The sequence below is a fragment of the Nitrosospira sp. Nsp11 genome (genome assembly GCF_900142705.1).
Taxonomy (GTDB): domain Bacteria; phylum Pseudomonadota; class Gammaproteobacteria; order Burkholderiales; family Nitrosomonadaceae; genus Nitrosospira.
In genome coordinates this window covers 1-115,343 of record NZ_FRBV01000004.1, presented here as the reverse complement: position 1 = coordinate 115,343, position 115,343 = coordinate 1, and the positions used below count along the sequence as shown (strand labels likewise).

The 115,343-nt window shown below is 52.3% G+C and carries 104 protein-coding genes, 5 tRNA genes, 1 pseudogene and 1 riboswitch (1 of these 111 running past the window's edge); of the genes and pseudogenes, 57 read left to right on the top strand and 53 right to left on the bottom strand.

Features of this window, described 5'->3' with window-relative positions; translation table 11 throughout:
* A protein-coding gene (locus BUA28_RS07080) for an HNH endonuclease (protein ID WP_072767417.1) crosses the window boundary here: on the bottom strand, positions 1–297 show its beginning. The gene continues 381 nt to the left of window position 1, outside the view; 297 of the gene's 678 nt are visible here — the first part of the coding sequence; it begins with the start codon at positions 295–297; its stop codon lies off the left edge, out of view.
* A gap of 532 nt (positions 298–829) precedes the next feature.
* Here BUA28_RS07080 and BUA28_RS07075 point away from each other — a divergent pair.
* Positions 830–1,276 (top strand): hypothetical protein, encoded by a 447-nt coding sequence (locus tag BUA28_RS07075; protein WP_072767416.1) that lies wholly within the window; start codon positions 830–832, stop codon positions 1,274–1,276.
* 305 nt (positions 1,277–1,581) lie between these two features.
* Here BUA28_RS07075 and BUA28_RS07070 read toward each other — a convergent pair.
* The 3 genes from BUA28_RS07070 to gltX all read right to left on the bottom strand — a co-directional run bounded on the left by BUA28_RS07070 (position 1,582) and on the right by gltX (position 3,288).
* A tRNA-Glu gene (locus BUA28_RS07070) sits at positions 1,582–1,657 on the bottom strand.
* Between the two features lie 48 nt (positions 1,658–1,705).
* Positions 1,706–1,781: transfer RNA gene (locus BUA28_RS07065), tRNA-Ala, on the bottom strand.
* A gap of 109 nt (positions 1,782–1,890) precedes the next feature.
* Positions 1,891–3,288, bottom strand: a complete 1,398-nt coding sequence (gltX, locus tag BUA28_RS07060; protein ID WP_072767415.1) for a glutamate--tRNA ligase — start codon at positions 3,286–3,288, stop codon at positions 1,891–1,893.
* Positions 3,289–3,482: 194 nt separating this feature from the next.
* Here gltX and BUA28_RS07055 point away from each other — a divergent pair.
* Positions 3,483–3,557: transfer RNA gene (locus BUA28_RS07055), tRNA-Val, on the top strand.
* Between the two features lie 47 nt (positions 3,558–3,604).
* On the opposite strand, the gene BUA28_RS07050 is transcribed toward BUA28_RS07055, so the two are convergent.
* Both BUA28_RS07050 and BUA28_RS07045 read right to left on the bottom strand, forming a co-directional pair.
* Positions 3,605–3,805: a hypothetical protein gene (locus tag BUA28_RS07050; RefSeq protein WP_072767414.1), complete on the bottom strand. Its 201-nt coding sequence runs from the start codon at positions 3,803–3,805 to the stop codon at positions 3,605–3,607.
* A gap of 431 nt (positions 3,806–4,236) precedes the next feature.
* Positions 4,237–5,055 carry a lipase family protein gene (locus BUA28_RS07045; RefSeq protein ID WP_083569913.1) on the bottom strand — a complete coding sequence of 273 codons (819 nt, stop codon included), beginning with the start codon at positions 5,053–5,055 and terminating at the stop codon, positions 4,237–4,239.
* A 255-nt stretch (positions 5,056–5,310) separates the two neighbouring features.
* On the opposite strand from BUA28_RS07045, the gene BUA28_RS07040 reads away from it, so the two are divergent.
* Entirely contained in the window at positions 5,311–5,541 is a 231-nt protein-coding gene (locus tag BUA28_RS07040) for an NUDIX hydrolase (protein ID WP_072767412.1), read from the top strand.
* A gap of 113 nt (positions 5,542–5,654) precedes the next feature.
* Here BUA28_RS07040 and BUA28_RS07035 read toward each other — a convergent pair whose 3' ends face one another.
* Positions 5,655–6,068, bottom strand: a complete 414-nt coding sequence (locus tag BUA28_RS07035) for a pyridoxamine 5'-phosphate oxidase family protein (RefSeq protein WP_218587242.1) — start codon at positions 6,066–6,068, stop codon at positions 5,655–5,657.
* Between the two features lie 538 nt (positions 6,069–6,606).
* Here BUA28_RS07035 and BUA28_RS07030 point away from each other — a divergent pair.
* A complete protein-coding gene (locus BUA28_RS07030) occupies positions 6,607–7,482 on the top strand; it encodes a c-type cytochrome (RefSeq protein ID WP_072767411.1) in 876 nt (291 codons plus the stop codon).
* Between the two features lie 222 nt (positions 7,483–7,704).
* A complete protein-coding gene (locus BUA28_RS07025) occupies positions 7,705–8,094 on the top strand; it encodes a LapA family protein (protein ID WP_072767410.1) in 390 nt (129 codons plus the stop codon).
* A 464-nt stretch (positions 8,095–8,558) separates the two neighbouring features.
* On the opposite strand, the gene BUA28_RS07020 is transcribed toward BUA28_RS07025, so the two are convergent.
* The gene (locus tag BUA28_RS07020) at positions 8,559–9,065 is read right to left on the bottom strand and encodes an REP-associated tyrosine transposase (RefSeq protein WP_072767409.1); all 507 of its coding nucleotides are present in this window, start codon (positions 9,063–9,065) and stop codon (positions 8,559–8,561) included.
* A 280-nt stretch (positions 9,066–9,345) separates the two neighbouring features.
* On the opposite strand from BUA28_RS07020, the gene BUA28_RS07015 reads away from it, so the two are divergent.
* Entirely contained in the window at positions 9,346–10,635 is a 1,290-nt protein-coding gene (locus tag BUA28_RS07015) for a PA0069 family radical SAM protein (RefSeq protein WP_256598256.1), read from the top strand.
* A 116-nt stretch (positions 10,636–10,751) separates the two neighbouring features.
* Here the strand turns inward: BUA28_RS07015 and dnaQ are convergent, their stop codons facing one another.
* From dnaQ to BUA28_RS07000, 3 genes are read right to left on the bottom strand one after another with little or no spacing between them, the layout of a single operon-like run.
* Positions 10,752–11,498 carry a DNA polymerase III subunit epsilon gene (gene dnaQ, locus BUA28_RS07010; protein WP_072767407.1) on the bottom strand — a complete coding sequence of 249 codons (747 nt, stop codon included), beginning with the start codon at positions 11,496–11,498 and terminating at the stop codon, positions 10,752–10,754.
* A 44-nt stretch (positions 11,499–11,542) separates the two neighbouring features.
* Positions 11,543–12,055, bottom strand: coding sequence for a ribonuclease HI (gene rnhA / locus BUA28_RS07005; RefSeq protein WP_072767406.1), 513 nt, complete (start codon positions 12,053–12,055; stop codon positions 11,543–11,545).
* Positions 12,052–12,828, bottom strand: coding sequence for a class I SAM-dependent methyltransferase (locus BUA28_RS07000; RefSeq protein WP_072767405.1), 777 nt, complete (start codon positions 12,826–12,828; stop codon positions 12,052–12,054). Before BUA28_RS07000 ends, rnhA begins: the two co-directional genes overlap by 4 nt.
* A gap of 167 nt (positions 12,829–12,995) precedes the next feature.
* Between BUA28_RS07000 and gloB the strand changes: the two genes are divergently transcribed.
* From gloB to BUA28_RS06970, 6 genes are all read left to right on the top strand, one after another.
* Positions 12,996–13,787, top strand: a complete 792-nt coding sequence (gloB, locus tag BUA28_RS06995) for a hydroxyacylglutathione hydrolase (RefSeq protein ID WP_072767404.1) — start codon at positions 12,996–12,998, stop codon at positions 13,785–13,787.
* A 424-nt stretch (positions 13,788–14,211) separates the two neighbouring features.
* A complete protein-coding gene (gene tal, locus BUA28_RS06990) occupies positions 14,212–15,342 on the top strand; it encodes a transaldolase (protein ID WP_072767403.1) in 1,131 nt (376 codons plus the stop codon).
* Between the two features lie 21 nt (positions 15,343–15,363).
* Positions 15,364–16,269 carry a phosphogluconate dehydrogenase (NAD(+)-dependent, decarboxylating) gene (gene gnd, locus BUA28_RS06985; RefSeq protein WP_072767402.1) on the top strand — a complete coding sequence of 302 codons (906 nt, stop codon included), beginning with the start codon at positions 15,364–15,366 and terminating at the stop codon, positions 16,267–16,269.
* Positions 16,270–16,598: 329 nt separating this feature from the next.
* Positions 16,599–17,036 (top strand): hypothetical protein, encoded by a 438-nt coding sequence (locus tag BUA28_RS06980; RefSeq protein ID WP_143148456.1) that lies wholly within the window; start codon positions 16,599–16,601, stop codon positions 17,034–17,036.
* A 605-nt stretch (positions 17,037–17,641) separates the two neighbouring features.
* Positions 17,642–19,180, top strand: coding sequence for a murein biosynthesis integral membrane protein MurJ (gene murJ / locus BUA28_RS06975; protein ID WP_072767401.1), 1,539 nt, complete (start codon positions 17,642–17,644; stop codon positions 19,178–19,180).
* Between the two features lie 350 nt (positions 19,181–19,530).
* Positions 19,531–20,454, top strand: coding sequence for an MlaA family lipoprotein (locus BUA28_RS06970; RefSeq protein ID WP_256325336.1), 924 nt, complete (start codon positions 19,531–19,533; stop codon positions 20,452–20,454).
* A 368-nt stretch (positions 20,455–20,822) separates the two neighbouring features.
* Here BUA28_RS06970 and htpX read toward each other — a convergent pair whose 3' ends face one another.
* The 5 genes from htpX to xseA all read right to left on the bottom strand — a co-directional run bounded on the left by htpX (position 20,823) and on the right by xseA (position 25,533).
* Positions 20,823–21,704, bottom strand: coding sequence for a protease HtpX (htpX, locus tag BUA28_RS06965; protein ID WP_072767400.1), 882 nt, complete (start codon positions 21,702–21,704; stop codon positions 20,823–20,825).
* Positions 21,705–21,847: 143 nt separating this feature from the next.
* On the bottom strand, positions 21,848–22,342 hold the full coding sequence (locus BUA28_RS06960; RefSeq protein WP_072767399.1) for a disulfide bond formation protein B: 495 nt from the start codon (positions 22,340–22,342) through the stop codon (positions 21,848–21,850).
* A gap of 19 nt (positions 22,343–22,361) precedes the next feature.
* Positions 22,362–23,549: a THUMP domain-containing class I SAM-dependent RNA methyltransferase gene (locus BUA28_RS06955; protein ID WP_072767398.1), complete on the bottom strand. Its 1,188-nt coding sequence runs from the start codon at positions 23,547–23,549 to the stop codon at positions 22,362–22,364.
* Positions 23,550–23,594: 45 nt separating this feature from the next.
* Entirely contained in the window at positions 23,595–23,969 is a 375-nt protein-coding gene (locus tag BUA28_RS06950) for a DUF423 domain-containing protein (protein ID WP_072767397.1), read from the bottom strand.
* A gap of 220 nt (positions 23,970–24,189) precedes the next feature.
* Positions 24,190–25,533: an exodeoxyribonuclease VII large subunit gene (gene xseA, locus BUA28_RS06945; protein WP_072767396.1), complete on the bottom strand. Its 1,344-nt coding sequence runs from the start codon at positions 25,531–25,533 to the stop codon at positions 24,190–24,192.
* Between the two features lie 291 nt (positions 25,534–25,824).
* Between xseA and BUA28_RS06940 the strand changes: the two genes are divergently transcribed.
* The 4 genes from BUA28_RS06940 to BUA28_RS06925 all read left to right on the top strand — a co-directional run bounded on the left by BUA28_RS06940 (position 25,825) and on the right by BUA28_RS06925 (position 28,496).
* Positions 25,825–26,481 (top strand): MotA/TolQ/ExbB proton channel family protein, encoded by a 657-nt coding sequence (locus tag BUA28_RS06940; RefSeq protein ID WP_072767395.1) that lies wholly within the window; start codon positions 25,825–25,827, stop codon positions 26,479–26,481.
* Between the two features lie 150 nt (positions 26,482–26,631).
* Positions 26,632–27,048, top strand: coding sequence for an ExbD/TolR family protein (locus BUA28_RS06935; protein WP_072767394.1), 417 nt, complete (start codon positions 26,632–26,634; stop codon positions 27,046–27,048).
* A 240-nt stretch (positions 27,049–27,288) separates the two neighbouring features.
* A complete protein-coding gene (locus BUA28_RS06930; protein WP_072767393.1) occupies positions 27,289–27,468 on the top strand; it encodes a Trm112 family protein in 180 nt (59 codons plus the stop codon).
* A gap of 74 nt (positions 27,469–27,542) precedes the next feature.
* On the top strand, positions 27,543–28,496 hold the full coding sequence (locus BUA28_RS06925; protein WP_072767392.1) for an ADP-ribosylglycohydrolase family protein: 954 nt from the start codon (positions 27,543–27,545) through the stop codon (positions 28,494–28,496).
* Positions 28,497–28,625: 129 nt separating this feature from the next.
* Here the strand turns inward: BUA28_RS06925 and BUA28_RS06920 are convergent, their stop codons facing one another.
* A complete protein-coding gene (locus tag BUA28_RS06920) occupies positions 28,626–28,853 on the bottom strand; it encodes a sulfurtransferase TusA family protein (protein ID WP_072767391.1) in 228 nt (75 codons plus the stop codon).
* Between the two features lie 338 nt (positions 28,854–29,191).
* Between BUA28_RS06920 and argJ the strand changes: the two genes are divergently transcribed.
* Complete coding sequence (gene argJ / locus BUA28_RS06915) at positions 29,192–30,436, top strand: bifunctional glutamate N-acetyltransferase/amino-acid acetyltransferase ArgJ (protein ID WP_072767390.1); 1,245 nt, start codon at positions 29,192–29,194, stop codon at positions 30,434–30,436.
* Positions 30,437–30,583: 147 nt separating this feature from the next.
* Here the strand turns inward: argJ and BUA28_RS06910 are convergent, their stop codons facing one another.
* Positions 30,584–31,132, bottom strand: a complete 549-nt coding sequence (locus BUA28_RS06910) for an EF-hand domain-containing protein (RefSeq protein ID WP_256598255.1) — start codon at positions 31,130–31,132, stop codon at positions 30,584–30,586.
* Positions 31,133–31,548: 416 nt separating this feature from the next.
* On the opposite strand from BUA28_RS06910, the gene BUA28_RS06905 reads away from it, so the two are divergent.
* Positions 31,549–32,412: an ATP-binding protein gene (locus BUA28_RS06905; RefSeq protein WP_072767388.1), complete on the top strand. Its 864-nt coding sequence runs from the start codon at positions 31,549–31,551 to the stop codon at positions 32,410–32,412.
* Between the two features lie 21 nt (positions 32,413–32,433).
* On the top strand, positions 32,434–33,384 hold the full coding sequence (locus BUA28_RS06900) for a Nudix family hydrolase (RefSeq protein WP_072767387.1): 951 nt from the start codon (positions 32,434–32,436) through the stop codon (positions 33,382–33,384).
* Positions 33,385–33,554: 170 nt separating this feature from the next.
* On the opposite strand, the gene BUA28_RS06895 is transcribed toward BUA28_RS06900, so the two are convergent.
* Positions 33,555–33,764 carry a DNA gyrase inhibitor YacG gene (locus tag BUA28_RS06895; protein ID WP_072767386.1) on the bottom strand — a complete coding sequence of 70 codons (210 nt, stop codon included), beginning with the start codon at positions 33,762–33,764 and terminating at the stop codon, positions 33,555–33,557.
* Positions 33,765–34,176: 412 nt separating this feature from the next.
* Here BUA28_RS06895 and petA point away from each other — a divergent pair, with 412 nt between their 5' ends.
* The 9 genes from petA to BUA28_RS06845 all read left to right on the top strand — a co-directional run bounded on the left by petA (position 34,177) and on the right by BUA28_RS06845 (position 42,044).
* Positions 34,177–34,782, top strand: a complete 606-nt coding sequence (gene petA / locus BUA28_RS06885) for a ubiquinol-cytochrome c reductase iron-sulfur subunit (RefSeq protein ID WP_072767384.1) — start codon at positions 34,177–34,179, stop codon at positions 34,780–34,782.
* A complete protein-coding gene (locus tag BUA28_RS06880) occupies positions 34,783–36,030 on the top strand; it encodes a cytochrome b (protein ID WP_072767383.1) in 1,248 nt (415 codons plus the stop codon).
* Positions 36,027–36,764: a cytochrome c1 gene (locus BUA28_RS06875; RefSeq protein WP_072767382.1), complete on the top strand. Its 738-nt coding sequence runs from the start codon at positions 36,027–36,029 to the stop codon at positions 36,762–36,764. Before BUA28_RS06880 ends, BUA28_RS06875 begins: the two co-directional genes overlap by 4 nt.
* Before the next feature lie 56 nt (positions 36,765–36,820).
* Positions 36,821–37,420, top strand: a complete 600-nt coding sequence (locus BUA28_RS06870) for a glutathione S-transferase N-terminal domain-containing protein (RefSeq protein WP_072767381.1) — start codon at positions 36,821–36,823, stop codon at positions 37,418–37,420.
* A complete protein-coding gene (locus tag BUA28_RS06865; RefSeq protein ID WP_072767380.1) occupies positions 37,417–37,842 on the top strand; it encodes a ClpXP protease specificity-enhancing factor in 426 nt (141 codons plus the stop codon). The genes BUA28_RS06870 and BUA28_RS06865 overlap by 4 nt, the downstream gene beginning before the upstream one ends.
* 65 nt (positions 37,843–37,907) lie before the next feature.
* Positions 37,908–37,983, top strand: a tRNA-Thr gene (locus tag BUA28_RS06860).
* Between the two features lie 402 nt (positions 37,984–38,385).
* Positions 38,386–38,808 (top strand): hypothetical protein, encoded by a 423-nt coding sequence (locus BUA28_RS06855; RefSeq protein ID WP_072767379.1) that lies wholly within the window; start codon positions 38,386–38,388, stop codon positions 38,806–38,808.
* Positions 38,801–40,270 carry an ATPase domain-containing protein gene (locus BUA28_RS06850; protein WP_072767378.1) on the top strand — a complete coding sequence of 490 codons (1,470 nt, stop codon included), beginning with the start codon at positions 38,801–38,803 and terminating at the stop codon, positions 40,268–40,270. Before BUA28_RS06855 ends, BUA28_RS06850 begins: the two co-directional genes overlap by 8 nt.
* Positions 40,271–40,277: 7 nt before the next feature.
* A complete protein-coding gene (locus BUA28_RS06845) occupies positions 40,278–42,044 on the top strand; it encodes a putative bifunctional diguanylate cyclase/phosphodiesterase (RefSeq protein WP_072767377.1) in 1,767 nt (588 codons plus the stop codon).
* 215 nt (positions 42,045–42,259) lie between these two features.
* Here BUA28_RS06845 and BUA28_RS06840 read toward each other — a convergent pair whose 3' ends face one another.
* From BUA28_RS06840 to ppsA, 7 genes are all read right to left on the bottom strand, one after another.
* Positions 42,260–42,808 (bottom strand): acyloxyacyl hydrolase, encoded by a 549-nt coding sequence (locus BUA28_RS06840; protein ID WP_072767376.1) that lies wholly within the window; start codon positions 42,806–42,808, stop codon positions 42,260–42,262.
* Positions 42,809–43,108: 300 nt separating this feature from the next.
* Entirely contained in the window at positions 43,109–43,345 is a 237-nt protein-coding gene (locus BUA28_RS06835) for a PEP-CTERM sorting domain-containing protein (protein WP_072767375.1), read from the bottom strand.
* Entirely contained in the window at positions 43,333–44,040 is a 708-nt protein-coding gene (locus tag BUA28_RS06830; protein WP_143148455.1) for a hypothetical protein, read from the bottom strand. The genes BUA28_RS06835 and BUA28_RS06830 overlap by 13 nt, the downstream gene beginning before the upstream one ends.
* A gap of 281 nt (positions 44,041–44,321) precedes the next feature.
* Positions 44,322–44,729: a hypothetical protein gene (locus tag BUA28_RS06825; protein ID WP_072767373.1), complete on the bottom strand. Its 408-nt coding sequence runs from the start codon at positions 44,727–44,729 to the stop codon at positions 44,322–44,324.
* Between the two features lie 295 nt (positions 44,730–45,024).
* Entirely contained in the window at positions 45,025–45,204 is a 180-nt protein-coding gene (locus tag BUA28_RS06820) for a hypothetical protein (protein ID WP_072767372.1), read from the bottom strand.
* A gap of 59 nt (positions 45,205–45,263) precedes the next feature.
* A complete protein-coding gene (locus BUA28_RS06815; protein WP_072767371.1) occupies positions 45,264–45,878 on the bottom strand; it encodes an undecaprenyl diphosphate synthase family protein in 615 nt (204 codons plus the stop codon).
* A gap of 51 nt (positions 45,879–45,929) precedes the next feature.
* Positions 45,930–48,320, bottom strand: a complete 2,391-nt coding sequence (gene ppsA, locus BUA28_RS06810; protein WP_072767370.1) for a phosphoenolpyruvate synthase — start codon at positions 48,318–48,320, stop codon at positions 45,930–45,932.
* A gap of 122 nt (positions 48,321–48,442) precedes the next feature.
* On the opposite strand from ppsA, the gene BUA28_RS06805 reads away from it, so the two are divergent.
* Positions 48,443–49,282: a posphoenolpyruvate synthetase regulatory kinase/phosphorylase PpsR gene (locus BUA28_RS06805; RefSeq protein WP_072767369.1), complete on the top strand. Its 840-nt coding sequence runs from the start codon at positions 48,443–48,445 to the stop codon at positions 49,280–49,282.
* 441 nt (positions 49,283–49,723) lie between these two features.
* On the opposite strand, the gene BUA28_RS06800 is transcribed toward BUA28_RS06805, so the two are convergent.
* The 4 genes from BUA28_RS06800 to BUA28_RS06785 form a co-directional block, all read right to left on the bottom strand.
* Positions 49,724–50,635, bottom strand: coding sequence for a sensor histidine kinase (locus BUA28_RS06800; protein WP_256598254.1), 912 nt, complete (start codon positions 50,633–50,635; stop codon positions 49,724–49,726).
* Positions 50,636–51,139: 504 nt separating this feature from the next.
* Positions 51,140–51,772 carry a hypothetical protein gene (locus BUA28_RS06795; protein ID WP_072767368.1) on the bottom strand — a complete coding sequence of 211 codons (633 nt, stop codon included), beginning with the start codon at positions 51,770–51,772 and terminating at the stop codon, positions 51,140–51,142.
* Between the two features lie 85 nt (positions 51,773–51,857).
* Complete coding sequence (locus BUA28_RS06790; RefSeq protein ID WP_072767367.1) at positions 51,858–54,248, bottom strand: phosphoketolase family protein; 2,391 nt, start codon at positions 54,246–54,248, stop codon at positions 51,858–51,860.
* A gap of 149 nt (positions 54,249–54,397) precedes the next feature.
* Entirely contained in the window at positions 54,398–55,498 is a 1,101-nt protein-coding gene (locus BUA28_RS06785; RefSeq protein ID WP_072767366.1) for an acetate/propionate family kinase, read from the bottom strand.
* Between the two features lie 486 nt (positions 55,499–55,984).
* On the opposite strand from BUA28_RS06785, the gene BUA28_RS06780 reads away from it, so the two are divergent.
* The 9 genes from BUA28_RS06780 to BUA28_RS06740 all read left to right on the top strand — a co-directional run bounded on the left by BUA28_RS06780 (position 55,985) and on the right by BUA28_RS06740 (position 64,434).
* Positions 55,985–56,863: a Tim44 domain-containing protein gene (locus tag BUA28_RS06780; RefSeq protein ID WP_072767365.1), complete on the top strand. Its 879-nt coding sequence runs from the start codon at positions 55,985–55,987 to the stop codon at positions 56,861–56,863.
* Between the two features lie 11 nt (positions 56,864–56,874).
* Entirely contained in the window at positions 56,875–57,447 is a 573-nt protein-coding gene (locus BUA28_RS06775; RefSeq protein ID WP_072767364.1) for a ubiquinone biosynthesis accessory factor UbiJ, read from the top strand.
* Positions 57,448–57,511: 64 nt separating this feature from the next.
* Positions 57,512–59,026 (top strand): ubiquinone biosynthesis regulatory protein kinase UbiB, encoded by a 1,515-nt coding sequence (gene ubiB, locus BUA28_RS06770; protein WP_072767363.1) that lies wholly within the window; start codon positions 57,512–57,514, stop codon positions 59,024–59,026.
* Positions 59,027–59,283: 257 nt separating this feature from the next.
* On the top strand, positions 59,284–60,369 hold the full coding sequence (locus BUA28_RS06765; protein WP_072767362.1) for an ABC transporter ATP-binding protein: 1,086 nt from the start codon (positions 59,284–59,286) through the stop codon (positions 60,367–60,369).
* Positions 60,362–61,276, top strand: a complete 915-nt coding sequence (locus BUA28_RS06760; protein WP_072767361.1) for an ABC transporter permease — start codon at positions 60,362–60,364, stop codon at positions 61,274–61,276. The genes BUA28_RS06765 and BUA28_RS06760 overlap by 8 nt, the downstream gene beginning before the upstream one ends.
* Before the next feature lies 1 nt (position 61,277).
* Entirely contained in the window at positions 61,278–62,078 is an 801-nt protein-coding gene (locus BUA28_RS06755; protein ID WP_072767360.1) for an ABC transporter permease, read from the top strand.
* Complete coding sequence (locus BUA28_RS06750) at positions 62,075–63,205, top strand: ABC transporter substrate-binding protein (RefSeq protein WP_371915209.1); 1,131 nt, start codon at positions 62,075–62,077, stop codon at positions 63,203–63,205. The genes BUA28_RS06755 and BUA28_RS06750 overlap by 4 nt, the downstream gene beginning before the upstream one ends.
* Positions 63,206–63,409: 204 nt before the next feature.
* The gene (locus BUA28_RS06745; protein WP_072767359.1) at positions 63,410–63,721 is read left to right on the top strand and encodes a (2Fe-2S) ferredoxin domain-containing protein; all 312 of its coding nucleotides are present in this window, start codon (positions 63,410–63,412) and stop codon (positions 63,719–63,721) included.
* Positions 63,722–63,765: 44 nt separating this feature from the next.
* Entirely contained in the window at positions 63,766–64,434 is a 669-nt protein-coding gene (locus BUA28_RS06740; protein ID WP_072767508.1) for an alpha/beta hydrolase, read from the top strand.
* A gap of 117 nt (positions 64,435–64,551) precedes the next feature.
* Here the strand turns inward: BUA28_RS06740 and BUA28_RS06735 are convergent, their stop codons facing one another.
* Complete coding sequence (locus BUA28_RS06735; protein WP_072767358.1) at positions 64,552–65,082, bottom strand: beta/gamma crystallin domain-containing protein; 531 nt, start codon at positions 65,080–65,082, stop codon at positions 64,552–64,554.
* 403 nt (positions 65,083–65,485) lie between these two features.
* Positions 65,486–66,805, bottom strand: coding sequence for a glucoamylase family protein (locus BUA28_RS06730; RefSeq protein WP_072767357.1), 1,320 nt, complete (start codon positions 66,803–66,805; stop codon positions 65,486–65,488).
* A gap of 491 nt (positions 66,806–67,296) precedes the next feature.
* Here BUA28_RS06730 and BUA28_RS06720 point away from each other — a divergent pair, with 491 nt between their 5' ends.
* Positions 67,297–67,500: a DUF2905 domain-containing protein gene (locus tag BUA28_RS06720; protein WP_072767355.1), complete on the top strand. Its 204-nt coding sequence runs from the start codon at positions 67,297–67,299 to the stop codon at positions 67,498–67,500.
* A 180-nt stretch (positions 67,501–67,680) separates the two neighbouring features.
* Here the strand turns inward: BUA28_RS06720 and BUA28_RS06715 are convergent, their stop codons facing one another.
* The gene (locus tag BUA28_RS06715; RefSeq protein ID WP_083569912.1) at positions 67,681–70,806 is read right to left on the bottom strand and encodes a transglycosylase domain-containing protein; all 3,126 of its coding nucleotides are present in this window, start codon (positions 70,804–70,806) and stop codon (positions 67,681–67,683) included.
* Between the two features lie 545 nt (positions 70,807–71,351).
* Here BUA28_RS06715 and BUA28_RS06710 point away from each other — a divergent pair.
* From BUA28_RS06710 to BUA28_RS06690, 6 genes are all read left to right on the top strand, one after another.
* Positions 71,352–72,170: a carotenoid biosynthesis protein gene (locus BUA28_RS06710; protein ID WP_072767507.1), complete on the top strand. Its 819-nt coding sequence runs from the start codon at positions 71,352–71,354 to the stop codon at positions 72,168–72,170.
* Positions 72,171–72,491: 321 nt separating this feature from the next.
* Entirely contained in the window at positions 72,492–72,797 is a 306-nt protein-coding gene (locus tag BUA28_RS06705; protein WP_072767354.1) for a c-type cytochrome, read from the top strand.
* An 84-nt stretch (positions 72,798–72,881) separates the two neighbouring features.
* Positions 72,882–73,040, top strand: coding sequence for a hypothetical protein (locus BUA28_RS15825; RefSeq protein WP_178297931.1), 159 nt, complete (start codon positions 72,882–72,884; stop codon positions 73,038–73,040).
* Positions 73,028–73,516 carry a DUF1499 domain-containing protein gene (locus BUA28_RS06700; RefSeq protein WP_072767353.1) on the top strand — a complete coding sequence of 163 codons (489 nt, stop codon included), beginning with the start codon at positions 73,028–73,030 and terminating at the stop codon, positions 73,514–73,516. The genes BUA28_RS15825 and BUA28_RS06700 overlap by 13 nt, the downstream gene beginning before the upstream one ends.
* Before the next feature lie 132 nt (positions 73,517–73,648).
* A complete protein-coding gene (locus BUA28_RS06695) occupies positions 73,649–76,042 on the top strand; it encodes a penicillin acylase family protein (protein WP_072767352.1) in 2,394 nt (797 codons plus the stop codon).
* Between the two features lie 349 nt (positions 76,043–76,391).
* A complete protein-coding gene (locus tag BUA28_RS06690; protein WP_072767351.1) occupies positions 76,392–77,678 on the top strand; it encodes a PQQ-dependent sugar dehydrogenase in 1,287 nt (428 codons plus the stop codon).
* A gap of 164 nt (positions 77,679–77,842) precedes the next feature.
* Here the strand turns inward: BUA28_RS06690 and BUA28_RS06685 are convergent, their stop codons facing one another.
* Positions 77,843–78,250 (bottom strand): CBS domain-containing protein, encoded by a 408-nt coding sequence (locus BUA28_RS06685; RefSeq protein WP_072767350.1) that lies wholly within the window; start codon positions 78,248–78,250, stop codon positions 77,843–77,845.
* 717 nt (positions 78,251–78,967) lie between these two features.
* On the opposite strand from BUA28_RS06685, the gene BUA28_RS06680 reads away from it, so the two are divergent.
* From BUA28_RS06680 to BUA28_RS06665, 4 genes are all read left to right on the top strand, one after another.
* Positions 78,968–80,008 carry a phytoene/squalene synthase family protein gene (locus tag BUA28_RS06680; protein ID WP_072767349.1) on the top strand — a complete coding sequence of 347 codons (1,041 nt, stop codon included), beginning with the start codon at positions 78,968–78,970 and terminating at the stop codon, positions 80,006–80,008.
* A 113-nt stretch (positions 80,009–80,121) separates the two neighbouring features.
* Complete coding sequence (locus BUA28_RS06675; RefSeq protein ID WP_072767348.1) at positions 80,122–80,676, top strand: cysteine hydrolase family protein; 555 nt, start codon at positions 80,122–80,124, stop codon at positions 80,674–80,676.
* Between the two features lie 237 nt (positions 80,677–80,913).
* Entirely contained in the window at positions 80,914–82,566 is a 1,653-nt protein-coding gene (locus BUA28_RS06670; RefSeq protein WP_072767347.1) for an MFS transporter, read from the top strand.
* A 244-nt stretch (positions 82,567–82,810) separates the two neighbouring features.
* Positions 82,811–83,095 (top strand): hypothetical protein, encoded by a 285-nt coding sequence (locus BUA28_RS06665; RefSeq protein WP_143148453.1) that lies wholly within the window; start codon positions 82,811–82,813, stop codon positions 83,093–83,095.
* A gap of 158 nt (positions 83,096–83,253) precedes the next feature.
* Here the strand turns inward: BUA28_RS06665 and BUA28_RS06660 are convergent, their stop codons facing one another.
* From BUA28_RS06660 to BUA28_RS06620, 9 genes are all read right to left on the bottom strand, one after another.
* Positions 83,254–83,724, bottom strand: a complete 471-nt coding sequence (locus tag BUA28_RS06660; protein WP_072767345.1) for a thermonuclease family protein — start codon at positions 83,722–83,724, stop codon at positions 83,254–83,256.
* A 124-nt stretch (positions 83,725–83,848) separates the two neighbouring features.
* Positions 83,849–85,006, bottom strand: coding sequence for a DNA polymerase IV (gene dinB / locus BUA28_RS06655; RefSeq protein ID WP_072767344.1), 1,158 nt, complete (start codon positions 85,004–85,006; stop codon positions 83,849–83,851).
* 50 nt (positions 85,007–85,056) lie between these two features.
* Complete coding sequence (locus BUA28_RS06650) at positions 85,057–87,558, bottom strand: ABC transporter permease (protein WP_072767343.1); 2,502 nt, start codon at positions 87,556–87,558, stop codon at positions 85,057–85,059.
* A 280-nt stretch (positions 87,559–87,838) separates the two neighbouring features.
* Positions 87,839–89,716, bottom strand: a complete 1,878-nt coding sequence (gene atzF / locus BUA28_RS06645) for an allophanate hydrolase (protein WP_083569911.1) — start codon at positions 89,714–89,716, stop codon at positions 87,839–87,841.
* Between the two features lies 1 nt (position 89,717).
* Positions 89,718–93,413, bottom strand: a complete 3,696-nt coding sequence (uca, locus tag BUA28_RS06640) for an urea carboxylase (protein WP_072767342.1) — start codon at positions 93,411–93,413, stop codon at positions 89,718–89,720.
* A gap of 142 nt (positions 93,414–93,555) precedes the next feature.
* A complete protein-coding gene (locus BUA28_RS06635; RefSeq protein ID WP_072767341.1) occupies positions 93,556–94,239 on the bottom strand; it encodes an urea amidolyase associated protein UAAP2 in 684 nt (227 codons plus the stop codon).
* Positions 94,236–94,967, bottom strand: a complete 732-nt coding sequence (locus BUA28_RS06630; protein WP_072767505.1) for an urea amidolyase associated protein UAAP1 — start codon at positions 94,965–94,967, stop codon at positions 94,236–94,238. Before BUA28_RS06630 ends, BUA28_RS06635 begins: the two co-directional genes overlap by 4 nt.
* A gap of 63 nt (positions 94,968–95,030) precedes the next feature.
* Positions 95,031–96,497: an APC family permease gene (locus tag BUA28_RS06625; protein ID WP_072767504.1), complete on the bottom strand. Its 1,467-nt coding sequence runs from the start codon at positions 96,495–96,497 to the stop codon at positions 95,031–95,033.
* A 207-nt stretch (positions 96,498–96,704) separates the two neighbouring features.
* Positions 96,705–96,808, bottom strand: a riboswitch (guanidine-I (ykkC/yxkD leader).
* A 171-nt stretch (positions 96,809–96,979) separates the two neighbouring features.
* Positions 96,980–97,660 carry an O-methyltransferase gene (locus BUA28_RS06620; protein WP_072767340.1) on the bottom strand — a complete coding sequence of 227 codons (681 nt, stop codon included), beginning with the start codon at positions 97,658–97,660 and terminating at the stop codon, positions 96,980–96,982.
* Positions 97,661–98,382: 722 nt separating this feature from the next.
* On the opposite strand from BUA28_RS06620, the gene rnk reads away from it, so the two are divergent.
* Both rnk and BUA28_RS06610 read left to right on the top strand, forming a co-directional pair.
* A complete protein-coding gene (gene rnk, locus BUA28_RS06615) occupies positions 98,383–98,793 on the top strand; it encodes a nucleoside diphosphate kinase regulator (protein ID WP_072767339.1) in 411 nt (136 codons plus the stop codon).
* 350 nt (positions 98,794–99,143) lie between these two features.
* Positions 99,144–100,835 (top strand): alginate export family protein, encoded by a 1,692-nt coding sequence (locus BUA28_RS06610; protein ID WP_083569910.1) that lies wholly within the window; start codon positions 99,144–99,146, stop codon positions 100,833–100,835.
* 235 nt (positions 100,836–101,070) lie between these two features.
* Here the strand turns inward: BUA28_RS06610 and BUA28_RS06605 are convergent, their stop codons facing one another.
* Entirely contained in the window at positions 101,071–101,598 is a 528-nt protein-coding gene (locus BUA28_RS06605) for an adenine phosphoribosyltransferase (RefSeq protein WP_072767338.1), read from the bottom strand.
* A gap of 277 nt (positions 101,599–101,875) precedes the next feature.
* Here BUA28_RS06605 and BUA28_RS06600 point away from each other — a divergent pair.
* Positions 101,876–101,967: transfer RNA gene (locus tag BUA28_RS06600), tRNA-Ser, on the top strand.
* A 790-nt stretch (positions 101,968–102,757) separates the two neighbouring features.
* Positions 102,758–102,931, top strand: a complete 174-nt coding sequence (locus tag BUA28_RS16075) for a hypothetical protein (protein ID WP_218587241.1) — start codon at positions 102,758–102,760, stop codon at positions 102,929–102,931.
* Positions 102,932–103,021: 90 nt separating this feature from the next.
* Here the strand turns inward: BUA28_RS16075 and BUA28_RS16410 are convergent.
* From BUA28_RS16410 to BUA28_RS06555, 8 genes and pseudogenes are all read right to left on the bottom strand, one after another.
* Positions 103,022–103,462: pseudogene (locus BUA28_RS16410) on the bottom strand (recombinase family protein); the annotation flags it as partial.
* A complete protein-coding gene (locus BUA28_RS06585; RefSeq protein WP_072767336.1) occupies positions 103,455–103,772 on the bottom strand; it encodes a hypothetical protein in 318 nt (105 codons plus the stop codon). The gene BUA28_RS06585 and the pseudogene BUA28_RS16410, both read right to left, overlap by 8 nt.
* Before the next feature lie 225 nt (positions 103,773–103,997).
* Complete coding sequence (locus BUA28_RS06580; RefSeq protein ID WP_072767335.1) at positions 103,998–104,462, bottom strand: hypothetical protein; 465 nt, start codon at positions 104,460–104,462, stop codon at positions 103,998–104,000.
* Positions 104,428–104,733: a hypothetical protein gene (locus BUA28_RS06575; protein WP_072767334.1), complete on the bottom strand. Its 306-nt coding sequence runs from the start codon at positions 104,731–104,733 to the stop codon at positions 104,428–104,430. The genes BUA28_RS06580 and BUA28_RS06575 overlap by 35 nt, the downstream gene beginning before the upstream one ends.
* A gap of 86 nt (positions 104,734–104,819) precedes the next feature.
* Positions 104,820–105,113: a hypothetical protein gene (locus tag BUA28_RS06570; RefSeq protein WP_072767333.1), complete on the bottom strand. Its 294-nt coding sequence runs from the start codon at positions 105,111–105,113 to the stop codon at positions 104,820–104,822.
* 8 nt (positions 105,114–105,121) lie between these two features.
* Positions 105,122–106,876, bottom strand: coding sequence for a type IV secretory system conjugative DNA transfer family protein (locus tag BUA28_RS06565; RefSeq protein ID WP_072767332.1), 1,755 nt, complete (start codon positions 106,874–106,876; stop codon positions 105,122–105,124).
* Between the two features lie 5 nt (positions 106,877–106,881).
* Entirely contained in the window at positions 106,882–107,745 is an 864-nt protein-coding gene (locus BUA28_RS06560) for a hypothetical protein (RefSeq protein ID WP_072767331.1), read from the bottom strand.
* A gap of 20 nt (positions 107,746–107,765) precedes the next feature.
* A complete protein-coding gene (locus BUA28_RS06555; protein WP_072767330.1) occupies positions 107,766–109,016 on the bottom strand; it encodes a hypothetical protein in 1,251 nt (416 codons plus the stop codon).
* Positions 109,017–109,236: 220 nt separating this feature from the next.
* Here BUA28_RS06555 and BUA28_RS06550 point away from each other — a divergent pair, with 220 nt between their 5' ends.
* The 3 genes from BUA28_RS06550 to BUA28_RS06540 all read left to right on the top strand — a co-directional run bounded on the left by BUA28_RS06550 (position 109,237) and on the right by BUA28_RS06540 (position 114,071).
* Positions 109,237–109,494 (top strand): hypothetical protein, encoded by a 258-nt coding sequence (locus BUA28_RS06550; protein WP_143148452.1) that lies wholly within the window; start codon positions 109,237–109,239, stop codon positions 109,492–109,494.
* Between the two features lie 125 nt (positions 109,495–109,619).
* On the top strand, positions 109,620–112,973 hold the full coding sequence (locus BUA28_RS06545) for a tetratricopeptide repeat protein (RefSeq protein ID WP_072767328.1): 3,354 nt from the start codon (positions 109,620–109,622) through the stop codon (positions 112,971–112,973).
* Between the two features lie 300 nt (positions 112,974–113,273).
* Entirely contained in the window at positions 113,274–114,071 is a 798-nt protein-coding gene (locus BUA28_RS06540; protein WP_072767327.1) for a hypothetical protein, read from the top strand.
* A 2-nt stretch (positions 114,072–114,073) separates the two neighbouring features.
* Here BUA28_RS06540 and BUA28_RS06535 read toward each other — a convergent pair whose 3' ends face one another.
* A complete protein-coding gene (locus BUA28_RS06535) occupies positions 114,074–114,532 on the bottom strand; it encodes a hypothetical protein (RefSeq protein WP_143148451.1) in 459 nt (152 codons plus the stop codon).
* Positions 114,533–114,691: 159 nt separating this feature from the next.
* Between BUA28_RS06535 and BUA28_RS06530 the strand changes: the two genes are divergently transcribed.
* Positions 114,692–115,279 (top strand): recombinase family protein, encoded by a 588-nt coding sequence (locus BUA28_RS06530; RefSeq protein ID WP_218587240.1) that lies wholly within the window; start codon positions 114,692–114,694, stop codon positions 115,277–115,279.
* Positions 115,280–115,343 lie beyond the last annotated feature (64 nt).

Below are 115,343 nucleotides of genomic sequence, written 5' to 3'. Positions count from 1 at the left end.
CGCCGCCTTTTGACCGTCGAGCTGGGTAAATAATTTTTCGATCTGGTCCGCAACGTCAGCATCGACATTTTTTGCAGGCTTGAGGCCGGTCAACCAGCTGCGCCCCATAAGCGAGAGTATGTATGAAATGTTCTGCATCCGATTTTCGAATGCCTTTTCGCTTCGGCCGAACCGCTGCGCCAGTTTCCTGTAGTACTGTTTCTTTGCGATCAGCTGGCCTGCACGCTCTTTGCGCTGCATCTCGACATAGCATTCAACTGACGCCTTCAGTTCTTCGTTGCTCCAACCGTCACTCATGCACGTACGTATTGAACATAATAATATCTTTGCTGGTTTACAGTCGGGCGCTTTAGCGCTTCTTGTTGCGCTACCGCAAATGTACACTGACCAGGCAGGTACCGGTAAATTCCCCGGTTTTAGAATCACCGTCCCGAGAGCTACGGCTAGGCCGATGGCCGTGCCAGTGCTTGGGTGACGCTATACCAGTGCCTGGACAGCCAATCGCATCAATTGACCAATATCTTACACAACTTGACGCATCTGTGAATGATCAACAGTCCTTGATGCCCATCTTATCCTGTATCAAATCCTGCATCACGTTTCGCCAGCAAATGCTTTCCAAGTCGCTATTCATTTACTGATGTGTCTGTGTAAATTGCCTCTGCAATAAGTGCGGCACCGCACAGAACCCGGCAACTTCCTATCCGCAAAATTAGTGTGTACTTCTATCTTGTTTTCGATACCCGGAAAAAAAAACAGACAACGGTTTTAACAAAAAGAGGGAGATTTTTAGCTGATGCTATTATTCTCTTACTTGAATGGAGCTACCATGAAACGTTACCGGATATTTAATTCAGCTGCTAAATTTATAGCGGCACTTTGCGTGACTGTCGGCTTGACTATTGGTTTAAGTGGCGCTGTTCATGCACAGGACGGGGCATCTGGACAGGATGCTTCAGCTCCAGCCGGAAAATCCGCTGTCGGAGCAAAAAAATATTTGCCGTGTGGCGGCCCCAGCGTAATTCAATGCCCGCAGGGCCTGTCGTGCGTTGATGATCCCGGGGATAAGTGCGACCCTACCAAAGACGGCCTTGAGTGTCCCGGAAAATGCGTGGCCGGTGCCGGGGGAGAAAGCAAATTCAAGCAGCCCTGCGGTGGACCCAGCAGGATCAACTGCATCGGTGGCATGGTGTGCGTGGATGACCCGTCCGACAACTGTGATCCCACCAAAGATGGTCTTGATTGCAAGGGAATGTGTGTGACCAAGCCCTATTAAATCCACCTGGTATGCGGTTGTTGCATATGATGCAGCGGACGGATGAGATCGAGCTAGTGTAATTGACCTCATCCGTCCTTTGGAGCGTTTTGGTTAACCGCAACGGGAATTACTACTAATGGATGAAGAGTGTAGGTATAGCGTCCCTGAATCCCTGATTTACCGGTTGATGCCGTAGCGGTTGCTGCTATGCCTGCCTATGCGGCATTGACTACCCGCACCGGAAGATTCATCGGGATGTGAATCGACCCTGATTCAGCTTGATGTATCCACTACAAAAATCAAGCTATAAACAGGGGATTTCTTGGCGTCCCCAAGGGGATTCGAACCCCTGTACTCACCGTGAAAGGGTGATGTCCTAGGCCACTAGACGATGGGGACTGAAGGACTTTAAACAAATTGCAGTCAGTTTGCGATATTGCCGGAAACTGGTGGAGGTAAGCGGGATCGAACCGCTGACCTCTTGCATGCCATGCAAGCGCTCTCCCAGCTGAGCTATACCCCCGACAAAATGAACGCGAATTATACTGAGCCGTCCAATTCCAGTCAATGCAAAGCCACAGTATAGTGTAAAGCAGATCAACGATATGCTGTATTTTGCCGTCCGCGCGGGATCAGGCAGGAAAATTTGCCAACTGGTTATCCATGCGCTTTAGCGTTTCTTCCCTGCCGAGTATTTCGAGCACTGCGTTTATTGAAGGAGTCTGCGCTATACCTGCCACCATTACTCGCAGCGGCATGGCCACTTTGGGCATTTTCACACCGTGGCCCTTGGCGGCGGTCTTGATAGCGTCGTTGATTGCATCGCTTTCCCATTCGATAACAGCAAGTTTCTGCCTCAGATCGAGAATAACCGGTTTTACCTCGGCGGTAAAATGTTGCGCCTTGAGTTCCTCAACGGGTTCCAGCGCGCGAAAGAAATAGACTGCAGCGTCGGCCAATTCCGCTACGGTATTGACCCGTTCCTTGAGCAGATTCACCACGCCCGTGAGACTCGGCACACTTTGCCCTGAAGTGTTGCAACCATCCGCTTCAAGAAAAGGCCGAACCAGTTCCGCCAGCCGCGCATTGTCGACAGTCTTGAGATATTGCTGGTTGAGCCACTGCAATTTTTCCGGATTGAACTTGGCCGGAGAACGGTTGATCGCCGAAAAATCGAACCACTCAACCAGTTGTTCGCGGCTGAATATTTCTTCGTCACCATGCGACCAGCCCAGCCGCGCCAGATAATTTATCAGCGCCTCGGGCAGATAACCATCTTCGCGGTACTGCATCACTGAAACCGCGCCATGGCGTTTGGACAATCGCTCGCCATCGGGCCCCAGTATCATCGGCACATGGGCGTATTTCGGCAACGGCGCGCCAAGTGCTTTAAGAATATTGATCTGACGTGGCGTGTTATTGACGTGATCGTCGCCACGGATCACATGGGTGATATTCATATCCAGGTCATCAATCATCACGCCAAAGTTGTAAGTCGGCACGCCGTCGGCGCGCAACAGCACGAGGTCGTCCAGTTCGCTGTTGGCTACGGTAATCTGACCCTTGACCAGGTCATTAAATGTTACCTCTCCTTCCAGCGGATTCTTCAGTCGCACCACCGGCTTCACCCCCGCAGGCGGCGTTTGCTTTGAATCGCGCCAGCGCCCGTCGTACCGGGGCTTCAGCCCCGCCGCACGCTGCTGCTCGCGCATCGCGTCCAGCTCCTCCCTGCTGCAATAGCAGTGGTATGCCTTCCCCGCCCGCAACAACTGTTCCGCCACTTCGTGATAGCGAGCCAACCGCTGCATCTGGTAAAACGGCCCTTCGTCGTAATCGAGCCCCAGCCAGGCCATGCCGTCAAGTATCGCCTGAGTGGATTGCGCAGTGGAGCGTTCGAGATCGGTATCTTCTATGCGCAGAATGAATTTACCGCCGTGCCTGCGGGCATAAGCCCAGGAAAACAATGCGGTGCGCGCACCGCCAATGTGGAGATAACCGGTGGGACTGGGAGCGAAACGGGTACGAATCATGAGGGGATACAAAATGCCGGTTGGAAAGCGCGAACGCGAAAGTGCTCTATTTTACGCGAGCCTGTCGTTCGGTGTTGAGTCATTCACTGGCGCAACAGCTTGTATAGGGAACGTGCACGTTGAGTGCGTTGACCGGAATCCGCGATTTATGCTCTAATTGCGCCTCCCTCAGCGGTTATTCAAACAAACCCAGCGGGCGGTTAACTCAGCGGTAGAGTGCCACCTTCACACGGTGGAAGCCACTGGTTCGATCCCAGTACCGCCCACCAATAGTCCAGGACGATCTCGATTTCATCGACTTTAACTCGCGCGCCTGCTACCTGATTGCACTTAACCTCATGGTCTGCTTGCGCGAGAAATCTCCCAGCCCCTTCATTGTCACCAGTCCGTCATTATTTTCATGCGCGCGGGGATTGGCCCATCCCTCCCAGCAGTTGCGAGGTGAACAATCCGTTTCTATCCTTCTCCCATCATAAGCCAGATCGAACAGATCCTCGGCGGGTAATGCCGGCGACATGAATCATCGTCCATTGGAATTCAAACTGATCCGAACCGTCACCAGCAGGCGCTGGTCGAAGACGAACTCGTGCGAGGTGCCGAGGTGTGCTCAAAAGTGACAGATTTGAGGTGAACCGGCAAGAGATTCACGCTCCGCTCTATGAGAGGCTCGAAAAGTGCAACTCCTCCGGCCTACTCGCCCAGTGATGCGGTTGAATATCCTTATGTGACTTTACGGGGGCCGCTACCGTTGGGCAGGTTGTGATTGGACGTGGTATTGCCGAACACGGTCGGGCCATAGTTAAACGCCACCAACGCGATATAGCCGCCGAAAGTCGTGAAAATGTGCTCCACCTGGCCGGTATTGGACGCCACGCAAGCCCGTCCATATTGGCCCCGGTGAAGTTGGTCCCGTAAATGTAGGTACTCTCGACACTAGCGGCGGAAAATTCATATTCTGTCGACATAGTTAACCGGCGCATGATCTGCCAATGGCCTTGGGGGTTCCTCAAAGATCTTTAGCGGTGTAAAAAAGGAGTTTTCTTTGGCCTCGGTTTGCGGCTCCGTAAGCAACTGTAATAAACCAACATGGCGAAATCCCAATACTTCAGGCGGAAGCAGTGCTGCTGCATCTTTATTGTCAACAACACGATGGATCGGTAGTGTTTGCAGGGACGTAACAAATGCTTCGTTTCCCACCCGTGGTGATCCAAATGTATAAACCGCCCGCGGTTTATATCGCGATGCCGCCAAGGTGGCAAGCGCTCCGCCTAAACTATGACCGGTATAGAAGATCGGGCAGACAAGCGGAGAGAGCTCTTTCTCAATCTTATCCCACACCGAGTCAAGCGCCTTTTTAAAACCCTTGTGAATCCCTATTTCGTTTCGGTCCCATGGAAGTATTCCACATTCAAAGTCGGTAACATAATCCCTGTTGCTATCGGTACCTCTGAATATCAGAATTGCAAAGGAAGGTGAAACGATGGGTTCAACGAGCATTGCATGAGTATCCATTTCCGGTGAAGCAAAAAAGGCACGCTGTTTCAATCCCGCCTTTTCCAAAAAGCGCGCTCGGGTCGGCTGCGGAGCCGATATCACTTCCTCGATATCTTGTCGATAAATCAATCTGCTGAGCTCCGCGAGCCACAGCGCATTGGTGCGACTGTACTCATGGGCTGCCTCAGGTTCAAATGGTGGGAATTCCCTGCGAGAAAAGAAGTCAGTCGCCCCTCCCGGGTTCAAGAGGTCTTGCCATGTTGTCGTTAACATCGTTCAAACCTGGGAGTAGAAATTTCTATCGACATTAAGAGGGTATGTACCTTCACCATCTGATATCCAAACAATCTTGCATGTTTAAGTCTTGGGTCCCCTATAGGGGCAATAGGTTGGATCAGGCAAGACCCCGCGCTTGAGATTTTCATGCAACACGCGTAATCCCATCTATTTTGTCCCCTGCCATCAGGTTGCCCCGCATATTGTTGGTGATTTAATTGATACACTGTTGATTTCGAGGCAAGAGGTGTCATGAACATTTATCTCATTTCTCAGTATGAGAATACAGGTTTTAACACCTACGATACCGCTGTTGTCATTGCGGAATCCGAGGAGGCGGCACGGCTCACTCATCCCTCTGGCGAAGAGGAGTGGATTGACGAATCCTGGGCGGATCCGGAAGACATTGAAGTAGAACTATTAGGGGAGGCGGTGGAGGGCTCACGGGCCGGCGTAGTGTGCGCCAGTTTTCATACTGGCTGAAATAACTCTGAGCCCTGTATTAGTTGTGCTGCGTTCCACCCCAATGTTCGCCAAGCGCATCAGTATTGCCGGTGGCAAGGGCTTTGGCCAGCCCGTAAGTACACTGGATGGCGCTATCCGAGCCTATCCCAATATTCCACTTCCACAATGTCGACCTTGAGCAAGGTTAAGTCCGGATCATCCAGTCCGTTTGGAAACCAGGGCTTTATCTCTGGAGTCCACAAGTCTTTCATTTTGTCGTTGTCATGTACGAATTGCGCACTGCCTGATATGGAAAGGTAATCCTGCTTGTCCGTGCGGACATAGCAAAGGTTGACTTGCCACTGCCGCTGCCCTTCCACAAACTTTAGTGACGATTGCGAGGTAAAAAACCAGAGATTACCTTCGGCATCGAGTTGCATGGTCGACATGGGGCGACTGCGCAGGGTGCCGTCTCTCTCCACGATGGTCAGCATTGCGAATTTTGTATCCCCTACCATTTCAGCCACTTTTTTTAATGCGGCATCGTGTTGCTCTTCAATTTGCATGATGGTTCCTTTTTATATTGAATGATGAGGTTTGGTAAATCAGGATTTTCTTGTTTTCCTGACGCTTCAGGTTGCTGTATAACCACAAGGTCAGGCACTTTACACTAGCGCTGTGAGGGCGGGCCATGCCAGCAATTCTGTAAGCTTTATATTCGTGCGCGTTCGGTGCATTACTATGCCGTGTCGTACCTCATGAAAATTTTCACCTCCAACTCGTTCGTTGGGCATCTCTGAACAAATCTTCCACAAAGTGCTGGGCTGGCGGCTTAGCTGGTAAAATCGGGAACGCCCGTCGCATGTCGAAGGTGACGCCTCGCAATTCTACTAGTGCAACTCATCATTTGGTTATGCTCGCGCCTTACCAACGCAACATCGCAAAGCAATATCGCTGATATTCGGTTGCGGCTAATGTGTCGTGTTGTTGCGTAGTTTTGATGGGTTGCACTACGCTCTACCCATCCTACCCAAGCTGCATACCCGTTAAACTGAGAATGGTGCATAGGCATATTGTAAGATATATGCAGTGGGGGAAACCTGCATGAGTATGAGCATCTCAAGAATTCTGCAATATCTCCTGCTCTTGCTCGGCGGCTTTTTCGCCCATGCGCTCCCGCTTGCGCCCGCATCGGCACAAAACTCCATTGATATCGAGTTCAAAGACAACGGCCAAACTGTCAGGACTCTGCCCCTGAATGATCTTCGCGCTATCGCAACCGTGGTTTCGATAAAGGTTTTTGAAGTGCACGAAAAAACGGAGCGTATTTATCGCGCTTTGCCAGTTCGACCTGTATTTGACAAGGTATTCGGGAAAGATTGGGAAAAGGCGCAGGAGATCATCTTCACGTCCATCGACGGGTATCAGCCCAGCATTCCGGTGGTGAAGTTGCTCGCACACGACGCTTATTTCGCTTTCCCGCACGAGGACGGCATGCCATTTACATTGACTAACAGGCTGCAAAACAATGAAGTCGTGCAACTCGGCCCGCTCTACCTGGTCTGGGACAATATCAAGTCAAAAGAATTACTCGATGCCGGCGCATCGGATATGCCCTACCAGATCAAGCGCGTCGAGCTTAAATTCGTTGCGCCTTTTCCAAATATGGTTCCCCCGGCAGGATCATCAGCGAAGGCGCAGCGCGGATTCATGCATTTTCGCCAGCACTGCATGGCATGCCACACCATTAATGGTGAAGGCGGAGGTAAAGCGCCGGAACTCAATTACCCGGTAAGCGTGACAGAATATATCAAACCCGAGTATTTGAAGCGCTGGATTGTAAGTCCGCAGAGTATCCGGTACAACACAACGATGCCAGGGATTACCGGCGCGATCCTCGACCGTGAAACGGCCACTGAAGAACTCATTGCCTATCTCAAGGCGATGAGCAATGCCAAGCGTATTCCGGCGAATCAATGAGGGGATTTTTTACTTTTAAGTCCGAAAATGCCGCTTCCTCGACGATTTGTGCACTCACCGGATAACAAATCATCAATTATTGAGCAGTTATTACCTCACCGACCTGTTAGTGGTTGAATCCCTCATCCCAGCACCCCTTTCGGCCATTTACGACTGGGTGCATACTAATGTTGTCTGCGAGGTGCTTCCTTTCGTGGAAAATTAATAGCAGAGGAGACAGTCATGCAGCTTTTGTTAATAGTCGGTATTGCCGCCGCCATCGCTGCCGTGGCATTTGCTCTGCAGAACAGCATACCAGTGACAGTCACTCTGGGTTTATGGACCTTCGATAGCTCTCTAGCCATGGTATTGCTGCTCGCGATAGGCATCGGCGCCGTTATAGCGCTATTGGTATCCTGGCCGGGCATAATCAAGAATGTCTGGAAAGGCTCGCAACTACGCCGCAGGGTCAACAAGCTGGAAGATGATAAGGCCGCGCTGGAGCGTCGCGTCACTCAACTGGAAGAAGAGCTGATGAGAATAAGCCCCGAACCGATACCGGAAGAGCCCACCCGTTTTCTCGGACTGAAGTCAATATTATTAGGTAGCGAAGCCGAGAAACCGAAGGAGTAAGTGGGCTCAATTACATTTTTTCATGCATCTATGTGACTTGGGTGCTCCGTGCGCTGCTTGTGTTGCCGCGAGCAGCAGCATCCGGCGGGTAGAACCCGCCCTACTCTTAAGATGATGCTGGAATAGCAGAAATAATGGATTCGCTGCCGATGGGATCAACTGGTAGGTCGGGCTATGCCCGACATCGTTTCTTGATCATCGGGAGCAGCCCAACCTGACGTCAAACATTCATTCGGGATGGCCTGATTTCTAAATCGCCAAATAGTTGGATTGACAGCCATCCGGCGGGTAGAACCCGCCCTACTCTTAATATGATATTGGAATAGCAGAAATAATGGATTCGCTGCCGATGGGATCCACTGGTATCGATCAACTGGTAGGTCGGGCTCCGCCCGACATCGTTTCTTGATCATCGGGCGGAGCCCGACCTACCGTCAAATATTCATTCGGGATGGGCCGATTCCTCAATCGCCAAATAGTTTGCCATCAACTTCGCCCTCGGCAATACCCCAATCCGGTGGATAAACGCCTGCCGTCACGAAACGATGAAACGTGGAATAAGGCCAATCTGCGGCGCACTTGGCTAAGCCGTGTTTAACTGGATTCCAGTGGATGTAGTCCAGATGGCGGGTCAAGTCGTTGTCATTGCGGATGAAGTGTTCCCAATATCGGGGCTGCCAGAATCTTGTCTCAGGGGCCAAGCCCAAATTGTGCCGCGTCGCCCGTTTTATCTTTGCCCATCGTATCGGATAATCAGCATCATCTTCAGGCAAGCTCCAAATACAATGCAAATGATCCGGCAGCAATACCCATGCATCAATTTTAAACGGGTGCTCCTTGCGCACTGATTGTAGTGCCGCGTGCAGCGCAATGCGTGCAGCCTCTTGAGTAAATATGGGTTCTCGCCCAGCGGCCACCACGGTAAAGAAATAGGTTCCTCCGGCCTCTTGATGGCGGCGGTAATTTGGCATGGTGGTTTGTTTGATAGATCGGCAGTGTTCGGCGGGTAGAACCCGCCCTACCAGGCTGTGATGCAGGTCATCTGGTAGGTCGGGCTCCGCCCGACATCATTCGTTACCGCAAATCTGATCTGCTTGCTGAAAAAAATATTGTACAGTGATTGATATGGCAGGTGAACTGACTGAAGACCAGGCTTTCCAAAGGTATCCTTTGTCTCGCATTTGACCCGTGAGCTTTGATTACGAGCTTAGTGCTTTTACCTCTTCCTTCATATTCAGAATATTGGAATGCATGATGTCTGACTCTGATCCGTATGCCGAGGATGAACCGCCGTTCGTGCAACCACCCTTGAAAGCAAAAAAAGGCCGGGGTGCGGTTTCCAATTTGCAGGGACGTTATGAGCTATTGACGCGCGAAACTGTCGACGATGGCTGGTCTCAAGGTAATGTTGGGGAACGCTCCGGGGCCGACGTTGAAGCAGATTTCCAGGCGGATGGCGGTATCGACGTCGATGCGGGGACCGATCCCGTCCCAACCTGGAAGACTCAAGTGATCGAGGAACGAGCCAAAACGATCCTGAGCCGCAATCAATCCCCCGATGTTCCGTTCAGCATCTCGCTCAACCCTTATCGCGGCTGCGAGCACGGCTGTATCTATTGCTTCGCACGGCCCACGCACAGCTATCTCGGCCTGTCACCGGGGCTGGATTTCGAGAGCAAGATTTTCGCCAAGGTCAATGCGCCCGAGTTGCTGAGGCGCGAGCTGGCAAAAGCGTCTTATATACCTGAGCCGATTGCGCTTGGCGTCAATACCGATGCCTACCAGCCTTGCGAGCGCGAGCTGCGGCTGACGAGGCGCGTGCTGGAGGTGCTGTATGAGTGCGAACATCCGGTAGCGCTGATCACGAAATCGTCATTAATCGAACGCGACATTGATTTACTCGCGGACATGGCATCCCGTCGGCAAGCAATGGCAGCGGTAACCATCACCACGCTCGACCCGGCGGTGGCCCGTACCCTGGAACCGAGGGCAGCGGCGCCCGCCCGCCGTTTGCGTACTATTCGCACGTTGACGGATGCCGGGATTCCGGTAGGGGTCAGCGTCGCGCCGATAATCCCCTTCGTTACCGAACCTGATCTCGAACGCATATTGGCGGCTGCGGCGGAAGCCGGAGCCATCAATGCAGGCTACGTTATGCTGCGCCTGCCGTGGGAGGTGAGTCCGCTATTCCGACAATGGCTTGAAGCCCACTTTCCCGACCGCGCTGCCCGTGTGATGAACCGGGTGCAGGATATGCGCGGGGGGAAGGATTATGACGCCAGTTTCGGCAAGCGCATGCACGGGGAAGGCATCTGGGCTGACGTGATTCGCCAGCGCTTCGAGAAAACGGTTGCGCGCTTGGGCATAGGTATCCGTTCAGGTCGCTTCAAGGGGTTGGATAGCTCCAGTTTTCGCCCACCTTCGGTTGCCTCGGCAGTTGCGCCGGCTGAGGCAACTGCCAAGAGCGGCTCTTCAGGGGCAAAAAAAATGAGGGTGGAGGCAAAAAGCGGTAAATCAGGCGGCCAGCGTGAGCTTTTTTAAGGAATCCATCCCAGGCTCAGCTCTTGAGTTGCGTCCATACTTTTGATGGGTTTTGATGGGTTGCGCTTCGCTCTCCACCCACCCGGCCAAAGCTGCTGTCCTTATAGATTATCCAGCTATGCTATTGGCTCCAGGGGCTGCATTTCCGAGGGTGGCTGCGCCGATTCGATGGATTCCAGCCTCATCCACAAGCATTTACCTTTGCTTTCACGCTCGATGCTTTCCAGTTGCAGTGCGTGAGCTTCCAGCTCTTCCGGGGTAGGCGGTAGCACAGTCAAGTGAAGTTCGCTCAGGCTGATGGCAAAATCCAGCGCGGACGGCATTTCCAGATCCATCAGCAGGCTGTCCTGCCCGCGTGTCATGGCGAGGTACACTTCTGCCAGCAACTCCGCATCCAACAGCGCACCATGCAGCGAGCGCCTGGTGTTATCAACGGCGTAGCGTTCGCATAGCGCATCCAGGTTGTTTCTCTTGCCGGGATACAGCTCCTTGGCCATCTTTAAGGTATCCGTTACCGAATGGCAGCATTTACCTAGAGGTTGCAACTCGGCCAGGCCCAGCTCATGATCCAGGAATGCGACGTCGAAAGACGCGTTGTGCATGATCAGCTCGGCGCCGTCGATGAACTCAAGCAACTCGTGGACTACGTCACAGAATTTTGGCTTGTCCTGGAGAAATTCCGTCGTCAATCCGTGTACCTGCAATGCGCCCGCCTCGCTATCACGTTCGGGATTGAGGTAATAATGGAAGCGGCGGCCCGTCAATCTCCGGCTCAGCATCTCCAATGCCCCGATTTCAATAATACGGTGGCCCAGCCTCGGTTCCAGGCCGGTGGTTTCAGTGTCGATAAAAATCTGGCGCATAGGGTCAAGTCTGAGTCTGTGGCGCAAAAACCGTTAAAAATAAGCTATTTCCATAGACTTTCGTTAATTTCGCACTTCTCCGCAGCGCTGGGCGATCCGTCCAGATTTTCAAGTACACACTCCACCCCCCGGTTGGCAAGCTGATCCGCCTGTTCGTTGCCCTCATGGCCGGAGTGTCCGCGCACCCATAACCATTCGATGTTGTGGCGTTGCGTGAGCAGATCGAGCTCTCTCCATAGATCGTCATTTTTTACCGGTTTCTTGCTCGCAGTACGCCAATCGCGCTTTTTCCAGGAATGTATCCATTCGCTGATGCCTTTCTGCACATATTGAGAATCGGTATGCAAACGCACGTTACATCTCTGTTTTAGTGCTTCAAGCGAGCGGATCACCGCAAGCAGTTCCATGCGGTTGTTGGTCGTCAGTTTTTCACCGCCGAACAGCTCCCGCCTGTGCCCGTTGTATTGCAGTAACGCACCCCAACCGCCAACACCGGGGTTACCCTTGCAGGCGCCGTCGGTAAATATATCAACCACACCCGCGCAATCTGGCTTCACTCCCTGCCTTCCGCTGACATCTTGATGCGCGCGGCCCTGCGCGGCTCGCTGCCTGTCGTACCTTTTATCTTCTGCGCAACCGGGGCCATGCTTCCTCTTCTTGCACGCACTTCTTTCCACTCGGGCTTGATGACGCGCATACCATGGACGCGCTTTACGGCGTTCAGAAAATATACGCCTCCGGAAAATCGCCACCAGCGGCTACCCGCCGCCTCCATGAAATAAAACCGCGTCAGCCATTTTTCCTGGCTGAACGGCGGCGCATAACAGCATAGCCGGTCTTCGGTAATCTCGAAATCCAGCAGCGTCAACCAATCCTTGAGCCGTGGCAACGCAATAAAATTGCCGCGCCAGGGAAAGTTGCCCTCCTTGGGCGCCCCGAAAAGCCCGCGCACGCCCCACAAACTGCGTGGATTGAAGCCACAGACGATAACCTGCCCCTCAGGTATCAACACTCGGTGCACCTCACGCAGGATCTGATGCGGATTGGAGCTGAATTCGAGCACATGGGGAATCACCACCAGATCGATGCTGTTCGTTTCAATCGGCAAGAAATCAGGCGCTGCAAGCACTTCAGCGCTCCCTTCCGTTGCCGCGCAAAACTGGAACGGTATACGGTTGGTGCGCAAAAAGTCATATTGCGGAAATCCGATTTGCATGGCATTGTAGCCAAACACATTTGCCACAGCCTTGTCGAAATAGTTTTGCTCCCGTTCCAACAGATATTGGCCGAGGCAGGTTTCAAACCATTCCTGTGTATTTTTTTGAGGCATATATAATGTCTAGGGTGGCCGAAGCTCAAGAATTAAGCCAATTAAGCGATACGGAACACTATCGCAGGTAGATCAATAGGCTAATTGGCTAGCCAATCACCTTATCTTTGAACACGACGCCGAGCTATCGATTTTCCATCCTGGCTCACTCAACCGCCCGAACTATCATGACTACGCCATATATCGTTCCGATCCGTGCATTCACCGATAATTATATCTGGGTCATCCGCGACCATTGCCACGCTGCTGTCGTCGATCCGGGCGATGCCTCCCCTGTACTGGATTACTTGAGGCACGAAAAACTGAAGCTCATCGCGATTCTCAACACTCACCACCACCAGGACCACTCAGGAGGAAATGCAGCGTTGCTGCAGGAATTTACGGTGCCGGTTTACGGCCCGGAGAAGGAATCGATTCCTACGCTGACTCATCGCCTCAGAGAATACACCGAAAAAGAAAAGGAAGAGGGTAACGTCTATCTTTCGGAGTTCTCGCTCAGCCTCAAGGTGCTGGACATCCCCGGCCATACTGCCGGGCACATTGCCTATTATGGCGCAAACCTGCTGTTTTGTGGAGACACGTTGTTCGGTTGCGGCTGTGGACGATTATTCGAGGGCACCGCACGACAAATGGTCGATTCCCTGGAAAAACTGGCTGATTTACCCAAAGACACACTGATCTATTGCGGTCACGAATATACACTCAACAATATTCGCTTCGCCAGAATGGTCGAGCCAGGCAACCAGGCGTTGATCGAACGCGAAGCGGCAGCTGTAAAATTACGCGGGCAAAATCTTCCGACTCTCCCCTGCACTATTGCATTGGAAAAAGCCACCAATCCATTCCTGCGCTGCAACGAACCGGAAGTAATCCAAAATGCCAGCAATTATGCCGGCACACCGTTAACCGATCGTATCAGCGTGTTTGCTGCAATCCGTGCCTGGAAGAACCAGTTTTAACGCTCACGACAAATGATCGGCAGAGCAAAGCCTGCAAAAATCAAAGAACTCTCACCACGCCTTGTTGCGCTGAAGCCCAACCCCCGCAGCCAATAAGAAAAGCCTGTATAAACTTGGATACTTGCGCGCATGTGGCCGGGCAGACGAGGGGCCCGGCGTAATAAAAACCCCATGCGGCTCCCAGCCTGAAAACGCGATAAGGACAAGAAGCAATGAGCAAAGCGATGAACGATCGCGTGATTGCATTGTCCAATCGGAGTGCTTTACTCCACTGATGGGCAAACAGACATCTCCTGCGATATAAGGCACAGCTTACCCGACGCCGTTGTGAAACGCCGAAGCAGTCGCGTGAAGCTGGTAAGTTGCGCGAATCGTTCACAGCAGCCCTTTGCAACAGTGCCATCGCTAAAGGAGAACAGATCCTATGAAACCTCTGGAACAGTTACTGCAATGCGGCCAATCCATCTGGCTGGATTCGATCAGCCGTGACCTCATCAATAGCGGAGAACTGCAACGGCTTGTATCGGAAGACAAGCTGCGCGGCCTGACGAGCAATCCCACCATTTTTGAGCAAGCCATTACTCGCGGCAATAGTTACGATGATGCGCTGAGCAAGCTGCTGCAAGCCAACGATAAACAAACCGACAAAGCACTGTTTGAGGCGGTGGCTATCGAAGATATCCGCATGGCGGCCGATGTGCTGCGGCCCGTGTATGACGAAACGAACGGTGGAGACGGCTATGTCAGCCTTGAAGTCTCGCCGCAGCTAGCTCACGATACCGCTGGCAGCATTGTGGAAGCGCGGCGGCTGTGGCAGGCGGTGCAGCGCCCCAATCTGATGATCAAGATTCCCGCTACACCCGAGGGCATTCCCGCAATCGAGCAGCTGACCAGCGAAGGCATCAATGTCAACGTCACCCTGATGTTTTCGCTGAAGCATTACGAAGTGGTGGCACGAGCATATATTGCCGGGCTTGGGCGCGGGACGGCATCCCCTGGTGGAACAAAGCCCTTGCCTGTTTCGGTTGCGTCCTTTTTTGTCAGCCGGGTGGATACCGCGGTCGATGCCCTGCTGGAAAAAATCGGTACACCCGACGCGCTCAATCTGCGCGGCAAGATTGCCATCGCCAACGCCAAGCTCGCTTACCAGCGCTTTCGCGAAGTATTTTATGGTGAACCATTTTCCGCTCTGCGCGACAAAGGCGCACGCGTTCAACGACCCTTGTGGGGCAGTACCGGAACCAAGAATCCGGCATATTCCGACGTGCTTTACCTGGAAAAATTGATCGGCCCCGATACCATCAACACCGTACCACCCAAAACCCTCCAGGCATTCTGCGATCACGGCCGCGTGCACCCGACATTGCAAGAGGATATGGCGCAAGCGAACGCGAGTATCGCACAGCTGGCGCATCTGGGAGTCGATCTTGATGCCATCACCGAAAAGCTTCAGAATGACGGCGTCGCCTCTTTCGCCGCTTCATATGACAAATTGCTTGGCGCAATAAAGGAGAAACGGCAGGATATCCTTGCTGCCTGCAATCACGCAGCCTGAACCACCGCTGTGGGCGGAACGATGGACATTGGAATGATCGGATTGGGGCGCATGGGCGGCCCCATGTCGCAACGGCTACTGCGGGACGGTCATCGCGTAGCCGGTTTCGCCCGCAGCGCGGATACGCGCAAGCGGTTGGGGGAGAAAGGTATAACGACGGCAGGATCGCTCGAAGACCTCGTCGTTAAACTGAAGTCGCCGCGCGTCGTATGGCTGATGATTCCCGCCGGCCCGTCGGTAGATGAAACGATAGCCGAGCTGTTACCGCTGCTGGAACCCGATGACGTCATTATCGATGGCGGCAATTCGAATTATAAGGATACCCAACGCCGCGCCCGGATGCTGAAGACGAGCCGGATCCACTATGTGGATGTCGGCACCAGTGGCGGTGTATGGGGCCTGGAAAACGGCTACAGCATCATGGTAGGTGGCGATGACGAGGTTGTCGCCCAGTTGCGTCCTATTTTCGAGACGCTTGCTCCGGCACCTGATAAAGGCTGGGGGCACGTCGGCCCGAGTGGCGCCGGGCACTTCACCAAGATGGTTCACAACGGCATCGAGTATGGCCTGATGCAGGCCTATGGTGAAGGGTTTGCCCTTATGAACAGCAAGACAGAATTCAATCTGGACTTGCATCAGGTGGCGGAGATATGGCGCGACGGCAGCGTCGTCCGGTCATGGCTGCTCGACCTGACCGCCGCGGCGCTTGCAAAAAATCCGGATCTTGAAGGCATCGCCGCATATGTGCCTGACTCTGGCGAGGGACGCTGGACCGTCGCTGAGGCAATCGATCTCGATGTCGCTGCACCGGTAATCACGCTGGCATTATTGCAGCGGCTGCAGTCGCGCGATCCTGAATCGTTCTCCAACAAATTGCTGTCCGCGTTGCGCAACCAGTTCGGTGGACACGATATAAAAAAAGGATAATTGCGCAATCCTCAATGCGCCCCCTGTGCGCGCCTCCATTGGCTTACGCTGCGCTAATCTTAAGTAGGTCGGGCTCTGCCCGACGTTAACTTTACGATCGTCGGGCAAAGCCCGACCTACTTCTCAATTGTAAAAAGGCGGGCTTAAGCGCCCTGCGCGACTTTGGCCCCAAAGACTTTGCGCGTTATCAAGCTGGAAGTTGACAGGGATCAATCCTAATGTTACTTTTAACATAAATAAGTTGACAAAGACCTATTCCTCACATATTCTTCACACCATGAACGTGAAAAATTAGCACACGCTTTGCAACACGAAGAATAGGAGGTGTAATGATGAATGCGAAACAAATTGTTACTACTTTATCGCTACTCAGCCTTTTTTCCCTGTTGAGCCCTGCCGCATCCGCGGTAGAGGATATTGATATCGTTGCTGCTGCTCAAAATGCCACGACTCGAAGTGACCATGAGGCTGTGGCAGCCTATTACGAAGAATCAGCCCGGGAAATACAGGCAAAAGTGGAAGAACAAAAACAATTGCTTGAAGAATATGAAAGCAAAAGCTACCTATACGGTAGGCAGACCCAGGATCTGCAATCCCATGCCTATGCGCTGGTGCGCAAGTATGAGAAAGAAGCAAAAACCAATATAAAAGAAGCCGCCCTGCATCGGCAGATGGCAGCGAGTGCTGAAGAGAACGGGTACTCCGTCCCTCAATTGGAAAAATTTAGCATTGCGCGCGGACTTCATCCGGCTACCGTTTCTGAATAATAGCGGTAAAAGTAATATATTAAAAACGTAGCAATATCAAATTACCGTCGTCTTAAATTGCATTTCGACTTTCTCGGCTTTTCATGGTGAGCTTTGCTACCGTAACGTAGTCTCGAAGCTGCCCCATAAACTCCTTCTTCCCGAAGCTCCCGCTACGATATCTGTATCTGTTGATCCCCACGCTATCGAGCTGCTCTCCCGGCCTTCACACCGGCGCCCTTGTAACATCGACGCCATGAGACTCCCTATACACTCCTGAACTTGTCAGCCGGGACGCGACCGTTCCTACGAATCGTTGTGCTGCTTTACCCCATGGGTAGAGCTGGCCCTGTGGATTTGTTGCTCGATCGCGGCGGGTGAAACCCGCCCTACTGATCGTTGCTTCATCCTGAGCCGCCAATGCCAGCAAGGTCGTATTTCCAGTGAAACCCACCCTCGGATCGTTGCTTTGTCCTGGCGGGTAAATCCTACACTGCCGATTGTTGCTGATGGGGCGGGTAAAACCCGGAATATTTTTGTAAAGAGGGCTTACTCATGCGTAACTTTTTCGGTTGTTCACCTACCGAACCGAACCCGAGGAAGGATTCGGGTTAACATACTCATCCATGAATCTGCTTAAAGCCCTCGCTACCGTCAGCGGAATGACGATGATATCCCGTATCCTGGGATTCGTTCGGGATGTGCTCATTGCCCGTATTTTTGGTGCAGGCGTTGCAACTGATGCTTTTTTTGTAGCCTTTCGCATTCCCAACCTGCTGCGCCGATTATTTGCTGAGGGCGCGTTTTCACAGGCATTCGTGCCAATACTCGCGGAATACAAAAACCGCCGCACACCCGAGGAGACACGTGAGCTAATCAATCAAGTTGCGACACTGTTGTCCATCGCCTTGTTTTTAGTCACGACCATAGGCGTCATTGCTGCGCCCCTCATAATTTATGTGAGCGCACCAGGCTTTAGCGCCAGCCCGCAGAAATTCGCATTAACAGTGGAACTGCTGCGTATCACGTTTCCGTACATTCTGTTCATCTCGCTTGTATCACTGGCAGGGGGCATCCTCAATACCTTCGGACGGTTTTCCGTACCGGCGTTAACCCCGGCATTGCTCAACTTGTCGTTCATTGGCTGTTCACTGTGGCTGGTTCCGCTAGTGGACCCGCCGGTACTGGCGCTCGCATGGGCAGTATTCATTGGTGGGGTACTCCAGTTAGCCTTCCAGGTACCGTTTCTCATGCGTATCAAATTATTGCCACGTCCGCGCCTCAGGTCGAGAGACAACGGCGCATGGCGCGTCATCAAGCAAATGGGGCCAGCCGTGTTCGGCGTATCGATCGGCCAGATCAGCCTGTTGATCAATACGATATTCGCTTCTTTTCTTGTCACCGGCAGCGTTTCCTGGCTCTACTATGCCGATCGTTTGATGGAATTTCCCGCAGGCCTGCTAGGGGTGGCGCTTGGAACGATATTACTGCCGTCGTTGTCGCGGCACTATGCGGATAACAGCACTGAAGAATATAGTCGCCTGCTGGATTGGGGCCTACGCTTGACCGTGCTTTTAACGCTGCCGGCGGCGTTGGCATTGGCACTGCTTGCAACGCCGCTCATCACCACCCTTTTTTATCACGGCGAATTTTCTGCCAATGACGTTTGGATGACGCGCAATGCATTGGTGGCCTACAGTTCAGGGTTGCTGGGGCTGATTTTGGTAAAAGTGCTGGCTCCGGGGTTTTACGCCCGGCAGAATATTCGCACACCGGTGAAAATTGCCGTCATCACACTTGTTGTTACCCAATTAATGAACCTCGCATTCATTATACCGCTGCGTCATGCCGGACTGGCGTTGGCTATCGGGCTAGGCGCGTGTCTTAATGCCGGATTGCTCTACTACAAATTGCGCAGCCATCAAATCTACCAACCTCAACCGGGATGGGCAATGTTCATGGCGAAAATATCGATAGCGCTAACGATGATGGGCGGCACGCTTTGGTTCGCCTCGGGCAGCGATGCGTCGTGGCTGCTCGGTTCTACTTTGGAGCGTGCAGCACGACTGGCATGGGTGGTCCCGATCGGCGCAATCAGTTACTTTTTGACATTATGGCTGCTCGGTTTCCGTCTCAAAAACTTCTCACGGCAGGGTGCAGCATAAACATGACGGAACATAAGCGTTAAAACAAGGCCTGTTCAAGGATCAGAGGCCAGGTATGAATTAAGGCCGTTCTCCCTTTATTTTCCGGTGTCTTTTGTCTTTTGCCGATCAGCTCGAGCAAACCCCTCTATAAACAGGTCTATCCTTGCTTAGGGTCATTTCTTTCGACTGGCGTATGTTCAGCGAAAAAAAACACACGAAGGACCCTTTTTTTTGTTGGAAAAAATTTGCCCGTCCCGCCTGGATTAACCATATAATGGGTAGGTTTTTCAACCCCCATCAATGGCAGAACATTCTATCTCCCGACTATGACTCATTTCGTCAGATATTCCACCTTATCAATGGTGCTTTTGGGGTTTTTCCTTAGTGGTTGCGCCACAACCAACAAGAGCACCACAGCCGATAAAATCACCGATACGAATACCACCACCTCGGCCAATATAAACTCAAGCGCTTCGGATGATACAGGGGTCCTGCTCAACACGAGCACGAGCGCTTCGCCTGATACGAACGCGTCGGTTAAGGATATTGCTCCGACAACTGATAACCTGAAAAAAGAACAGCGGGAAGCGTATGAAGGTCCAGTATTCAAAAATGCCGCCCCTCCGGCGACTTATCCGGGTTTTAGCAAAAGAGACCCTTGGGAACCGATGAATCGCGCGGTATTCAGGTTCAATGAATCCGCTGACGATTATGTGTTCAGGCCGGTGGCCAAAGGTTATAGATGGCTGATGCCCGACCCGCTGCAAACTGCGGTAGGAAATGTTTTTTCGAATATCAACGACATACCGGTGACGCTGAATAACCTTCTGCAACTGAAATTCGGCAACGCGGCGACTAGCGGGATGCGGCTGATCGTCAACACCACTTTTGGCCTCGTGGGAATATTTGATCTGGCGAGCGATGTCGGCCTGGAAAAGCATGACGAGGACTTTGGGCAAACCCTGGGTTACCACGGGGTGGCAAGCGGTCCTTATCTGGTGCTTCCTTTTTTCGGTCCCAGTTCGATCCGTGACGCGGGCGGGCGCTTGATCGATGCAGCTTCCGATCCTGTTTTCGTCGGCAGCTTCTTCGTTGCTCCTTTTATAGGTCCGGTAGTGGGGGCAAGCAGAGCCACTGATACTCGTTCCAACTTGCTTAAATCCGAGAAGACGCTGGATGAGGCTGCGCTGGATAAATACGAGTTCATGCGTGAAGCCTACCTCCAGCGGCGGCGCAATTTGGTGCATGACGGAAATCCCCCTCCGCAAAAAGAGGATGAAGATAATGATTAATTTTGAATTTTTAAATTAAAATCTTCTGAATTCCTCCTGCTTCCTTATAAAAAGAATTTAAGATAATTCACCGTTCCCTGCTCGCAAAAGCAATGCAATCCATAGTCGTAGCAGGTAAAGGATTGCATTGCCGCTATATTTAGCGCCTGCCTGTCCACAGCGCAATTCCTGCGGTTATAACCCTTAGCTTCCCTAAGCACTAGTACGCGTCAGTTTGGCCTTTCGGACTTATGGCTACGCTTGACGACTTGCCGAACGCTCCCGTTTCTGCGTGAGCCAATCTACTTCCTGCTGGACAGTCGAGGGGCAAGAAAAAACGGCGGTGGCCATCTCAGCCTACCGCCGTTTTATCTCAAACGATGAACGACTCAGGACATTGAACGTAGCGCTGCAATGCGCACTTCAAGTGGCGGATGCGACATAAATAAACTCTTGAGGCCGCCCTCTCCTCCCGAAATACCAAATGCCGCCAGTCGTTCTGGCAATTGTGTCGGTTCATGCCGCTGTTTCAAGCGCTCCAGCGCCGCGATCATTTTATTACGTCCTGCGAGACGCGCACCACCTGCGTCTGCGCGGAACTCCCGCTGGCGGCTAAACCACATGACTATCATGCTTGCAAGTATTCCCAGCACCATTTGTGCCACGATGGTTGTAATCAGAAAAGCCGGGCCGTGATCCCTTTCGGTTTTGAATATAACCCTGTCTACGAAATGGCCGATTATTCTTGACAGGAAAATTACGAATGTATTAACCACGCCCTGGATCAATGCGAGTGTAACCATGTCGCCATTGGCGACATGGCTTATTTCATGCGCCAATACGCCTTCGATTTCATCTTTATGCATGCTCTGAAGCAGGCCAGAGCTCACCGCCACCAATGCATCGTTGCGGTTCATGCCGGTAGCGAATGCATTGACATCCGGCGCGTCATAGATCGCCACCTCCGGCATGCCGATACCGACAAGTTCGGCCTGGCGCCGGACTGTCTCAACCAGCCAGCGCTCGGTCGGGTCAGAAGGCTGCTCAATGACAACTGCTCCGGTCATGCGTTTTGCAGACCACTTGGACATTGCAAGCGAAATCAACGAACCGCCAAAACCTATCACTCCGGACATGATAAGCAATGAATTGAAGTCTATACCGCCACCCTCGGCATCCAGCATGCGGTCGACGCCCAATATCCGCAGCGTAATGCTTAGCACCAGTAACACTGCCAGGTTGGTGATAACAAAAAGAAAAATTCGTTTCATAAAGTGTGTTCCGTTTCCAATTGTAGAAGACACATTGTAAATAGGGGCACAAGCCGAGATTTCAAGGCCGTTATTATTAGAATATGTTGATATCCGCTTGGGTTAAATAACGCTTACTGGCGCGCTTTTTCCCATTCATCTCATCAATGGCGGTTGCGCGTGGCACGTAAAATATATACCGCCAAACTGCCAAAGATTATGAAAAAAATTGCGGACCAGTCCGGAAGCGTAAGTAATGCGAACTTCCAGGTGACATCGGCACAGTCCCCGTTCGCTTCAAACATGCTGGGCCACCATTGTGCTAACGGCAACGCGTTCAAGAACTTTTCTTCAGGACTGATGCCGCATTCGAATGCCTCGGGAAAGCGCACCAGCCAGGCCTGACGCAAAGCAACTGCCGCTCCGGAAAACGCAAAGGCCGCCGTCAAGCCGCTGTAAATTCCCAACCCTTTTGCGCGGGGAGAGTGGAGAAATGCCAATAGCGCGATTAATCCCACCAGCCAGTAGGCAACGCGCTGAACAACGCAAAGCGGGCAAGGCAACAGGCTCTTTACCAGCTGTAAATAAAGGGCATAACTGACCAGGCTGGCGCAACCGAGAAATATCAGTAGAAAAATTACTCTTATTCCTGGCTTCATGCGGCTCACATGACCCGGCTTACAGGAGTTGATCGGGCTGCTGGTTGACGTCCGTTTTCTTCACCCTTCGCATTCCCCCCTGCACCATTTTATATTCCAGCAAACGGCATTCCAGCGCCCCGTTGAACAAGGGCACACGGCGCGAAGGTGTTAAACGTATGAGCTTTGGCAGAAGCGGATCGGCGGTAAAAATATAAGCATTCCATCCACTGAATTTTTTCTTCAGTACGTCTCCCAGTTTCGGATAAAACTCCGCGAGCTCTTGCTGCTCACTTAAACGCACCCCATAAGGGGGATTGGTTACAAGAAATCCGGCAGCCGCGGGCGCGGAAATTTCCAGCAGGTTCGCCTGCTTGAGGGTCACCACTTCAGAGAAACCCGCAGCAGATAGATTTGCGCGCGCGACGGAAACGACATCCCCATACAAATCTCTGCCGAAAATCGGCTGGAGCGTTCTCGGCTTCTGCCGTGCCAGCGCTGCTTCTTTAATCTCTTCCCATCGCTTTCTGTCAAAGCTCGTCAGCTTTTCAAAAGCGAAGCTCCGCCCCAGCCCCGGCGCGATATTCAATGCAATCTGCACTGCTTCGAGCAGGAATGTGCCGCTGCCACACATCGGATCGAGCAATGGAATTCCTGGCTGCCAACCCGCCAGGGCTAGAATTCCAGCGGCAAGGTTTTCTCTTATGGGCGCTTCAACCGTATTTTTTCTAAGGCCGCGCTTGAATAAGGCATCGCCGGACGTGTCAAGATATAAAGTAAATTCCCGGGCATCCAAAAAGCTGTGAATGCGAACATCCGGCTGCACTGTATCGACACTGGGACGACAGCCAACCGTACTGCGGAATTTATCGCAGACCGCATCCTTGATCTTGAGCGTGACAAAATCCAGGCTGCGTAGCGGACACTTGATGGCAGCCACGTTGACGCGAATCGTTGCAGCCGGGGAAAACCATTCATTCCAAGGCAATGCGTGAGCTGTTTCGTACACATCGGCTTCGCTGACATAGGCATTGCGCGCGACCCGCCAAAGAATGCGGCTGGCAATGCGGCTTTCCATATTAACCCGATAGCAGATGTGCCAGTCGCCCTGAAACTGGACCCCGCCGTCGCGCGCGACGGCAAAAGAGGCGCCAAGCTGCTCCAACTCGGTTACGAGTGCCGGTTCCAGTCCTCGCGGACAGGGCGCGAAAAAATAGTAGAGCGTCACGATAAAGCCGGGAGCACAACAATTAGCATGGCGACTTCGTACTGTTTATTTCGCAGTCCACGCCCCATAGCCAAGCATCGCCCACGCGCTCAAGAACGCGACGCCGCCAAATGGCGTGATGATACCGAGCCCGCGTATTCCCGTCAGACTCAGGACATACAGACTGACGGAAAAAAGAATAATTCCGGCAAGCATCAGCCAGCCCGACAATGTGAGCAGTCTGGATGCAGGAAGATGCAGCAGTATGAGGCCGACGGCGATAAGGCCCAGCGCGTGATAAAAATGATACTGCACGCCCGTCTGGTATACGGCAAGCATGTCTGTAGAAAGCCGTTGTTTCAAGCCATGCGCACCGAAAGCGCCCAAGGCGACGCATAAAAATGCATTGACAGCACCCAGGGTGAGAAAAACTCTTGACATCGGAGACCTATTTTCTGAATGAGAAGACTAAGGAATGTGCTGATAGGACACAGGCCCCAGCACATATATCTTTTTACGCGCAAAGACAGCCGAGGCGCTGAAGGATAGATAATCGATACAGATATTTAAAACATTCGTAGTCTGCATCACCCCTGTCAAAATGTCTACACCGATCGTAAATTTCAAACATTGATCAAAAATTACTCTTAGTTACTCTTAGTTACTCATTTTTCTCTGTCACGCGTGCCTTGCTCCCCCCTTTGGCAAACTCCACCCGAATGGTATCGCCAACGTCGATCTCATCACTACTTCTCACCACTGCACCGCCGGGGCCATAAACAATACTGTAGCCACGCTCCAACACCGACTCGGGGTTAAGATGGGCAAGATTCTCCTGCTGGCGCTGCAAGCTCATTACAAGCGTTTCGATGCGAACGGCAATGGCCCGGCGCATGCGCAGCCCGAGGTCGCGCTGGCGTTCAACCAAACGGGGAATATCGGGGCTGGCGATCAGGAGACGCTGGTCAAGCTCACGCAAACGCCAATAGTGGCGTGCCAGATCCTGGTGCCATGAGCGAGCCAGGCGTTCGCGCAAATGCTGGAGGTGCCCAAGCTGATCATTGATCCGTTTTCCGGGATGCACCAGGCGGCATTCGAGCATATCGATATGCTGCATCCGGCTTTCAATGCCACGCTGCATTGCTCGCTGCAGGCGTCCGTGCATGATTTCTCCATGCCGTATCAATTCCTTCCGGTCCGGGCAGACGAGCTGCGAGGCGCCGGTAGGCGTCGGGGCGCGAACGTCAGCCACAAAATCAGCAATGGTGAAATCAGTCTCATGACCTACGCCACTCACGATAGGAATGGGACAGGCGGCGATTGCGCGTGCTACTGCCTCCTCATTGAATGCCCACAGATCTTCGATACTACCCCCGCCGCGGCAGAGGATAAGCACGTCGCACTCGGCACGATTTCCCGCATTTCGAATGGCTGCCGCTATTTTGGCTGAAGCACCGGCTCCCTGCACCGGCGTGCCATAAATGATCAGGGGCACGAAAGACATACGCCGCTTCAGCGTGGACAGTACATCGTGCAATGCGGCAGCTGCCGGAGAGGTGATGATACCAATCTGCCTCGGGAATAGCGGTAGCGGTTTCTTGCGGTCGGCATCAAACAACCCCTCCTTTCCCAGTCTGGCCTTGAGTCGCTCGAAAGCTTCGAATAGCGAGCCAAGTCCGGCGCGTCGAATAGTCTCGACGTTTAATTGAAAATCTCCCCGGGATTGGTACAGCGTCACCAGTGCGCGCACCTCTACCCGCATGCCATCGCTGGGCTGCCAGTCCAGATACTGATTCTTATCGCGAAACATAACGCAACGTATCTGGGCATCCGCATCCTTGAGTGAAAAATACCAATGGCCCGACCCGTAGCGCTTGATGTTCGAAATTTCGCCCCCTACCCATAACAATGGGAAAGCCTGCTCAAGCAAGTCCTTGGCGCTACGGTTCAATTCGCTCACGCTCAAGACGGGGCGAGCGATCTCCATTTCCATAATGAAATTCATCTTGACATTCTACAATAATCCCCACCTGTCACGAAAATTGCGTAATTGTGCCGGCAAACCCGCATGGATACTAAAGCATACTCGTAAGTCATTGTTTTTTATGTATATTGATAAGTACAAAAATTAATCTAATCAGAAAAAGTCGTTATGGCAGGGCGACTTAATGCGCCTATTTGCAGATTACCCACAAACTTATCCACAGCAATTGTGGACAAGAAAAAAACGCGTCCTTGCCGAAATCACAGGGGCAAGATACATTACAACTCTGATTTTGGCACTGGAGGTGACTGCGTGTTCGCTTTGATTCAAGCTGCGGGTTGGCCGATTTGGCCGCTCATATTAGCCTCTATCGTTGCCATGGGCATTATTGGTGAACGCATGTGGGCCTTGCGTCTGAGCATGGTTACACCGAGAGATCTGCTGCCGAAAGTGGTACACGAGTACCGTAACAGCGGCGTGAACGCCGATATGATCACGCGCCTTCAAAAACATTCTCCGCTTGGGCAGATTTTTGCCACAGGATTGAGAAACGACAGAAGCACGCGCGAAGTCATGAAAGAATCCATTGAAGAAGCCGGCCGCGCTGTCTCTCACGACCTCGAATGTTATCTCACTACTTTAGGAACTATTGCATCCGTGAGCCCCCTCATGGGCTTGTTCGGAACCCTGGTCGGCATGATCGAAATTTTTGGCGTGAATTCTCCTACTGGCGGTAGTGATCCGGCACAACTCGCCCATGGTATTTCCGTTGCACTCTACAATGCCGCATTCGGCATCCTGGTAGCCATTCCCAGCATGATGTTTTATCGTTATTTCCGCGCTAAAGTGGATGCGCTGGTGATTGAAATGGAATTGCAGGCGTTGAAGCTGGTGGAGATCGTTCATGGCGAACGCCAGGATGATTCTTCGGCGAGACAAGGAATAGTACAGCCGCTGGCCGGTTCCTGAGGAATGACTTATAAATACCCTGCCGAACGAGACAAGGCAGAGAAATAGTAAACCGGGAAGTCAGCGCACAACGGATGGAATCATCTGTCGATTTTCAGGTATGACCCGCTTTTCTGACTACCGTTCACCTACGGGAATATAGCAAGAACCATGAATTTTCAACGCGGCAGACAAAAAGAAGACCCGGAAATCAACCTGGTGCCAATGATCGACGTATTGCTGGTGATTCTTATTTTCCTGATGATCACCACCACTTATTCAAGGTTTTCCGAACTCGAAATCAGCCTGCCACAAGCAAATTCGGACAAGTCCGCTGTTCACCCCAATGTTATCGATATTTCAGTAAGCGCCAGTGGGGACTATACCGTCAACCGTACCCCCGTCAAAGATTCCAGTATGGAGCGGCTAAGCGAGGAATTGCGCGTGGCAGCGGCTGATCGGCCGGACCCGGTGATTGTTATCAATGCAGACGCCGACGCTACACATCAGTCCGTTATAACGGTGATGGAAGCCGCGCGCTTGGCGGGATACAACCATATCACTTTCACCACTGAAAACCCCCGATAGGGCTCCCCTCAATGGTGAAACACGCCTTTCCGGCGCGGCGGACAATTATAGTAAAGTATTTAGTGTTGTGAGGGGAACATAACAATTCAACCGGATGATGGCGCGCAAGCGCGCGGGAAGAATACGCTGCAATGTAGCGCTTTCACGAACTGAAGTTTCCGTTACATAACCGCCGTCTTTCACAGAGTATAATCGGTCTGATTGACGTAACCCTTTAAAGTTGAGGAAGCTGAGGAAATTATGGACTTAAAATTATTGGATATCCTGGTTTGTCCGCTGTGCAAGGGACCGCTGCTCTACAGAAAAGCCGAAAATGAACTGATCTGCAAAGGAGATCGGCTGGCTTTTGCCATCAAGGATGGCATTCCCGTAATGCTGGAAGACGAAGCACGAAGACTACCTGTAGAAGAAGAAATTTAGTTCGCGGAAATGTCCTGGACCTTTGAATAGGTTCTGATGGAACGCATTGCCTGAGTGGGAGCCGAATATAAACGATGAAAAATGCGAATAGCGCTGCCATTCTGGGCGCGCTTGTTGCTGATTCCGCCGCGCTTGGCCTGCACTGGCTTTATGATCCAGCGCGCATTGCAGAGATTGAGGCAGCAAGGGGACTTGTGTTTCTTCAACCGGAGGCAACAGACTATGCCGACGCAAAGGGCTACTTCGCACACGGTCGGAAGGTATTCGGCGAGTCTAGCGGCTACGGTGAGGTCTGCTTATTGATGCTGAAACATCTGGCGAAGCACGGCGCCTTCAGCCGTAATGAATATCAGGCTGAATACCGCGCGTATTTTGGGCCCGGCGGCGAATTCGTCGGTTATATCGATTCCCCGACCCGCCTGACGTTACGCACTTTGTTATCCCTTGAACCAGCGGAATTTCCCGCTGCATCCGGCGCAGATGATGATCAGCATCCGGCGCTGGCAGCGCTGCCGGCATTGATTGCGACCCACTCCGGAACGCTGGAAGATCTCATGAAGCGCGTCGAGGAGGTGGTACGCGTAACAAATAATAATGAACTGGCGCTCGCCGCAGCGCGGTGCTCCTCGGTAGCACTGTTCAAGCTGTTGCATGGGGCGCAGATTTCGCAGGCTCTGGCGGATGCTCTACCGTTTGCAGGTCCGATCCTCGAACCATTACTCGAACAGGCGCTTGCCATACCGAAACTGGATAGCATTGCGGTGACGGAGCGATTTGGCCGGGCGTGCCATGTCGCGGAAGGCCTGCCAGTCATTTTTCATATTGCGCAACGCGCGGCTGACTATCGTACTGCAATAGAATCCAACATTCGCGCCGGCGGAGACAGTTGCGGCCGCTCGATCATGCTTGGCGCCCTGGCCGCAGCGCATGCAGCGATGCAAAACGATTCTGCATTTCCCATTTCACTGCCTTGGCTGGCGCGATATCGAAAACTTGCCGAGGCTGCCGATGCGTGTGCAGCGCTTTGAATGCAAGTATTCAGCGGGACGACGCAGAAAACCCGATGGTGCAGTTTATAAAAGCTTCGATCGCATCCATGCGGATGATTGCAAGAGCCCGAATTCGGTTTCTCCTCATATAAACCTAAATCCTCGTTGTCACTTCTTTCTCATATAAAAGATAAATTCCCCCGCTATTTCCGACAAGGACAGCAACTCGTTGCCCGTCTGATCGGCGAAGACCTGGAAATCAATTACTGAGCCAGGGTCGGTTGCGGTTATTTTCAACACTTGCCCGGTAGTCATATCCACCAGGGATTTTTTTGTGCGCAGGATAGGCAACGGGCAATTCAGGCCGCACACATCCAGTTCTTTATCGCAATTCATGCATTTCTCCTCGATTCCTGGTTACGGAATAGTCGCCTGCCCATGGAATGTAACAAGTGATCTGCCAAAATTATTTTCATGACCCGCGAGAAATTCAAGAAAAAAACGGATAAGCGATTATTTATGGTGCGACTGGAAGTTATGTTTGTTACGCTGATATTGATAATCATTAGAAGCCAAAAAACGAAAATATGAAAGGAAAGTTAAAGATGAGTTAGCATATGTGAGAACGATCTTTTTTTCGAGCCTGAAGACAAGGGCCGAAGATAATACCACCTTGTTGTTTTGATTGAGACTCGACAACACGTCACTTCCCGCGAATTACCGATAGCGTCATTATGCCAGTCAACTTTACCCCTTCACTACCCGAACATCTGCTCCCCATTAAAGGCGTAAGGTTGGGCATCGCCGAAGCAGGGATCAGGAAACCCGGCCGCAAAGACCTGCTTGTCATCGTTTTGGCGGAAGGCGCAAAGGTGGCCGGTGTATTTACGCAAAACCGGTTTTGTGCGGCCCCTGTGACAGTCGCTAAAGAACATCTTTTGAATCTGGGCTCCACTTCTGCCTGCCCGATCCGCGCACTGATTATTAATACCGGCAACGCCAATGCTGGCACAGGTGAAGGCGGCGTTGCGGATGCCCGCGCCACCTGCGTTGAACTCGCCAACTTGCTCGATTGTGAGAGTCGGCAAGTGCTGCCATTTTCTACCGGTGTAATTATGGAGCCGCTGCCGTTGGAAAGAATTATTACCGGGTTGCCCGCGGCGGTGGCCGACCTTAAGGCGGACAATTGGTTTGCTGCCGCCCAGGCAATCATGACGACAGATATCGTGCCCAAGGCGGTATCGAAACAGATTTCTCTCGACGGCACAACCGTGACGATCACGGGTATCGCCAAGGGTTCGGGAATGATCCATCCAAACATGGCGACGATGCTGGGTTACATTGCGACCGATGCGGCGCTGAGTCAGCCACTGCTGGAACGAATCGTGCGGCATGTCGCGGAGAATACATTTAACCGCATCACCGTGGATGGAGATACTTCAACTAATGACGCACTCGTTCTGATAGCAACAAGCCAGGCGGGCAATTCGGTTATTTCAGATGATGAAAGTACTCAATTCACACAGGTGCGAAACGCGATAACCGAGGTTGCAGCATCGCTTGCGCAGGCTATCGTACGCGACGGTGAGGGAGCAACCAAGTTTATTACCGTCCAGGTGGAGGGTGGGAAGACACTGGACGAATGCAGCAAGGCTGCCTATGCCATTGCTCATTCTCCGCTGGTTAAAACCGCTTTTTTCGCATCTGATCCAAATCTTGGCCGAATACTGGCGGCAATAGGTTATGCGGGGATAGAAGATCTTGACGTAAACAAATTGCAACTCTATCTCGATGACATTCTGGTTGCCGAAAATGGCGGCCGGGCGCGCAGCTACCGTGAAGCAGATGGTCAAAAAGTGATGAAGCAATCCGAAATCACCGTGCGTGTCGTGCTCAATAGAGGACGAGCTTCGACCACCATCTGGACCTGCGATCTATCTTATGATTATGTAAAGATCAATGCGGATTATCGCAGTTAGCATTTGCGTTGTGCCGGACAACGTCGTAAGGAAACAATCGCTGTTGCTCGTTGCGCAACGGCCAAGCGCAACGAGCGGAGCTTCACCTCATGGCCAGGCTCCTGCTACCATGACCTTTGGCGAGAGCTGACCTAACTGAACATCTTCTTAGTCACCCATGGGCTTCATATGTGGGAAGTCGCGATTGTATCTTTGGCCCGATCCATATACGCGATCACGGGTTATTTCCACGCCGTCCCCGTCGCTGGACCCGTACCCGTCACCGGAGGATTTCTGGTCATAACTCTGGCCATGATGGCCGTGGTGGCGCTTTTTCTTCATTGCGCTGGCTTCATCCTTATCGATGTACCCGTCCTTGTTGGTATCCATTCTGTCGAACATTATTTCAGCATGGCGGGCATGCTCGTCCCTGCTCACTCGGCCATCATTGTCGGTATCGGCCATGGACATACCACATCGACCCTCTCCACGCTTCTTGTCACCATACCCATCCTTCTTGTCGCCGTAGTCGTCTCTCTTGTCGCCATCTTTCCTGTCACCGTAGTCAGACTGGGCGACCATGTAGCCGTTATTGAGGGATTGCATGGCGAAAGGGTTTTCGGCCGCAGACGCAACGGATGCGGTACCCAGCGTGGCGGCCAGCGCGGAGCCCAAAGCAAGAGAAATAATTGATTTTTTACTCGGCATATTATTCATGATGTTTTTCTCCTAAATATTTTGTTTGATTTAAAGGAAGCTTTCGGGAGAGCATGCAATATAAGTGCTGCATCTCATCAGTGATTCCACCTTATTTGTTTCCGTTATTTACAGTCTGTTACGATAGATACCTTAACCGCGGCACCTTGCATACGCTGGACGTAACACACCAGATCATGGCCTTCTTAGCTGAGCGGTTCCGTTCGATAGCACACATATGAATTTCGTTTGAATCTCCGGCTTATATTATTCAGGCGCCCACTTTCCACTCGGGACGGTCTAAAAAAATTGCAACCTGCAAAAAGCGAAAACCATATTTACCCCGTTACATGAGATATTCGTAATGACGGGCGAAAATGATTCTCCTGTAAGGTGCGATTGTTATAATTTGAAATTAACGTTTGATTTGGAAACTTATGAAAGGTTGGGACGAGCTGTACGATCGGGCCGAAGCGCTGCTTTCCCGTCTTGAAGGGCTGCTGCCGGCTGGGCAGGTAGACCCCAACTGGAATTCCGCCATTGCATTTCGTTGGAGAAAGTGCGGTCGTACCGGCTCCATTGAACCTGTGAACCACCCTCACCACGTAACGTTCGATGCTTTGCAAGGCATAGAACGACAAAAAAATCTCATAGATCAAAATACACGTCAGTTCGTACAGGGACGTCCCGCCAATAACGTATTGCTTACGGGCGCGCGCGGCACAGGCAAGTCATCGCTGGTAAAAGCGATGCTGAATAAATATGCTGCCCTGGGGTTACGTTTAATTGAAGTAGAAAAGCATGACCTTACCGATCTGCACGACATCGTCGAGCAGATATGCCATCGCCCTGAACGCTTCCTTCTGTATTGCGACGACCTGTCATTCGAGGCGGGTGACCCCGGCTATAAGGCCTTGAAAGTCGTACTCGATGGTTCTATCGCCACGGCATCCGAGAACGTTCTGGTCTACGCGACTTCCAACCGCCGCCACTTGATGCCCGATTTCATGCGGGACAATATGGATACCCGGCATTTAGGGGAAGAAATCCATCCGAGTGAATCAGTCGAAGAGAAGATTTCTTTATCGGAGCGTTTTGGGCTATGGGTATCCTTCTACCCGTTTAACCAGGAGCAGTACCTGGATATTGCCGGACATTGGCTCAACCATTTCGGTATCCAAGAAATGACTCCGCCTATACGTGAAGCGGCCCTGCAATGGGCACTCGGGCGCGGCTCACGAAGTGGACGTGTAGCATGGCAATTTGCACGCGACTGTGCAGGAAAGCAGAATCTGCCATGATTTTCAAAAAATCTCCTCACCATGTCCTCTCCCACTCATATCACTGAAGTAGCCGTTGCGGTCATCACTGCCCCTGATGGCCGCTTTCTTCTCGCGCGCAGGCCCGAGGGCAAGCCTTATGCAGGTTACTGGGAATTTCCCGGCGGCAAGGTGAAACCCGATGAGCCACTATTGCACGCATTAAGGCGCGAATTACTGGAAGAGCTGGGTATATTTGCCGAGCATGCCTACCCCTGGATCACCCGCACCTTTAACTACAGTCATGCCACTGTCCGCCTCTATTTTTACCGCGTAGTGAAATGGCATGGCAAGCCGCAGCCCCGCGAAAATCAGGAGTTGGCCTGGCAATCCGCGGAAGATATCAGCGTTGAACCGATACTGCCGGCAAATACACCGGTATTGCGGATGCTGGGTTTGCCGGCAATCTATGCAATAACCAATGTTGCGGAATTGGGGATAGATATTGCTCTAAGCCGGATCGAACACGCACTGCAAGGAGGTGTACGACTGTTGCAGGTACGCGAAAAAACCATGCCGGAGAAGGCGTTCAATGCTTTTATCGGCGCTGTAATTACACTCGGTCATCGTCATGGCGCCAGAGTATTGGTAAACGGCAGCATAGACAACGTCGACTTTTATCGGAAAGCCGGGGCGGACGGGCTACATCTTGCGTCAAAACAACTGATGGACGTCATGAAGCGTCCGGATGTCGAATGGTGCAGCGCGTCTTGCCACAATGCGGAAGAGCTTTTTCGAGCTGAACAATTGGGTATGGATTTTGCAGTGCTTGCGCCGGTACTGCCGACGTTGAGTCACCCCGGATCTGCGACGCTAGGCTGGCAAGGATTTGCCGCGCTCATCCGGGATTGCTCGATACCCGTTTATGCCCTAGGCGGGCTGCGCCGGGAAGATTTAACCACGGCATGGGAACATGGCGGACATGGAATGGCCATGATGCGGGGTATTGGCTAAAGGTTCAGCCCTGCAGAGCAAATCCGGGAAGGTTTGCCAACTGAAGGACCCCGGTGAAGGATACGGCTCAACAGCCTGAGGCTGAGGTAATGCCGGGTAATGTTCGGATTATTCGTTCTGATTATTGGTGTTGAGATAGCGCCAATTCTTCGAACTCCAGCGCCAGATCGTTATTGCTCATCTTTAAACACATCTTCTTTCTGTTTTTCCGTGCCCGAATCCGTATCCGTTTCCGCATCCGGAATTCGATAAGACTCCGAAGCCCATTGCCCCAGGTCGATCATCTTGCAGCGCTCCGAACAAAAAGGCCGATAACGGTTGGTCGTATCCCAGACGATAATCTTGCCGCAATGTGGGCAATTGACAAGGGGTTGCTTCATAGTCGTGAACCTGAAAATATCTTATCCGTTGAAACATCACCAGACCACCTGACTATTATGACTTGATTGCTTTAATCAAGCCAGCTGGACAGTATCCTGGACCGCCTGCTCCGAAGGGAGTATTATGTCAAATGAATGTCACAACCTTACAGATATCCGCCGATGTTGCGCGGCAACGGGTTTTTGTATCAAATCAAACTCAAGCCGGATGTCGGCGGAAAGAACGCATGTAGACGCAAGTACCCCGCTCACAGCCTGTTGATCAATAAAAATGGTCAGGTGCGGTTTTCTACCATCCAATCAATAGTTTTTATAATGCATATTTATTTTTCGATACGTATTATGGTAAAATGGTTAAGTTTTTTTATGAGTTTTTTTAGAAGGTCCGAAATTAAAAACGGGACTGCAAAATATGGCAGATATTGAGAAAAAACAGGAAATGAACGGCAGGAGACGTTTTCTCATCGCCGCAACTTCGATTGCGGGCGGGATCGCGGGCGTTGCAGTGGCAACTCCTTTCATGATGAGCATGATGCCCAGCGAACGTGCAAAAGCGGCGGGCGCCCCGGTTGAGGTGGACATCAGCAAGGTTGAACCAGGCATGCTGCTGTTGGTGGAATGGCGCGGCAAGGTGGTATGGGTATTGAATCGCACCCCTGAAATGCTGGCTGATCTGAAGAAGCTTGACAGTCAGGTATCCGATCCAAAATCGGAAAAAGACCAGCAACCCAAGTATGCGCAGAATGAAACACGCTCCATCAAACCGGCGATTCTGGTAGTCGAAGGGGTCTGTACCCATCTGGGATGTTCTCCCGTATACCGCAAAGATATTGCGCCTGCGGACCTCGGTGCCGACTGGCTGGGCGGTTTTTTCTGCCCCTGCCACGGCTCCAAGTTCGATCTCGCGGGTCGCGTCTACAAAAGCGTCCCTGCGCCGACCAACCTTGTCGTCCCCCCTCACCTGTATTTAAGCGATACCACCCTGTTGATCGGGTCTGATCGTAAGGAGTCCGCATAAATGAGCAAGCGATTAGCGTCCTTGGTCGACTGGATAGACGCACGTTTTCCCCTGACTTCTAACTGGAAGGCTCATCTTACCGAATACTACGCGCCGAAGAATTTCAATTTCTGGTATTACTTCGGCTCGCTAGCCATGCTCGTGCTGGTGAATCAGCTTCTTACCGGCATTTTCCTCACCATGAACTACAAGCCGGACGCCAGCATGGCATTCGCCTCGGTGGAATATATCATGCGGGACGTGGATTTCGGCTGGCTGATCCGTTACATGCACTCCACCGGCGCATCCATGTTCTTCGTGGTGGTCTACCTGCATATGTTCCGCGGGATGATGTACGGTTCGTACCGCAAGCCGCGCGAACTTCTCTGGCTGATCGGCATGGGAATATTCTTCATGCTGATGATGCTGGCGTTTACCGGATATATCCTCCCCTGGGGGCAAATGTCCTATTGGGGCGCCCAGGTGATCGTGAGCATGATCGGCGCGATTCCGGTAATAGGCGAAACGCTCTCGAACTGGCTTCTGGGTGACTTCATGCTGTCGGATGCCGCGCTCAACCGTTTCTTTGCCTATCACGTCGTGACTCTGCCTGTTTTACTCGTAACGCTGGTAGTGGTTCATATATTGGCGCTGCATGAGGTCGGCTCGAGCAACCCGGACGGGATTGAAATCAAAAAATATAAAGATCCCGTAACACACATTCCCGTCGATGGTATCCCCTTCCACCCGTATTACACGGTCAAGGATATTTTCGGCGTCATCGTGTTCCTGATCGTGTTCTGCGCGATCATATTTTTCGCCCCTGAAATGGGTGGCTATTTCCTTGAGTACAACAATTTCGTTCCTGCCAATACGTTGCAAACGCCTGACCATATCGCACCGGTATGGTACTTCACTCCGTACTACTCGATGCTGAGGGCGGTCACCATCAATTTCCTGTGGATAGACGCCAAGCTTTGGGGCATCGTACTGATGGGCGGATCGGTCGCGATCTTCGCGCTGTTACCTTGGCTGGACCGTAGTCCCGTAAAGTCTATTCGCTATAAAGGCCCTATTTTCAAGTTTGCCCTCACGCTCTTTGTCATTAGCGTCTTCGTGCTTGGCTACCTTGGCACCAAATCACCCACCCCGCTGTTCACGACACTCGCGCAAATATTCACGGTAATCTACTTTGCCTTCTTTATCCTTATGCCGTGGTACAGCAAGATAGATAAAACCAAGCCTGAACCGACCAGGGTGAAAGAATGAGAAAAATAACAACTATTTTAGCTATTTTATGCTTGGCTCCGCTTGTCGCATTTGCCAGCGAGTCAACCGTAAAGCTGGATCAGGCGCCGATCCGGTCGGGCGATAAGCTCTCGCTGCAACGCGGCGCCCAGACTTTTGTCAATTACTGCCTGTCGTGCCACAGTGCTGAATACATGCGCTACAACCGGCTACGGGATCTTGGCCTGAGCGAGAACCAGATCAGCGACAATCTTATATTTACCGGGCAGAAAGTGGGGGAACTCATGACTGTCGCCATGAAAACCAAAGAAGCCAAACAGTGGTTCGGCGTCGCCCCGCCTGATCTATCGGTAATCGCTCGTTCTCGTGGTGCTGATTGGCTCTATACGTATCTCCGGAAGTTTTATCGTGATGACTCCACCGCTACGGGCTGGAATAACCTTGTATTCGATAAAGCCGCCATGCCTCATGTACTCTATCAGTTGCAGGGCGAGCAATCGCTGGTGACGAACACCGTCGACGATGGTCACGGTGGTACGCATGAGGTAAAGGAACTGAAGCTGGATAAACCAGGCACGCTCTCGAAAACAGAATATGAAGCCTATGTGGCCGATCTGGTGAACTTCCTGGTTTACCTGGGTGAACCGGCTGCAACCAAGCGAGTGCAAATAGGAATTATTGTGATGCTCTTCCTGTTTGGCATGCTGGCGCTGACCTATGCGCTAAAACATGAATATTGGAAGGACATTCATTGATTATTTCCCCTTTACGAAAGATGTACCCAAATCGTTTGCGCTGAGAGTAACCAAATATGATGACGTTATACTCAGCAACCACCTGTCCGTTCAGTCACCGCTGCCGTATTGTGCTGTACGAGAAAGGTATGGATTTTCAGATCATCGATGTCGACCTGCATAACAAGCCGGAAGACCTGGCGATAATGACGCCCTACAGCCGGGTTCCCGTGCTGGTAGAGCGTGATCTTATTCTGTACGAATCCAACATCATCAATGAATATATTGATGACCGGTTTCCTCATCCACAACTAATGCCCGCCGACCCGGTTATGCGGGCTCGTGCGCGCTTGTTCCTGTATCGCTTTGAGCAGGAGCTTTTTTGCCATATTGACGCGGTCGAGCATGGAAATCCAAAAACCGCGGACAAAGCACGCGCGGCGATTCGCGATAACCTGACCGTGATTGCACCCGTATTCGCCAAGCAGAAACACATGCTGGGGGATGATTTTTCCATGCTGGATGTGGCGATCGCGCCACTGCTGTGGCGATTGGATCACTATGGCATTCAGCTACCCAAGCAGGCTGCGCCGTTGTTGAAATACGCAGAACGGCTGTTCAGCAGGCCAGCATTCATTGACGCGCTCACGGCATCCGAGAAGGCAATGCGAAAGTGAAAGAGCTGTCGACCAAGCCCTATTTGATTCGTGCTATCTACGAATGGTGCTCCGATAGCGGGCTCACGCCTTATCTGTCAGTTAAAGTAGATGCCCAGACTCGCGTGCCGGATAATTTTGTGAAAGACGGTGAAATCATACTTAACATCAGCTCCGATGCCGCACATCATCTTACTCTGGGTAATGACTTGATCCAGTTCTCCGCCCGGTTTAGCGGTGTCTCACGCGAAATTTCAGTTCCGGTTGGTGCAGTTCAGGGAATATTTGCCAAAGAGACCTCGCAGGGCGTTCTTTTCACCCTTGAGGGCGACGTCAGTACAACACCGGCTGACGCTGGTATTGAAGAGCCGGCCAAGTCACCCTCATCCAATGGTACGTCACCCTCTACGGGTGACAAGCGACGCTTTCAGATCGTAAAATAATCGCATTATTTGTTAGTTTCTTGAGGGTTTGCTACCCTGCCCCCCAGTATCTATAATTGCACCGCGCCGGCATAGCTCAGTTGGTAGAGCAGCTGATTTGTAATCAGAAGGTCCCGAGTTCGACTCTTGGTGTCGGCACCAATACCTTCAACCTAAGATGTGTATGGTGTGGCGCGCGCTCACTTTTATCATCGGTTTCATATCTGTAACATAATTACAGCTATCCCCGAGATGTCGCTGCATGATCTAATCGTGCTGCCCTCTCAGTTGGTGAGTTTCCCTTCTTGGCACGGATAAAGTCATTTCTCGCGTTGGCGGAAGCGAACCAGGGACGCTGATATTTTTGCTATCGAATGACTTTATCTTAGTTTGCGCTGAAGGCGCGCTAATAGAGTCATGCTGTTATGATATAGCCGTTCCTTAACGGCATACTAACCAGATATCGGCCTGTGCCCGAAGCCGATTCGATGTACAGACTCACAATCCAATCACAAAACCCGGGAATCTTTAGCCTGGCCAGTTGAACCGCATTGATATTTTCTTATGGAAACTTGTGACCTGCCGCGACATCAGTTAATTAAAAGCCTGATGGCAAAGCAAACGGAGAAAGTTGCAGATGCCGCGATTGTATTATGGGCACAATTGGCGACCCAAATCATTTCGATTGTAGGTGAAGATGGTTTCAATGCCCTTTACGTGAGAAGCGTATTCCTGAGCCGGTCAACATTTCCTGGGCTCCCAACCATCCCCCTGCCACCACAGGCTGAGCACCGGTTCGCAGAATTAAAAAGGAGCTTTGAAGGACAATCGCCTCTGCAAGTCCGCGAAGCAAACAGCCTGTTATTGATCACTTTAACCGACATTCTGGCCTCGTTAATAGGCGAGCAGTTAATCAACCGTATTCTAAGTTTGGCTTGGGGCGCGGAAATTCCGAACGAGACTGGCAAGGAGTTCAAAAATGAGTGAAAAGCTGAGCATACGTCGCCTGGCAACGGGCGTACCGGGCCTGGACAGCCTGTTGGGCGGAGGCCTGCCGGAATTTTCGTTTAACCTGATAGCAGGTTCGCCGGGAAGTGGAAAAACGACCCTCGCTCATCAGATCATGTTTTCGTTGGCAACGCCGAATAATCGGGCGCTGTTCTTCACGGTACTCGGCGAGCCTGCTTTAAAGATGCTTCGTTATCAACAGCAGTTTCCGTTTTTTGAAGTTGATAAAATTGCGGAATCCATTCGCTTCATCAACCTGTCTCCCGATCTCATGGAGGGAAATTTTGACCGCGTATTAGTGCGCATTGCGGAAGAAGTGAAAGACTTTACTCCCAGCTTCGTATTTGTAGATTCGTTTCGATCGGTGGTGCAGGCAGCAAGGCAGGGGGAACAGAGCGTGTTCGAACTGCAGCGGTTTATCCAGCAACTGGGCATGCAAATGACGACCTGGCAGGCAACCACATTTTTAATCGGCGAATATCTGGCGCCGGAATCAGAGTCAAGCCCCGTCTTTACAGTGGCTGATGGCATTCTTTGGCTTTCGCAGAATATGCATCGGAATTCAATGGTACGCAAGATGCAAGTAATCAAAATGCGCGGCCAAGCTCAGGCACTGGGTTTGCATACGTTTCGAATCAGTAATAAAGGAATTGAAGTTTTTCCCCGTGCGATTATCGAACAAGGCACAGCGGTTGAGTCGGTATCCATCAGCGAGAAACGTATTTCCCTGGGAATACCTGGCCTCGATGAAATGCTGGGTGGCGGCTTGCCAACGGGATATTCGCTACTCGTAGTCGGGCCGTCCGGCTCTGGAAAAACAATATTGGCGACGGAATTTCTCAGCGAAGGTGCGCGCAGAGGGGAGCCCGGTGTAATTGCGGCGTTTGAGAAGAGCCCAAGCCAATTGCTGAGCAACAAACTGTCTGCCTTGGTGAAGAGTGGGCAGGTTGGGGTGATTAACACACGTTCCCTGGATTTGTCGATTGACGAAACCTTGCAGGATTTGATTGGAATGATTAATCAAATGCAGGCAAAGCGGCTTGTCATTGACTCCTTGTCCGGGTTTGAGCTGGCGCTGGCGCCCGAGTTTAGCGAAGATTTTCGCGGATCGCTGTACAGGATGATTGCCCAGCTTACCAACATGGGCGTGACCATATTAATGACCTCTGAATTGGAAGATCGTTACACTGACTTGCGCTTCAGTCCATTTGGAAGTGCCTTTCTCGCAGACGCAATTATCGTGCAGCGCTATGTCGAACTCGAAGGTCAGCTCAAGCGCGTCTTCTCGATCGTTAAAGTCCGTGGCAGCGATCACAGCAAGGACGTTCGATTGTTCGATATTACCGGCGAAGGCATCATTATCGGTGAGGCCTTGTCCGGGTATGCCGGCATCCTGTCAGGCAAGCCAACCCTCAGCCCTGGCTCGGGATCACGTGATTAAAGTGGCAATGAGCAGAAATGACAATGACAGTGCTTCTGATCCCGATGAATCGGATCAACGAGGCTTTTCAAACCCGCACAAAGACAGGTTGACAGTTTTTCGGGAAAAGGATCTCCCACGCAGGGAAAGCGCTGTCGTTGACGATGAGGCGGCTGCTTTACGGCGCGAAAAATCCGCTACCGCACGGGAAGATGCCGCGAATTTGCGTGAAAAAGCCGCCGACTTACGCGAAGATGCGGCCCATCTGCGCGAGGAAGCAGCGCAAATACGGGAAGTGGAAGCCCATGCACGAGAAGGCGAAGCCACCTTGCGTGAGGGGGTAATTCGCGCCGCAGATGTGGTACAGGCAAAAAGATCCGAAGATCGCCTGAGGATGATGCAGGACGCGAACGCACAGCTGGTCATCTCTGGAATTGAAGCCCATAAAATGACCCAGCAAGTCGAAACTGCTAAAGCTCAGCTGGATCATCTGGCCCACCATGATGTTCTTACCGGTTTACCTAATCGAATGCTCCTGCAGGACCGGCTTAGCCACGCGATTGAGCTGGCCCGCCGCCAGGGTCGGCAATTTGCTATGCTGTTCATGGATCTGGATCGATTTAAACACATCAACGATTCCCTGGGGCATGCCGTTGGCGACCAGCTGCTACAGTCGGTTGCACGCCGCCTGGTGCGTTGTATGCGCCATTCGGATACCGTCAGTCGACAGGGTGGCGACGAATTTGTGGTGCTGCTTTCTTCTATCAAGCATCCGGACGACGTGGCTATCAGTGCGCAAAAAATACTTACTGCGCTAGCTGTTCCACATCACATCGGTGAGCTTGAGCTCCACGTGTCGGTAAGTATCGGCATCAGCATTTACCCGGACGACGGGCGGGATGCGGAAGCCCTGACCAAAAGTGCGGACACGGCGATGTACCACGCCAAGGAAAATGGACGCGATAATTACAAATTCTTTGAGCAGGCCATGAATATTCGGGCCGTTCAGCGTCAGTCGATCGAGGTCGGTCTGCGCCGAGCACTGGAACGGCGCGAATTCGTGCTGCATTATCAGCCGAAAATAAATCTTCACAGCAACTTGATTGTCGGTGTCGAGGCGCTTATTCGCTGGCAGCATCCGGAACGAGGGCTGATGCCGCCATTGCAGTTCTTACCCATCGCCGAAGACTGCGGGCTGATCCTGCCCATTGGCCGATGGGTTCTGCGCGAAGCCTGTCTTCAGGCCCAAGCCTGGATACGGATTGGCTTGCGGCCGATCACCATTGCAGTCAATACCTCTGCCCTCGAGTTCAACGCCACGGATTTTCTGGAAAATATACGCGCGACGCTTGACGATACAGGCTTGGAACCGCGCTATCTGGAGCTCGAACTGACGGAAAGCGTCCTTATGCGAGATGCCGAGTTTACTGATTCCATACTGCATGGACTTGCAGACCTGGGCGTCAAGCTCGCGATCGATGACTTTGGCACGGGCTATTCCAGCCTCAGCTATTTGAGGCAGTTTCCGATTGATACCCTGAAGATCGACCAGTCGTTCGTGAGCCGAATTACCAGCAGCCCGGACGATGCCACCATTGTCAGCGCCGTAATCAACATGGGCAAAAGCCTCAAGCTTCGCGTCATCGCGGAGGGTGTGGAAACACCGGAACAGCGCACATTTCTTCTGGCTAAACATTGCGATGAGGGCCAAGGCTACTATTTCAGCCATCCGATAACGGCAGAGGCACTCGCCACCTTGCTGCAAACCGGGATAAAACCTGCCTCTCACATTTAACAACCAAAACTTTTCGCTTCTGATTCATAGCTGGGCATGTTGTATTTAGATGCCAACGGCGCGGATCACCCACCCCTTTGAGAATCTATAGGGCCGAAACCCGTTATTTCATGATCAACCGAGTCTGACCCCGTTGATTCGTTCCAGTCGGTTAATTGCGGATGCGTTACGCTAATCCGACCTACTTCTTCATGGTATTCCCTCCGCGATCCCGGCTAAAATCGGTAGCCGTACCGCATGCCCAAGGTGTCCATCCCCTCGTTTTCATCGGCCAGGTAGGCATTTGAGACATGATCAAAGTAGATGGAAAGTGCGCTCTTGCCGTCGAAGCGATATCCGGCTTCAATCGGAATGTGAAACAGAACCCTTGAACCAAGGGCCTTGCGGTCGTTGTGCTGTAAATGAAGCTTGCCGTTGTGGACTGCGCCACCTACACCGACGCCAAAAAATAGACCATTTACGTGTTCGTATTGCCAACGAAGGCCCGTATAAAGCTTGGAGGTGTCACCCGCGGTATTCACCGAACCGCCAAAGGCGGGACGTATGACTCCACCTAGAACCCCGATTTGCGGCGAGAAAATTGCTTCGAGGTTGACGTCTATGCCGCTTTCACGCTGAAAACCGCTCCACATGGGGGTGTCGTGGTGAAGCACCCCGATTTTGACCTCATGCAGCCACGTCGGCACCGTTCGCTCATCCGCGCACCCATTGGACGAAATGCAACTCAGACTTAAAACCAATCCCCCAATAATTTGCGCGCGCATTATCAACTCCCCTCAACCTGCATCGCAAATTTGCACGCTATTTCCGGAAAATCTGAAGCCTTGGCCGCAGGCTCTACCCACAGATGGGGTCAAGTCTTGTTTCCAGTCAGCCGTTGCTGTTTCACAATGTGACTCACATGGGAGTAATGTAATCCCGAAATGATCCCGGATCTCCTTAAAACGGCAACCAGCGCCGGCATAAACATCGAACACCGCCTCGTCTCGTCCATGTGCCTCGGCGATCTGGATTAACGTTTTCGGTGGCAACCGACGTTGCAGCAAATAACAAGACTTTACCCTTTATTCTTCGTTTCTCAGCATGCGCCGTCTGCCCGTTCGCATGGCAGCCAGCCCAATTCCCAGCAACGCCAATGACATGGGCTCTGAAACTGGCTCAATCGGGGTAAAGAATGTCGATGCGTTCGTCATCAAAATCAGATTTGTCCCGTCAATCCCATTGATACTTCCCACCGTGTCGATGTCACACTCCAAGCCGCCAATGGTATTCGGACCCGCTCCATTTATCAGGGTACCCATGCCATTTTTTTGAAGCAGGAGGATGGGTCAGTTTGCGTGAATGGTACGTTATATGTAATTTGAAAATCCAGACCCACGCCTGCTGGCACTCCATTGGAAAAATAAACTGGATCAAAGCCTTCGATAATGACTGGCATCGTTCCAACTCCAACTGCTGTGATACTGTCCACACCGGGATAATTGTCAGCTCCGGATTTATCGAGACTACCTGGGACCACATTTAAGGCGGAAATTGCCGTTTGCCCTCTGGAAGCCGCGATCATGCCAGATAGTATGAGCACTGGGTCCGCGTTGGTGGGGTCAGGCCCATATCCGGTGCCGTTGCCTGCGTTGGCATTCGGCGTTGCATCGAAATATAATCTGAAGAAATTGTCGCCCCCACCGATAGTCTCCAACACGACGCTGTTACCAATTGTAGAGACTACCTGTTCCCGATAGCCTGCAATATATACCCACCTATCCAGCCCCGGCCCACCTACACTAACGCCATTGCTATCCTCGAACCCATTCAGAGAGGCATGCAAGTAGCGCTGGAACACATCACCCATATAGTGGGTAAATATCGACGCATCACCAACCGGTGTTAGTAATGTATTGGCCGGCGCCCAATTCATGCTGCTTACATCTATCGCGGGATCAATACCCGTGCCATCCGAATTAACGACAAGTGCATGGGCCGCACTTGTCAGCATCATGAATACGGCTGGAAATAGAAGCTTATAATGTGGACTCAATTTTTGTCTCATGGAGTATCTGAATCACCTGGATTCCGCATACTTATCATTCACCTTGGTATCGGCACCATAAAATAAAAAATGACTTAGAAGGATTTCCTCTAAGTCATTTTTATCGTTTTCCGCACAAGCTTTCTGCCTGTAAATTCCGATCCGGCGTTTCCGATCACAGCTGCTTTTCTAGTGCTTAACCAGGATTTCGTCCAATGAAGGAGCCGACGCATGCGCGAAAGCCGAATCTTCTATATCGCCAGTACAAAACCAATGATAACTCCCACTACGATTTTTGCCATTATGTTGTCTTTTAGCCAAACCTCGACCTTTTGGGTGAAAACGGAACGATTTTTTTCAGACAGGACTGAATCAAGCACCTTGCCTGGCCATGCTATATCCTCGGGCTGGCAGTTGCTTTCCTCTGGTTTCCCGAAATTCCGCACTAAATATACTGCCAACCGCTCGGCAATCCAGCTCGACGCATATAATGCAGACGCAACAAGAAAAAAGTAAGGAAGTGCGATAAAAAACTTGACGGACTTGTCCGTATATTGTTCCATCAAGGGATAACCAAAACTATTTAGCGAAACGAAGATCACCCATAGCATCGGGAGAAATAAACAAATCATCAGAACATGAAAAAAAGCCTGTTTCATAGCTTCCCCCTTCTCTTTTGGACTCTAAACAAGTATCAAAGAATTGTTACCTCAGGAATAGCCTAGTAAGTCAGCCGAATTTATCAATTAGGTACCCGTCTCATAGCTGTATGTTACGTCTCGTACAGTTATGAGCCGTACAGGCAGCCTTGCGGTTCACATATGTTATGCACTAGACTGCCATAAGACATGTGAAGAAGACGTCACATAAATGTGATTAAGTTGTTAACAATTGAAATTAGTTGCAAGTGGACGACATGACTGTCCGGGATGCAGGCTGATTTTTCGCAGCCTGTTAATCGCGCTTGGCTAGCGCTTGCTTGATTTGCTCTAAATCCTGCTGAATTTGTTCCACTGACGCAGCCAGATAGATAAGGCCAAGGTAAAGATTATATTTTTCCGGCTGGGCTTGCTCGTCACCATACAAATTAAGATTTTCCACGAACATTCTTTTCGCATCTGAGGCAACTGACATGTTGGACCTCCCTACTAGAAATAGTTCAGATTTGACTTCAATTCGGGACCTGCAATAGCTCACCCGCCAAATGACCTGTCCTGCCGCTTGAACCAGGACAGTGCATTATCAAAATGCTGAGGCTGGAAATCCGGCCAGTATTCGTCCCGAATATAGAAATCGGCATAAACCGATTGCACCGGCAGAAAGCCGCTCAGGCGGCGCCCCCCTCCCCATCTTACAATAAGGTCCAGGCGCGATACGTCGTTTGAACGCAGGCTGCCGTCCTTAAGACCTCTCAAGTCCCATTCCCAGCCATAGTTAATAAGTAAATTGACTTTCATGCCCGTGCCTTGGCGCGTCCTGAACTCTTCCAGCACGGTGGGAAACTGCGCCGAAGTCTCATCGCCTACAACAAGCAGGGCGGCTCCCCTGCGCGCAATCTCGAAAGCAAATGCCACGGACGCATCGGTAAAAGCAAGTTTCTGAGCTTTGGGCCGTTTGGTGTTGTCTTGCGTAAAACAATAAATAGACGCTTCATCTATTCCGCGATCCTTGCATATTTCGTATAAGGATAGTCCCGGGTCAATGCCGCGGCCATACCCATCCTCTTTAGGCAGGCCATGGTGCTGAGCCCAGCGTCGGTTACCATCGGGAATGAAGCCGATATGTCGGGGAATACCGTTTTTCGCCATTTATATCCTCATACAAAACATATTCGAGATCGCGCGGCAAGCCCGCTGAAATTATATCTTTTCTTTTGCTACTTCCGCCAGATACAGCCAGGTATCGACCACGGTATCAGGATTAAGCGACAGGCTTTCGATTCCTTCTTCCATCAGCCATCGCGCCAAATCCGGGTGATCGGATGGGCCTTGGCCGCATATCCCCACGTATTTGTTCGCTCTACGGCATGCCTGAATAGCCATCCGCAGTAGCGCCTTCACCGCTGGGTCACGCTCGTCGAAGGATTCGGCGATGAGGCTGGAATCGCGGTCCAACCCAAGAGTAAGTTGTGTAAGATCATTGGACCCAATGGAAAAACCATCGAAGTACGCCAGGAATTGATCCGCCAGCAGCGCATTGGAGGGAATTTCACACATCATGATGAGCCGCAACCCGTTCTCACCGCGCTTCAATCCGTTCTCTTCAAGTAGCTCTATCACTCGCCTGGCTTCGGTCAACGTCCGCACGAAGGGAACCATGATTTCCAGATTGGTAAGACCCATTTCAATTCGCGCTTTTTTTAATGCCCGGCATTCCAGTTCGAAACAATCACGAAAATCTGTGGCTACATAGCGTGAAGCGCCGCGAAAGCCCAGCATGGGGTTTTCTTCAATAGGCTCATACTGTTGCCCGCCAATAAGGCTGGAATATTCATTGGACTTGAAGTCGGAAAGACGAACAATGACGGGTTTGGGGAAAAACGCGGCGAGCAGCATGGCGACGCCCTCTGTCAATTTCTCCACATAGAAGCTGACCGGATCGGGGTAACCCGCGCTTTGGCTTTCCACTTGCTGTTTCAAGTCCCGAGGAAGATCGGGATAATGCAGCACAGCTTTGGGATGGATACCGATCATGCGAGCAATGATAAATTCCAGCCGCGCGAGCCCTACGCCATCATTAGGCAACCGCTGAAATCCAAACGCCAGTTCGGGGTTGCCTACATTCAGGGTTATCTTCACTGGTGGCTTCGGCATGCTTTTGAGCGCGAGATCGGTCACTTCAACTTCTAGGACACCCCGATAGATATGGCCGGTGTCGCCCTCCGTGCAGGATACCGTGACCATCTCGTTTTCCGTCAATAACCCGGTCGCGTTACCACAACCCACCACCGCCGGAATGCCCAACTCACGCGCAATGATTGCGGCATGACAGGTTCGGCCGCCGCGATTCGTCACAATGGCCGAAGCGCGCTTCATTACGGGCTCCCAATCGGGATCGGTCATGTCGGTCACCAGAACGTCACCTTCCTGCACTCGCGACATTTCGCTGGCGTTCAAGATCAGGCGCACCGGTCCGCTGCCTATCTTTTGGCCAATGGCGCGTCCTGAAGCCAGCACATCCGACTTTCCCTTCAAGCGATAGCGCCGCAGCGTATCCACCCCGGCCAGCGCCTGCACTGTCTCGGGCCGAGCTTGCAATATATAGAGCTTGCCGTCCAGGCCGTCCTTGCCCCATTCGATATCCATCGGCCTCTGATAATGCCGCTCAATGACAACCGCGTGACGGGCCAACTCCTCCACCTCGGCATCGGTAATCGAAAACTTCACGCGCTCGGCTTCTTCCACATCAAGGGTTTCCACCGAATGACCGGCGCCATTGCCTGTTGCGAATTGCATTTTGATGAGCTTGGAGCCGAGGTTGCGCCTTAGAATTGCGGGTTTCCCTTGCGCCAACGTACGTTTATAAACGTAGAATTCGTCCGGATTCACCGCACCCTGGACCACGGTTTCACCGAGTCCATAGGAAGCTGTGATGAAAACCACCTCATCAAAACCGGATTCGGTATCCAGCGTGAACATCACGCCGGCGGCACCGATGTCGCTGCGAACCATCCGCTGCACGCCGACGGATAGCGCCACTTCGGAATGAATAAAACCCTTGTGCACGCGATAAGAAATAGCGCGGTCGTTGTAGAGTGACGCAAACACGTCCTTGACCGCCTTGAGCAAATTATCCAGTCCATGGATATTAAGAAAGGTTTCCTGCTGTCCTGCAAATGAAGCGTCTGCCAAATCCTCGGCGGTTGCCGAGGAACGCACCGCGACGGAGATTTCGCTCCCCCCCGCATCGTGCAGCATTTTGTCGTAAGCAACGGAAATTTCTTTTTCCAGACGTGGGGGTATGGGTGTGTCGATTATCCAGTCCCGGACCTGCGCGCCAGCGGCTGACAGCGCTTTGATATCTCCGGTATCAAGCTCCGAAAGCCTCTTTTCGATACGCTGCGTCAGCCCGCCTTGATCCAGAAAATCGCGATAGGCATCAGCGGTTGTTGCAAAACCACCGGGAACCCGAACGCCTGCCTCGGCCAGTTGGCTGATCATTTCTCCCAGGGACGCATTCTTTCCCCCGACACTGCTCACATCGGTCATGCGCAACTCATCAAACCATAACACGCATCGTGAATCGTTCAATTTCTGCTCCTGTTCGAGTGATCAGAATTGCGTAAAATCGCGCCTGGATAACGGTTGTGTTATACGCTAAAAAGCGATATTTTGACCAGTCAAAATTATTGTCATTGATGAACCGGTGATAAATGTCAACTGTAGCCAGGCCGCCCCAGCGAACGGCGTTTTTTCTTTCAGACCGAACGGGTATTTCTGTCGAAACGCTGGGGCATAGTCTTCTTAGGCAGTTCGATAATGTGCCGTTTGAGGAAATTGCTCTACCCTATCTTGATACCCGAGAAAAAGTTGCGGCCGCTGCCGGGCAGATCAGTACGCGGGCTAATGCTGATGGGGCGCGCCCGCTGGTATTCAGCACATTCGTAAATCCGGAATTCCGGATCATTCTCGACTCCGTCGACGCGCTGCATCTGGATTGCTTCAGTATTTTTATCGGCCAAATGGAGGCTGAGCTCGGCGTACATTCGTCGCATGCCGTGGGGCTTTCCCATCGGGCCGATAGCGCCGTCGACCACCTCTCGCGCATCGAAGCAATAAAATATACCCTGGAACACGACGATGGCCTTTCGCAAAAGAATTGGCGCAAAGCGGATATTACTCTGATAGGTGTTTCCCGTACCGGCAAAACCCCCACCTGCCTCTATCTCGCGCTGCAATATGGTATTTTCGCCGCCAATCACCCGCTCATCCCCGAGGACTTCAATCGCTTGGGGTTGCCAGCCCAGCTCAGGGATATTCGCCACAAACTGTACGGCTTTACCATCGATCCCGGCCGGCTACACCGCATACGTAGCGAACGCAAACCCGACAGCAAGTATGCCTCTCTTGAGAACTGCCAATATGAAGTACGTGAAGCAGAAACGCTGATGCGACGGGAAGGGATTTCCTATCTCGATGCAACCAGCAAGTCCATCGAAGAACTCGCAACCGCGGTATTGCACCAGGCAAAATTGGAACGGAAGATTTATTGAGGAATACTTTCGAACAAGTTTCGGCCTTACCAACCGGCGCGACGGGAAATTTACTCAGAAATTTATCGGTGGAATATACGAATAGATTGGAGAAGCATTCTCACGAGAAATAATGAATTAATCGCCAAAGTTATTGCTGGCATCCAGTTCAAAAACGGAGATCATAACGAAAGCAGAAAATCATCAACGAATCGCCGCATGATTAAATAAAGCGCCAATTTGGAGAATGACAATTACGATATGTGGGGATATAACGCGGAGTTGTAAAAACGGCTTACATATTTGTCTGTGTACCTAAGTCCAATAGGCAGAACTATAAAAACCCTTAAAATGAGGAACCGGAGCTCAGCATAATTCTAGCTCCTACAATTTCAATAGATGAGACAAGAGGGAACGAAGTGAAGAACAAGAGAATGTTGGTTGCATTGCTGTTTGTCGCAGTTACGGCAGCGGCAGTTGCACAATAAATGAAGCCCCTTTATTAATCCCTGGACTTTCTGCTCGGACCATCCCACCATGAAGTTCCACCAGCTGTTTGACGATAGCAAGGCCCAAGCCGAGTCCTTTGTAGTGTCGCGCAAGTGAAGTTTCAGCCTGCAGGAAGCGCTCAAACACATAGGGCAGAAACTCGGCTGATATTCCCAGACCCGAGTCATCGATTCTGATTTCCAAAAATGAGCCCGACTGCTTCATACCAATTTCTATTCTACCGCCTGTAGGCGTGAATTTTATTGCGTTGGAAAGAAGGTTCCAGAAAACCTGCTGCATCCTGTTAGCGTCACCCGATATCCACCCGGCTTCCCGATCAGTTGTTTCTTGCAGAATAATTCTTTTGGTTTCCGCGGTTGGCCTCATTGATTCAACCGTTGCGCCCACCAGACCGACTATATCCAGTTGCTGCATGTCAAGTCGTACTTTGCCAGAAATCATACTGCTCATTTCGAGAAGATCTTCAATGAGTTTGTTTTGGGCGCGAGCGCTACGCTCGATGGCTTGCATGCCTTTATGAATATCGTCTTGCTTTAGCTTTCCCCCCAGGATGAGCTGAGACCATCCCAGGATGACACTCAAGGGAGTTTTGAGTTCATGGGAGATCATCGCAAGAAACTCGTCCTTCAGCTGACTAGCTCGCCCAGCCTCAATTCCAGAGATGACCAGTTGTGCGTTCGCTTCCCGCACAAAAACCAGATGACCATCAGACGCTTCCCGTTCCGTATTCGCCGTGCAAATTATCTGCTCGCGCGAGACGGCAGCATCTTCGCGTAAATGGACGGCGTCTTCACGAAATCGCACTGTGTCTTCTCGTAGCGTAACCAATTTCTCACGGTTCCGAATAGGTTCCTTATCGTTCACGACAATGCTTTTCCTGCATGCAAGGCTCTGTTGCAAAAAAAGAATAAACCGGAACTGTATCCTTGATCTGATTGATTAAGCGCTGTAGATACCGGATTGTCTTTCAATGAGTCTTCCCATGGAAATGACGCCATGTGAAATCCGACCATTGACGATCTACGCTGAAAAACACAATAGTGCACTACCCTTTTTATTTTTTGCAAAAGAGCCTTTTTTATCGCCTGGAACCATGAACTCGTTAAAGCTGGCATCACGCTGGTTAAGTGTAACAGACTGTATTTGAAAAACGGCTCGACCTGCATTAAGCCCGCTCACATGCTGTCAGCGTACTTTAAACGTCAGACTATCCTCCCGCCAAGTTTGCGATGACAATAAATCCGCGTCGTCGCAATATTCGCACGCCCCAGCCATTACTGCATCTTGGCAATGTCCGCCTGATGAGCCAGCACATTAGTGGCCGCGGTCGCATGCCTGAAGTCCTTGATTAAGAGCTTGCATGGCGCTTCACGCCGCAGGGCGTGAGCCAGTTACTCCCATTCTTCCGTCATGACGATGCTTTGCCAGCAGCGACTTGACGTCCTCATCTTCCGACACCTCGTTTGCCGACACCTTCAGCGCGCGATCATCCGGGTACAAATCGGAAATTGCAACGATCGACATGGCTGCCAGCTCCCATTCTTTCCTCGCAAACTCGTTATCGCCACCATCTCTGAAATCCGTATTGGCATATACCGATCTCGGCCTGTCCGCTCTGAGGCTCATTCGATAGAGAATATATCCCATGACAAACACGATAATGCCGGCAACGAACAATTCCCTGAGAAAATATACGATACCCAGGAAAAACGATGTCAGGTATAAAATCACGCTGTTACGCTGCTTCTTCCCTGAAGTAGCGGGATGGGCGAAGGCCATCCAATACGTCACGATATAAGCGGTTAAATCCTCCGCGTTGTCCCACTTGTCAGCAAGAATTTTCGTTATCGCCGACGCCGGTATCTCGGGTCTGGCGATCAACGCCTGTGGCGCCACGACAATCGCATAAAGCGTCGGCAGGACGGCGCCCCAATAAACAGCATGTATCTGATTCAGCGAAAATGAAGCAAAAATTGCGATGGCATTGATGAGAAATATCATCAATCCTCCCTCTCACAGGTAGTCGGACTTGTATTTATATTCGCTCCCGCTCGGTGACAAACCTATGATGATTGAGCTGATCTGATCAGGAACTCCAGTTCCAGTCGCGGATCTCGGGCATATCCTCACCATACTGTCTGATATACGACTCGTGCTCGATCAGTTTATCCCGCATCAATTGCTTGAGATAGGCCCCCTTATAGCCTAGTGCGGGTACGCGGTCGACCACGTCCATTACCAGATGAAAACGGTCCAGGTCATTGAGCACGGTCATGTCAAACGGAGTCGTCGTTGTCCCCTCCTCTTTGTACCCGCGAACATGCAGATTTTCATGGTTGGTCCGGCGGTATGTCAGGCGGTGAATGAGCCAGGGGTAGCCATGATAGGCAAAAATTATGGGCTTGCAGGTAGTGAACAGCGTGTCGAAATCGCGGCCGGACAGGCCATGCGGGTGCTCCTCTTTCGGCTGTAGCGTCATCAGGTCCACTACATTTATCACTCTTATCCTCAGCTCCGGAACCTGATGGCGCAGCAAGTCGACCGCTGCAAGGGTTTCCAGGGTCGGTACATCGCCTGCACAGGCCAGCACCACATCCGGCTCGCCATTCTGGTCGTTGCTCGCCCAGGCCCAGATACCGATACCGGCGGTACTGTGCGTGATTGCGGCGTCCATATCCAGCCACTGTAGCGCAGGTTGCTTCCCCGCTACGACAACGTTGATATAATTGCGCGAGCGCAGGCATTTATCGGCTATGACAAGCAATGTGTTGGCGTCCGGCGGGAGATAGACTCGAATGATATCCGCCTTCTTGTTTACCACGTGGTCGATAAAGCCGGGGTCCTGGTGAGAAAAACCGTTGTGATCCTGGCGCCATACATGCGATGTCAAAAGGTAATTAAGCGAGGCAATCGGCCTGCGCCAAGGGATTTCCTTGGTGACCTTGAGCCATTTGGCATGCTGATTGAACATGGAATCAATGATGTGAATGAATGCTTCATAGCATGAAAACAAGCCGTGCCGGCCAGTCAGCAGATAACCTTCGAGCCAGCCCTGGCATGTATGCTCTGAAAGAATTTCCATCACTCGCCCATCCGGGGAAAGATGCTCATCTTCCGGCAGGATTTGCGCCACCCAGGTTCGATCCGTTGCTTCGAACAAAGCACCAAGGCGATTTGAACTGGTTTCGTCCGGCCCCATCACGCGGAAGTTGCGGCTGTCCAGGTTGAGCTTCATGACATCGCGTAAAAGTTTTCCCATCTCCCGCGTGGCTTCGCCTACTACCGATCCTGGCGTGGGTACAGCAATGGCGTAATCGCGAAAATCCGGCATTTCCAGGTCTTTCAGCAGTAGGCCTCCATTAGCATGGGGATTTGCGCCCATCCGCCGCTTGCCTTGGGGCGCGAGCGCAGCCAACTCCGGTACCAATGTTCCCTTGTCATCGAATAACTCTTCCGGCTTGTAGCTTTTCATCCAGTCTTCGAGCAGCTTCAGGTGCCATGGCTTTGAACCGATCTCCGCAAACGGCACCTGGTGCGAGCGCCAAAAATCCTCGACTTTCTTGCCGTCAACCTCTTCCGGACCGGTCCACCCCTTGGGGCTGCGCAAAATAATCATCGGCCAGCGGGGATATGTGGATACACCATTGCTACGCGCTTCCTGCTGGATTGCCCTGATCTTGCCGATCACGACATCCAGCGTAGCGGCCATTGCCTGATGCATGAGTTCGGGATCGGACCCCTCGACAAAATGCGGCTCATAACCATAGCCCGCGAATAGCATCTCCAACTCTTCGTGGCTGATGCGCGCGAATAGCGTTGGGCCTGCAATTTTATAGCCATTAAGATGCAGGATCGGCAACACCGCGCCGTCATGGGCTGGATTCAGAAATTTGTTGGAGTGCCAGGCGGCCGCAAGCGGTCCGGTTTCAGCTTCGCCATCCCCCACTACGCACGCCACGATCAGATCCGGGGTATCGAAAGCCGCCCCAAAGGCATGCGACAGCGAATAACCCAATTCGCCGCCTTCGTTGATCGAGCCCGGGGTTTCCGGCGCCACATGGCTGGGAATACCGCCGGGAAACGAGAATTGTTTAAACAGCCGTTGCATGCCTATGGCATCCCAGGAAATGTGGGGATAGAATTCGCTGTAGCTACCCTCGAGCCATGTGTTCGCGACCATAGCCGGTCCCCCGTGGCCGGGCCCGGCTATATAGAACATATTCACATCATATTTTTTTATAAGCCGGTTCAGATGTACATAAATAAAATTAAGCCCCGGTGTTGTGCCCCAATGGCCAAGTAATCGAGGTTTGATATGCTCAAGCGCGAGCGGCGCCTTGAGTAAAGGGTTGTCCAGCAGATAGATTTGTCCGACGGAGAGATAATTCGCCGCGCGCCAGTACGCGTCCATCTTGCGCAAATCATCTGCGGAGAGCGGCTTATTTTCGGGTGTGCTTATCGGCTTGGTTTCGCTCATATGGTCCTCCTGAAATCATTAATGCGCTTCTGGCGCCATTAAATTGGAATCCGCCAGTTGCCAGTTGTAAACTAAGAGCTATAACCGAAGAGGATTTTTGTACCCTGTGAGCTTCACCTTTTTTTGGTGGGCTCGCTACGGGGGCGGATTCAGGTTAAAACCTCCGCCTCGCGCGCCAGGATAACTGCCTCGTTTACGGGCGTAACCCAAACCTCGATCCGGCTGAAAGGACTGCTGATGCATGATATTCCCTTGGCCCTATAATTTTTTTGGGTATCGACTGCAATTCCGCACCAGTCCATGCCGGTCAAGATCTTTTCCCTCACTTCCGGCACATTTTCGCCCACGCCTCCTCCAAAAACGATGGCATCGGCGCCACCCAATACCGCGAGATAAGCACCCACATATTTACGTGCCCGGTAACAGTATAAATCCACCGCCAGCCGCGCAAGCTCATCCGGAGTTCGTAACAACTCACTTATATCGGCGCTGATCCCGGAAACACCCAACAGGCCCGAGCGCGCATTGAGCAGTCGATCCAGTTGCTCCGGCGTGAGGCTTTCCTGACGCTGGAGAAATGTAGCGAGCCCCGGATCTATATCGCCTGATCGTGTCGCCATCACGAGCCCCTCCAAGGGTGAAAACCCCATTGAAGTATCTCGTGGCAATCCATTATCAATCGCCGTAATCGAGCAACCCGCGCCGAGTTGCATCGAAATTATTCTCGCACTTTGCAAAGAGTCCGGTTGAAGCGCCCGCCAGCTTTGCCACATTGACTTATGCGCCAGCCCATGAAAGCCATATCTGCGCAATCCATGCTTTTCAGCAAGCCCATGCGGAATAGCATACGCCCGCGCTGTTTCCGGTAGATCCGTAAAAAACGCGGTATCAAACACCGCGACCTGGACAATGTCCTTCAACACCTCGCGGGTTGCGCGTATCCACCGCAGCGCGACGGGGTTGTGAAGTGGTGCCAGCAGCGTCAACCGCTCGATCTCCTGCTCGACTTTCTGGTCGATCAGGCATGATGCGGCAAGATTCATACCGCCGTGAACCACCCGATGCGCTGCCACCGTTATCCCTGTGAGCGCGTGCCTCCGCATGAATTCTTTCAGTATGACGCACGGTTCGCCGGCGGAAAGGTCATGCCGTATGCTCGCCAGCTCGGTGACCGTGTCGCCATCGCAAGTGAAGGCTCCCAGGCGAACTGATGAGCTGCCAGTATTAACGGTCAGTATGATTGTGGTCATGGATGCAGAAATGTATCGCCAATCACAGCCCACTCCCTAGTCATAGGGACTGGCCGAGACTGGACATCAAGTAAATCGATTCACTGATTAAACACGGTTCTGCATAAGAGTCTGTATGCCAGCCAACATATGACACTCTATTTCGATCTCCACCATCAGCGGCGCTTCAGATACAGCCGTTCAGGCTTCAGGTGAACACGGCTACCGGGTGATAAACCCACCTATCAAATAGTGGAATAATAAGCGGCAAGATTGCACTTAGCGCGGCGATGGCGGTCAGAATACAGATGCCAACAATCATCAATCACTCGCCAAAATCAGCTATATTTTTTTGTCTTGTTCCCTTATCCGGGCAGTGACATGTCGAGATTGTGATTAACCTTGGGAAACGCTTTCAGGCAGGCGTATCCGATGCAATTTATGGAACATCCAGGTGAATCGATAATGCTATACTCTTTCCTTTCACCGTCCTCTCAGGAGACCATCATGAAGAAAATATTGACCCTGCTGACTCTGGCCATTTTAAGCTTCGGATTGGCCGCCTTTGATGCTGAAGCAAGGCGCTTCGGCGGCGGCAAGAGCATCGGCAAGCAACGTGAAGCCATCAGCCCGCAAACTCCTCCAAAATCGGCGCAAACACCCCCTGCTGCGTCGGCACCTGCCGCAGCAGGTAATAGGTGGATGGGCCCGCTGGCTGGATTGGCTGCGGGAGGATTGCTGGCGGCATTGTTCATGGGTGGCGCGTTTGAAGGCATCAATATGATGGATGTGTTGATGCTGGCTGCACTGATGGCTGCGGTTTTCTTCGTCGTGCGCATGCTGCGCAAGCCGCGGCAGGAACATTCGGCACGGCCAATGCAGTATTCGGGCATGGGAGCAGGCCCCGGCAGTAGCGCGACCGCGCCAGCAACAGAACCCACGGCGGCGCCGGCGGGGGAAAGCACCGCAGCGCCAGCCCAGGCACAAGCTGTCACCAGCAAAACCGCAAATATTCCTGCGGACTTCCAGGTCGAGCCATTCCTGCGCAATGCAAAAACGTCATTTATCCGCTTGCAAGCGGCCAATGATGCACGGGACCTGAGCGATATCCGGGAATACACTACACCGGAAATGTTTGCGGAGATCAGCATGCAGATCACCGAACGCGGCAATGAGCCTCAAAGAACCGAGGTAATGGGTATTAATGCGGAACTGCTTGAGGTGGTTACCGAAAATAATACGGCCATTGCCAGTGTCCGGTTCAACGGCCAATTACGGGAGTCTTCCAATCCACCGGAAGCGTTTGATGAAATCTGGCACGTGCAGAAGAATATAAAGGACCCTGAATCCGTCTGGCTGTTGGCAGGAATTCAGCAAGTTTCATAGATCTGCCTGCCATGCTGGCATCCGTTGCGATAGCCCCGCTTAACCACTTGTTGCGTGGAGAGAACTGGGCGCGCAAGCGATTGCAGCTTCATGCAGGCAGGACGGCACGTTTTCGCCTCCCTCCCTTCCCTGACCTCGCCCTGACCATCCAGGCCAGCGGTGAGGTATCGGCGGCGGTAAAGGGCGCTCTCGATGACGCCACCTTGACGCTTATTCCAGGTTTATTACCGCGCTTGCTCGCTCATGACGAAGATGCATATCGCGAAGTCACAATTTCCGGTGATAGCGAGTTTGCGGAAGAAATTCTCCTTATCGGAAAAAACCTGCATTGGGATGTGGAGCAGGATATAAGCGGTGTAATGGGAGATATTCTCGCGCATCGGGTGGTGCAGACTGGCGAAGGCCTGATGCACTGGCAAGCTGAAACCGCACGTAATTTATGGCAGACGCTGGCGGAATATCTGACAGAAGAGCAGCCATTACTTGCAAAATCCATGGATATGCATGAGCTTGTTCGTGAAATAAACACATTACGGAGCCGTGCGGCAAGTCTGGAAGTACGCGTGAACGCGCTGGATCGCTAAAAAGTCGACTCCACGACAAAAAAAACCGAGAAGATTACAGACGTACTACCATTCCATGGAATAAATGCGTTTCTTTCGCCTTCTCAAAATACTCTCTGTAGCATTTCGTTTTGGCCTTGATGAATTTTTTCTGGGCCACGAGCGGCTGCGGTTGCTGCGCCCTGTTGTCAAGGCAGCGACGTTCTGGCGACGCCTGGATAGGGCGCGGGGTGAGCGCCTTCGCCTTGCGCTGGAAACTCTGGGCCCTATATTCGTCAAGTTTGGCCAGATGCTTTCGACTCGTCGAGATCTTCTGCCGCAGGATATCGCCGATGAACTGGCCAAACTGCAAGACCAGGTCCCTCCGTTTCCCTCCAGTCTCGCCATCAAAACGCTGGAGCAGATCTATGGAAAACCCGTTACTGAAGTCTTTCTGGTCTTCGATGCAGAACCGGTAGCCAGTGCATCCATCGCACAAGTTCATCTGGCGGTGCTGAATGACGGAACAGAAGTTGCAGTCAAAGTGCTGCGGCCGGGCATCGCGCCTATCATCGCGCATGATGTGGCATTGATGGATTCCGGCGCTTTGCTGGTCGAAGCACTGTGGCCCGACGGCAAGCGGCTCAAGCCACGCGAGGTCGTGACCGAATTTGCCCGCCACCTGGATGACGAACTGGACCTCATGCGCGAGGCAGCGAACTGCAGCCAGTTGCGGCGTAATTTTCTGGATTCTCCATTACTGTTGGTGCCGGAAGTTTACTGGGATTATTGCTATTCCGGCGTTATGGTGATGCAGCGCGTAAAAGGCACGCCCATCAGTCAGGTGGCGAAACTGCGCGAGCAGGGAGTCGATATTCCAAGGCTTGCCCGAGTCGGCGTGGAAATATTCTTTACCCAGGTATTCCGGGACGGTTATTTCCATGCCGATATGCATCCGGGCAATATTTTTGTCGGCCAGGACGGGCGTTACATCGCGGTCGATTTCGGCATAATGGGAACGCTCACTGACGAGGATAAAAATTATCTGGCGCAAAATTTCCTTGCATTTTTCCGGCGCGACTACAAGCGTGTGGCCGAAGCGCATGTTGAGGCGGGATGGGCGCCAAAGAATACTCGTGTTGATGATTTCGAAACCGCAATCCGTGCCGTATGCGAACCCATCTTTGACAAACCGCTGAAAGAAATCTCCTTTGGCCGTGTACTGCTTCGTCTATTCCAGACATCTCGCCAGTTCAACGTGGAAATCCAGCCGCAACTGGTAATGCTGCAAAAAACCCTGCTGAATATCGAGGGGTTGGGACGCGACCTCGATCCTGATCTCGATCTGTGGACAACCGCGAAGCCGTATTTGGAAAACTGGATGGCCGAACAGCTTGGCTGGCGCGGGCTCAGCCGTCGGCTGCAGAAGGAAGCATCGAGCTGGGCGGTCATCATGCCGCAGTTTCCGCGCTTGATGCATCATGCCTTGACGGAAGTCCGTACAAGCGGGCTGGAAGAAAAGATGAATCAGTTTATCCTCGAAAAAAGGCGTCAGAACCGCTTGTTTTCCATCCTTATAGTATTGCTAACGGTGGCAATGCTGTGGCAGCTATGGCTATAAGGGCTGATAATCCTTTTTTTCGTTCTCTTCCGCCTGTACTGCTTCAGCTTTGGAATAACGACTAGCGAACGCATTTTACGCCCGCCCACTTTAGCGTCCACTCCGGCAACATCTGCATCTTCCTGACGAAACGATAAACCGGCAACCCATCTCCTTTTCCGCAGCGCCCAAGGCAATGTTCCAAACGATGGCGGTTCGTCAATCCATGGATAAACTTTGGTAAAATCCCCGTCTTTTGTCTTTTAACCGGCACGGCAATGGCGCTACTTGAAATCCGTAATGTCACGCGGCGCTTTGGCAGCTATACCGCGGTCGACAATGTCAGCATCAGTGTGGAGGCGGGGGAATTCTTCACGCTGCTGGGGCCGTCGGGCTGTGGTAAAACAACGCTCCTACGGATGATAGCCGGGTTTGATCTTCCCGATTCCGGCCAGATCCTGCTGGACGGACGAGATATGGTCGGCACACCCCCGGAAAAACGCCCCGTGCATACGGTATTTCAAACCTATGCGTTGTTTCCGCACATGACGGTAGCGGACAACATTGCGTTTCCACTCAGGATGGCCGGCAAAAAAACACATGAAATACAAACCAGGGTAGCGGATGCACTGGACAGTGTCCGCCTGTCGAATTTCGGCAACCGTTTCCCCAACGAATTATCAGGCGGGCAGAAACAGCGAGTGGCGTTTGCGAGAGGATTAGTCAATCGCCCCCGATTGTTGCTGCTGGATGAACCATTGGGCGCACTCGATGCCAAATTGCGCGAGGAAATGCAGATGGAGTTGATCAATCTTCAGAAAGAGGTTGGGGTAACGTTCGTTTTTGTTACCCACGCCCAGAATGAGGCGCTGGCGCTGTCCCATCGCATCGCCGTGATGAACCGTGGCAATGTCGAGCAAATCGACGAACCTTCCAAAATCTATGGCTTTCCCAAAAATCGCTTTGTTGCGGATTTTATCGGCAAGATCAGCATGATGAACGCGCAAGTCCTGGAGGCTGCGCCTACCCATTTGAGACTTGATGTGGGCGAAGTGGGAGAAGTTACCACCGCTGGCAAGGAAGGCATCAAAGCGGGCGACAAAGGTACGATCGCGATACGCCCCGAACAGATATTGATTTCCCACCCATCCGAAGCGCGGCGGCTGAAAAACCATTTCCTCGGTAAAGTACGTGATTTTTTATATGTTGGAGATGTTACCACTTATATCGTTGAACTCCCCAATGGTGCCTTTATAGAGGCTTTGCTGCCTAATTCCGCACCTGGACGTGCAAAGTTTTTCGAGGTAGGGGATCAAGTAAGCATCTCGTGGCATCACGACGCGGGTATTTTTCTCAATGACTAAAGAAGAAGCCAATGCGCCTCGCGCTGCCCGATTTCTGGTAAGCGGACCGCCGCTATTGTTCCTGGTCGTGTTCTTTGTTGTCCCCAGCCTGATTATGATCCTCACCTCGTTCCGCTTTCCGGGCGAGTTCGGGGGCCTGGCGCCCATCACTGCGCCCGCGGGAGCAGTCGACGGCGAATACGGCCTTACTGCCGAAGCTTACCAGTTTTTTTTTAGCGACATTCTTTACGCTGAAATTTTTCTCAAATCCTTCGGCGTTGCGTCAGCAACTACCCTCATTTGTCTCGTTATGGCCTATCCGCTGGCAGTGCTGATCGCGCGCAGTGAAAAACGTTTCCGAAATCTGATGGTGCTGCTGGTGGTATTGCCATTTGCCAGTAATTTCCTTATCCGTATTTATGCCTGGATGATTATTCTTGGGCCGGAATCCGGACTCAGCCATTTCATCAATACTATTCTCGGCGCATTCGGGATTGCCCCTGTGACGTTGTTGTTCTCGCCGTTTGCCGTATTGATCGGCATGGTATATGTACACCTGCCGTTTATGGTGCTACCGCTTTATACCAACCTGGAAAAGCATGATCCCTCGCTTCTGGACGCGGCACAGGATCTGGGAGCCAACGGCTGGCAGCGCTTCTGGCGCGTAACCTGGCCGCTATCTCTCCCCGGCGTTTTTTCGGGCTCGGCACTCGTATTCATCCCGGTACTCGGCATGTTTGCCGTGCCGGACATACTCGGCGGCACGGGCGACATTCTCATCGGCAATCTGATCAAGGATCAATTCCTTGGCACCCGTGACTGGCCTTTTGGTTCAGCGCTATCAATCATGCTGACGCTGGCAGTGCTCTCCGTCGCCGGGCTGGCTACCTGGTTCGCACGCTCCGCCACCGGGCAGCGCGCGGCGTAGCATGAGCCGCACCAATATCTGGCTTTGGTCCGCAGCGGGCGTGATTTACGCCTTCCTGTACGTTCCGCTGGCTATCGTGGTTTTGTATTCGTTCAACGATTCGAAACTGAATGCCGAATGGGTGGGATTTACATTGTCCTGGTATAAAACGCTGTTCCAGAATACGGAAATGCTCACCGCCGCGCGTAATTCGCTGTTTATCGCGCTCAGCGCAAGTTTTAGCGCAACATTGCTCGGCACGATGGCCGGTCTGGCGATACATCGGTATAAGCTCAAGGTCTTGCCCATATTGGTGTTCACGCCAGTCGCGATGCCCGAAATCCTCCTGGGGGTATCGCTGCTCCTATTCTTTTTGCAAGTGCTTAATTTAACGCTCGGCATGGTTTCTATTATTATCGCGCACACCACATTTTGTATCGGTTTCGTTGCCATCATCGTACGGGCGCGGCTCCAGGGCATGGACGAAAGTATTTTTGAAGCGGCGCGCGATCTCGGCGCCTCTCCCTGGCAGACTTTTCGTCTTGTCACCCTGCCGCTGATCATGCCCGCAGTGGTTGCAGGAGCCTTGATGTCGTTTACGTTGTCCATCGATGACTTCGTCATTACATTCTTCACCAAGGGAGTGGGCGAACCGATTCTGCCCATCCATATCTATACGATGATAAAGGTTGCGGTGACACCGGAAGTGAATGCCATCTCCACATTGCTGATGCTGCTCACGCTGGTCATGATCATCATTGCAGCCAAGCTCGAATCGCACGCCTCATCAAGCGCAAACGCAACGTCGCGCAAGGCGAAATGATGATGAATACGCGGTGCACCTCCCCAGCGCCGACCGCATCGTTCGTGCTCCTGCTTGCATGGCTGGTTCTGTCCACCACGGGTTGCGCGAGACAGGATCAGGATATTGTCCTCTCCAGCAAGGAAAACGTTCTGCATTTATTCAATTGGAATAATTACATTGCGCCGGAAACGGTCAGACGCTTCGAGAAATTCTGCAATTGCAGGCTTTCCCAGGATTATTATTCCGATAATGAGGAAATGCTGGCGAAACTGTCGGCGGGCGCGACCGGCTACGATCTCATCATTCCCACCGGTAATGCAATGGACACTCTTATTCGCCAGGGCGCGCTGAAGCCGCTGGATAAATCCTTGTTGACCAATATCGGGAATATCAATCCTGCATACCTAGATACACCATTCGATCCCGGCAATAAATATTCCGTTCCATATGCCTACACGCTTACCCTGCTCGGCTTCAATCAGGAGAAAGTAAAGAGCCTTGGCCTGCCTACCGACACCTGGGCAATCATTTTTGAGCCGAAATACCTCGAAAAAATCAAAGGACGCGTAACCGTGCTCGACAGTCAGCGCGAATTGATGGCTGCGGCGCTGAAATATTTAGGCTATTCGGTTAACGATACCGATGAGAACCACTGGAAAGAAGCCGCAAACCTTATCGTGCGCGCCAAGCCCTACTGGGCCGCATTCAGCAATACCGGTTATATCAAGGAGTTGGCCGTTGGCAACTTGTGGGTGGCGCAAGGATATTCCAACGATATGTTCCAGGCGGCGCTTGATGCCAAAAATACCGGGCGCAAATTCACCATCGGCTACTCGACTCCGAAAGAAGGCGCGGTTCTGGCACTCGACAGCATGGTACTGCATCGAAGCGGAAGTCGTTCCGACCTCGCCCATCAATTCATCAACTTCATGCTGGAGGGGAAGAACTCCGCCGAGCTCACCAATCTCATAGGTTCCGGCAATCCCAATATGGATGCAATACAATATATCCAGGCAGAAATCGCAGACAATGAAGCCATATTCCCAGCCCCCGAAATGCTGAACCGCCTTGAAATGCTGCGGGACCTGGACCGTAAACAACGCCGCGTGTTAAGCCGCCTGTGGACCGAAATTAAATTGAGATAGACCGCAATCCAAAATAATAAAGAAGAAATCGCGAAAAACAGCAGCGGTTCGTTCCAGGCCGGGCTCGTCATTCGCACTCCTCGAAAGACCTGCGAAGCAAGCCATGCGGGGTAAAAAGTTCAATTAACTCAGCAGTGGAAGAAGTAATCGCTGTTCCGGTATAATAATTTTGGATTCATCATTTCTCATCCCGTTGAACATATTATGAGCTACTACCTGCGGCATGTATTTTTCTGCGTAAACCAGCGTGAGCCGGGAGCCGTATGCTGTAACAATCATGGCGCCCAGGCCATGCGTGATTATGCCAAGGAGCGAATCAAGGCCCTCAAGCTCGACAGCAAGAGCAGAAGAATACGGATTAACAATGCGGGTTGTCTCGATCGCTGCAACGAAGGTCCGGTTATCGTTGTCTATCCCGAAGATGTCTGGTACACGTATGTGGACAAAGAAGATATTGACGAGATCATCGAAGAACATTTGAAAAACGGGCGTATCGTCGAGCGGTTGCGAATTTAGAGCAGGCAATAAACGTATTTTCATCCATATTGTCAAGCATACTGTTGAATTCACATATTCCACAGAAATTATTCATTGATGGCCCGGCAGGGAAGTTGGAAACGGTTCTGGCGGAGCCGGATTTCCGCTACCGCCGTGGCTTTGCCGTGGTTGCCCATCCCCATCCATTATATGGTGGGACAATGAATAACAAGGTGGTCCATACGCTGTTCAAGGCGTTTCTCGAGTTGGGATTTGTCACAGTCAAATTCAATTTTCGCGGCGTGGAACAAAGCGAAGGCGAACTTAACTCAGGCAAGGACAACGGGGCGGGTGAAACTGAAGACGTGCTTGCGGTGGTTGAAACCATAAGAAACGAATTCGCTGCCTCCTTTGATACCCCTCCACTATTACTACTGGCAGGCTTTTCCTTCGGGGGCGCGGTCCAGGCTTATGCGGCGCAACGCCTCAAGCCGCAAATAGTGGTATTGGTGGCTCCAGCCGTTCAGCGGCTCAGCGCGCCCCACCTCGCCAAACCCGATACTAAACACGACATTGAAAGCGCCCGCCAGGTCCTGATCATACAAGGTGATCAGGATGAGGTGGTTCCCCTTCAAACTGTCCTGGATTGGGCTGCTCCGCAGGAATTACCTGTGGTCGTCGTGCCCGGCGCAGAGCATTTTTTTCACCGACGATTGCATATCCTCAAGCGCATCGTTCTCGATTCATGCTGATTCGGAAGGAAGCCGGAAGGCCGACAAAGGCGGCCATTGGATTTTATCAATGGGCTGACGTCAGGGCCCAGAAAACGCCTGGATCGATAAGCTAACGCCAGCTCTCTTTTTACCGGCTCATATGCAAGTGAGCATCATCGACCGGAAATCGTCAAGAAATCCCATCTTTTTTGACATGTTTGGGATTTTTTCGCCCGCATCGACGAATTTATCCTGGTCCCGGAAATCGCGATTATCGAAAATCGTGAGATTGGCGTTGGGGCCGACCTCGAGGCTGCGAACCTTATTTTCCCAGTTGAAGCCGAAGGGCCCGGTCATCACCGGCAACTCCACGGGGCCAACCAGCAAAAAGCTATCGCCGTTAAAGTCTTTCTTATCGTATAGCTTCACCCAGCACCCGCTATTCGCCGACGTGTCGGTCGATACCTTCATCGGCACCATCATTAGCACCGGTACTTCAATGATGGTTCCTTCCTCCTTCTTTCCCGACTTTGAATATTGCTTGCTTTTTTCCGCATGCTTCGATTTATCGTTCACCCTTGCTTTCTCAGCCGAGTCTTGCGCATAAACACCAGACCCGGCATATAGCCCAAACACGGCTGCGAGGGCGATCAGGAAATTGCGTGGGTTCTTTGTCAGAATATTCATATTATTCTCCTTAAAAGAATGGTTGAAAGATTGATACCCTACCGATATACGGTTGTATATCGCGCGGAAAGGACCGACCTGTTGCAAAGTACCGACACCCCATGTCGTTGGTCGGTTATTGCGAAACAGGATTTTAAGACCAGGGTACGGAGCCAATCCGTTCGCTGGCATACATACCTAAAGGCTAATGTATTACTCCGTTTGCTGCGCTTGTGAAATCAAAAAGATGCGGTTCTTTTAAATCACGTCGGGCGATGTGGAAACCAGGACCGGAAGTTGAACAGATAGATGCGCATTTCACGCCGAGTTTCAGAAAATCTTCACTAAGTGTTGAACGTGCCAGGGATTAAGGTATTCAACGAGTCCTCGGATCGGATCTATTTTCACCAAAGATTTTTTCCCTTCAACTTTCCAGCCAGCCTCCACGGAATCCGGCACGACGCAAGCCAGTCAACAAGTAAGGGCATTCCCGCATCAGTGACCACAACAATCCGGACCGGTAGTTTTCTATCATGATTACGATCGGACCCTGGTTCAAACCAAAATGATATAGCGACACCCAGCCAAATTCGCGGTTGGGTTCAACGGGAAAGGTCGGATTGAATGTGGCTTTATAGCCGTACATCCGGGGCTTTCTCAGGCTCATGCGTTCGAAGTTTTCGATGGTCGGAAGCACAATCTCGGGTGCGAACGGGAGCGAAGCGACCACAGCCCATGGCGCCAGCGTACCGTCATCAGGGCCGTAAGGCGCACCGCGGGCGATATAGTCGTAGAAAACCCGGAGGATGCCCTTTACCTGCTCGGTGACAGGCCCCGGCCCATCGCTGGAAGTGATGCCCCAGCAATGCTCATTGTAATTCTCGAACTCAAGCGGATTTACCTTGGCGTATCGTTGCTGAACGAACGTCGCGCGTCTGGAATTTTCGAAGTAGTCCATATCATGCTCGCGCATGAATGAATCTCGAATTCCCCGGAAGTCGATCCATGCATGCGACAATTGATGGACAAATAATGGTCCCGCGTAAAGCAGTTCGACGTCATACGTTTTTTTCCAGGTATAGGTCGAAGTCCACGCAGTGTAACTTTCTTCCGGCAACGGATGTGTGGGCGAGCCGAGCCCCAGCAGGTATATGATCAGGGCTTCGTCATAGCCTTTCCATTGATAAGGCAAAAAACCTTTCTCCGGAGTCCAGCCGTGACTTACCGCCGCCTTTCCATTTTGCATCCAATGCCAGTCAGCCCGCCGGTAAAGCGCATCGGCAAGCTTGCCGATCTCTTCCTCCTCTGCCGTTTCATGCCGAAAGTAAGCCTGTGCAACCAACATACCGGCGAGAAGAAAGGCAGTATCCACGCTGGAGAGTTCACAGTTCCAAACGCGCCTCCCTGTATTCATGTCGAGGAAGTGATAGTAAAATCCCTTGTAGCCGGTAGCATCGCTTCCAGGACCATGGGGCGCGTTGGTGAAAAATCTCAAAACGGCGAGTGTGCGTTTTACCGCTTCGTTGCGAGTCATGAAACCCCGTTCGACTCCCACCGGATATGCCGCGAGTGCCAAGCCTATAGCAGCAATGCTTGCCGGCCAATCAGGGCGCGATTTATCGCGGATGAGCCCGTTGGCGGGGTTGGCTTCATGAACAAAATATGCAAACGACTCCTGCTGCAGGCTGCTTAGCAATTCATCTTGTTCAGATTGCTCAGACGCGATGAGCTCAGGTTCCGGCATGATCGATTTTTACGATAAAACAGCTTTTTCAACCTCGTTTTCCAGGCCTTGACGTTCACCCTTCGCGTTGTCTTGCTGTATCCGATGTGATAGCACAGCCATTTATCTCGGCCCTACTGCAGCATGTGCCGTGTACAGCGCGGCAAACAGAACAAGGCGTTGGGTTATTTTTCCCCCGGCTCAAAAAATCCAAAAAGGAATTTTATCGGAGGCTGTGCCGTATTTCCGTGTGTTAGCACACCCAACAAAAAACGCATCAATGGAACGACAAGCTGAGCTGCGAAAATATTCCTGAAGAAGTTGAAGCCGGCGAAGGCCGCGTGCCGACCTGATCTTGTGAATATTGATCTTGTGAATATTGAGGCGGAGGCGGAAGCAGAAGGGGTAAATTGATCTTTCCGAAGAAAACGGTTTACACTAATCCGTAGATTTTTGTGTTCCTCGCCAAATTGTGCGGATAAAGTTTCGCAAAAATCCTCGAGGAAATCCTTATGCAACGTCTACTCATCGTTCTCGGGATACTGCTGCTGGTTACGGGCGTCGCATGGCCGTGGTTATCGAAACTACCATTCGGTCGGTTGCCGGGAGACATCATTATCGAGCGGGAAAACTTCAGGCTCTACTTTCCGCTGACGACAGGCTTGCTGGTGTCCTTGTTTCTGTCGTTACTGCTATGGTGGTGGTCCCGTAAATAGCTGTCTTTTTAGAAGGGCATGAACAATTGGATTTATATGAAGCGATGGTGTTCTGGTTCGTCAAAGAATTTGTAAAGGCCATCCTGGGTCTCGGGCTTGTGCTGGGCATTGTCGTCTTCTTATGGTGGATCAATACCGAGGACTAAATCATCGTATTCGTATGTTTTCAGCGCAATTCTATTAATTGCGCGCCAGTTGATTCACCTTCCGTTTTTCATCTTCTTTTTTACTTCCCTTTTTACTTCCTTTTTTGCTTCCTTCAGGTAGATTGCCCTTGATCCCGCTTCTTGCCAGGAGCTGCTCCGGCAGCGGCTGGGCCCGATCGAGAAGGGGTTTCAGGATGGGCAAGAGATGCTTCATGACTTGCGTGGAAAGCGCTGATGTAAACGTATAGTTGGCGGCGTCCGCGCCGGGCACAAATGCGGTCATCGTTCCAAAAAAGCGGTCTCCGATAAAGAAGACAAAAGTGGCGGAGCGATTCACGGCGCGTGATTCCTTGATGACACCAGGCGAAGAAAACGTAATATGACGATGATCGCCCGTCCCTGTCTTTCCGCCAATTGAAATTTCAGCCCCATCCTCTTCCACCATGGCTCGCGCCAGCCGCGAAGCTGTACCTGTCTCTACCACGTCTGTCAGTACGCCACGCACTGCCGCGGCCAATTCGGGAGAAAACATTTTTTCGCCTTGAATGGGCGCTCGTTCGACCATCGTCTCAAAAGGGGTATCGGCTGCGAAATGCAAGCGTTCGATTAGTACGGCAGGCAGTCGCACTCCATCATTCAGAACGATACCCATCAATTCCGCAAGCGCGGCGGGATGATCTGCGGAACTTCCGATGGCTGTGGCTAGTGAGGGTACCAGCGAATCGAACGGATAGCCGAGGCGTTTCCAGCTGCGGTGAATTTCGAGAAATGCTTCAAGTTCCAGAAGACCACGAATGCGTACATCCTGCGAATTCTTGTGTATCGTCTTGAACAACCAGTGGTAGACATCGATTCGCTCGTCCTTGCTCGCCGTGATCACGTCTTTGTACTGGGCAAGTGGATGGGAATTCAGGTAGCGTACCAACCATAATTCCAACGGGTGGACGGTTACTACGTAGCCCTGATCGGCCAGCGAATATTTGCCGGGTGCATAAGCCTCATACAGGTCTTGAACCATTGTCGGGGTCACATTTTTGAAGCCGGGCAGATACGGCGCCATGAATTTCTCAAACTCTGCAAGGGTAGACTCCGGGTAAATATAACGGTGAGCGGCCGCCAAACGGCGTGGTGTGTGCCGGAAACTGGAGAAGAGCAGTTTGCTGATTGCACCCGGCTCCGTTGTTTTACCTTTGTACTTTAGATAAAAACGATTGATGAATTCAGTGCCTTCCTTGTCCGCGAAGCGTTTGAGATATTCCACGCGGCCCGAATTCCCGACATCCTTGAGTATCTTGGCCGATGAACCTCCTACCTGAAACATGTGATAACGCACGATATCGCGCATGAGGCGGATATAGACAAGGTTGACTGAATTCCTTGTCGCTTCGCGCACGCTCATGATCTTGCGGTCGTCTTCATGTTTGAAATTATGAAAGACGTGCGAGCCGCCGCCGGTAAAGAATCGTTCTTCGGGATTAGCCGAGTACTTGCGTTCGAGAGCGGCATCCAGCATGGACGCCAAACTCTTGTCCCTGCTTTGCAAGAGATAACCAATTGCCCAGCGGCTGAGAATATCGCCGGGGTCAACCTCTTGTCCATTAAGTACTTTCGGCGCCAGCGCCGCATATTTGTTATGCAGCGCTTCGACAATTTCAAGATAGGTCACCAACGTCCGCAATTTTGCGGTGGAACCTAAATCCAGCTTGGTCCCCTTGTTGATGTCCAGGGGTTGTTCAAAATTATCCGCCAGGATTCGAAACTTGGCGCCTTGCGGCGTCAATTCGGAAAGCGTGAAGCTGTAGATAATCTTTCCCGGATCTTCCGTGCCCAGCAGACGGTGTCCATAGAGCCCGGCGGCCTGCGCATGTCCCATATCCTTCAACTGGCGCAACATATCGGTGGTCTTTTTCTGTAGCTCCAAGTCAAGCGTGCTTTGCACCGACAAATCCAGGCGGTCCAGGTCATACATACGTTGCAACCCGAGCTGTGAGGCAAGACGCACGCGAACAGCATTAACAGCCTTCTTCGACGCAAAATTCCTGCCTTCTTCCGGAGAACGTGCAACACGAAAATTCAGCGGCAGCTTGAGCGCCTCATCCCTGAGGCGATCCGGTATCACGCCAGCCTGAGCCAACACTCTTAGATAGCTGTCGGTAAGTTCACCCAGTTCTTTTCGCCCCGCTATCAGGTAATAGGAAGGTCTACGCTGGGCAATCATCAGGCTCAACACGTGTTTGTAGAGGAGCGCCGTTTCGGCAAGAGCGTCTCCTTGTACAAACCGCGAGTTAAGGATGTAATTGGTTTTGTCGAAATCCAGGCCGTACCATGCCCACAGGCCGTCTCCTATCCCGTTCGTTTCTCCGAAACCTGCAGCTGCCGCAAGCGGGACTGTATTAAGGTAATCCACTACGATCTGTTTGCGCGCGGGCAGTGTGTACTCGCCCTGCAGATAAGTGCGCACGGACGCAGACGCAATCTGTTGAAGCTTATCCGTTGCATTCATCGTCATTCCGTTGGGGGAATGACGGTATTTTTCAATTTGCGTTGCCAGCGTGCTGCCCCCTGATACATCGTGCTCGGGACGAAAAAGCTGAATCGCCTTATCCAGCACTGCCCTACCCAACCGGTTCCAATCGACAGCCGGATTTTTTTTCGGTTGGGTCAGGTCCAGTAATTCACGATTTTCGATGAACAGCAGGCTATTCGCCACCACAGACGGCACTGACTGGAAATTCTCGTAAACACGCGCCGGAAACGCAGCGCGATACAATGGCTCGCCATCATCGGCAGTTATTTGCAGACCAGCCTGGGATTTTTCGCGATAGGGAATAAACAGGCCCTGCTCTACAAGTTCCTCCATGCGTGCAGAAACCCGTGCCTGCGCATGAACCTGAAAGCCGTGCTTTGCCAGATGCTGAAGCAATTCCGGTAGGCGACTATAGCCCAGGCGAATATCATATGGCCCCGCCTGCGAGAAAGGCGGTTTGTCGCTCGGTCCACTTTTCATCTCCCAGCGCAGATCATCGGCCAAATTCCACAGTTGCCGCGCTTGATAGGAAGACGTTAGAACCTCCCGGTAAAGAAGGAGGGCTGCAATAGCAAGTGCGGCGAGAAGCAGAGTCAAAACTGCAAAGGCAAAAAATCTGAGAACGCGCCTCACGATAGAGTCATCAAAAATAATAAAACACTAAAGATCCATGGAAGACACCAAGTCACAAGGTTTACAAGTATAGGTAGGAGAAATCTTTCTCGCAGCCGCATTTGAGGGGTAAAACCCCGCCAAATCGAAGTAAAACGGCAACAAATCGATTATGACTCGAATACAACTGACGACAGCGCTTTCATAGAACAGGACCCCGGTCGCAATCAACAATGAGGATGATGACAGGGCATGATGCGCTGAGTTCACTGTTGCTCTCTGTTGCCCTCGAGTTGTTTGAGTTATTTGGTTTTATGCGAAAATTTGATTCTTGCCAGCCCTGCTCGCCCGGGAAAATCCGGCAGAGGTTCTGCTTGTTGCCTTATAGTTTCCGATTACCGAATATGAAGGATATAATCTCGTCCGCCGATGGGCGGCGTCAAAACGCCAGGAAGATGCCCAGATAGTACAAAAATAAATGTATTGCGCTCCTTTGCTCCTGAAGACAAACCTCCAGGAGATCAACCTCCGGTAAGAGCCCATCTGCCGGACAAATGGAACATTCGATGGAATTCGTTAGTCTCCTGCTGAAGACAGTTATCCTTCGCCCCTATGTATTTGTGTTCCTGGCCGCGTTCCTCTTCTCCGCGAGCAGGCTGATCGGCTGGCGCAGGACAGCCTGCTTCATGGCTATTACATATATTGTGGCGCTTCTGTGCGAACTCTCTTCCACTCGCACCGGCGTTCCTTTCGGCTGGTATTACTATACCGGTTCAACCGTCGGGCAGGAATTGTATATCTCGGATGTCCCCGCGATGGATTCCCTTTCGTTTCCCTTTCTTCTCTATGCGAGCTATTGCATGGCTCTGGCTTTTCTCCTGCCTGCCACCGGCACAAGCCCCCGCCCTGGTATGAGTATGATCCCGATGGGATTCCCTCTCGCAACCAGGACCGGCTGGCCGACAGTGGTACTCACCATTCTTTTTTTCATGTTCATCGACGTCGTCATCGATCCGGTCGCGCTCCGCGGGGACCGTTGGTTCCTCGGTCGGATATATTACTATCCCGATCCCGGCACGCATTTCGGCATCCCGATAGCTAATTATATTGGCTGGGCTGTCGTTGGCTTCCTCTCTCTTCGCGCCTATCTTCCTCTCGATCGCAAACTTCAGGCCGAAGCCAGCCTCTTCCCTGCCCCATCGGTGACCGGGCGCGTGTTGCTCGGTTGCGGCCTATATTATGGGGTATTGATCTTTAATCTCGTCATCACTTTCTGGATTGGAGAATCGCTTCTGGGGGTTACAGGCTTATTCATTTATATACCGATCACCGTACTGCTTGCTCTTCGACTCTTGGGTCACTTGCCGGCAACGGATAAGGCGTAAGGTCTTTCTTCATTTCTTCTTCATCGAATCCTGCCGTGCTCACCGCAATATGGACAATCGCGGCAATAAACCTCCGACAGTTGGACGGGGACGGGGTTGAGTAAGCTCACCAAAAAGGCGAAGCTCATGGGGTACGAAAAAGGGGTACGAAAAACCTCTTCGTATAGCGCTTAATTGACAAAGGAACTGGCAAATAAGCTGAAAAATAAGCTGTCGACCTACAGGATTCAGGATAATACCTGAACGATCCGTAAGGACGATATAATGCCTCTCATAGCAGCTTAAAGAAATGTTCATCTTATAAAAATTGGAGTGCAAAAAATGAAAAAAATGGCCTTATTGCTAACTGTTTCCGCATTGGTGAGTTTGGTGGGTTGCTCGAAGACGGATAATTACACGCCGGCCGAGAATATCAGCGGGGAGGACATATTTTATACAAACTGTACAAAATGCCATAAGCCGGAAAGCGGCAGCGTGATGGTTATAAGCACCGCAATGGCGAACAAGGATGCCATTATTCAGAAAGTTCAGAAAGGAAGCATGGGGATGACCGCATTTCCCAACATTAAAGGCGAACCGGCGCAACGTCTGGCAGAATTCGTCCTGGCAAATAGCAAAACCAAGTAGTTTGACCATTGGCTAGCCTTTTTTGACACTGATGACGCGGCCATGCCGGGCACAAACGGATGACATGGTGGATAAAGGAGCGGCATGGGCAAAGGAAAATATGTGACGCCGCCACTGCCGGCGAGATTACATGACGCTGTCGTTGCCGGCCACATTTGTGACCCCGCCGCTGCCTGCGGCCTAACAGTGCTTTCCTCGTCTATCACATTGGGGCGTCGCCAGGCATTGACATGGTTATTGTAAAGTGGGCGCTTGTTGTCATTGCCGTTGTCGTCATTACGGGGTTACTCGCCGGTCAACTCGGGCTGCTCAAAGGCGCGCCACCCACTGACCTGGGCGTACATGACGGCAGGCTGAAGCCTCCCTCGAAAACACCTAATAGCGTGTCGAGCCAGGCTTCGCTCTACCCCGATCATCCACAACGCACGTATGCCGAGATAGCACCGCTGCCGCTGAAAGGCGATCCGGACGCTACGCTGGACCACATCGCCGATGTTATCAGGGCAATGGATGGTGCCAAGATAGTCAAAAGAGAGCCAGCCTACCTCTATGCACAGTTCACTACCCGGCTCATGAAGTACGTGGACGATTCCGAGTTCTGGTTCGATCCCGCCGCCGGGGTGATTCAAGTTCGCTCGGCATCCCGCTTGGGAAAATCGGATCTCGGCGTGAACCGCGAGCGCATCGAATCCATTCGTCATAAACTGGGTTCTTCTTGATTGTTGAGCCGTTGCCCAAAATGGCTGGGGGTTCGCCATGCACCGCCCATCGGTGGGGAAAGCATGAATAAACCCGCTTCGCGCATTGCCCCAAGATAGAAATAACCCGTTTTCAATCGCTCTTCCTTAAACATGACTGCTGCGCTCCGCCCGATCTACCGGGTTCTACTGGTATTTCTCATACTGGCGGTATTGTTGGCAGGTGGCTGCTGGCTGGTGCTGCGCGGGAGCTTGCCGCAGTATGCCGGAACAGTGAATGTAAAGGGCCTGTCTGCTCCGGTCACTGTCGAGCGCGATGCGCTGGGTAGCGTGACTTTGCACGCGCAGGATCGCCATGATCTGGTTTGGGCGCTTGGTTATGCCCATGCGCAGGAGCGCTTCTTCGAGATGGATCTGATGAGACGACAAGCAGCCGGTGAATTGGCAGAGTTGTTCGGACCGGCAGCCTTGCCGGCCGACCGCAAAGCGCGGAGGCACCGCATGCGCTCGCGTGCATCGGCGGTATTGCAAGAATTGCCGACCGGCCAGCGGCAGCTACTCGACGTATATCGCGATGGGGTAAATGGAGGCCTGAACGCGCTCGCTACGCGGCCATTCCCATATCTGCTGACGCGCACGCTCCCGGTTGCGTGGCGCACTGAAGATAGCATACTGGTCGTCAATGCGATGTATTTCACGCTGAATGACGGAAGTAATTTTCGCGAGCTTGCATTCTCTACCATGCATGCAACATTACCCGAAGCGGCTTACCGGTTTCTCACCGCTGGTGGCGGTGAATGGGATGCGCCACTTCTCGGCAACGCATCCCAGTGGCCACGAACGCCTTCCGCGGATGAGCTCGACCTGCACAAGCTCGACCCCGGCCTTTTGCGCGATACCGAGGATCACAGCGATAATTTGCCCGGCAGCAATAGCTTTGCCGTGGCCGGCGAGTTGGCTGCGGGCGCCGCGCTAGTCGCCAACGATACGCATCTGGAACTGCGTGTTCCCAATATCTGGTTCCGTACCCGTTTGATCTACCCGAACTTGCGGCGTCCCGGGCTTGACCACGACATTATCGGGGCCAGCCTTCCTGGCACGCCCGCAATCGCAGTCGGTTCGAATCGTCGTATCGCGTGGAGTTTTACAAACAGTTATGGTGATTTCACGGACTGGGTGCGGGTCAGGCTGGACCCGGCGGATAAATCGAGGTACCGCAACGCAACCGGGTGGAACTCCGTCACCGTTCATCGCGAAACCCTGCATGCGCGCGGCGCGCCGGATGAGGCACTCGATATTTATGAGACCGAGTGGGGACCAATACTCGCGACTGACCACGACGGCGTGCCGCTTGCGCTCGTCTGGACTGCGCACCAGCCCGGCGCGATCAATATGGAGCTCGCCCAGCTGGACGGGGCGGAAACCGTGGGTGAAGCCGTCATGATTGCCCAGAATGCGGGCATTCCCGCCCAAAATTTTATTGTCGGTGACCGCGAGGGCAATATTGCCTGGACCATTGCCGGGCGTATTCCAGTCAGAACCGGTGGTTATGATCCAACAATGCCGGCAGACTGGAGCGAGCCGGGTATGGGGTGGAGCGGCTGGCTTATGCCCGCCCAGTACCCATTGATCGTTAATCCACCCCAACAGAGACTGTGGACGGCGAATGCACGTACTGTCGACGGCCTTATGCTCGACCGGCTCGGCGATGGAGGCTATGACCTCGGTGCCCGCTCGAAGCAGATCCGCGATAGTTTACGCGGAAGCGGGCATTTCTCACCCGCAAGCATGCTTGCAATCCAGCTGGACGACCGCGCGTTATTCCTGGCGCGCTGGCGGGGACTTCTCGAACTGACGCTGAACCGTACAGAAACGGCGCCTTGGCAGGCCGAAATGCAGCAAGCGCTCCGCGATTGGGATGGACATGCCTCGACATCGTCAGTTGCCTATCATCTGGTCCGCACATTCCGCCGGGAGGTCACCAATAGAGTACTCGACGGTTTTGCGGCAGCAGTGCGCAGTCAGTCGCCAGATTTCGTGCTGCCAAAGCTGAATCAAGCCGAACACGCTGTGTGGACCTTGATCGAGCAACGTCCACAACACCTGTTGCCGCCTGCGTACGCCGACTGGGAAGACTTGCTGGGCAGCTCTGCCAGACGCGTGGCGGAGCGTATGCTAAGCCAACCGGGCGGCATTATGGCTCGTAGCTGGGGTGAGCGTAACACCGCCCGCATCAGGCATTCGCTCAGCCGTGCTCTACCTGACTTTATCGGAGTATGGCTGAATATGCCAAAGGATGAGCTGCCCGGCGACAGCAATATGCCTCGCGTGCAGGGACCAAGCTTCGGGGCCGCAAATCGTTTTGCAGTTGCCCCCGGTAATGAAGAACGAGGTTATTTCGAAATGCCCGGCGGACAGAGCGGGCACCCTTTCTCACCCTATTATGGCAGCGGGCATGCCGATTGGGTTAACGGCATACCCACTCCATTTCTCCCGGGACCACCCGAACAGACACTGCACCTGCATCCGCTTACGAAAACGCCATAATTGATGGTTGGGAACCACGTTGCTTTCATTTTCCTCATGAAGGCCGGCTACCAATTTTCCACCGGCTTAAGCATTTTCTCTTTGCCGGCATGGATTCGTCCGGCTAGACGGCGCGTCCAACTCCAATTCACCAGAATGATGCTTCATCAGTAGCTGCACACAAACCGGTCAAGCCGACTAGACCAGCGGCGAGATTGGCAGCGTAAAAAAACGATAGTCATGACTCGCACCCATTTGACAACCGACTGAGCGTTGTCTATATAAATAAAGAACGGGCACTTGTGTTATTTCTGCTTCGGCTTTGCATAGCTTTGTATAGCCCGATATAACTCGACGCGAAGGAGCTATCATGAACAAGTTTTTTTCCCTCTTGCTCACTGCAGCTTTTGCCGCTACCGTCTGGATACCACCCGCGCTTGCGCAGTTGCAAACCAAAATCGTCGCCACCGGTTTAAGCCGGCCCTTGTTCGCTACTTCACCCAATGGCGATTCGCGGCTATTCATTGTAGAGCAGGGTGGATTGATCAAAATCCTCGAGAACGGGGCGGTGCGTTCCACTCCATTTCTCGATTTGTCCGGCTCGGTCAATACCGACGGCGAGCGCGGCCTGCTCGGTATGGCGTTTGATCCGAATTTCGCGACCAATCGCCGCTTTTATGTCGATTATATAGACAAGACAACGCTCAACACGGTCGTCGCCACTTATCAGGCCAGCGCGGCGCAACCCAATATAGCGGATGCCGCAAGCGGGCAAACGGTGATCACCATCGCTCAACCAGCCGGGCTCAACAATCACAAGGCAGGTTGGATCGGTTTTCGCCCCGGCGAGGCCGCGAACCTTTACATTGGCACCGGCGACGGCGGATCTCGCGATGATCCTCAGAATCGCGCACAGAATCTTTCCGAAAATTTGGGAAAAATGTTGAGGGTAGATGTATCAACCGATCGTTTGCCTAACGATGCTGCGCAATATGGCTATGCAATCCCTGCGGGCAACCTTCCTGGCGGCAACCCGGAAATCTATGCTTATGGGTTGCGCAATCCATACCGGGACAGCTTCGACCGGGAAACCGGCACGTTTTATATTGCCGACGTCGGACAGGATAATCGCGAAGAGATCAATATTGGCACTGCTGGCGCCAATTACGGATGGCGCAAGTTCGAGGGCACACGGTTAAATTTTCCTGATGATCCGTCGCTTGCGCATCATACATTGCCAATCTTCGAATATGACCACAATGGCGGCGGTGCCTCGATCACGGGTGGCTATGTTTACCGTGGGTCGGCGATCGATGGGCTGGACGGCACTTATTTCTTCGCGGACTTCATTAACGACAAGGTGATGTCTTTCCACTTTACCGGCGCGCCCATTACAAATGCCGATGTTACCGATCGCACCGCCGAATTGCTGTCTCCTAACGGTATTTCAGATGGCATCTCCTCATTTGGCGAGGATGCTGCCGGTAACCTGTATCTGGTGAGCATCAATGGTCAAGTGGGAATGATCACCGCCATACCCGAACCGGAGGGTTGGGCTATGATGCTTGCAGGCATGGCCCTTGTCTCGCTACGCGTGAGGCGCTTCGCTAAGTGCAAGACACAAAGAAAAAGTAGTGGTCGCGCTCGGGTAGCGTGAAATAATCGTCCGCCTTATTGGCGCAACGAACGTGCCGGACTGAATACCGGAAAGAAATACCATTCCTGCACGGGCAGAAGCCGCTAGCCGCCAGCTTTCAAGGCAGGAGTCATAGAGCTATCGCTTCCCTTACGGCACAAGCAGATACCCGTATTGATATAATTTCAAGACTCGGGCAGCGCTTCGGAGACAGGCCCGATATCGGCGTCCTCGACGCCAAAGGCCCCAAGCGCCACGATCCCTACGAGCCGTTGATCGTCGTCCACTACCGGCAAGCGTCGAATCTGATGCTCCCTCATGATCTGGGCTGCATTACCTATAGAATCGTCCTGATGCGCCCAGACAGGCTCATTGGACATGACATCCCGAACTTTAAAGCTCGGGCCCTGGCCTTCGGCGACCGCGCGAATTATGATGTCACGGTCGGTTATCACACCAAGCATTTGGTCTTCTTCTCCCACAGGCATCAGGCCAAAATCCCCATCGCGCATTTCTTGCGCTGCTTCCTCGATTGTTGCGTCCGGGCTGATGGTGTGCACGTCCGGAATCATCACATCGCCAACTGTTCGCATGTCAATCTCCTCCTTTGGAGCTAATAGCTATTCCCCCTGAATATTCTCCCTGCAAACGATTGCATAAACGTTATGGCTTAATCTGTCTGCTGAGGCAGTTTTCCGAAGCATCGGGACGAAATCCTCCTTGTATTGTCAAGATAATGACGCGTTCCCGCGCACGGATGCTTCTGGCGGGCAAGTTTGAGTTCCAAACACTCGTTGCTGGTATAACGCCATACCCGCCACTTCCTACTTTGACAGCTTTCTTCCTGCCAAAGTTGATTGTACCCGCGGCAATATTATTAACACCGGTCACCTTGCTAGCGTTCGCTGCTGCCGTCACTTAGAATTTCCGCTACACCAGCAAAATGCAGCCGCATAAGTCTCTCGGCACTGCTACTTGCGCCAACGGGGAAGGCTAATACCAGCACGACGGTTCAATCTCCGCCGTCAGACGGCGGGGTGCCACACCTGAAGCTGCACAAACTGACAGCCAGGCTCATGTTTCAACGCTCGCCCGGTCGGTTGGTCGGGCGCTACCCAAGCCGCGCAACGTTGCGACCTGCCCAACTTAAACTCCAATTGCGTTTCTTCACGGTTCGTCAGCTCTTGCCCACTGGAAATCCGAAGCTTTCCGACTTAAACACAGGTTTCAGGAACACAACGTCTTGACCTTAAGGTTGCACAACAGGTAATGTTCGCCCCTTGTTAATTGAGCGGCTTTGGATTCCATCGTTGAGTACTGACCCGGTTACACATGAGCTCCTGCACGATATCCTCAAGCAGGTTTCCCGTTCGTTTTATCTCACGCTGAATGTGCTGCCGGTTGGCGTGCGCGACCAGATGGGGTTGTCGTATCTCTTTGCGCGCGCAGCAGATACCATCGCCGATACGGATCTGCTCGATCGCCCGCAGCGCCTGAGATACCTTAACCAGTTCTCTGCGCAGTTCGCACATGCCGAGATTGACTGGAAGGCCATCCAGGAGATTCAGGCAGCGCTTGTTCCCCACCAGAAAGACTCTGCGGAGAGCATTCTCCTTCAGCGCCTTGCAGACTGCCTGAAATTATATGAAAAATGCTCTGCAGGGGACCGAGAGCGAATCCAATGGCTGATGAAGGTGCTACCCGAGGGGATGAAAATGGACCTGACCCGCTTCCCCGGTGAGTCCAGCGGACAACTTGCCGCATTGTCCACGCTGGACGAGCTGGATCAGTACACTTATTATGTAGCGGGGTGCGTAGGAGAATTCTGGACCAGGATGGTCTGCGCGCACCGGCCGGCAATGGCTCGGTGGAATGTCACGGAAATGTCGGCCATAGGCGTCAGATTCGGCAAAGGTTTGCAGCTCACCAATATCGTTAAAGATGTCGCCCGTGACCTGCACAACGGTCGTTGCTACGTGCCGGAGTCGCTTCTGGTGGAGGCCGGATTGAAACCGGCCGATTTGCTGGTTGAAGGCAACCTCCCCAAGTTCAGGCCCATCCTGAATCAGCTCATCGGGCTTGCCATGGAACACCTGGATCAGGGATGGCTTTATACGATATCGCTTCCCGTCTCCGAAATCCGCCAAAGATTGGCTTGCATGTGGCCAATATTATTGGCCGGGGAAACATTGAAACGGGTCGCGGTCTCCCCCGATTTGCTCAATCCGGCTGTGAATGTCAAAGTGCCGCGCAGCGTGGTTTACCGTGTGATGGCCTTGACAACGCTTACCTGCGCCAACAGTTACGTTGCGACTTCATATTGGGATCACCTCAGAAACCAGGTTGCCTGAGCAGCGGATCTGGCTGGTGCAGCGTAGCAGCGAGTCGCCCGAGTTTGAGCGAGTGAAGCAGATAAATCCGCAAGATAAAATCCGCTAAAATTTTTGACTAGGAGAACTCAATCATGAAGAAACGTGGCGTAATCGTGATCGACCTTCAGAACGAGTACTTGCCTTCGGGCAAGCTGCCTCTGTGGGGCATCGAGTCGGCCGCCGCCAATGCGGCCAAGGTGATCGACAATGCCAGGACCAACGGTATTCCGGTCTTCCACATTCGGCACGAGTTCGCAAATGGTGAAATGCCGGTCTTCGTACCGGGATCGGACGGCGTCGAGATTCAGCCCGCCGTCGCGCCAGTCGAAGGCGAGCCAGTCGTTGTCAAAAATCATGTCAATTCGTTCCGTGAGACGGACCTGAAGCAGCAGTTGGAAGCGCGCGGTGTCGACGAGGTGGTGATTGTCGGCGCGATGAGCCACATGTGTGTCGATGCCGGTGTGCGCGCAGCGGCCGACATGGGTTATCCGGTGACGGTGTTGCATGATGCCTGCGCCACGCTCGATCTCACCTTTGGTGGCGTGACAGTACCTGCCGCCCACGTGCATGCGGCGATGATGGCGGCCTTCGAGTTTGGCTACGCCACAGTGAAATCGACGCGGGAGTATTTGTCCGACGAGCCGTAGGCGTCAGCGATGAGCTCAGTCGAGCGATAAATGGCTTGGGGTGAATGCCCGAGTTCAGGATCATCAACTCGTCGGCATTGATGCGCTTCCAGCGCAGTGAAGTAACTGACGTGATGTTTATCTGATTTATTCACTTCGCTTTAATAGTTGAACTTTCCTTAGTGTTAACAGGCTCTAGAATAATCCCACGTCCAAACCGGCGGTCCAACCGATAAAGCTCATGAGAAGCCCCTTGTTATGACAGCCGTTCCCCCAGCCATCGGGCTCTTCGCGACTGTGGGCCGTTGGCTCGACGCCAACATTTTCGCGCTGGGGCGTGAAATGCGCTTGTCTTACCTCCCCCCACTCATGGTCTACGCCGCCGCTGGCATTTCCAGCCTGACGGGAATCGTCGGCACCTTTTATGTTAAAGAGCGGCTAGGGCTTTCCGCCGAGTTTCTGGCGGCGCTCGGATTCTGGATGATGCTGCCCTGGGCATTGAAGATGCCGCTCGGCCATCTGGTGGACCTGGTGTGGCGATGGAAGAGCCTGCTTGTGTATCTCGGCGCGGCCCTGATTACGCTGAGCCTGCTGATCATGATCGGGCTGCTCGGGCACCTGGACGCCATGCGCGCTATCGCTACAGTAGAAACCTGGTACGTTACCGCCGCTTTGCTCGCACCCATCGGCTATGTTGTTCAGGATGTGGTAGCAGACGCCATGACGGTAGAGGCCGTGCCGCGAGTGGATGCAAATGGACATCCGCTGACCCTTGAAAATCGCAAGTCCATGCACGTCACCATGCAGACGCTCGGGCGGGTTGCGATTATCAGTGGCGGTGTGTTGGTCTCGGTTGTGAATGTCGTCGTGTTGCAAGGGGTGGGCGAATTACCCGAGGCGCAGAAAGCAGCCGCTTATCTGTTCGTCTACGAGCTTGCGTTGATAATTCCGCTGGTTTCAGTAGCCGGCGTCTTGTTCGCCTCCTGGTTGCGGCGGCGGGATATGGCGCGATTTGCAGCGCAGGGACATAGCCGCCAGCAAGCCGAGGCCCTCCTTGGCATTGATATAGACCCGCCTCCAGTCAACTGGTGGATTCTCGGCGGCGGATTCGCCTTTACGGCGGTGTCCCTGAGCGTCGGACTAAGCCGCATCCCCGGCGGGGAAGAAATTATCTTCGCGGTATCCATGGCAATTGTTTTGTTTCTGATGTGGCGACTGACAGGCGAACTTGAGCCTGATGCACGCAACGTACTGGTGGGTACGGCAGTTCTGATATTTGTATTTCGCGCGATACCGGGACCGGGCGCCGGTTCCACCTGGTGGATGATTGACAGCCTGGGCTTCGACCAGCAGTTTCTCGCCGCATTGTCTCTGATTGGTGCGACGCTGACTCTTGCCGGTATGTTCATTTTTCGCCGTTTCATGGCTGAACGGTCGATCGCATATATCATCGGCGCGCTCACCGTTTTGGGAACCCTGCTTTCGCTGCCTACAATCGGCATGTACTTCGGGCTGCATGAGTGGACCGCCTCCCTGACCGGTGGCGTAGTGGACGCGCGATTTATTGCCGTGATCGATACTGCACTTGAATCGCCTCTGGGGCAAATCGCAATGATTCCCATGCTGGCGTGGATCGCCAACTCGGCGCCGGAAAGACTCAAGGCGACTTTCTTCGCGGTGATGGCTTCGTTCACTAATCTTGCCCTGTCCGCTTCGCAGCTCGCCACTAAGTACATGAATCAGATTTTCATCGTTACGCGTGAGGTAGATGATCCCCTTACCGGCCAGATCCTGGTTCCCGCGGACTACAGTCAGCTTGGCATATTGTTGATCTCGGTAACTGCGATCGGCTTCGTGCTGCCGCTACTGGCTATCCTGCTGGTCAAGCGCACGCGATTTCGCAATGCCTGAACTGCTCGGGCTGCAAACATTTATTTCACCCAGCCCCATACTTCATTGAAGGTCAGTTGTTCAGTTGCAAATGCCTCATGTGCTCTCTCACCCCTTGACAACATCGTGGCTGGAGGACATCATTGAACCCGGAATTACACGTTCATGGATTCTTTATCATCCCATGAATTTCCCGAGCATCAATCAAAGCTGCTGAATTTCCTCTTTTTTAACAAACTCTTCCTGTATCCGGAGAATTGCACCTATGCCACGACAAAAAGGCATAACCCTGCTCGCGCTGTTGTTGATTGTTTTTGCCACAGCAATGACCTACTGGATATGGCGGGCCCATACCCAGGTATCCCTGGAGATCACGCTTTCCTGCCGCGTGCCTGCTGCTGAGGCCTGCGCCTCGGCCAAGGCGCGCTATGTGCATAGTTTTTATTCTGCATGGTTTTCGCAGATGTTTCCATGGATTCTGCCGTTTCTTCCAGCTTTTATTTATGTATTCTTTTTTCGCTGGTTGCGCAGAGACAAGCAGTCTTTGTAAGGATTAAGAATCCGCGATTTTGCAGCCAGGTCAGGTAGAGCAATGGCGGCAAGAAAACTTATCCGGCACAGCAGGCATGGCTAACACACCTACGATTCAGGCGTGTATTACCTCAGCTATTCAGCCTGGGCGCGCTGACGGATTTGGATGAATTTAAGCTAATTCCATATTTCGCGCCATTCCCAAGGAGGGGAAGAATAAGGATCAGACCATAATCCGCGCTTGGCGGCCTGGGCTTCATCCTCGAGGGGGTCGAGGGTCGGGTCTTCTACGTAGCGGTCGTATACCCAGGCCATGCCGCGTCTCACCTGTTCCTCGCCTGCATCGACATCTCCGCAGCGAACCTTCGCAAACATGCGGCCATACTGGTCCTTGCCTTTCGGAGACACTGTCACTTTTTCCCAAAAGCACAGTTCAGTTAGGGATTGTCTCGAACGGGTGCCAAAGGGCTGGTTTGTTTCGGGCGCGTCGATTCCCGCCAGACGAACCCTTACCCACTCATTGTTTATTATCACGGTAAGGTTATCGCCATCCGCGATATGGACCACCTTGCCGGTGAGGTCCGCGCGGGCCACGCCGGGGAAGGCGATAAATATAAGCAGCGCAAGAGTAACAATGGGATGCTGCATATCCGATACCTATTCTGCTGGTAGTGCTCCAGATTATTATTAATGGCGCCTGCTGGGCAAGAGTGGCAAAAGTGGCGGGTCGTCATGAATTATAGTTGCCGTTTGCAATCGCTAGCGCCCAGTATCATGCTTCCAGTACAGTCAGCGGCAATTCCGTCTGGCGCGCCATGCCCATGCTCTGCAAGGTGCTGCCTGAAGATAACGAACTGGCACGGACGCCCAGCAATCGCAACTTGCGCTTCAACGGCGTGCGCCGCAGGCACTCTTCCGCCGCCCGACGAATTGCGACAGCATCGGCCGCAGGAAAGGATAAGGTAATATCGCGGGTTATGGTGTGGAAGTCTTCGTACCGCACCTTGATGCTGATGGTTTGGGCAACGTAACCCCTTCGCTGGAGGTCTTTTGCCAAATCTGCACAAAGGCCGGTGAAAATTTCCGACAGAATGGAGCGATCATGCTGAACGTGCAGATTTCTTTCGAACGTCGTTTCGCGACTGATCGACTTGGGTTCAGAATTCACTATTACCGGCCGCTCATCGATGCCATGAGAAACTTCTTGCAGCCAGCGGCTATAGCTGCGACCGAAGTGCGTTTGAAGAAACGCAGCATCAATTTGAGCCAGCTCGCCGATAGTAGTAATGCCGAGCATCGCCAACTTTTGAGTGGCTTTTGGCCCGATTCCACTGATTTTGCTGACTGGAAGAGGCCATATCCGGCGGGGAATATCCGCTGGATTCAGGATGACGAGGCCATCCGGTTTCTCCAGATCGGAGCAGATTTTCGATAACAGCTTGTTGGAAGCAACACCAATGGAACAAGAAAGCCCGGTGCTGTCGCGCACAGCTTGCTTGATGTGCTGGGCAAGCGTCAACACATCATCCTGCAGTTCGCTCAGGTCGATGTAAATCTCGTCAATGCCATGGTCTTCAATGTGGTGAGCAACCTCTGCCACAGCTACTTTGAACAGGCCTGAATAGTGGCGATATGCGCTGAAGTCGGCAGGCAGCAAGATGGCATCCGGCGCAAGCTGTGCGGCTTTCATCAGACCCATCCCGGAGGAGACGCCGAAAACACGAGCTTCGTAGGTGGCGGTAGTGATGACGCCCCGGCCGGCATAGTCCCTCAACCGGGCGAAACGCCTGCTGCCGTCTTTAAGCTTCTCCGGCTGCTGATCGCCCCGCCCGCCAATCACAACCGGCGAACCGCGCAATTCGGGGTAGCGAAGCAGCTCGACCGATGCGTAGAAGGCATCCATATCGAGATGAGCAATACGCCGGCACACTTAACAGCCTCCCGGCTAAATCGGAAACAACAAAGTTTGATGGTTTTTCATCAAACTTTACGCAATGTCATAAGCGGCGGTGTCGAGAGTGCGGAGCGAGTGCCCATCAGCCCCGCCGCGGTCACGCCCACAATCCCTGCAAATAAGCCGGTCAACCATATCCACGGGTTGAATGTATAGCTCAGATTCAACGCATATTCTCCGACGACATAGCCCAGCGCGTTGGCGCCCGCCGCAGCAAACAGCCCGGCAAGGCCGCCCAATATGGCGAATTCGGCTGCCCATGCGCCTGCGAGTTGTCGGCGCTTCGCTCCCAAGGTGCGGAAAATGGCAGCCTCATGAATTCGCTCATCCTGAGTAGAGACAATGGCGGCATACAACACCGTCAGTCCCGCCAGTAACGTAAAAAGGAAAACGAATTCGATCGCTTTGGTCACTTGTTCAATTACCTTCTGGACCTGGCTGATGATGTTCGCAACGTCGAGCACGAGCAGGTTGGGGAAGGCCTTGATCAGTTGGTTCGTCACTTCTATCTGCTGAGACGGCAAATGGAAACTGGTAATATAGCTCACCGGGTATTTCTCCAGTACACCCGGCGGCGTCACCACGAAAAAATTGACGCGAAAGGAATCCCAATTTACTTTCCGCAGACTGGTCACTTTGGCGGAAAATACGCTGCCCGCCACATCGTAAGTCAGCCTGTCTCCCAGCTTGATGCCGATTGTCTTCGCGATATCCTCCTCCATGGACAATTCCGCTTTTCCGCTGTCTCCCTTTTTCCACCAGTGGCCGCTGACAATCTGATTGTCACTCTGCATTTCGTCTGCCCAGGACAGATTGAACTCGCGTTCCACGAGGCGTTTGGCGCGGATATCGGCATATTCACCTGACGCGATCGACTTGCCATTGATCTCGGTCAAGCGTCCGCGCACCATTGGAAAGACGGGTGGGCGTTCCATGTTGTGCTGACTGAAAAATGCCGCCAATGGTTGTAATTGGTCTTCCTGTATATTTATCAGAAAATGATTGGGTGCATCCGGTGGCAGGCTGGTACGCCAGTCCTGCAGCAGATCGTCCCGGATGAGCGTCAGCGCGAGCATCGCCATCAGCCCCAATCCCAATGCTACGGCCTGAACCACGCTGGAAGTCGCACGCCGGCGGATACTTGCCAATCCGTAACGCCATGCGCCCGCTGTATGACCACGCATGTGCGTCAGGGCCTTTAACAGCAGCCATCCAATCAAACCAAAAACCGCGATAGCCGCAACGAATCCGCCTATGACAGATACACCCAGGCGCACATCGCCGGCTTTCCATAAGAACAATATCGACAATGCGGCCAGCCCCAGCGCATAGCCGGTAATGCTAAAGGTATTCGGCATACCAATATCGCGACGTAATACGCGTAGCGCCGGCACGCTTCGCAAATTGAGCAGAGGCGGCAATGCAAACCCAAGCAGCAACACCATGCCGGTCAGCAACCCGTGCACGGCGGGCCATATACTCGGCCACGGTAATTCAGCTTCCACCAACCCAGAAAGCCAGAAAGTCAGCGCCTCCTGCGAAACAAAACCGAGCAGGCATCCTGCCCCGCTGGCGATCAGCCCCAGTGTAATAAAATGATACAGGTACAGGCGTAACATCGAACCCTGGCTGGCGCCCAGGCAACGCATCACCGCGCAACCGTCAAGATGGCGCTGAGTAAAACGGCGTACGGCAAGCGCTACCGCCGCAGCCGCCAGCACTACGCTTGCCAGTGCGGCAAGACTGAGGAATTTTTCCGCACGCTCCAGCGCCGCTTTGATTTCGGGACGGGCATCGCGAATCCCCTCTATTCTTTCCCCAAGCATCAAATGCGATTGGGCCCATCTCCTGAAATTCTCCACGTCGCCGGATTCTCCGGAAACCAGAAGACGATAGCCGATCCGGCTACCTTCCTGCACCAACTTGGTTGCGGGCAGGTCCGCCGCATTGATCAGCACCCGGGGCCTCAGGTTGAGGAATCCGATGGAATAATCCGGTTCCTGCGTTATCAGTGCGTCAACAGTAAGGTGTACCGCCCCCACCTCTATCTTATCGCCTCGATGGAGATCAAGGCGGACCATGAGCTTCTCATCCACCCATGCCGAACCAGGCGCCGGAATTGCATTTGCAACCCGTGTGGCTTCAGGGGATACATTGCTGAAATCCTCGGTGATACGTAAGGTACCGCGCAAAGGATACCCAGCGGTGACTGCCTTGATCTCCGTCAGTAAATTGCTCTCCCCCTTCCCGGTCATACTGGGGAATTTAAGCGCGGTGGAAACTGCCAACCGCAGCCGTTTCGCTTCATCGGCATAACGCGGGGCCAGCGGATGGTCTGAAAAAACGATCAAGTCTGCGCCAAGCAACTGGTTGCCCTGGCGGGAAAGCGCCAATTGCACACGATCGGCAAAAAACCCGACCGTGGTCATCCCACCGATCGCAATAACCAGAGCGAACGTCAGTACACGTAACTCCCCCGCACGCCAATCGCGGCGAAGCATCCGAAAAGAAAGCCTGAAAATGTTCATGAAACCCTGCTGTAAATACGATGGCTAATTATTTGTGAGTACTCAGGAAATCCTGCCGGTTAAATCCTTGCGGCGAGTTCATGCTAACGCGGACGCCGATCGAGAATATTCATGGTGGTCATGGCGACACCTAAAAGTAAGCTATAACCATAATGGCAAAATTCACCAGTGTTCACAACCATAATCAACAGCGTTTGGAGTTGCGGCAGTAGGTCGGGCTCCGCCCGACGATCTAAGAAACGATGGCGGGCGCAGCCCGACCCACCGTGAGCGTAATTAATCAGGTGTTGCGTAGCTGTTGCATGTAGTCTCGCCAGCCTCCAAACCGGCTGATATCCTCCGCATCTGCGACTGCATATCCCTCACACAGAAAGCTCTGCACAATGTCGCCATTTGCCAGGGTAATGGTACCAATGCCTAGAGGCGCAGGAATACCCGCCACAAAACTGCCGAATTCCTGCGTCGGTAATTCCCACACTTCGACTTCGATGGCGGTTCCTTGTTCATTTCTTTCCACTCGCACCAATCCGGGACGATAGGGCGGTCCTCCCGGTAGCGCGTAAAGTTTATAGTCTGGTGAAGTCGTGGTGCTCAACACCAAACGTCCGCTGCGGCTGATCAGTTGTCCGTTCAACGGGAGCCCGGACAAGTGCGCGCCACAAACCGCCACGCGTACGTGGCCGGGCTGCTGATCGGATCGCGGTGCCTCTGATGAGCTCCGAATCAAGAGATGTTCCGGCAAGACCTCTTCTCGCAGGGGAATGCCGGTTGCCCCAAGGGGCAGCGCATAAGCTTGTTGCAGGCGTCCGGCGAGATGCAGCAGCGCCTCATCGTGGTGGGCTGGCGCTGAAAGGGTTATGCCGAACGGCAGTCCGTCACCTTGAAAACCGGCGGGCACCGCTACCGCTGAATAATCCAGCAGGTTCATGAAGTTGGTGTAGTAACCAAGATTTGCGTTGAGGCGTATGGGGTCCTGCTGCATCGCCTGGATTGTATAAATGGTTCCGGCTGTTGGCGTCAGCAGACAATCCACTTCAGTCCAGATTCGATCAGTCTGCCGTTTAAGCCCATTCAAGCGATATACACCGTTATAGGCGTCGGCAGCGGAGTATCGTTTGGCGCTGCCAATTATTTCCCGTACTGGCGCAATTATCTGCTCGCTACGCGAGTCAAAAAATTGCTGAATCGCCGCATAACGCTCGGCTACCCAGGGGCCTTCATAGAGCAAGCGCGCCGCTTCCAGAAAAGGTCCAAAATCTATCTCAACGGATTTACCGCCCAGACCTTGCAGTTTTACGATAGCCTCGTTGAACAGCCGTTCATACTCTCGATTACCGAAGAATTGCGATTGATCCTTGCGGGGAATACCAAAGCGAAAACGATGTTCCAAAAAGCGTTGTGTAGCAGAATCAGGGCCACGGCCGCCTTGTCTTTCCCGCGAATAAATGTCTTCAGCATCAAAGCTGGCGGTTACTTCAAGAACTCGCCCAGCATCGTCTGCGGTAAGGGCAAAGATGGAAACACAGTCAAGCGAGCGACAGGCGGGCACCACTCCACGCGTGGAAAGCCAGCCCCTGGTCGGCTTATACCCGACAAGATTATTGAATGCAGCGGGCACCCTGCCGGAACCGGCGGTGTCGGTTCCCAGGCTGAAACATACCCAGCCTTTCGCCAAGGCCACCGCCGAACCGGAGCTCGACCCACCCGAAATATAATCGAAATTGAAGGTGTTGCAGCAAGCCCCGTACGGAGAGCGAGTACCATTCAATCCGGTTGCGAACTGGTCGAGATTGGTTTTGCCGATGGGAATTGCGCCAGCGTCAATCAATCTCTGCACCACCGTTGCGCTGCGCTGCGGCGTATAGGCAAAGCCGGGGCACCCTGCCGTGGTCGGCACACCCGCCAGATCGATGTTGTCCTTTACGGCGAAGGGAATACCGTACAGCGGCAGCGCCCCCTTATCCATGGTCCTGCCCCTGGCCTCCACCTCGCGAGCATAGCGTCTCAAGGTTTCAAGCGGCAGTTTATGTATCCATACAGTCGTATCGTCCTGGATCGCCGCATGCACCGCTTCCACCATCTGGCTGGGCGTCAGTTCGCCGCTGGCATAGCGCTGCAGCAACGAGGGTATATCGCCCAGAGGCATCAATTCGTTCAAGTTAATCCTCCTGAATTACTAGCAGCAACTGGCCGGCGGACACATGTCCGCCTACCTTGCAGAAAAACTGCGCAATCGTGCCGCGCACTGTCGCTTCCACGACGAACTCCATCTTCATCGATTCGACGATAAGAACCGGCGTTCCCGCTTCAACATGCTGACTCTCCTCGACCAGCAGTTTCCACACGGTGCCGGTCACGTGCGAGCTGATCGCTTGCGCTCCCTCCGGAAGGTTTAGTTCGCTTTGCGCATCGGCTTCCTCAAGCGTCATCTCGCTCACATATTCGACCTTGCCCTCGGCATCCCAGCGCTCACGCTCGGCCTCAAACGCAGCTTGCTGTTTTGCCTTGAAAGCGCTGATTGACGCCGCGTTCTCTTGCAGAAAGGCGTTATATTGCTTCAAGCTGAACCGGTTTTCTTCCATGCGCAGCTTGAAGTGCCCAGTAATGAAATCGCGGCGCAGCTTGAGCAGTTCACTCTCGCTAACCGGATAGAATTTGATCTGATCGAAGAATCGCAGCAACCACGGCTTGCCATCCTTGAAATCAGCGGTTTGACGATAACGATTCCACATCTGTACCGTGCGCCCGACAAACTGGTAACCGCCAGGCCCTTCCATACCATATATGCATAGATAGGCCCCGCCAATGCCCACCGCGTTTTCGGGCGTCCAGGTACGTGCGGGGTTATACTTCGTAGTGACCAGGCGGTGGCGAGGATCGACAGGGGTCGCAACCGGCGCCCCCAGGTATACATCACCCAACCCCATCACGAGGTAACTGGCCTCGAACAGGATGCGTTGCACTTCTTCAATGCTTTCGAGCCCGTTTATCCGGCGGATGAATTCGATATTGCTCGGGCACCACGGCGCGTCGCTTCGCACGGATTGCATATATTTGTCGATCGCCAACCGCGTTGCCGCGTCATCCCATGACAAAGGCAAATGCACGATACGTGTGGGAATCTCCAGGTGTTCGATGTCCGGCAGCTTCTTTTCCGCGGCGATCAAAAAATCCAGCAGCTTATCGCGCGCCAGCAGGCGTGAATCGAAATGGATTTGCAAAGACCGGATGCCGGGCGTCAGATCCAGGATACCTTTCAGGCTGCCGTTATCGATGGCAGCCTGAACCCACTCCATGAGCGCGTGAACACGGAAGCGCAGGTTGAGATCGAGCTCGGGCGGGCCATATTCAACCAGCAGGTTTTTGTCACCTGCCTGCCGATACACTACCTGTACCTGCTGGCCAGCCGGCGGGATAGCGTGGAGGATGGGTGTAGTTGTCGTTGCCGTATTGGTTACTGCTGTGGCCCGTGTTTTTTGTTCGATTTCCAGCGGGACTGCTTTTGACACCCGGAGGTTTTCGATAGCGGCATCCTGCAATTCTTCGAGTGCAAGTGCCTCGTCCATTGAAACCCGGCGAAAACGCACGCTATCGCCCGGTTTGAGCTGGCCCATTTTCCACAATTCAGCCTGAACTATCGTTACGGGACAGACAAACCCACCCAGACTTGGCCCATCCGGACCAAGTATTACCGGCATATCGCCAGTAAAGTCCACCGTGCCAATAGCATATGCATTGTCATGAATGTTGGACGGATGCAGCCCCGCTTCGCCGCCATCGCTTCGTGCCCACTTTGGTTTGGGACCGATCAGGCGAACGCCGCTGCGATTGGAATTGTAATGAACCTCCCAGTCGACAGCGAAGAGTGTCCGAATGTCCTCTTCGGTAAAAAAGTCCGGCGCACCGTGCGGACCATACAGCACGCCGATTTCCCACTTATCACTGTAATAGGGAATCAACTCTGCCGGTAGTGAGCTCCGGGCACCGTTTGCACCAGCACTGCGCGTACCATCATGGTCTGAGGTATCACTGGCATCGGCCGCAACGATATGCAGCACATCGCCGGTAAGCAGGGTCCGCCCAGCGTGGCCGCCAAACTGTCCGAGGGTAAAGGTGGATTTACTGCCCAGATAGTCAGGAACCTGGAAACCGCCCTGAACCGCCAGATAGGCGCGACAGCCATTGCTTACGAGCTTTCCGAATTGTAATATTGCGCCCGCCTTGACCGGATATGATCGCCAAAAGGTCAGCGGCTCGCCATCCAGGCGCACCTCCATGGGCGCGCCGCACACCGCAATGATGGAGTCGCAGTTGAAACGCAAGGTCGGGCCCGCCAAGGTGATCTCGAGCCCGGCCTTGTCTTCCGTGTTGGCAACCAGCCGATTAGCCAAGCGGAAGGCCAACCCATCCATCGGGCCCGATAGCGGCACACCGATATTCCAGTAGCCCGTTCGCCCTGGGTAATCCTGTACCGTAGTCTGTACGCCGGGACTCATCACATCGACGGTATGAGCAAAATAACGAAAACCATTCAGGAAGCTCGTCGTGTGCTGTCCACCGCGAAACGCCGCCCCACGCAGGATCTGCTTGAGATAACCCACATTGGTTTCAATGCCGTTCAGCGCAGTAGCGTCCAGCGCGGCCAGGAGCCTGGCGATAGCCTGATCACGGTCTGCCGCGTGCACGATTATTTTCGCCAGCATCGGATCATAGAAGGGCGAGACCTCGACGCCGCGTTCCACCCAGGTTTCAACCCGCGCCACAGACGCGGGCGGGAACTCCGCCGAGGTGAGCGTACCGCACGATGGCTGAAAATCCTTGGCAGGGTTCTCGGCGTATACCCGCACTTGAATTGACGCGCCGCGCGGCTCGATATCGAATGAATCCAGGGCTGGCAGCTCTCCGGCAGCTTGCCGGACCATCCATTCCACCAGGTCGATACCGGTCACCTCCTCTGTCACGCCATGCTCGACCTGCAGCCGGGTATTTACCTCAAGGAAATAAAACTCGCTGGTGGAGGCATCAAAAATATATTCCACTGTGCCGGCTGACTGATAGTTGACCGTTTTGCCCAGACGTACCGCCGCATCCCATAGCGCCTGGCGTACGCGTGATGGCAAGTGGGGTGCCGGCGTTTCTTCGATCACCTTCTGGTTGCGCCGCTGCATGGAACAGTCGCGCTCGCCCAGCGCGATAACCCCGCCCCTGCCGTCACCAAAAATCTGGACTTCGATATGGCGAGCATTCTCCACATATTTTTCCAGGAACAGACCCGCATCCTTGAAATTATTTTGCGCCAGATATTTCACCGATTCGTAGGCAGCATTGAGTTCTTCCCTGTTCCAGCACAACCGCATGCCGATACCGCCCCCTCCCGCGGTGCTTTTCAGCATGACTGGATAACCGATGTGGGCCGCCTGACGGAGTGCATCTTCCAGGTCTTCCAAAAGACCGGTTCCCGGCAGCAGCGGCACCTGGTTCTGCAAAGCCAGTTCCCGTGCCGTATGTTTCAGCCCGAACGCACGCATCTGCTGTGGGGTGGGGCCAATGAAACAAATGCCATGCGCATCGCATTGCTCGGCAAAGTCCGCTTTTTCGCTGAGAAAGCCGTAACCAGGATGAATAGCCTTGGCGTCTGAGTGTGCGGCGATCTCCAGAATCTTGTCGGCCCGCAAATAGCTTTCCGCCGCGACGCCGCTGCCGATTCGGTATGCTTCATCGGCTTCTATCACATGCTGCGACAGCGCATCGGCATCCGTATAGACCGCCACGCTTTTCACACCGATCCGGCGCAGCGTACGGATGACGCGGCAGGCGATAGCGCCGCGATTAGCTATCAATACCTTCTTAAACATGGTCTATTTCCTGTTCAGTTCTACTTCCTGGAAGCTACCGCACGATGCGCGCAAACCTCAACAGCCGCGTCGCCCGCGTAATTTGAAAGAATCACAATGGCGACGTGGAGCACTCCGTAATCCGCTCGCAACCCAGGAATGATCAATCAAACGACATGTCTTCGGGATCATCCCAGATCAGGAGACGGATCGGTGTAGGGTTGTAGGCGTTGCACGGATTGTTCAGTTGCGGACAGTTCGAAATCAACACGATCACATCCATTTCGGCCCTCATTTCCACATATTTGAATGGGGCGGACATGCCATCTGCGAACTCCAGGCCGCCGGCCTCCGACACGGGCACGTTCATGAAGAAATTGATGTTGCTGGGCAGATCGCGCTTGTTCATGTCAAGATGTTCACAAACCGGTTCATGGGCCAGCGCGTGCAGAAAGTTGTCGCGACAACTGTGCATTGGAAATTTTTCCAACCCATACCGGACGGTATTGCTCTCCGCGGCGCAGGCCCCGCCTATGGTGTCATGCCGTCCGCATGTGTCCGCCACGATATTGAGCATGACATTGCCGAAGTTGGAATACAGCTTGCTGCCGGTGGTCAGATAGAGCTTCTTCTGGCGGCGGATGGTATCGGTTGCGCTGTATCGCTCAAAGGCGTGGGATGCGTTGTAGAACAATGTATCGACAGCCTGGTTACCCCCCAAATCTACAATGCGAAGCACCTGATTCTCTGTCAGCAGCCTGACCCAAGGCTCACCCGCCGGACAGACTTCGTCCACCGTTGCTGCCTCGGGATCGAGCTTGCTTTCAACAAATTGCTTCCTGTTCATGCCGCACCTCCATGACAAGCATATAAATGCTGGGTATTCAGCAGCGCGCGCGCGTTCTCGGCAATGCGAGTGCACTCCGCTACCACCGATGGCGGCGTCACAAAAGCCACCAGATTGACTGCGCCCGGCTGGTAAGTCTTTGACGAATCAAGCGGGTGTGGCGCAGCGGATAAGACCATTAGCGTATCCATTTCGAAGCTCAGATCCACATAATCTCCCGCCTTGCTGTTACCCGGATGAAACGTCAATTCACCGGATGAATTGGCGGTTACCTTGCTGAAGAAATTGATATTGGATACGACATCACGTGTGCCCAGCCCCCACTTTCCCAATTCGATCAGCATGCCATCCAGCCCGTTGCGAAACATCTCGTTACGACGCTCCTCGAACCGCGCCGAACCATATTTCTGGCGTATCAATTCGGCATCGCTCATGCCGCATACGGTGTCGTGCCACCCCGCGGTATCTTCGGTAATGCAGCAGAAAATACGACCCATATCCGAATGGCACGCATGGCCCCTGGTCAAACGGAACGTATGCTGAGACTTGAGCGTATCGGCCATGTTGTAACGTTCCAGTTTTTCCTCCTGATTAAAAAATAGTACGGCGGCATTGGCTCGTCCTATCACATCCACCAGGCGTAGTGTCGTACCCCGCCGCACAATGCCAGACCAGTGGCACCCGCCGGGGATGTGCTGTTCCCAAATCAATGCATCCGGTTGGTTCATGTTTTTCTCCTCATCGTAATAAATTTTCGGTTGAATGAATTTCGAGAAGGCTGACATCGCACTTCATTTAGACAAAATCTTTTTTTCAAAGTCTTTTTGCTGCGTTCGGGACATCAGGATATGAAGAGTCGTTATTCCCAGGATGCCGCCCAGCACCAGAGGCACCGCCCAGAGCTGCCACCAGGGTGCGTTGGGTGCAACCGCGTAGGCGCGCGGCCAGGCAATGTTGACGAATTCAAACACCGACCAGGCAAAGGCTACCGAGTTGATCAACAAGCCCCAGATACCAAGCTTTAGCTCACCGAGAGCCGGGTTCCAGCGACCGGAGAGCCGGGCATACAACCCAACCCCGGTGGTCATGGAAAACATGGCGTAGAGTCCACCTGTGCCAAACGCAATCACCGTAGCCACGGCGCCATCGTTCAGCCCGAACAGCAACCCAAGCCCGGACATCGATACCGTGCATATCACCGCGTTGCGCGGCGTCTTATCGGGCGCCAACCGGCTTAACACAGCGGGCATGTTGCCTTCGCGGGCCATCGAATAAATGATGCGCGACGTGTACTTCACCACCGATGCCCCGCAAGCGAGAAAGGCGATCATGACAATTCCAAGGAACGGCTTCTCCGCCCACGCGCCGAAGCTTGAGATGATCACGGGCGTAATGGGGTCGGACGTCGCACTGGCAATCAGCGTATCGCGATCGAAAGCCAGCGTCAGCGCCGCGGAATTGAACAGCACTACTGACCCCACCATGCACAGGGAAAAAAAGACCGCGCGCGGCACCATGCGTTTGGGATCGTGCGTTTCTTCGGCGATGGTGGAACAGGCGTCAAACCCGATAAACGCCCAACCCGCGATGGCGAGCGCCGCCAGAAAGGCGCTTATCTCATTGGGTGCCGTGCCCGTGCCCAAATGCTGAAATAACTCCGAAAATGAATGTTGCCGAAAAAAAAGAAACAGCAGCAGAGCCACACCCACGGACCCGATCATTTCCGCATAAACGCCCAATGAAATGATCAGCTTGAAAATATTGATGTGCACCACGTTGATCAGCGTGCAAAGCAATAGAAATACCGCGCCCCACGTCACCAACCTGAGCCCGGTTTCACTCTCTGATCCAAAAAAGAGGGAAAGCCAGACTCCCCCGGTATAAGCAGTTGTGGTCAGCATTGCAACCGTGGAGCTGACGTAAATTACGCCGGCATATTTACCGGTGATGGCGCCACCGAGCTGATGCGCCCATTTGTAGGCGCCGCCAGCGATTGGAAACTGCGAGGAAAGCTCCGCATAGACTGTAGCAACAAGCAATTGCATCACCAGGCAGAGCATCAGCGCGCCAAACCAGCCGCCGCCTGTCACGACAGTCTGAACGCCAATGATGGCGTAGAGCCCTACTACCGGCGAAACAACGGCAAAGCCGAGGATGAGGCTACTCCAGACACTCATGCTACGGTGGAGTTTATCGGCGATGACGGGCGCCGCTTCAGCAGCGGAAGGAGGGGTATACCGGCTCTCCCTCATTGGCATGGCGCCCATTTCGAGAGTAGCGGTACGACCCTGCCTGGCCGATTATCCCCACGCCAACTCATGCTGGAAAAACGCCATTCGATGAGATCAAGCGATCCTGGGCACTATCGATTATTGCTAAAGGGGGAGAAAAAACTAAAGAGAAGTGCATGACCAGTCTCCTTTATCAGCGGATCAAATTCCAAGAGTTAATGTATTACCTACATTATCTCCCGGGCTTTTATCCCTCCGTGGAGCCTCGTCACGACGAAGCCGGAAACTCTTGGACCAGACACTCTCAACCGAAAGCCGGAACCCTAGTTTCGCTTTACTTCAACCGCGCTACACTGCGGCGTGTTTCGGTATTTCTTTAAATAAACAGCAAATCAGGCAGCTGTTTCAGGTACAAATAATTTTACACACCTCATCCAAAAAAGCAATACTTAACCTCTGAACAGGGCCAGTCTCTGCAGAGCATTGGCTTCCACACTCTCGTTTTCTCGTCACATCTCTTTTTTACGTGCAACGACAACGCCGTCACGGGTCGGATTTATAAAAGCATCAAATTCGGGATCGTTAAAAATGAGTGAATTGTGCTCAAGAATGGCTTCTGTCCAGCCGGGAACAATATCAACATAATGCTCCAGCGCCACCCTTCCGTGCCAAAGCACGTTATCAGCGATGTAAAGACCGCCAGGGCGAATCCGGTCTTTAGCCATACGCCAAATCTGGGGATAATCGCCCTTGTCGGCGTCGTTGTAGCAAATATCGAATATTCCTTCGGTTTGCGTGAATGTCTCCTGTGCGATCCCAACATGGAAATTGACCCGCTGCGCTAAATCCGCAGACTTGAGATATCGCTCCGCCTGCTCTTTGTTGAGCGGATCTCCATCGGTACAAATCACTCGTCCATCCATGCCCGCTGCCTTCGCAAACCAGTAGGCGGAATAACCATAGCCGCTGCCGAATTCGAATATACGTTTCGCATTAACAGTCTTTGCCAAAGTTTCCAGAAAAACGCCCACCAAGCGGCCTACGATAGGAAAATTGTTTTTCTCCGCCACAGCTTCCATTTCGGCCAGAACTGGATGATCGGTCTGGCTGACCAGGCTGATCATGTATTTTTCAATTGCCGGGTTAACCGGGGCTAATACGACGGGATTTGAAACGGTAGGAGATTGCATTTCGATGATTGCTCCTCAAGAAACAAACAGGAATGGAAACTGCACGCTGAAGCTGGATTCAACCTAAATCCGGCAGTTGGACGGGGTGGAGTAAGCGGTTTTTGGGGTGCAGAGCAAGGCGCAATCCTTTTCAGTTATAGCTGTTGACAAATGAGCGGTCAACTGCCGGAGTCAGGTTCAATGATTGACTCTACGCTCAACGCAAGGAGGGGTCAACGCATGGGTTGGCCGTGCCCCCGGCGCATGCCCATGGATAACATTTCACATGCTAAAACCTTCAAATCATTTCTATGCCGTATAGATATTAAATGGCAGAATCAATTGAAATTGGAGGACCATTCCTACAGCATTGAACGCACTACCCGGCGCCCCCGGAGCGCATATTTTGAATAGGTCATATTTACTTACCAACGAGGCGAATCACTGGCACTGGCAGGCAGAGCACTGCTGAGTAATATTGATGCCATTTGGTGTAGAATGTATTTTTTCCTTTCCAAATTGGGTTATCACATTTGGATCGCCGGTAGATGTACCTGCGCAATGTACCTGAGGTAAGGCGCCGCACTAATCTGTACAGTGCCGGTCAAACAGATAACGAAAAGCCCAGTCGCATTACTTCCTTTGGCCTTCGCGTGGGCCTCAGCGACTCTAACGCAAATCGGCCAAGGCAAACAGTTGCCTTGATTGCCTGAATTAAAATCCAAACTTGAAATGAGGGTGAAATGAATAGCAGACCGCAAGTTGTACTAACGTCTCAGGATCTGGACCGGCTTGAAGCTTTGCTCGAGACCCTTCCAGCCAATGCATTTCCCGCCAAGGAATTGCGAGCCGAGCTTGACCGCTCCGAAATCGTCGAGCCCGAGCAGATACCGCCTTCCGTGGTAACCATGAATTCAACCGTACGCTTCAGTATCGATTCTTCCGGTGATGACTTCTGCCTGACTCTGGTCTATCCCAAAGACGTTGACGGCTCCGGTGACAAGATATCCATCCTCGCACCGGTAGGCAGCGCCCTCCTGGGCCTCTCCACCGGGGATGAAATAGAGTGGCCCCGACCGGGTGGAGGCATGATAAAGGTACGGATAGTGGAAATCGTCTACCAACCGGAACGCGAAGGAAAATTCTACCGCTAGAGCCCTGCAGCACTCAATCGGCTTCTGCAGATCCACTGGATAACTGTTCATTTTATCCAGTGGATGAAAGGTTACACATGGCCCGCTCACTCACCTGCTTGACCCATCAGTCATACCGGCAGTCGGATTGATTTATTCGATTCGTACCGCTATTCCTACGGCGCAATGCGCTGCGCTTATTGCCGCCCTACACCTTGTCATGACTTGCTTAAATTTGAAATTACTTTGCGGAAACCTCGAGTCCGGCAGGAAATCCGATGCCGGTCAACTGCTCAGTTGTTCAAAGGCTGCCCTGATTCTGCTATAGTCGCGGCCAATTTTTAACCCGGAAATTTGCAATAACCTCCACCATGACCCTGATCAGTTCCCCGGTTTCGGTAGCCACAAGCGGCGGCGCCGAACCAAAGATGCTTTCCATTTTATCCACACCACTCACGCGCACTCCACTATTGAAATTCTGCCTCGGAGCAAGCGCGCTGAGTTTGACGCTTCAAGTGTGGGCGGCGGATTCCATATCTGCCAGTAATACTGCAACGGCAACGGCTGCTGCATCAGCTTCGGCGGGCCCAACCATCAGCGCTCTATTCGATTGGTCAAAAGTTCCTCCTGTCACCGCTCCATCGCGTCCCGGCCTGTTCTCGATAGCGCCGTCCGGGCCGGGATATTACTCGATCCTGGATCAAGTCACCGGCAATCAACGCCAAACTCCGCCGGTCTCGCCTTACGCGCCCTATGCGCTCATGACCACACCGGCTTTTGATATCGATTTCCGCTACCTGGAAAAACCGGGGCATGAAAAGGATCTCTTCGACCCCATCAAACGCATCCATATCGGTAATGACTTTCTGCTGTCGTTTGGGGGCAGCTTCTGGTACCGGTACATGCGGGAATCAGATGTGCGGCTGACTTCCGCAAATGATAATTACCATTTGATACGCAGCCGATTCCATGCCGATTTCTGGTACCAGGACCGGGTCCGGCTATTTGCCGAGTTTCTGGATGCACGCGGCTTCGGCCAGGGCCTGACGCCACTTGCCACGGACGTCAACCATACGGACATGCTGAATCTATTTGCGGATATCAAGATCGCCAACATCAAGGACGGGCCGGCTTATCTGCGCGTCGGCCGCCAGGAATTGCTCTATGGCTCGCAGAGGCTGATCTCCACCCTGGACTGGGTTAATACGCGGCGGACATTTCAAGGTGTGAAGGGCTTCTGGCGAACCCCGACATTCGATCTGGACGCGTTCTGGGTACGCCCGATGAATACGGAAAGAGATGCATTCGATAACTGGGACACAAAGCGTGAATTCTTCGGCTTGTGGGGAACGTACAAGCCCATGAAGGGCCAACTGGCCGATTTTTATTTCCTGAGCCTTGCCGACAATAGGGATATGGCGATCGGAAGAAATAATGCGAGAGGCAATTCAATCGTGCATACTCTCGGCAGTCGAATTGCAGGCGACTACAACCGTTTTCTGTACGAGTTGGAAGGCATGTACCAGTTTGGCCAGTATTCCAATCAGGACATCTCGGCCTTTGCGGTCGCGTCCGGCGCCGGCTATCACTTCAAGGGAACGCCGATGAATCCCCAGTTCTGGCTGCGCTATGACTTCGCCTCCGGGGATAATAACTCAACCGACGGCAGCCGCAACACGTTCAATCAGCTCTTCCCCTTCGGAAACTATTACCTGGGTTGGATCGATCGTGTTGGCAGGCAGAACATCCACGATTTCAATGCCCAGATCAATCTTCATCCCCAGCCATGGGCAACTTTCACAGCCCAGTATCATCGGTTCTATCTGGCAAACAAGCGCGACTTTCTATACAACGCCGCAGGCGCCGCTACCTTGCGAGATCCCACAGGCCGATCAGGCAGCTATGTCGGTGATGAAATCGACTTCCGTCTCAATGTTCACGTCGACCGGCACCAGGACGTCCTGGTGGGATATTCGAAGCTGTTTGCAGGGAATTTTCTAAAGGCAAGAGCACCGGGCGTTTCACCGGGCCTCTTCTACGTTCAGTACAACTTCCGTTTCTAAACGATTGATCAGGAAACGCGCGCGCCAATATGACAAGTGAGAAAAATATATATGGCTTCAGGATGAGTAAGAAACGTAGGGCGCAATAAGCAAAGCGCATTGCGCCGTATGAAACTGTTTAGAGAACCACCACCGTTCGCAAAGTTGAAAATGCCGATGGGGGGCATTCTATCCGGATGAGTCGCCACGGATGCCTCCCCCATGATCGAGTTTATCAAGATATCCGTGGAGGTACTCAATCGCCCTCAAACTCGCATAGGGCAAATACCTTCAGCCCCTGGCTTTCCAGACGTGACCTGCCGCCGATATCCGGCAGGTCGATAACGAAACAGCACTCCACCACTTCGCCGCCCATTTCCTCTATCAACTTCGCGGCGGCCTCCGCCGTTCCACCGGTGGCAATGAGATCATCCACGAGCAGCACCCGATCGCCTTTCTGAATCGCATCCACATGAATCTCGATGCGATCACTCCCGTATTCCAGTTGATAATCGCGGCCACGTGTTTCGGCAGGCAGCTTGCCTTTTTTTCGTACCGGCACAAAGCCTATGCCAAGCTCATAAGCAACCGGTGCTCCGATGATGAAACCTCGCGACTCGATCCCGGCAACCTTGTCGATCTTTACGTTTTTATGACGCTCCGCTATTTCCTGTATGGTGGCGCGCAAACCGACCGGGTCTTTCAACAACGTAGTGATATCCCGAAACATGATGCCTTCATGAGGATAATGCGCGATAGTGCGAATGCGGGATTTAATTTGCATAAGAAGTCCTGTTTTTCTGATTTTAATTTCTTCGACACCCGGGAGCGCCTATATGCCGCCATAGCCTGGGGCTCCGCTATTCGCGTAAAAATGATGAGCTCTCAATTTGAGAAGCCGAACAGGTAAACAGCTATAAATTGACAATAACGCAGTTCGCATTATGGTTTTTCGAGGGCAAACGGCATTAATCCTTTATAATACCGGAAAAGTTGCCGGAAACGCCGTTCTGGTTTATTCTTTGCGCCCCGTGCCGGTTCCGGCAGGTGATTTTGTATTCGGAGAGATGGCCGAGTGGTTTAAGGTACACGCCTGGAAAGCGTGCGTACGGCTCAAACCGTACCGAGGGTTCGAATCCCTCTCTCTCCGCCAATTGAATCCGCTTATTTGTAAGCCCCCCTAATACCTTGAAAGGTAACGGGGTTTCAGCGGTTCTAAGTCCTGTATTCCGATGATATTGAAATCCCCCCGGAAAAGCGAGTTTGAGCACGGCACGGCGGTCACACAATCGCCCGGAACTCCAGAGTTTATGCGGGTTTGAGATAAAATCCAAAGCGGTTCTAAGTGCTGCATCGAATGAACGCATCGGACGCAGCGATTGGCCGGATTTTTCGACCAGAATAGCCTTGTCGGTTTCGAGTTTCTTGATTCGCGCTTCATAAGCTTTAACCATCGAATTGCTATCCGTCTCAACCAGCCTGTCCATCAACTGTCCAATCTTACCATCCAGCTTGCGTATTTCATCCTCAAGCGCTTTTCCGCGCTGCGCAATCTGCGCCTGCCGGTAATTCCACCATGTTTCGAACATCCTTGTCGCAGTTTTGAATAATGGTGCAGCAGGTTCGAGTGTATGTAGGAGGCTTTCAAATTCGCCTTCGATCTTCTCGCGCTGAATGGCTTTGCCATAGCTCTCACAGCCTTTGGTAAAACAATAGTAATACGGATAGTGTTTACTGCGCCCCTTGGTCCAGCATGCAGTCAACGGATTGTCGCAAGAACAACGTACTGCCCCCCTTAGCGGAAAATCTTCGTTCAAATCTTTACGCGCCGGTATTTTGGCTTTTTCCTGCGTGCGTTGCTGGATTTTTTGAAACGTCGCCAAAGAAATGAGGGGCTCGTTCTGTGCCGGACGCAAGGACACATCCATGATGTCCGATTGAATATGACCGGCGTAAATCACCCGGCTGAGAATCCGGTTCACATGTTCGTTGCTGACTTCGCCTTTGGCGTTCTTGGGAAATTCCGGGAACTGCTCAAAGAAGCGCTTCACCTCGGCCCTGAGCTGAAAGCGCCCGCTGGCGTACCCTTCCAGTCCCTCGGCCACGATACTCGCTAGCGGCTCGTTGCGTACCAGCACCTTTCCGTGGCCCGGTTTCGAAGCGTATTTATAGCCGATGGGGGCGAAGTGCACCCAATAGCCGTTGAGCATACGCGCCCGACGCCGGTTGCGTGTTTGTTCTGCCCCTTTCTGCCGGTGGTGTTGCGATACGCTGGCAAGCAGGTGCTCGACCAGTACTGAATCCGAATCCTCACCGAATTCTATGCTGGGCGAGGCCAGCTTTGCACCTGCATTGGCAATGGCAGTACGCAAATGAATGTGTGCGGAAATTCCCCGAGCCAGTCTGCTCAAGTCGTCGATGATGATTGTCAGATTATCCTTACGGTGCATCCGTGCAAACTTGAGCATCGCCTGCATGCCGGGCCGGTCGATCAGCGAGCCAGATTCGGAATCATAAAAAGTCTCAATGACTTCCAGATTGCGATAGCGGGCAAACTCCCGGCAACGGGTGGCTTGCGAAGCCAATCCGTCGCCTTCTTTCGTCTGCCGTTTTGTAGATACCCGGCAATAAATTACAGCTTTATCCATTCGGTTTGCTCCTTTCGCCATCTTGTATGTCAGCGCTTCGATTGAATGGTTGCGCTGCCTTTTCAGATTCATCCTTTTCCTCATTCAATGCAGCATACAAAAATGTAGGCATGATCATCTGCACCGCATCCATGTCCAGATTGAGATCGCACATGGTGCGCATAATATCCCACAGGATCGAGAGTAATTCGTTTTCCTGCTCGGCAGTCAGATCGAAATCGGCCAAGTCCGTACGATAGGCGTCACAATCGAGGATGGGCGCAGAGATGACCTGTTCGTTTTTACGCTGTGTTACCGTTTCGTCGTTCATATTGCCTCCTTTACGTTATCAAGGCGATGCCTTGCTGGCTATGAGTTCATCTATCGTTTCCCCTTCATTGTTTAAAAAAATTAAACAACTCAACAAGAACAAATATAGAACATAGTTTTCCTGAAATAGCAATAAAATCCTAACCTTACTGTCGATATTCCGGTGGAAAGCCGGATTTTTTCCGTAACGGTTTTCCGTATGCAACGATTCATCGAACTTCCGCTCCTAGCGCTGCGGCACCCTTTGCTTCTGCATCTTTGTCTCCGCATTCATCTGCATGGTGTGTTCGGGCTGCTCAAGCGTGCGGTGTTGCTCGCGTTGCCGGTTGAGATCGGCCAGCCGGGCGTCACGTTGTTCGCGCAGCCATGCCCGGTTGAATGTCTCGCGGATAGGAGCTTGCACGCATTCAGGCCGCAGTTCGGGAAACGGCTTATCCCTCTTTACCATCTGAGAGCCGCCCCCGCTGCGTTCACTGTCGCCGCGCCGCTGCGCCTCGGTTTGCTCCATTGCCCTGATTTGCTTGGCGATGTACGGATCGCGGGCAAGATCGAACTCTCGGTGGAGCGGTGGCGCTTGCCGGAAGCTTTCAGGATTATCGTTTGCCAGTTCCGGGTGTTTTCCGGCAAAGCTCGTCGCGTGCGTTGCCCCCGATCTGTTACCGTTCGCGGCCATGATCCGGCGCTCGGCCATTATTTACCTGCTGTTGCGCAGCCCGCTCGTCCTGATACTCCTGCATCCTTTGATCGCGTTGCTCGCGCAAGGTAATGCGTCCGTCAACCGGCACGCTATCGAGAATAAGCTCGGCTCCACGTCCGTCCTTGTGCATCCACATCGCGCCCACGCGGTTCCAGTATTCCTTGCCGTCCGGCGTACCCCTTACCGTGTAGGCAATCTGGTCGGGTTTGCGTCCCGCTTGTGGAGAATCTTCATGCGGCGTGTCGCTTGAATTTCGATTGCTCATGGTTAAATCCTCGGTCAGTTGCCTGCATGTATCGATACCGCACCCCGCATGCAGGCAAATGCCGGGAGCAGTTAAAAAATCGACGCTTACAGTTGTATTTGCTGTCCTGTTCGCCGGTCGATGATCACGATTACCGGGCAGTCATCGCCCACGTTGCGCTCGATCAATCCGCGCCCGCCGAGATAGACGCAATCGTTGTAGTCGCGGTAGGTGCCATATTGCTTGTAGGTGTACCAGACCAGCAGGTGCGGCCCGACAGGCGAGATCACCCACATGGCAATGAGCAGCAGCAGCCAGTGGCGCAGCAGATAAGTCACGGTGCGGAGTAACACCGAGAGCCAAGCAAACGGGCGGTATTTTTTAGGGAAATAGGTTTTCATGTTTCCTCCTATAGACGCAGTTTGATTTTTTTGCGGAAGGGCTTGCCGTGGAACGGGTTGATCCCGACCTGCGAACGCCATGGCTCTACTTCCGCATACGACACAGGCTCGAACAGAATGGGACGGTACTGGCGCACAAACAGGATGCCTTGTTGCATCCGCCTGATCTCGTCCGGGGTGGCGAGCGGACGGGCTGCTTCGCTCAGGTTTTCGTTCAAGCCGAACTGGTCGATGGAGCGGCTAGTGCCGGTGGCCATGACGGTTTGATCTCCCAGCATTTGTCTGGAAATGAGTTCCAATGTCTTGGGAGAACGTTGACCGGGCAGGAATTGCTTGATTTCGGTTTCGCTCAATAAAGTATCAAGTGCTGTCTTGCCGTAGGTACGCTCGAACGCAGCGAAATCCTGAAAGATCAAGTGAAGCCTAAGCCCGTACGATCTGCCCCATGTAAGCAGGTTCTCAAGCCCGTTGACCTTGTAATTGGTTATTTCATCAAGCACTGCGTATACCGGGCGCTCTTTATTCAGATGGCGCTTCACCGCCGTCATGCAGCACCACTGCATCAAACCGATAAACGCTTTGTACGCCTCCATCCTGCTGGCATCGGCCACGATGAATAACGTGGTGGGTGTTTTGCCTTCCTTGAGATCGTTCATGCTGAAGGTTGAGCGGCCCATCGCCGGGGCGAGCCGTCCGAACGCGAATGGAGCCAAGGTTTGCTGAGCGCCGGTGATGAAGCTGTCGAAGGTGCGGCTATCGCCCCCCGACATCAGGGTAATCAGGTTACGTGCTCTGTCCCTGACCAGCGCCGCGAACTCAGCAACATCCCTTGAATCGTGCACTTGCGCCCATTCGGTCTGCTCGATGGGAAACGGGCCTTCAGGATGCGGCTTGTCTTCAATGTCTACTCCCACGACCCACCGAGCCATATCGCCGAGCCGGATTCGATTTTCGATCAGCAGCGCAACCGATGAGAGCGTCGCGTCATGCAAATCGACCATGACTTCGAAAAGAAGCGCATCGGCGATCAGCCGTCGTGAACCCTCCCTGAAGTAGCTATCGTCCGTCTCCTTGTCGCCCGGCTCGGGCAACACTTGGCCGCCCATTTCCCGCAGATCGTCCATGACATCGCGCAGGCCGCCGGAACGGGAAAGATTGTCGGCAATAATATCCAGAGGACTGAAACTATCCCCATGCCCGATGATATCCGCCCATAAACTGCCGGGGTTGAGTACGCGCACCGTCTCACCGCGCTTTTCCAGCGCGGCCTTGCACATGCATACCAGCTCGCCTTTAAAATCCGCAACTACCTTGCTATGTCCAATGCTCATAATCGAAGGCACAACCGTATAGATGCCTTTACCGCTTCCTGCTGGGCTAACCGTCATGGCTGCGGAAGCAAAGTCAAAGAACAAAGCAGACCGCGAACCGCCTGCATACCGCCCCCAGAACGGCCCGCGCTTGTCTCTGGTCAACCCGCCCTTGATTTCCTTGAACGTGGCCCATGCGGCGGTGCCATGTTTCCCCGTAGGTTCGCGGCTGGCAAAAAAATCGATCAAATGTGCGGCATTGTCGAGCGAGCGGATTACGGTTTGCAGGCAAAACAGACCCGCCAGCAAATGAATGAGCGTGGAAAACCAGTCGATACGCCCACCCAACATCGGCGGATTGAGGTGATAGGCCCACCACGCCAGCCCCGCCGCAATGAGGGCGAGTGCCAGCAGGGTGGCGGGGGATTGACGGCTGGAATGACGGGAATACATCGCTCTTATCCAGCGGTATGACCGTCGCGAATGCGGGTGAAGCCCGGGTTCACCGCCCCGTTACCGATAAAATAATCCCGCCAGAAGCCGGTCAGTTCTTCCTCACTCTGGCAGTACTGCAATGGACCCCGCCCATAGCCGTAGCGCTGCAACAGCAACACCTCGACCTCGATGCCTTCGAACGAGCGCGGAGTAAGCCGGTTCTTATAGGTTTCCCGTTCCCGGAAGATGCGGAAAGGCGGCATCTGGTTTTGTCTGTAGCAGAACTGCGCGGTATCCGAGTTTTGCAACAGGTCGCTCAACACGATCAGGCGGCTGCCCGGCACGAAATCCTTCATGTCCGAAACGTGCTTGATCATCTCCAGCATCGGCGATTGCGAGACTTGCCTGCGTGCCTCGTCCGGCGTGGGCGAGAGCATGGCCTCGATCTGGGGGATATACACCGTCTCAAACAGCTTTTTCTTTTGCTTCTTCAGATAACCGGCGGACACACCAGATGCACCGATATTCTCAAGGTCGTCGGAACTACGCGGCGCACCGCAGACATGAAACCGTGCCTTGGGAGCGGAGCTGATCTGGTCGCCCTCGGTGGTGATGAAACTCAGGCGCTCGTTAAACCCGAGATTGGCGTAAAGCTCATCGAGATAATGACGCACCGAGCGCGTCTGCATCGTGTTGAGCCTTGGCTCGCTCGCATCGAACAGCACCACGGTATGGCGTTGCTCGAATCCATCGAAACAGCCGTACTGGTCGGATACCGGTTGATCGAAGGTGGTCAATGCGGCGTAAGCCAAAGCCCCGATACCTGAAGCCAGCGCAACGCTCAGCATGACGATCTTGGGTAAATCGCGGTTCTTTCTTCGTCTCATGGGGGTCTCCTTGAAAAGAGTCAGGATTGAAGGACACGTTTGAATAGGTCGCTTAATCGTTTAAGCACGGCTGCTTTTTCCTTGGCGAGCAAAGACCTACTCGCGCTGGGATGAGATGGTTCGTGGGAATCGGGCAGCTTGATGGCGGCGATATTGGTAAAGGCAAAGGGAGCGAGCAGATCGCCCGGAATGGCGAGATTTTTGCCTTCCAGCACCGATTGGGAATTAATTAGCCTTGCCACTGATGCCGAAAATTCATTCTCGGCAGCGCGTATGGCTTCTTGCAGTTCACGGTATGCCTGATGGCATTCGGTGACTTTCTTGTGGTACTGCTTGGCGGTTTTCGATTGGGCCGTTACCCGGACTTCCGCGTCATCCTCGGAGTCAGCGCAAATCTCTTCTATTTCTTCGACAAGCTCATCGTAAAACCGGTACAAATCGTCACGGGCAGCGGCAACGCTTTGCTGGTAGGTACTGTAATCTCCATATGGATGTGTGAAGCCCGTGCGCCCTTTGTGATAAGAAAAAACGGTAATGCAGATAGTTAGAAGCACAAGGAAGACACTTTCGGGAGTCGCCAATAGCTGGCCGTAATGCGCCAGCGAATGCGCTACGCGGTCGAGCGAGCCCATGGAACGGACAAGTCCCACCGTCAGGATGAAGAAAGCCATTACGCCGATGAAAACCCGGCATTGCCATTTGGCTCTGTTTCTAACCGCCCGAAATTCCTGTGCTTCCGGGTCCGCACTGTTACTGCCATAGCTAAGGAAACGGCCAATGAAATATCCTGCGGAAACCGATAGCGTCACGTTGGTCAATGAAATCAAAAAGCTTGTGAGTAGCGCTGCAAACGGACCGCTGACCATATGAGCGTTGTACAGAAAAGAGCTGTTGACTGCCGCATCGATAAACACGCAAACGGAAATCCAGAGCATGGATATCACCGCGTTCGGCTGGACGGATTTATCGATCAGTTTGTGAGTGGTGCAGAAAGACCTCTCCGACTGTTCGGCTTGCCGGAGCGTAAGCACTTTCTGCGGGAGCGTCTGCTCAGCCTTGAGAATGACGCTTTCAAGCTGGGCATTGGGCGAAGTGTCGCCGCCTTGGTCAGGCTTGATACAGCCTTTGATATCGTCGGCCTCTTTACACTGCGCCAACAGAGCGCCCGACATCGCCTGTAGCGGTTTGTTTAACTTCGTGTAGTGACGGTGCAGCTCGGTCTGGAAGTGACCGGTTTCGACCCTTTCCTTTTTATTGCTATCACTGTTCATGATCTACTCTCCAAATAAACGGATTAATAAATCGATATTTTTGTAAAGCTTCTCGAAGGCTACGGACGAGATTATGTTTGGGGAAACATAGGATTAGAATGAAAGAACCCTCTAACCCAACAGAAAGAAGTTTCCTTGACTTTATGAAAACTGTGTGCTAGCGATGGGATGCTGCCGGAGTATGGATAGCAGTTGGTATCCAGAGGAAAGGAATGTTCGGATGCTTAAAAAACCAAGAAAGCCGGACAAGAACGAATATGACTTGGTGATCAAAGGTATTAGCGGAGAAAGTCGCCACGCATTCAAGGCGATTTGCAGGGTAAATCATCGAGAAACTCCGGCACAGATTTTTGCTCGGATAGTGCGTGAAGAGTTAAATAAAACTTTTGGTGAAGGTCATGCTGACTACAAAATTCAAGCATACAGAGATTACCAAAATCGCTTGAAAGCACAGGAAGAAGATAAGCCGGAGCTATAGAAAATTCTGAAGATTCAATCGAGTGCTTTATAATTTTCTGGTTCAATGGCGTTGAAGCTATTTACAATGTGATTTAATAGAATTTTTAAAACGTGTGCGTCACACGTACTTCAGTTTCTAAATATATGAAATCTGATGACAAGAAACGTTCCTACGAGGGGACGCGGTACGATAAAAGCTCGCTCGGTAAGGATTATTCTGAGCTATTACAATCAATTCTTGATCAGCTAACCGCTGATGCTTTAAACGGAGTACCCATACCTCCAAACACTGCTGCCAAGGATGTGGCGTGGGACGGTCGATATTTTTGGAATTTTGTAAGCAATTTACAAAAGGACGATAAAGAAGATTTCGAGAATTTGCTAAGTGAAAACGGAGCAAGTTTTGGTACGTTAAGCAAGACGCCCTACCAAGGGGCAACTTTAGATAATGCAGAAATTGCCATTTGCACATCTGCACAACTTCTCAAAATATCCCTGAACGAATATATCGAGAGTTATATCGTTCGTTGTAAAAGAAGAAAATATGACATTAAGGGCTTTAAAGGGCATGATGAAACCATCAAAAGTATTCTAAAGAAATATGACAGCGACAACATTGATGAAAATGAAGCAGATTTTGAAAAGGAGGAGGATCGTGAGGACATAACCGGTAATCCATCGCAAAACACGCCCGCATCTTTTTTTTCATCTCAACCGGCCCAACTGAAATTAGCCTTCCCAAAAGCAAAAGAAGATAACGCTAATTATTACGCTAATTCTCTTCTGCAAGTATTTGGTCGCAATAACCAGAAAGCACGCTTAAACCAGTTTTTGACCTGTAAATTGAATGTTGCATGGTTTCAGCTAGCGGGGGATGCAGGACAAGGCAAAAGCCGTCTCGCATTTGACCTGCTCTATGATGCTTCGAATTCTGGTTGGCATGCCGGATCTCTTACAGAATACGAGATTGAATCTTTCAAGGATCATTGGAAAGACTGGCAGCCAAACATTAATCACTTATTTATATTCGATTACGTGGTTGGACGAGAGCAGAAAATCAAGCCTATTCTTCAAACGCTGTTTTATAACCAAGATAAATTTAAACATAAAGTTCGTATCCTTCTGATCGAAAGGCAGCGATGGGATCGGGGAAGTGTAATAAAAGCCCAAGATCAACATACTAAAGATGAGGGAGGACAGCCAGCAACTATCGGCGATAAAGCAGAGTGGTTTTTAAAGCTTTGCGAAGAAGAGGATCTTGAAGGGGAAAATTTTAGGTCCTGTCGTTTCGATAACGGTGTTGAGGAGCTAAAAGGGCTGGATCTTGATTATCTGGTAACTATCGTCAAGCAATTGATGACCCGGTTATCCGGGAAAGCCCTTACTCTCTCTGACGATGAGTTAAAAAAAACATTGGCGCGAATCGACGGTCAATGTCGTCCGTTGTATGCATATTTACTGGCACAACAATTGGGGGAGACGCAGGAAGGCTTTCAAAGCTGGACAAAGTTCGATCTGCTGAACTATCAACTGATAAGGGACAAAAGACGCTGGAAGCAGGCTTTTAAAGCCGAGGCATCACCAACGTGGGGGGATTCTCATTCCGCCATGAAATTAGCTGTACTCGCAACGATAGTTCGTGAAGTAAAGTTTCAGGACACTCAAATTGAACAATATTTTGGCAACATTGACTCACTCCTCAGAAAGGAAGCGATAGCGATTACCAGTGGATATCTCATTAATGATGATAATCGTCCCGAGAAAATTCACGCATTGGAACCTGATTTATTAGGCGAGTGGTTTGTATTGTATTGCTTCTACCAAGGCCTTAAGTTCGAAGAATTGTTGGATCTAGCCTGGCATTGTTCTCCAAACGAAACGGCAATTTTCCTTCAAAGGATCACACAAGATTTTATCGATTTTTCCCAGAGGCATCCTAATGGAAATTTAGTCGAAAAGTTACTTGCGCACCCTTCCTCACATGAAACCTATTATCCAGCACTGGCCAAGGTCGCAGTAGAGATTGGGGTTAAGTTATTTAGAAATTATTTAACAATACCTCCTAACCTTATCGTTGCATTAGAACATGCTGCTGACTCATCCGATACCGCTGCTATGTTTTTTCTCGGTCTCTTATATCTTAAGGGTATAGGTGTTGAGCGAAACTCTACAAGAGCTTTTCAGTTGTATCACAAAGCGGCAGAGAAAGGTAACAGCGACGCCTTGACACATCTCGGGTTTTGCTACGCAGAAGGCAATGGAGTAGTACGAAATCGATCTAAGGCCATAGAGCTATATCAACAAGCGGTTAAGCGAGGGAACAGTACAGCTATGATCAGACTGGCTTCTTGCTATGAAACAGGTGACGGGATTACGAAAGATCCAGTCAAGGCGATTATATTATTTCAACAAGCTGCTGATCAAGGCGATAGTTCAGCTCTAATTAATTTAGGTAATCGCTATGAACAGGGTGATGGGATTGAGCAAGACTGGGATAAGGCTATAAATCTTTATCAACGGGCGGCTGATCAAGGTGATAGCTCAGCTCTAATTAATCTAGCTGATCGCTATGAACAAGGCATAGGAATTAAGCAGGATTGGGATAAAGCTATTGATCTTTATCAACGAGCGGTTAGTGCTGGAGACGTTAAAGCCATTTCTAGAATTCAAAACAACTTACTTTTACAAAATTTTCTAGGCGTGAAAAACAACAAAACTTATAAAAATTTTTATTGGTCAAACAGTAAACTTCCCTCACAAGCTGCGGTTCCAGTATTTGATCCTCCGATTATTGCGGGGCATTGGGAACAACTCGCTGAGGAAAGAGTAACAGCCTGTCTTGATCGACTTATTGCCTCATTTGAAATTTTAGGAATAACCAAAAATCTTACAGGCTATAAGGGTCAATATGCACGCCGTCTGGCCTTAAATTTTTACAAAGATTGTAACTTAGTGGATATACAGCTTTATGATCCATCGACTAAAGATATCCTTATTGTCTCAGCGGTTTTCAACACTACAAGGGCGATATTGCTTACTGGAAAAAGAGATATTATTTTTGATCTTAATCACCATATATTATCTTTCGAAGGTAAAAGCTCTACATTAGATTATTTGCAGTTTTTTTGTTCGAATGTTCTGAATCAGCATAAGCCCTACCAGATTATTACCGATTTAAATGAAATTCCTTTTGATACAGAGGCTGATCAATATGTAATAGACAAAATAAAAGATTCAATTTTCGTTCCCCGAAGCATTGAATTTATTCCTCGATGTTTTGAAGGCAATTTACCAAAAGAAGGCTGGGAAAAACTTGAAGCATGCGTGCTTCATGGAAATAATCTTTATTTCCAAACCTTTGAAGTGTTCCTTAATGGATGGATTTCCCTAAAAGATGGTAGTTGTATTCTTAATGAACTCCCCATCCTACAACATGAATATGATGGTATATTCCGCAAACCTTTACGTCCCACTAATTTAATAAATAGAGCTCAATAGACCCTGTGATACCGTAGTACGTCACTTAGGGGTGAGCCCATGTTGACCGGACAGCTCCTAGACCACCCGCACGAGAAACGAGAAAATGTTATTTCACTCATTAACCACTTCTTAACCCATTCCTGTTAGCGTAAAAGGGCAATTTTTACAGCTCGATTAACCGGGAGGCAGGGACATTGGGGCGTAGTATGTCCGGGATTTCTTCAGCAGTGGCTCAGAATAACGCAGTTGTTCTGAGCCATCGGTATGCTATAGCATACCGCGCTTTTTCGGCGGCATGGCTCCTCCATGGAGCCGGTAATGGTTGAGGCGACCGATGCAAAATTGCGGGTTTCTGGCGGCCTAACAACTACCTTCCTTCATTGCGATACGTGTCTATCGGACGAGAATTTTGATCGTTTGCGCCGTATGGAATTTACCCAAAAAGAAAACCATATTCACCATGGCCAGATCAGCGGTTCTGTCGCCGGTGTTATCGAGCGCAATTCGGTAGCTAATACAGGTCAATCCAGACACGCCGAAGAACGTAATTCCAAGGAGCGCCGCACAGCGCAGTTCGTCGAATTGCTTGAGCAAATTCGCGCCTCCATCAAGCAAATGGAAAGTGATGTTAAAGCTTTAGTGGCATCGTTCGAGAAGCGCGACGGCGATGCATGGCGGGAAAAGCTGGCGCTCGATATTCTGGGAGCGGACGATATTCCGCAGCAGCGATCCGGCGAAAATATTAACGCGTACCGCAAGCGGCTGGAACAGCACCTCATTAACGAAATGCTCAACTCTGATGGCACGATCAAGGATAGATATAAAAACGATGCGAAATATGGCGACTATGCAGACTGGGCGCAGAAACAATTCCATCTAAACAGCGCACGAGCGGTTGTCGCGGAACTGGATGATGACAACACCGGCCCGCAACGCAAGGAACAACTCCTCGATGAAATGAAACAGCGCGGATATTTCGAAGAAATGACCTTTGCTGATCGAACGACCCAAAGCAACGAGACGCAAGCATCTATGCGTGACCTCGCAGACAATAGACGTGATGAAGTACTTTCACAGGCACGCTCTTCCGAGGCTGCCTTGAAATTTTTGTCGTAGGTTTACTGGAAGACCGGGTTTGTATTTGCCGCTCGTTTGGCTATTGCTGGTATCTGTTCACGCACATCGTCAATCGTAAAGATACCCTTCGTGCCTCCGCGAACGTGAAAAGTAATACCCAAGGCCGGAGCATCGTTTTGTTCAAAGAAAAACTTGATGTTCCTCATGCCATGCGCGGCAAAATCCCGCGTGAGAACGGTTTTGATTTGGTCATCTGTAACGCCCGGCTGAGTTCCCATGGCGACCGCAATCCCAACACCGTTCGGATTTTTCTCCGACCACTCGCTACCGGCTACCATCACACAAGGCTGTTTCCAGCAGGTGATATAGTCTTTCTTGGCTGATAGTAAGGCATCCTTTGCATATCCAGTGTTGCTGCCAAAAGTCACAAACAAAGCACCCACAACTACCATCAAATAACTGAAAAGACTTTTTCTTTTCAGTACCTTGTGCTGTGACAAAAAGGGACCATTTTGTCACAATTCACATATCTCTTTACGAAAGAAAAACAGTCGATATTGCGTGTTTTTTTAATGCGTTTTTTCCATTTTAAATTGACGGGGAACAGTTATGAAGATAGGTCAAAAGGGTCCCCTTTTGTCTATCGCTAAGGGAGTGGAATGGATAGGAAGCGCAATCGCATGCTGGAAGACACATGTCGCACGATTGGTTATGCCCGCGTCTCGACAGAAGACCAACATCTCGACCTTCAGATCAATGCCTTGAAGCTTGCCGGGTGCAGCGCCATTTTCAAGGATCAGGGCGTGTCGGCCACTGCTAAATGGCGGCCCGGTTTCGAGCAGGCTTTATCCAGCTTGCAAGCAGGCGATGTTTTTGTTGTCTGGAAAATGGATCGAGCCTTTCGCTCTCTCAAAAACGCGCTGAACGTCTTGGAGGAGTTTGAAAATCGGGGTATCGAGTTCCGGTGCCTGACTGAGGATATTGACACCACCACCGCGATGGGAAAATGCATGTACCAGATACGTCATGCGTTCTCTGAACTGGAGCGAAATCTCATCCGGGAGCGCACCAAGGCCGGTATGGAAGCTGCACGTCAACGCGGTGCACATCTGGGGAGACCGAGAAAGCTGTCTCATCCCCAGATTGCCCAGATGCAGGGCTTGCTACAGACTCAACCCGGCATGACTCCCGCCCAGATCGCAGGTCAATTCGGCGTTGACCTGACCCCGAAATCAGTACCGGTCTAAAGTAGAAATTTCCGACTCAGTAGGCCTGCCGGGCAAGGCATTTTCCCTTGCCTGGCGGGCGAAT

Excerpts from the sequence above, each read along its gene's own strand:
- BUA28_RS07075 (WP_072767416.1), top strand. The coding sequence starts at position 830 with ATGAAACGTTACCGGATATTTAATTCAGCTGCTAAATTTATAGCGGCA.
- gltX (WP_072767415.1), bottom strand. The coding sequence starts at position 3,288 with ATGATTCGTACCCGTTTCGCTCCCAGTCCCACCGGTTATCTCCACATT.
- BUA28_RS07050 (WP_072767414.1), bottom strand. The coding sequence starts at position 3,805 with ATGTCGCCGGCATTACCCGCCGAGGATCTGTTCGATCTGGCTTATGAT.
- BUA28_RS07045 (WP_083569913.1), bottom strand. The coding sequence starts at position 5,055 with ATGTTAACGACAACATGGCAAGACCTCTTGAACCCGGGAGGGGCGACT.
- BUA28_RS07040 (WP_072767412.1), top strand. The coding sequence starts at position 5,311 with ATGAACATTTATCTCATTTCTCAGTATGAGAATACAGGTTTTAACACC.
- BUA28_RS07035 (WP_218587242.1), bottom strand. The coding sequence starts at position 6,068 with ATGCAAATTGAAGAGCAACACGATGCCGCATTAAAAAAAGTGGCTGAA.
- BUA28_RS07030 (WP_072767411.1), top strand. The coding sequence starts at position 6,607 with ATGAGTATGAGCATCTCAAGAATTCTGCAATATCTCCTGCTCTTGCTC.
- BUA28_RS07025 (WP_072767410.1), top strand. The coding sequence starts at position 7,705 with ATGCAGCTTTTGTTAATAGTCGGTATTGCCGCCGCCATCGCTGCCGTG.
- BUA28_RS07020 (WP_072767409.1), bottom strand. The coding sequence starts at position 9,065 with ATGCCAAATTACCGCCGCCATCAAGAGGCCGGAGGAACCTATTTCTTT.
- BUA28_RS07015 (WP_256598256.1), top strand. The coding sequence starts at position 9,346 with ATGATGTCTGACTCTGATCCGTATGCCGAGGATGAACCGCCGTTCGTG.
- dnaQ (WP_072767407.1), bottom strand. The coding sequence starts at position 11,498 with ATGCGCCAGATTTTTATCGACACTGAAACCACCGGCCTGGAACCGAGG.
- BUA28_RS07000 (WP_072767405.1), bottom strand. The coding sequence starts at position 12,828 with ATGCCTCAAAAAAATACACAGGAATGGTTTGAAACCTGCCTCGGCCAA.
- gloB (WP_072767404.1), top strand. The coding sequence starts at position 12,996 with ATGACTACGCCATATATCGTTCCGATCCGTGCATTCACCGATAATTAT.
- tal (WP_072767403.1), top strand. The coding sequence starts at position 14,212 with ATGAAACCTCTGGAACAGTTACTGCAATGCGGCCAATCCATCTGGCTG.
- gnd (WP_072767402.1), top strand. The coding sequence starts at position 15,364 with ATGGACATTGGAATGATCGGATTGGGGCGCATGGGCGGCCCCATGTCG.
- BUA28_RS06980 (WP_143148456.1), top strand. The coding sequence starts at position 16,599 with ATGATGAATGCGAAACAAATTGTTACTACTTTATCGCTACTCAGCCTT.
- murJ (WP_072767401.1), top strand. The coding sequence starts at position 17,642 with ATGAATCTGCTTAAAGCCCTCGCTACCGTCAGCGGAATGACGATGATA.
- htpX (WP_072767400.1), bottom strand. The coding sequence starts at position 21,704 with ATGAAACGAATTTTTCTTTTTGTTATCACCAACCTGGCAGTGTTACTG.
- BUA28_RS06960 (WP_072767399.1), bottom strand. The coding sequence starts at position 22,342 with ATGAAGCCAGGAATAAGAGTAATTTTTCTACTGATATTTCTCGGTTGC.
- BUA28_RS06950 (WP_072767397.1), bottom strand. The coding sequence starts at position 23,969 with ATGTCAAGAGTTTTTCTCACCCTGGGTGCTGTCAATGCATTTTTATGC.
- xseA (WP_072767396.1), bottom strand. The coding sequence starts at position 25,533 with ATGAATTTCATTATGGAAATGGAGATCGCTCGCCCCGTCTTGAGCGTG.
- BUA28_RS06935 (WP_072767394.1), top strand. The coding sequence starts at position 26,632 with ATGAATTTTCAACGCGGCAGACAAAAAGAAGACCCGGAAATCAACCTG.
- BUA28_RS06930 (WP_072767393.1), top strand. The coding sequence starts at position 27,289 with ATGGACTTAAAATTATTGGATATCCTGGTTTGTCCGCTGTGCAAGGGA.
- BUA28_RS06925 (WP_072767392.1), top strand. The coding sequence starts at position 27,543 with ATGAAAAATGCGAATAGCGCTGCCATTCTGGGCGCGCTTGTTGCTGAT.
- BUA28_RS06920 (WP_072767391.1), bottom strand. The coding sequence starts at position 28,853 with ATGAATTGCGATAAAGAACTGGATGTGTGCGGCCTGAATTGCCCGTTG.
- argJ (WP_072767390.1), top strand. The coding sequence starts at position 29,192 with ATGCCAGTCAACTTTACCCCTTCACTACCCGAACATCTGCTCCCCATT.
- BUA28_RS06910 (WP_256598255.1), bottom strand. The coding sequence starts at position 31,132 with ATGAATAATATGCCGAGTAAAAAATCAATTATTTCTCTTGCTTTGGGC.
- BUA28_RS06905 (WP_072767388.1), top strand. The coding sequence starts at position 31,549 with ATGAAAGGTTGGGACGAGCTGTACGATCGGGCCGAAGCGCTGCTTTCC.
- BUA28_RS06900 (WP_072767387.1), top strand. The coding sequence starts at position 32,434 with ATGTCCTCTCCCACTCATATCACTGAAGTAGCCGTTGCGGTCATCACT.
- BUA28_RS06895 (WP_072767386.1), bottom strand. The coding sequence starts at position 33,764 with ATGAAGCAACCCCTTGTCAATTGCCCACATTGCGGCAAGATTATCGTC.
- petA (WP_072767384.1), top strand. The coding sequence starts at position 34,177 with ATGGCAGATATTGAGAAAAAACAGGAAATGAACGGCAGGAGACGTTTT.
- BUA28_RS06880 (WP_072767383.1), top strand. The coding sequence starts at position 34,783 with ATGAGCAAGCGATTAGCGTCCTTGGTCGACTGGATAGACGCACGTTTT.
- BUA28_RS06875 (WP_072767382.1), top strand. The coding sequence starts at position 36,027 with ATGAGAAAAATAACAACTATTTTAGCTATTTTATGCTTGGCTCCGCTT.
- BUA28_RS06870 (WP_072767381.1), top strand. The coding sequence starts at position 36,821 with ATGATGACGTTATACTCAGCAACCACCTGTCCGTTCAGTCACCGCTGC.
- BUA28_RS06855 (WP_072767379.1), top strand. The coding sequence starts at position 38,386 with ATGGAAACTTGTGACCTGCCGCGACATCAGTTAATTAAAAGCCTGATG.
- BUA28_RS06850 (WP_072767378.1), top strand. The coding sequence starts at position 38,801 with ATGAGTGAAAAGCTGAGCATACGTCGCCTGGCAACGGGCGTACCGGGC.
- BUA28_RS06845 (WP_072767377.1), top strand. The coding sequence starts at position 40,278 with ATGAGCAGAAATGACAATGACAGTGCTTCTGATCCCGATGAATCGGAT.
- BUA28_RS06840 (WP_072767376.1), bottom strand. The coding sequence starts at position 42,808 with ATGCGCGCGCAAATTATTGGGGGATTGGTTTTAAGTCTGAGTTGCATT.
- BUA28_RS06835 (WP_072767375.1), bottom strand. The coding sequence starts at position 43,345 with ATGGGTACCCTGATAAATGGAGCGGGTCCGAATACCATTGGCGGCTTG.
- BUA28_RS06830 (WP_143148455.1), bottom strand. The coding sequence starts at position 44,040 with ATGATGCTGACAAGTGCGGCCCATGCACTTGTCGTTAATTCGGATGGC.
- BUA28_RS06825 (WP_072767373.1), bottom strand. The coding sequence starts at position 44,729 with ATGAAACAGGCTTTTTTTCATGTTCTGATGATTTGTTTATTTCTCCCG.
- BUA28_RS06820 (WP_072767372.1), bottom strand. The coding sequence starts at position 45,204 with ATGTCAGTTGCCTCAGATGCGAAAAGAATGTTCGTGGAAAATCTTAAT.
- BUA28_RS06815 (WP_072767371.1), bottom strand. The coding sequence starts at position 45,878 with ATGGCGAAAAACGGTATTCCCCGACATATCGGCTTCATTCCCGATGGT.
- BUA28_RS06805 (WP_072767369.1), top strand. The coding sequence starts at position 48,443 with ATGTCAACTGTAGCCAGGCCGCCCCAGCGAACGGCGTTTTTTCTTTCA.
- BUA28_RS06795 (WP_072767368.1), bottom strand. The coding sequence starts at position 51,772 with ATGATATTTCTCATCAATGCCATCGCAATTTTTGCTTCATTTTCGCTG.
- BUA28_RS06790 (WP_072767367.1), bottom strand. The coding sequence starts at position 54,248 with ATGAGCGAAACCAAGCCGATAAGCACACCCGAAAATAAGCCGCTCTCC.
- BUA28_RS06785 (WP_072767366.1), bottom strand. The coding sequence starts at position 55,498 with ATGACCACAATCATACTGACCGTTAATACTGGCAGCTCATCAGTTCGC.
- BUA28_RS06780 (WP_072767365.1), top strand. The coding sequence starts at position 55,985 with ATGAAGAAAATATTGACCCTGCTGACTCTGGCCATTTTAAGCTTCGGA.
- BUA28_RS06775 (WP_072767364.1), top strand. The coding sequence starts at position 56,875 with ATGCTGGCATCCGTTGCGATAGCCCCGCTTAACCACTTGTTGCGTGGA.
- ubiB (WP_072767363.1), top strand. The coding sequence starts at position 57,512 with ATGCGTTTCTTTCGCCTTCTCAAAATACTCTCTGTAGCATTTCGTTTT.
- BUA28_RS06765 (WP_072767362.1), top strand. The coding sequence starts at position 59,284 with ATGGCGCTACTTGAAATCCGTAATGTCACGCGGCGCTTTGGCAGCTAT.
- BUA28_RS06760 (WP_072767361.1), top strand. The coding sequence starts at position 60,362 with ATGACTAAAGAAGAAGCCAATGCGCCTCGCGCTGCCCGATTTCTGGTA.
- BUA28_RS06755 (WP_072767360.1), top strand. The coding sequence starts at position 61,278 with ATGAGCCGCACCAATATCTGGCTTTGGTCCGCAGCGGGCGTGATTTAC.
- BUA28_RS06750 (WP_371915209.1), top strand. The coding sequence starts at position 62,075 with ATGATGATGAATACGCGGTGCACCTCCCCAGCGCCGACCGCATCGTTC.
- BUA28_RS06745 (WP_072767359.1), top strand. The coding sequence starts at position 63,410 with ATGAGCTACTACCTGCGGCATGTATTTTTCTGCGTAAACCAGCGTGAG.
- BUA28_RS06735 (WP_072767358.1), bottom strand. The coding sequence starts at position 65,082 with ATGAATATTCTGACAAAGAACCCACGCAATTTCCTGATCGCCCTCGCA.
- BUA28_RS06730 (WP_072767357.1), bottom strand. The coding sequence starts at position 66,805 with ATGCCGGAACCTGAGCTCATCGCGTCTGAGCAATCTGAACAAGATGAA.
- BUA28_RS06720 (WP_072767355.1), top strand. The coding sequence starts at position 67,297 with ATGCAACGTCTACTCATCGTTCTCGGGATACTGCTGCTGGTTACGGGC.
- BUA28_RS06710 (WP_072767507.1), top strand. The coding sequence starts at position 71,352 with ATGGAATTCGTTAGTCTCCTGCTGAAGACAGTTATCCTTCGCCCCTAT.
- BUA28_RS06705 (WP_072767354.1), top strand. The coding sequence starts at position 72,492 with ATGAAAAAAATGGCCTTATTGCTAACTGTTTCCGCATTGGTGAGTTTG.
- BUA28_RS15825 (WP_178297931.1), top strand. The coding sequence starts at position 72,882 with ATGGGCAAAGGAAAATATGTGACGCCGCCACTGCCGGCGAGATTACAT.
- BUA28_RS06700 (WP_072767353.1), top strand. The coding sequence starts at position 73,028 with ATGGTTATTGTAAAGTGGGCGCTTGTTGTCATTGCCGTTGTCGTCATT.
- BUA28_RS06695 (WP_072767352.1), top strand. The coding sequence starts at position 73,649 with ATGACTGCTGCGCTCCGCCCGATCTACCGGGTTCTACTGGTATTTCTC.
- BUA28_RS06690 (WP_072767351.1), top strand. The coding sequence starts at position 76,392 with ATGAACAAGTTTTTTTCCCTCTTGCTCACTGCAGCTTTTGCCGCTACC.
- BUA28_RS06685 (WP_072767350.1), bottom strand. The coding sequence starts at position 78,250 with ATGCGAACAGTTGGCGATGTGATGATTCCGGACGTGCACACCATCAGC.
- BUA28_RS06675 (WP_072767348.1), top strand. The coding sequence starts at position 80,122 with ATGAAGAAACGTGGCGTAATCGTGATCGACCTTCAGAACGAGTACTTG.
- BUA28_RS06670 (WP_072767347.1), top strand. The coding sequence starts at position 80,914 with ATGACAGCCGTTCCCCCAGCCATCGGGCTCTTCGCGACTGTGGGCCGT.
- BUA28_RS06665 (WP_143148453.1), top strand. The coding sequence starts at position 82,811 with ATGCCACGACAAAAAGGCATAACCCTGCTCGCGCTGTTGTTGATTGTT.
- BUA28_RS06660 (WP_072767345.1), bottom strand. The coding sequence starts at position 83,724 with ATGCAGCATCCCATTGTTACTCTTGCGCTGCTTATATTTATCGCCTTC.
- BUA28_RS06650 (WP_072767343.1), bottom strand. The coding sequence starts at position 87,558 with ATGAACATTTTCAGGCTTTCTTTTCGGATGCTTCGCCGCGATTGGCGT.
- uca (WP_072767342.1), bottom strand. The coding sequence starts at position 93,413 with ATGTTTAAGAAGGTATTGATAGCTAATCGCGGCGCTATCGCCTGCCGC.
- BUA28_RS06635 (WP_072767341.1), bottom strand. The coding sequence starts at position 94,239 with ATGAACAGGAAGCAATTTGTTGAAAGCAAGCTCGATCCCGAGGCAGCA.
- BUA28_RS06630 (WP_072767505.1), bottom strand. The coding sequence starts at position 94,967 with ATGAACCAACCGGATGCATTGATTTGGGAACAGCACATCCCCGGCGGG.
- BUA28_RS06625 (WP_072767504.1), bottom strand. The coding sequence starts at position 96,497 with ATGCCAATGAGGGAGAGCCGGTATACCCCTCCTTCCGCTGCTGAAGCG.
- BUA28_RS06620 (WP_072767340.1), bottom strand. The coding sequence starts at position 97,660 with ATGCAATCTCCTACCGTTTCAAATCCCGTCGTATTAGCCCCGGTTAAC.
- rnk (WP_072767339.1), top strand. The coding sequence starts at position 98,383 with ATGAATAGCAGACCGCAAGTTGTACTAACGTCTCAGGATCTGGACCGG.
- BUA28_RS06610 (WP_083569910.1), top strand. The coding sequence starts at position 99,144 with ATGACCCTGATCAGTTCCCCGGTTTCGGTAGCCACAAGCGGCGGCGCC.
- BUA28_RS06605 (WP_072767338.1), bottom strand. The coding sequence starts at position 101,598 with ATGCAAATTAAATCCCGCATTCGCACTATCGCGCATTATCCTCATGAA.
- BUA28_RS16075 (WP_218587241.1), top strand. The coding sequence starts at position 102,758 with ATGACCGGCGTAAATCACCCGGCTGAGAATCCGGTTCACATGTTCGTT.
- BUA28_RS06585 (WP_072767336.1), bottom strand. The coding sequence starts at position 103,772 with ATGAACGACGAAACGGTAACACAGCGTAAAAACGAACAGGTCATCTCT.
- BUA28_RS06580 (WP_072767335.1), bottom strand. The coding sequence starts at position 104,462 with ATGGCCGAGCGCCGGATCATGGCCGCGAACGGTAACAGATCGGGGGCA.
- BUA28_RS06575 (WP_072767334.1), bottom strand. The coding sequence starts at position 104,733 with ATGAGCAATCGAAATTCAAGCGACACGCCGCATGAAGATTCTCCACAA.
- BUA28_RS06570 (WP_072767333.1), bottom strand. The coding sequence starts at position 105,113 with ATGAAAACCTATTTCCCTAAAAAATACCGCCCGTTTGCTTGGCTCTCG.
- BUA28_RS06565 (WP_072767332.1), bottom strand. The coding sequence starts at position 106,876 with ATGTATTCCCGTCATTCCAGCCGTCAATCCCCCGCCACCCTGCTGGCA.
- BUA28_RS06560 (WP_072767331.1), bottom strand. The coding sequence starts at position 107,745 with ATGAGACGAAGAAAGAACCGCGATTTACCCAAGATCGTCATGCTGAGC.
- BUA28_RS06555 (WP_072767330.1), bottom strand. The coding sequence starts at position 109,016 with ATGAACAGTGATAGCAATAAAAAGGAAAGGGTCGAAACCGGTCACTTC.
- BUA28_RS06550 (WP_143148452.1), top strand. The coding sequence starts at position 109,237 with ATGCTTAAAAAACCAAGAAAGCCGGACAAGAACGAATATGACTTGGTG.
- BUA28_RS06545 (WP_072767328.1), top strand. The coding sequence starts at position 109,620 with ATGAAATCTGATGACAAGAAACGTTCCTACGAGGGGACGCGGTACGAT.
- BUA28_RS06540 (WP_072767327.1), top strand. The coding sequence starts at position 113,274 with ATGGTTGAGGCGACCGATGCAAAATTGCGGGTTTCTGGCGGCCTAACA.
- BUA28_RS06530 (WP_218587240.1), top strand. The coding sequence starts at position 114,692 with ATGGATAGGAAGCGCAATCGCATGCTGGAAGACACATGTCGCACGATT.